Here is a 115,343-nt window from a genome sequence, read left to right on the forward strand (position 1 = left end):
TGGGGCCTGATGGTGAAGAAATTTTCTGTGACGAACATGGCCGCGTCAAACTGCATTTCCCGTGGGATAGATATTCAAACGGCGATGAGCACAGCTCATGCTGGGTGCGAGTGTCACAAGGATGGGCAGGCAGCCAATACGGGATGATGGCTATCCCAAGAATTGGTCATGAAGTGATAGTATCGTTTTTAAATGGCGACCCAGACCAACCGATAGTGACAGGCCGCACCTACCATGCAAGCAACAAAGCGCCCTACACGCTGCCAGACAACAAAACCAAAACCGTGCTGCGCAGTGAAACTCACCAAGGTGAAGGATTTAACGAGCTGAGCTTTGAAGACCAAGCGGCGCAAGAGAAAATCTACCTGCACGCGCAAAAAGACTATGAAGCGCTAGTGCTCAATGACGCCACCAGTCACATCAAACACGATAATCACCTGACGGTGGATAATGACCAGTTTAGCCATATCAAAAATAACCAACACCTAACGGTCGAGGGCGAAAGCCGTCAGAAAATAGCGTTAGATCGTAGCCTTGATGTGGGTGATTCACTGCACCAAAAAATCGGTGAAAAAACGGTTTTTGATTCAGGTAATGAAGTGCACCTTAAAGCAGGCAATAAGTTGGTGTTAGATGCGGGTAATGAAATCACTATTAAAGCCGCAGGCAGCTTTATTAAAGTCGACTCGGGTGGCGTACATTTGGTGGGCTCGGCAATCAACCTTAACTCTGGCGGCAGCGCAGGCAGCGGCTCGGGTTATGGCGGTGTTGTAGCGGCGTTGCCGAATCAAATGATTGCTGCACCGCCAGCACCTAACCCATTACCATTACAACTATCAGCCGCAACCATGTCCACATTGTCCATCGCGAATGTGCCCATGGCAAAAATGTGCCAAAGACAAAGTGATGGGTCATGTCCTCGAGAAGATTGTCCGTGCGAACGAGGTGCCTCATGAATCAACCCAAGGTTGTTAATTATTGGTTAGTGGTTGATACCATTCGTATTCCTGATGCGATTGATGTTCTTACTCGGAATATGGCTGTTCAGCAGGCGATTGTATTATTTGCTGGTTCAGATTTTGATTACTTGAATGACCAAAGCCCATTAGTTGTTAATTTGGGTAGCGATAAGACAGCATTAGATAAATGGTTAACGCTGCCTTACTTCGATTCAAGCTCGGTTATTTTTGAGCTTGATGCGAGTCAAGATGGCTCTGCATTTAGTGAGCATTTACAGTCATTACTCCAAGTTAAGATCGACAATAAAGCCTGCTTTTTGCGTTTTTATACCAATGTCTTTTGGAATCAGGCTGCATCGCAACTTAATGACATCGATATTGCGACCCTTTTAGGTTCAGCTCAAGCAATTCATTGGGTTAATCATGCACGTCAACGGCAAACGCTTCATCATTCACCTATTCAGCCAGAGCAAAGCCAACCTTTTACTCTGACCTCTCCTATCTTTAAGCTGTGGGTATAAACATGTCCAATAATGCCTATACGATTTTAAAAAATGATTGCTTAAGCTTACTTGCTCAGCGTTTCAATATTCCTCTCGATGAGCTGATCAAACTTAACAGCGAACAAATTAAAGATCCTAATCTGATTTATGAAGGTAACGTCTTAAAACTGCCGCTAGATCTAACCAAGCCAATTGAATTTGACGGTTCGCGTATTGAATTGGTTGAGCCGCCAACGGCTTTGAACGGTGGAAATGATACGTGCCAACCGCCCAAGCAATACGATGATATTTTGTATGTTCCTGCTCATCCTAAAACGGGTAAAAAAGCTTGGTATGCGCTGACTAAGCAAGCAAAAGAAAAAGTTGAGGAAGAAAAGGCGTACATGGCGCAAGCCATTGTCGAGAATGATTCACAAGCCACGATGAAGAATCTCAATAAGTTGGGGTTGATCTCAAAGTTTGCCGCCAAAGTTCACGAACAGTTTATGACGTCAGACGATGCTGAAAAATATCAGGCACTGCTGCTTGCTAAGTTGGTGATCAAAAATGAAGCATTCAGAGTTGATGGGACCAATCCGAATGATTATCTGATCACAGTGGCTAGACTGATTGGCGTGTCGCTGGAAGAAACTCGCGAGAAGTTATCTAATCGAGAGCAAGCAAAAAATACCCATTTATACTACGGAAAGTTCAGCTCTTTATATCGGCCATCACCAGAAGGTCCTTTGTTCGAAAAAAATATTAATCAACAGTTACGGGCACTGGTGATTAAAAAAATTGAAAAAGAGGTCGAAAGCCTAGAAAAAGCCGCTGAAAATGCGGCAAAAAATCATGTTGCAGATGATGGCAGCAAGTTTATTTATGATAAAAAACTCGAATATTTTACCAGTAGCCACCAAAAGAACTTGGCATCTTGGATACAGCAAGTGCACCTAAACCGTGATAAATCAGATCAAGAATTGCTTCGCAGCAGTTATCAACAGTCTCGTGCTTATTTAAAGCAGTGGCCAACACAGTTGCAGCAAGCTCTAGAGCAAGGCTCTCGCATGTCTACGCTCGATAGTAAAGAGCAGCAAGCATTTCTTGATAAACAAAAGCTGTTTGTGTGTGCGATAAACTTAAAAAACATCAACCATTATGGCTTAGTCGTTAAAGAGCAATGTCTAACCTTAGACCAATTAGAAGGTGAGTCAGGCGTAGCTTGTGGTCCCGAAGCATTAAAAAAAGTGAAGAAATGGCGAGAATCGGGGGATGCCTTAGACATCATCAATGACAGTCAATTGATCAAGGAGTTATATAAGGAAACCGTAGGTGATCAATTTGACAATGATAGTTTGGACGCCAATCTCAATAGCATTATTAAAGGACCTGCGGCGTGGTCTTACTTCACGGCAAAAGCACTGATCGCGGTCGTTAATGCCACGGTTATTAAGCACAAAAAAGCATTGTCACAACTCCTTGGCACAAGAAGTTCAACACCTATTGATGAACTTTTTAGGCAATTACTTTGGGTTAAAAAAATCGCTTTAGCTCGGTTAAATTACCTAAAATCTCAGGCTCAAAAAAAGGCAGCGCAAGGCGCTGATGGATTAGTGTTTACTTTGGGTAACGCGAGCCAGATACCGCCGGCTCTTACCTTGTTATGGGATGAAACTACGTTTGAGCCTAAGGAAAAGCATAAGTCTGGTTTTATTAACAAAGCCGGAACCAACGACATTCAAGCGGTGGAGTGCTGTTTGCTCTCAGATGGCAAAGTATTCTACATCCGAGGTCCACACTGGTTAATACCGGAAACTAATGGAGATCCACTGTCTACCTTAGCGGCGGGGCACGTTCGAGTCATTACTGAAAAAATCACCTTTAATGCGCCGCAATCAAACGGAAAAAACATTGTAGAAGCAGGGTCTGTGGAGGACGCACTTAAAGCGCTCACCAAACCTGAAAGTACAGTAGATTTAATGCCATTGAAAGCCAGTGCTGGGTTTGATACTGCTTTTTGGCAAGATAGCTATCATTACCAAGGCGGTATTGGTCCGAATGGTGAAACGTCCGCCTATTCTGTTGACGCTGGAGCGCAGTTGCTGCGTTTATCAACCAAGGCGGAGACCGAACTGAATACCCCTTTAAGCTCCTACCAAAATTTAATCAAAAAACGGCGTGATATCGGCGGCTCAGGAGCAATCTCGGCTCAATTCACCGCCTTGCAAGGTCAGCTCAGTTTTTCATTTTGGCTCCCGCTTGTACCAGAAAATAAAATGGTGAAGGAAGAGCAGGTCGAAAAAGTGAAAGGACATGGGGTTAACTTAACTTATATCGATAAATACAATCATGAACACACATATGAAGCCGGTGATCTGCGGGTTTGTATTGCCGGTTCAGTTTATGGTCTGGCGGCCGCTTCATGCCAATTGAGTGCTAAGTTGGCAATCGGCCCGAGTGATGTGAGTGAGGGTTTTGGTATTAAAGGCAGTACGGTAGGGCTATTGGATGCCAATGTTTACAATGGCTATGCCTTACCCGGAGCGAACCTTGCGAGTGCCGAAGCTGCTGGTTATGCAGGGGAGGCCGCTGTTTCTGTTGATGCGTTTGCTGGAGTAGAAGCAGGAGGCACTTTAGGTGCAACGGTTTATTGGGCCCCACCTGCGGTAAAATTTGTTACGCAGAGCAACGCGCCCAAGGTACCGAAAAAATTAGGATCGATTGATGGTAAACTGTCTGGCTCATTTGGCGCAGGTTATCACGCTGAGTTTCGCTTGCTGATTCAAGGTGGGGTTATCATCTTGGTCGCTTCTGCGGGGTTGGTAGTTGGGCCCGGTTGCAGTGGTAAAGTGGCGATCAATCTGGATGCCTACGCCGCCGATGAATTTATTGGTTGCTTACTTGGGGTATTAAAGCAAAGCCATTTCCGCCGCTTAGCGATTTTTGGAGAAGCGGATGCCAATGGCGTCAACGATAGTTTTAACGAACTCAATGACCTTATGACACTAGCTGTAGGCTTAGGTTTAAATTTGGCGCAGGTCCTTCTTATGCCTGTAACGGCGTTAGCGGGTTATAAGCAACAGGTACTGAGTCAAGAATATGCGCCATTTTTAGCAAGACGTATGTTTTCTGATGATCCGTTAACCATAAATCAAACAAAAAAATGGATAGCTCAATTACCACCAGAGACGTTAAGCAACTTATTTATATCTTTATCTCAGAAGCAAAATAGAGGTACTGAACGCTTCACCGCGCTAGAAAATAATCTGAAACAGGCAGAGGCAATTGTACAAATTATGCAATGGCTAGCGGCAGATAAGAGTGTTGGTGAGGCAGCGAACCAGAGACAGTGGAAAGAAACTCTGATTGCGATGGGCAAGCTTCCCGCAGGCAAAAAAGACCATCAGGTTGAATGGCAAACCTATCAAGCGCAGTGGCTTAGATTGGCTAGGTTTGTGCTGGCTTCTGATTTCAGCGAGCGTAAGAAAATTTCTAATGATTTTGATATAGCGAGTGAAACGCTTTGCAAAAACATGGTGCTAACTCGTTATGATGAATCGTACCAAAGCGGTTTGTTGGTGGGCATTAAAAAAACGACCCAGTATTTTGCTTACCCGATAGACCTTGTGCAAAATCCGGAGGTAGGCCAAAAAGTGCAAGTATGGCTAGAAACAGAGTCACATTGTGAGCTAGTGAAAAAGAATGAAACTATTATCAATTGGAGTATTAATGACGCTTTATCTTAATCGGCTTGTCCGTCTTATCTTACTGCTGAGCGTTATGGTTGGGCTGGTTGCTTGCAAGCCTAATCCACAAGACGATATTGCCCTATTTCAGCCATTTATTACCGAGAATATTAATCAGAAATCAGCTGCCCCTTATATTTCGAGCACCGTAAAGCCTGGAGATAAGATGTATGACATATTGGTTAATATTCAGCATGGAGATACAAAGTCAGCCTATGAAAAGTTGATGATTTTAGTTGATCAAAACGATTATGAAGCCCAATTTTGGGTGGCAAAAATGATTTACCAAGCGAGTGTTAAGTCTATACCAAGAGCTATTAATCTGTATGAGCTTTCCGCTAATCAAGGGAATCCATATGCGTATTATGAATTGTCACCATTAGGCAAAGGATGCTTGGCGTACTTTGGTGAAAGAACGTGTACTGAAGAAAATTTAAATAAAGCCATCGAGCTTTTCAAACCTCTTGCCAAACAAGGCGATTTACGTGCTCAATATTTTTTACTAAAACAGCAACAATTAGACCAATCAAAAGAGACTAGAGCTCAGTATATTCAAGAAGTGATTCGCTTTTCTCAAGCACATTATTACCAACCCTTGATGGATTATGTCAACACCATTTTAATTTATTCGCCGAGTAAAGGTAAGTCTGAAGCAAAAACACCAGAGCAATACCAATTAGCTATCGATTTGTTAACGGTTGCGGCCAATAACAATTATATACCTGCCATAAATAAATTATCCTTCTTGTTAGAGGATACAGCACAGGCAGAGAGTGAGATATTAATAAATAAAGCTTTAAAGCTGGGTTCTACAAGCACAGTAAAATATAAATACCATCGTTCTAATCGAGGCAGTAAAGATGAATATTTCTATAATGCTCTCTATAAAGGTTTATCAGGACAATATGCTTTTGATGTTCATACTTTGAATGAAGAAGAAAAAGCAAAGATAAATGAAAAAGTTAAGTTATTCATGAGTGACATAACGCCAATGGTATATATCGATGGCTTTACTAGCCGTGATGACTGGGTGGATTGATATCTATCATGAATCTTTATCCTGATCGACTTGTCCGTCTTGTCTTGCTGCTGAGCGTTATGGTTGGGCTGGTTGCTTGTAAGCCTAATCCACAAGACGATATTGCTTTATTTCAGTCTTTTATTACCGAGAATATTAATAAAAAATCAGCTGATCCTTACATCTCGAGCACTGTAAAGCCGGGAGATAAAATGTATGATTATTTAATCAGATTGCAGCATGGCTCTGTTAATCCTGAGATATTAAGACCTTTGATTGTTCAAGGGGATACTGATGCCATGGTGTGGTATGCCAGAATAAAATTAACGAGCATTCAGAAGAGAGGCGAAGTTATTTCATTACTACAGAAATCGCTGCTTGAGGGCAACCCTTATGCTGCATTAGAACTTTCTGATAAGGGTGAAAGTTGTGCTTACTTGGGAAATATAAAGTTAGATCAGCAAGTAGCGGAGTCGCTTGGACATACATCCTCCTCCGAGGCTAATGTTTGTAATAAAAATAATATAAACCTTGCGATTGAGGGTTTTCAAAAACTTGCCGCACAAGGCGATTTACGTGCTCAATATTTTTTACTCAAACAGCAACAGTTAGACCAATCGAAAGAAACTAGAGCTCAGTATATTCAAGAGGTGATTCGCTTTTCTCAAGCACATTACTACCAACCGTTGATGGACTATGTCAATACCATCTTAGTTCGCCCACAGGGTAAAGATAAGTATGAAGCTAAAACACCAGAGCAGTATGAGTTAGCTATTAACTTATTAACAATTGCTTCAAATAACAATTATATTCCAGCACTAAAAAGACGACTAGAAGTTGATGTCGACGAAGAAAAATTTAATCAACTCATGGAGCAATTGACTCGTCTAGGATCCACATTTGAGATATATGAGAATTATTTTAATAGTCTGGATGAATATGAAAGATATTATCACTCTACGCTTTTTAAACGGTTAACAGGTGATAATAAATTGTCATCTTCTTATAAAGCGACTGATAAAGAAGAAAATATTGTCAGTGAAAAGATTGAAAAAATAATAAGCTCTATGACACCGATGGTATATATTGATGGTTTCACTAGCCGTGATGACTGGGTTGATTGATATCTATCATGAAGCTTTATCTTAATCGGCTTATCCGTCTTGTCTTGCTGCTGAGCGTTATGGTTGGGCTGGTTGCTTGCAAGCCTAACCCACAAGATGATATTGCCCTATTTCAGCCATTTATTACCGAGAATATTAATCAGAAATCAGATGATCCTTATATTTCGAGCACCGTAAAACCGGGAGATAAGATGTATGACATATTGGTTAATATTCAACATGGAAGACATGATTTAGCCGCGACTAAATTACAAGCTATGATTGAGGGAAATGATAGTGATGCAATGGTTTGGTACGCAAAGCTTATATATCGCTCCAGTATCAATAATAGGCCTAAAGCGTTGTCTCTTTATCAAACAGCAATGGAGGATGATAATCCTTATGCCTACATCATGCTCTCCCCGGGTTTAATCAGTAGTGGTTGTGCTAGATATTTTGGTGAAAAAAACTGTACGCAAGAACATTTCAATAGAGCCATCGAGCTTTTCAAACCTCTTGCCGCACAAGGCGATCTGCGTGCTCAATATTTTTTACTAAAACAGCAACAGTTAGACCAATCGAAAGATACTAGAGCTCAGTATATTCAAGAGGTGATTCGCTTCGCACAAGCACATTATTACCAGCCGTTGATGGACTATGTGAATACCATTTTAGTTCGCCCTGAGGGTAAAGTTAAGTATGAAGCTAAAACTCCAGAACAATATCAATTAGTGATTCAGTTGCTAACAATTGCGGCTAATAACAATTATATTCCAGCACTGAAAAGACGACTAGAAGTTGATGTCGACGAAGAAAAATTTAATCAACTCATGGAGCAATTGACTCGTCTAGGATCCACATTTGAGATATATGAGAATTATTTTAATAGTCTGGATGAATATGAAAGATATTATAACTCTACGCTTTTTAAACGGTTAACAGGTGATAATAAATTGTCATCTTCTTATAAAGCGACTGATAAAGAAGAAAGTATTGTCAGTGAAAAAATTGAAAAAATAATAAGCTCTATGACACCGATGGTTTATATCGATGGCTTTACTAGCCGTGATGACTGGGTGGATTGATAACCGACGACAGCAGTACTTAGACTCACTTCTCTGCGCCCCATTTGGGGCGTTTTACTATTTATTTGGATCCTACCTATCAACCTCATATACACTGATCACTTATTTTCTTAACTGGATACACTGCTATGATCACTGCTCTCTATGCCATTATCCTGACGGCAATACTGATTTGGCTGGCTGTTGAAGTCATCAAACAACGTCGTGCTAACCAAGTCAAATACGCCGATGGTGGTGTGCCAGCATTGCAGTTGGCGCGTAGTGCGCAGGGTAATGCGGCTGAATATATTCCTATCACACTTATCTTAATGGCGTTATTGGAATCTAATGGTGCCAGTGTGTGGTGGATTCATGGCGTTGGTATGGCGTTCGTGATTGGTCGCATATTACATGCAAAAGCCATTTTGAGTGACCAATTAAAAGGGCGTATTGCGGGCATGAAATTAACCTTTGCTGCAATGGTTGCATTAATGGTGCTCAACCTCATTTACCTGCCGTTTGATAAAATCCTAGGTTAATCACTCATTCCTGCAGGTTAGGATGTGGTTTGCCTTGGTAAGCGGGCAATTCTCTACGCAATCCTTGAAATGTGGCAAAAGCGCTGTTGACGGAAAGCTTATTCACTAGCCAATCTGGTAATGCCCCTCCTGGGTTGGCGAAGGCGATGTAGTCAATGTGCGTCATGCCATCGGTTAGTTTCTGCAGTGTCCAGTTCGCTTTGACCTGCGTAATTCGAATATAACCACTTTGCTCTGGCAAGTAATTTGGTGCATCGTAGATTTCTAACCTTAATGCGCCATCTTTCAGCGCATATTTTGAATATGTCACCATATCTCTGTCTTTAGCGGGCCAAGGCGCGGAAAATTGTGTGTATACAACGTTCTCGTTTGCAGACAACTGCTTAAGAACTTTGCTGTGGCTGACGTTATCTATCCACTTTGGCACACGTTCGCTATCTTCCAATAACAGCAAAAAAGCCGAATACGATGTCGGGACAAACATTTGGGTGCGGATCTCCACCAAACCATCGCTGTGATTCCGTGAGTGGAGGGTTATGCCATTGTCCGTTTTTATAAACTGCCACTCTAAAGAGGGGGCAGCACTGGTGGTGATTGAAAAGATCACGCACACCAACGACATCCATTTTGTCATTCGTTTATCCCTTTTTGGTTAACGCAGCAGTATTGAACGCAGTGGTGTTTTTTCTATTCCTATTACCAATAATAGAGTAAAGATTACGGTGCCAGTAAACACAAACAAATCTCTCATGCCATCTTGTAGTGCTAATATTCCAGCGATATTCATCATTGAAATCGCGACAAGGAGGTGGCTGACATAGACACCTAAAATACGCTGTGAAAGTGCAAAAACCCAAGGCGAGTTGCCCCAGTTTGGTTTGGCTAATAAGAGTAAAAAACAGCCTGTTGCCCACAATGGTGTCGTAAATAGGTAGTCATTGGCATTAAAGAGTTGGTCATGGGGATGTAAGGCGTAGGCTTCGGCCAAATGCATGAGTAGGCCTAAACCAAGCATGACGCATGTTTTCGCAGCACTAAGTTGATAGGCGTGTTGACGAATCATGAAGCCGATGCTGACCAATAAGGTGCTAAAAAAAGGGCCATTACGAGTAAAAAAGGGCGCACTTAATTCCGTGACTGCTTGATAACTGCCCGTCAGTACGCCGTATATATAGAGCGCTACAGCAAGCGGGATAATCAAATTGGTTCGTTTGGTTTGTAGCAACCAAGCCAAAATCGCCACCGCGAAAATGAGTGCAGGAATAAACCATAAGTGCACCAAACCACCTTCAAGTAGGGCATCTAATGGGCTACTCAACCAATAATCCCAATAGCCAATTCGTTCAGCTAAATAGCCGTCTTGAGCAACGGTTGGCCAGTCAAATGGTACTAATAAGCAGATCACACTCCAAACAACCCATAGGCGAAATAAAGGTCGAGCATAACGTTTTAACGTGACAATCGGGCTTGCGACCAATTTCGGTTGAATTAAATAACCAGAAATTAAGAAAAAAAGAGGTACAGCAAAGCGCGTCAGTTGATTAAAGACATAGCCAAACCAAAGCTCATCCTGATAGGTAAAATAGGAAAGAAACATTTGGCAGTGTAGGGCAATGACGGCCAAAATCGCAATGACTCGACCGAGTTCCAAACTCGCAATTTTTTGAGAAGAAGACATAACAGACATTAATGAAAAATAATAAATCTAACGCTACTCGTTATCGCCATTCAAATTCCAGTAAAACTTAATATTTGTTTGAATAATCAGCATTTTATTTTTTTGATTTGTGAGCGCAGGCTAGTATTAAATTAGTTGCAAGCTCGACAGCACAAAAATTCCTAACGTGCAGGTGAACAGTGAAAACACAGTTGTCAGTGCAATGATGTTGGCGGCCAATGTTGCATTACCTCCCATAGCTCTTGCCATCACATAACTGGCTGCGGCGGTGGGGGAGGCACTCATCAAAAATATTAAACCGAGTTCCAGCCCTCTAAACCCAAAAAATAGAGCACCAGAGGTGATCAGCAAAGGAGCTAACACCAGTTTGTAACCGGTAGCAAACCAAGCAGGAGCTTTATCACTTCTCAACGAGCCAATATTTAGAGATCCACCAGTACACAGTAGTGCCAACGGTAGCGTCATGTTGGCGAAATATTGGCCAGCATCGGTCACCATTTTAGGGATTGGCAGTGAAAGAGAATAGCAAATAACACCTAGCAAAATACCGATAATCAGTGGGTTTTTGGTTAAGGTTTTTGCGATAACCCCCGCCGCTTTGATGCCAGTACTCTCACCTTGTGGAGTCAGGGCTATCACCGCTTGAATATTGTAAAGCACGGTCGTCGCGGCAACATAAATCGCTGCTAAGGCTAGGCCTGGCTCACCATAGGCATTGGCCACATAAGCAAGCGCAATAATCGCGGTATTGGCACGAAAGCCACCTTGGATGATCACCCCATGATCTTCTGAGCGATGAAAAGTTTTCTTGGTACACACCACCGTGAATAAGAAAAACAAGAAATTAGCAGATAGCCCATAGATTACCAACGTCGCACTTGAAGCAAAGTCATGCTCAGACTTGACGATACTCAGAAATAGCATCGTAGGTAGTGTGACTTGAAAAACGATGCGTGAGGCAACATCAATGAAGTTGTCGTTAATCAACCCTGTGCGTTTAAGTATCACCCCTAGTACCAACATCAAACAGATTGGGCCTGTAATAGATGCTGAAAACAGAAGCTGTTCGATAATACCTGCCATATCAATCCCTTGAAGTTGATCACAACCGAACCATTCTTCCACATGTCGCGAAGACTTAAAAATAGAATTTGCAGCATTTCAAGTTTTATTCAATGCTTTCAATATGATCTCTAGGCGTTGGTGGCTCGTAATAAACCGTTTATGGAATATAAATACCTGTAGTGGCAGATAAGTACGTGGAGAAGGGTTAATGCAATTTGAAACGGTTCGCTTGATTCTTGGTGATCAACTCAACAGTGAACATTCTTGGTTTCAGCAGGTTGACGATAAGGTCCTCTATTTGATTGCAGAACTCAAGCAAGAGAACACATACGTTACTCATCATGTGCAAAAAGTGTGTGCTTTCTTCTCGGCGATGAAACAGTTTGCGCAAGAGAAGCAAAGTGAGGGGCACCAGGTGTTGCATTTAACGCTTGATGATACTCAGTCATTTGCCGACCTTAATCAAATGCTTAAGCATTACGTGACTAACGTGAGGGCGAGTAAGTTTGAGTACCAACGCCCAGATGAATACCGCTTACTGGCTCAAATGGCCAACTTGAAGATTACTAATGTCGTGATACGTTGCGTCGATAGCGAGCATTTTCTACTGCCGTTTGAGGAGATTGAGCAGCAGTTCCCGCAGGGTAAACATGTCATGATGGAGTATTTTTACCGTCGAATGCGCAAGCGCTTCGATATCTTGATGCAAGACGGTAAACCTGTGGGCGGGAAGTGGAATTATGACGCCAACAACCGCAACAAGTTAAAAGCGAACGATATCGAACAACTTCCTCAACCCATGATATTTAGACGGAATGTTGGGCATATTATTGAACGGTTAAAGCGGCATAATATTCACACCATTGGGTCATTAAATGGTGAGTTGATCTGGCCAATTAATCGCTGTCAAAGTTTGTCTTTACTTGCCCACTTTTGTCAAGTTTATTTGCCGTTGTTTGGTCGCTTCCAAGATGCAATGATCAGTCAACATCAGGCTAAATGGAGCCTTTACCATAGCCGGTTGTCTTTCTCGCTCAACACTAAATTATTGCACCCCAAAGAAGTGATCACGGCATCGCTTAATGCCTTTTACTCTAACCCTGATATTGATCTCTCTCAGGTTGAAGGGTTCATTCGGCAAATTCTAGGCTGGCGTGAGTACATTCGGGGTATCTACTGGGCGAACATGCCCAATTATCCGAAGAAAAATGCGCTGGATGCGAATAGAAAACTGCCAAACTTTTTCTGGAATGGGCAAACCAAGATGGCGTGTATGCACCATTCGATTAAACAGTCGTTAGACTACGCTTACGCCCATCATATCCAGCGCTTGATGGTGACCGGAAATTTCTGTTTGCTCTCGGAAATCAACCCTGATCAAGTCGATGAGTGGTATCTCGGCATTTATGTCGATGCAATAGAGTGGGTAGAAATGCCCAATACTCGAGGGATGGCACTGTTTGCCGATGGAGGAATTGTTGGCACTAAACCTTATGCGGCAAGTGGGTCTTATATCAACAAAATGAGTGATTACTGCAAAGGTTGCCACTATGACCATAAAGTCCGTAGCGGAAAGGGTTCATGCCCGTTTAACAGCCTCTACTGGCGGTTTATGGATAAGCATCAAACACGCCTTGCGAGCAATCCTCGTATCGGGATGATCTTTCGTTCATGGGACAATATGGAACATGAGCAACGTACAGCGATTTTGGATACGGCGGAATATTACATCGCGAATTTGGAGAATTTGTAATGGAAATTGTGTCGTAGGTGGCAATGGTGGTATTGGTTTAGCGATGGTACAAGAGGCTGTGGCTCGGTTTCCAGATACGCAGATCCAAGCCACATATCGTCGCACTCAACCTGATTGGCACCATCAGCGAGTAACTTGGCATCAACTTGATGCTAGTGTTGAAAATGAAGTGGAAGCACTGAGTAAGACACTGAATGATGTAGACTGGGTCATCAACTGCGTGGGTATGCTGCATACTCAAAAAAAAGGACCAGAGAAAAGTCTTAATGCATTAGATGGTGATTTCTTCCAACAAACCATGGCAGTGAATACATTGCCGACTTTGCTGCTAGCAAAACACTTTACCCCAATACTTAAACGCAGTATTGCACCGAAATTTGCGACCATTTCTGCCAAAGTAGGTAGCATCTCAGACAACCAACTAGGTGGGTGGTACAGTTATCGCGTGTCAAAAGCCGCGCTGAACATGTTCCTAAAAACCATGTCGATTGAATGGCAACGTATGGTTAAACATGGTGTGGTGCTAGCACTTCATCCTGGTACAACGGATACCGCTTTATCCGCGCCATTTCAGGCTAATGTTCTTACGGGGAAGTTATTTACGCCGCAACGTGTCGCCCATGATTTGATTGGCCTAATAGAGAAAGCCAGCGTGCAAGATAGTGGCTCATTTTTGGCGTACGATGGAAAGTCGTTGCCATGGTAGTACCTACACGCTGAAAGCGTTGATGTGAGTTCTTAGTTCAACTGAGCAGAGCCAAATGTTAGACTGACCTTCTATTTCATTTAGTAGTTAAAAGGTAGTGCTATGAACCCGATTCTTGCGATGTTGAAAGAGAACAATATCAGCGACGAGCAGATCAACGAGCTTTTCCAAACATTGACCCAAAATCCGTTTGCTGCGATGGCGACCATCAGCCAACTGGGTTTACCTCAAGATAAACTTCAACTGTTGATGGGGCAGGTGATGCAAACCCCAGCTTTGATTAAAGAAGCGGTACAAGAGTTAGGGTTGGACTTCTCAAAAGTCGAGGAAGCTAAAGAGCGACTTCAAAAGTAAGTCTACCTACAATGCAATCGTAAGAGGTCGTCAACCGGATATGTTTTGACGACCTTTTTTGGCCTTAAAATATTAGGAGCGTTTGATTTTAAGGCGCAAGGAGAAATAGAGTGAGTGAGAAAATCTACTTTAATACCTCAAGCAAATTTAGCTTGAAGCGTACGTTGGTCAATGTAACTACCCGTCTTCATCATACGGTTGCACCAGCCCATGCCAAAAAAGTAGCACGACGTTTGTTGCTTACACCTGCAAGGACTCAACCGAAAAACCAAGAGCCGCAAGGGCTGGTAAAAAGTAGTGTGTTGTCACACGAAGGAACTCTCAAGACTTATCAATTGGGCACTGGGCCAGTTTGGGTATTGACCCATGGTTGGTCTGGGACTGCGAGTCAATTTTACCCATTAATGGAACATATTGCTTCGCGAGGCTTCACGGCTTTGGCGTATGATCACCCCGCTCATGGAGAAAGTGATGGAATACATGGGCATATTCCTGCCTTCGTTGGCGGGTTAGAAACGATATTAGATAGTGTTGATAATGTAATGGGTGTGGTCGGCCACAGTATGGGTACCGCAGCGGCTTTGGAATGTCGTCACAATAAGATTGCTCATACGCCAATGCTATTGATCGCACCAGTGCTCGATTATCTTGATAATTTGTTTGGTAGTGTGGTGAGATCAGGCTATTCCATGAAATTGTTTGAAGCCGTTGTTAATGAAGTTGAACAGCAATATCGTTATCCGATTCAGTCGATAGACCCCTATCAAAAATTGGCTCTGCGTGACTCCCAAACCATGATTGTTCACGACGAGCGTGATAAGTTCACCAAGTACTCCGTTTCCAAAAAAGCGGCACAAGAAATCGCGAATGTGTCATTGATCACGACTCAAAACCAAGGGCATGGACGTGTGATGAAATGCCAAGAAGTGATGTTAGCTTTCGATCGCTTAATATAAGTCTTGTAAGAAATTGTTCGTTTTAAATACAATTCACGGCAACGACCCATGGTTGGTTGTTAATTGAATGTTTTCTATTTATTTCAATATGTTAAATTGTTAACCATACCTTTGATGTGGTTAACAATTTTGCAATGATTGTTTATCTCCTTGTTTGAATCTATGTGATGATATTTATGCCAGTAGGCCCTCATAAGGAAAATAATAATGAATAGAAACGATAGTGTCCCTTTACCTTCCAATACCCGAGAATGGTTTTTTAACCGCAACAGCCTCATTATCCTAGCGGATATGGTGTTGTTTTTTTTGATGTACAACTACTTACCAGTAGAGCCTGAGATTGCCTTGGGTATCAGTATGTTAACCTTTATTGCCGTGCTCTGGCTAACGGAAGCATTACACGTAACTGTGACAGCGATATTGGTACCAATCATGGCGGTCGTGTTTGGGGTTTTTAATACTCAAACAGCACTGAACAATTTTGCGAACTCAATTATTTTTCTATTTTTAGGGGGGTTTGCGTTAGCTGCGGCTATGCATCGCCAAGGTTTAGATAAGGTCATTGCCGATAAGGTATTGATTATGGCTCGTGGCCGAATGAGTGTTGCTGTCTTTATGCTATTCGGTGTGACAGCAGGCCTATCTATGTGGATCAGTAATACCGCTACGGCTGCAATGATGTTGCCATTAGTGCTAGGTGTACTGAGTAAAGTTGACCAAGATCGCGGCCACTCGACCTATGTTTTTGTGCTGCTAGGTATTGCTTATAGTGCCAGTATCGGTGGTATTGCAACAGTGGTCGGCAGTCCACCGAATGCGATTGCGGCGGCTGAAGTGGGTTTATCGTTTACAGATTGGATGAAATTTGGAGCGCCAACGGCAGCCATCATGTTACCGGTTGCGATAGCTATTCTCTATTTTGCGTTGAAGCCCGATTTGAACGGCGAATTTGAGTTAAATCGAACTCCGGTTGAATGGGATAAAGGCAAAGTGGTTACGCTAAGCATTTTTGCTTTAACGGTGTTTTGTTGGATTTTTAGTAAGCCATTGAATGCAATGCTAGGTGGGTTTGCTAAATTCGATACGATTGTTGCCTTAGGGGCGATTGTTTTGGTCAACTTTGCTCGCGTTGTGCATTGGAAAGATGTTGAAAAGACCGCAGACTGGGGCGTATTGCTATTATTTGGTGGTGGTATTTGTTTAAGCAATGTCTTAAAGCAAACTGGCACCAGTGTTTTCTTAGCGAACGAATTGAGTGCGTTGATTTCTCATTTTGGTCTATTTTTCATTGTGCTAGTTATCGCTGTTTTCGTGGTATTTTTGACAGAATTTGCCAGTAATACCGCCAGTGCAGCATTGTTAATTCCTGTGTTTGCGAGTGTGGCGGAGGCTTTTGGTATTTCTCCCGTCATCTTATCGGTATTAATTGCTGTTGCGGCCTCTTGCGCCTTTATGTTGCCTGTTGCGACTCCACCGAATGCGATTGTATTTGCGTCGGGACATATAAAGCAGAGTGAAATGATGCGTGTAGGAATGTTGCTCAATATTGCTTGTATCGGCTTACTGACCGTCATTGCGATGTTATTCTGGGCATAATGACAAGGCGGAGTGTTATGCTCCGCCTAATAAATTAGGCTGTTGGGCGTTTTAACCCATAGATGGCGTGATCGACAATTCGGCCATTAAGATTTTCACTATTGGTAATTGTTCCTTCATAGCTAAAGCCTAAACGTTCCACCACCGTTCGACTTGGTCGGTTATCAACGGCCGTTGCTATTTCTACTTTATCAATCTCTAAGGTGTTGAATGCAATATCAGTAAGCATTTTGACCACCCGGCTAATAATGCCTTTTCCCTGCTCTTGTTGTGATAACCAATAACCAATTGTTACCTTGCTCAGGTTATAGTCAATCTGATTGAAGCTACAGTTGCCAACTAAGCGATCTTGATAAAAAATCGCACATGTCATGGCTTTTCCTTCGGCATAATCGTGCAGTGATCTTTTAATGAAAGCCTGAAAATCTTGTTCTGTTTGACAGTGTGGCGGCCAAGCAAGCCATTGTGAAAGGTAATCTTGTTGTGAACGAACGAGTTCCACATAAAGAGGAGCAAATGAACTTTCTATTAGGGCGAGTTTGAGTTCGCTATCAATGCTAAGACTGAACATGATGACCATCTATCCTTATTATTTTTTAAGGTTTTCATTTCCTTATCGGTACTATTCACGCTAGCAAAATTGTAACGGTTGATCTAGGCTGAACGCAAAAGATACTCATATTCTAGTTAAGGTTTGATTGGTGTCGGATGTTACCGTAAGCCGTTAGTTTTTAGCCATTAATCGATATGATAAAAAAACAAAGGTACGATGAGGCGAAAATATCGCAATCTATAGCTATAGAAATGATAATTTTAGTAGGTAAATTTTGCGTGTTGTAATGAGCTCCAGACAGGAGCTCACATTGAATCGGCTATTGATTTACGTAAGCTTTGAAGCGCGCTTTGGTTTCCTCATCGGCTTTGTCGTACCAAAAATGCAGCATTTCTTCTGCCGCATTTTGTGCATTTTTAGACTGCGTAATCTCGTTTTGTAGCATCGTAACATTGGTGATACCGACGGCAGCAATACCGCCCGTTCGGTTGTAATCATCAGCTTCACGGAAATAGTCACGGTTAAACTGGAATCCATCCTTCAGCAGACGATCTTGTTTGATCTCAACCGCTTGACCATTTTTATCAACTAGCGACCACTGCATTGATTGAATACCTTTTTGCGCTCGGTTGGCATCACGGTATTGAGGCATATCAAAACTCAATTGTGCATCTTTTGCTGTGAACTTCGCGATCACGACGTCGCTTTCGACGATGATTCGGTCATTACCCTGAGAAAAATAAGGTTCGTACTGAAATACGATTTGTTGTTCACCATCAGCTAGTTCAACGCTTTTTGTCGAGGAAAAAATACTACCAGCGGTATCAGGTTTCTTACCATTCACAACTAGCAGATTAATCGTATCGGGGATTTCAAGAGTAACCGTTGCCAGTGCTGAAGCACTAAACAGTATGGCTAAAGCACATGATAGAGGTTTTATTACGTTCATTATTTTTATCCTTGCAAGCGATATCATAAGAGGTTGCCGCTACTTAGTTTGAAAAGCAAGTCTCATGTGAAATAAGCCATTAAGTTTCTTCAAATTGTTACGTCTTTGCGTCAAGTGTGAGTCAAACAATAGAAGAGATCGAAAGAATTGGGTGCATATTCACATTCTAATAACTAACAATTGTCTATATTGGCTGCACCTGTAACCACCCATGAGATAACGCTATGCGACAAATCCACTTGTTCGACAGCACGTTAGTGTTGTCACCGTGGTATAACCTCGATTACGGCTTATCGCTACTCAGCAAGCTTGATCACCTCGCCTAATTTCTAGCCAATTAACCCCATTTCAAACTGATATTCCGCTCATGCGGTTAAATTTGATCATCTAAAGGAAATTAAGCATGAAACGTATTCCAGAACCTTTTCGCATTAAAATGGTTGAGCCTATCAAAATGACTACTTTGGCAGACCGTGAAAAAGCTTTAGAACTTGCTGGTTATAATCCATTTTTACTGCGTAGCGACGATGTGTATATCGACCTTCTAACCGACTCCGGAACTGGAGCTATGAGTGACAATCAATGGGCTGGACTAATGCTAGGAGATGAATCTTATGCAGGTAGCCGTAACTACTATAATTTGTGCGCTGCGGTAGAGCATTTCTTCGGCTATAAACTGACGGTGCCTGCTCACCAAGGACGCGGAGCAGAACAGATTTTGTTCCCAGCCTTGATTGAGCGAATGAAGCAGGTGCGCGGAGGCACAACCCCGGTATTTATCTCCAACTATCACTTTGATACCACGGCTGGTCACATTGAAATGAATGGTGGCAAAGCGGTCAATGTTGTCACACATCAAGCGTTTGATACCACCACACCTTATGACTGGAAAGGTAATTTCGACCTCGATAAATTGCAAACTACGATTGAACAGTATGGCAGCGAAAATATTTGCGCCATTATTACCACCATCACGTGTAATAGCTCTGGTGGACAACCTGTTTCTATGACCAACATGCGCGCAGTATATGAATTAGCTAATAAGCACGATATTCCGGTGGTGATTGACTCGGCTCGTTATTGTGAAAATGCTTATTTCATCAAGCAACGTGAAGTGGGTTATCAAGATAAAACCATGTTGGAGATCATTCGTGAAATGTACCAATACGGTGATATGCTGACGATGTCAGCGAAGAAAGATCCAATGGTGAATATTGGTGGTTTGTGCTGTATTCGTGATCATGAAGAGTTGTTCCAAGCAGTGAGAACACGTTGTGTGCCAATGGAGGGATTTGTGACCTACGGTGGCATGGCGGGTCGTGATATGGAAGCATTAGCACGTGGCTTATATGAAGCCGCAGATGAAGACTTTTTGCATTATCGCATTGGTCAAGTTGCTTATTTGGGTGAGCGATTGAAAGAGGCCGGAATTCCGATCCAATACCCAACTGGCGGACATGCAGTGTTTGTCGATGCGGCAAAAATACTGCCTCACATTCCACCTGAGCAATTCCCAGCCCAAGTCTTGTGTAATGAATTGTATTTAGAAGCGGGGATTAGAGCTGTTGAAATTGGCTCCTTACTGCTGGGGAGAGACCCTGAAACCGGAGAGCAAAAAGCCGCCGAGCTCGAATTGATGCGTTTGACGATCCCGCGGCGTGTTTATACCAACGATCATATGGACTATGTTGCTGATGCATTGATTGAAGTTAAGCGGCGAGCTGAACAATTCAAAGGATTAACCTTCGAATATGAACCACCAGTGCTAAGGCATTTTACCGCTCGTTTTAAACCGTTATAAAGCAATCTCTTGAGCCCTCAATGCGAGGGCTTTTTTGCGGTCAATTGATGATATTCCACTGCGCAATTAGACTTTGTTAGCGCAAAAAAATAAATTCACCAACCTTGCTATGTCAAAATTCTAATTTCCTGACTCAGAATTGCTTTTAAGATGTAACACGCTGAGTTCTTCCTACAAATTTCTCATCATCACTCGTAAAGTGTTTTTATTTTTTTGTTAAAAAAAATAAGTCTCGTGAATACTGATGCTGATGTTCTTCAATGCCTTAGCTGAAGATCAGGTAAGTGAAACATTCAAGGAATGAGAGAAATAGATATGAATCGTATTACTTTGTGCTCTGCAAGTATTGCTCTGGCTCTGTCAGGAGCCGCAATAGCAGCACCAACGACCCCTAGCGTTGACGTTTATGGGTCGAACAATCTACAGTTTTCTAAAATTGAATTGGCTATGGAAGCTACGGCCGGTTACAACCAAATGGTCAAATATTATGACCAAGCGGCCATTACGGTTAAGTTTAACCAATGGAGCGGTACCACTGGCGACACTTATAAAATTTATTTTGATGGGTTGGAAGTGGCTACTGGGCCGATTTCCGGCAGTCAAACCACCGTAAGTTTTGACTATGCACACGGCGGTTTGTATCAAATGGAAATAGAAGCGTGTGATGCTACTGGTTGTAGTAAAAGTTCGCCAGTTGAGATTACCATTGCCGATACTGATGGGTCGCATCTGAAGCCACTTGCGATGAATGTGGATTCAAACAATAAAACATACAATACCGATAAAAATACCGTAGTCGGCACGTATTTTGTTGAGTGGGGTATTTATGGCCGAGAATTCACGGTCGACAATATTCCTGCTGATAATTTGACCCACATTCTTTACGGGTTTATTCCTATTTGTGGTCCGAACGAATCGGTTAAATCTGTGGGTGGTAATAGTCACAATGCACTGATGACAGCCTGTAATGGCGTAAACGATTATGAAGTGGTTATTCATGATCCTTGGGCAGCATTTCAAAAGAGTTTTCCACAAGCTGGGCATCAATATAGTTCTCCGATCAAAGGAAACTACGCGATGTTGATGGCGCTTAAGCAGCGCAATCCCGATCTTAAAATTATCCCTTCGATTGGTGGCTGGACATTGTCTGATCCTTTCTTTGATTTCACCTCCAAAACGAACCGTGACACCTTTGTTGCATCGGTGAAGAAATTCCTTAAAACATGGAAATTTTACGATGGAGTTGATATCGACTGGGAATTTCCTGGTGGTGGTGGTCAAGCATCGAACCTAGGCGATCCGGTTAATGATGGTCCTGCTTACATTGCACTAATGCGGGAATTGCGCGCGATGTTAGATGAACTACAAGCAGAAACAGGGCGCAGCTATGAGTTGACGTCAGCGATTGGTGTCGGTCACGATAAAATTGAAGATGTAAATTACGGTGAAGCTATCCAGTACATGGATTATATCTTCGCTATGACTTATGACTTCTATGGAGGTTGGAATAATGTCCTTGGCCATCAAACTGCTTTGTATTGTGGTTCGTTTATGCGCCCTGGTCAATGTGATGGAACGGGCATTGATGAAGCTGGTAAAGCTTACCCTGGCCCTGCTTATACTTCAGATAACGGCATTCAGTTACTTTTAGCGCAAGGTGTCCCTGCGAATAAACTCGTACTAGGAGCGGCGATGTATGGTCGCGGTTGGGAAGGAGTTCAAGCTTCAATGAGTGACCCGACCGACCCTATGACTGGTGTGGCTAACGGCAAGTTGAAAGGCTCGACGGCTCAAGGCGTGTGGGAAGATGGGGTGATTGACTACAAAGGGATTAAGTCATTCATGTTAGGACCAAATAACACTGGTATTAATGGTTTTGAGTATGGTTATGATGAGCAAGCCGAAGCGCCTTGGGTTTGGAACCGCACCACTGGTCAGTTAATTACCTTTGATGATGATCGCTCAGTAAAAGCGAAAGGGGCTTATGTTCGAAGTTTAGGTTTAGCTGGTCTTTTCTCTTGGGAAATCGATGCTGATAATGGTGATATTCTCAACGCAATGCATGAAGGCTTAGCAGGAGGAAGTACAACGCCGCCGGCTAATCGCGCACCAACGGCTAATGCTGGTGTTGATCAAACTGTGATTGGGCCAGTCTCTGTGATACTGGATGGTCGATCATCAAAAGACAGTGACGGTACGATTGCCAGTTATGTTTGGCAACAAACAGCGGGGCCAGCCGTTACGCTCATTAATGCTAATAGCGCTCAAGCTAGCTTTGAAGCTGAGAGCGTAGCTCAAGCGCAAACTTTCATCTTTAAGCTAACCGTCACCGATGATAAAGGCGCTGAGGCCTCTGACTTGGTGAGCATTACGGTCAACCCGAAAATTACAGAACCTGTAAACACAGCGCCTGTTGCTGTCGTGACAGCACCGAATAGCGTCAATGCTGGTGATGTTGTGATGGTTGATGCCGGCGCCTCAAGTGATGCCGAGCAAGACCAACTGAGCTTTGCATGGGAGATCCCTACGGGGTTGAATGCGACAGTCCAAGGTTCAATTGTTTCTTTTGTTGCTGCGGAATATACGCAAGACACTGCACTGAACTTCACGGTCACTGTCAGTGATGGGCAAGCAAGCTCTTCAGCCAGCGCTTCAGTTGTAGTGATAAAGACAGTCTCTGGCGGAGAAACGTGTGACAACCTATGGGATAAAAGTTCGGTTTATACTGGTGGCAATCAAGTTTCTTGGGCTGGTAAGCTGTGGGAAGCTAAGTGGTGGACAGCGGGTGAAGACCCGACAACAACCGGAGCTTGGGGGGTATGGAAGGAAGTCGGTTTAGCCAACTGCTCCACAAACTAACGCCTTATTTTCTATTTAATTTGAGCCTCACCACTGTGTGAGGCTCTTTTGTTTATCCCTTTCCTTAATAATTACTTGCAATCCATTTATTTTGATATAGTGTTATACCTATGTATAACACTATATTGGTGTGGAATAGTGACAGATTGGCAAGATAACCAACCTATCTTCCGTCAGTTAGCCGATAAAATTACCGAGCAAATTTTGCAAGGTATTTGGCCGGAAGAGCACGCGCTTCCCTCGGTAAGAAGTGTCTCGGCAGATATGAAGATTAATCACCTTACGGTGATGAAAGGCTACCAATTATTGGTTGATGAAGGCATTGTTGAAAAGCGTCGAGGTCAAGGTATGTATGTGACGAAAGGAGCATTAGCGCAACTACAAACCAAGCAAAAGCAGCGTTTTTTACAACAGCAAATCCCAGAAATAGCAAGCACGCTAAAACTGCTTGAAATGCCGCTGGAAGACTTTATCAGTCAATTAAAACAATATATTGAAGGTGATCAATGAGCCCGTTAGTCGAAATCAAAAACCTATCAAAGCAATATGCGAAGCAGGGTGATACCCGCAATGAAGCGCTGCATGATGTCAGCCTTGAACTCCAAGCTGGACAAATTGTGGGTTTGCTTGGGCACAATGGTGCGGGTAAATCTACCTTAATCAAATCACTGCTTGGGGCGCATCATTATCAAGGTGATATTCGTATTCAAGGTCTAAACCCGATAGCGGATCGTGCCAAGGTGATGGCACATCTTTCTTATATTTCTGATGTCAACGTATTGCCTGATTGGATGACGGTTAAGCAGATCCTCCGGTATACCTCAGGTGTTCACCCGAGTTTTTCATTAGAAAAAGCAATGCAAGTATTGGCACAAACTAACATCCGGCTATCCAGTAAAATTCGTACCTTATCTAAGGGTATGAAAGTGCAGTTGCATTTAGCCATTGTGATTGCCACTGATACTAAGGTATTGATTTTAGATGAACCGACGCTTGGACTCGATCTGATCTATAGAGATACTTTTTATCGCCATTTGCTTGAGTGGTTCCATGATGGTGAGCGAGCTTTGATTATCGCCAGTCATGAAGTCTCTGAAATTGAACATTTACTGACCGACGTGCTAATTCTGAAGCAAGGAAAAGTGGTTCTGCAAGATTCAATGGAGAGTATCAGCGAAGGGTATTTTATCCTAGAGGCCAATCAGTCACACAGTGATGCTATTCGATCGCTTCAGCCGTTGGCATCTGAGGTCAGTTTAGGTACGACGAAGTGGTTACTTTCCTCTGAATATCGTGGAGCAGTTGAAGGGTTTGGTGCCATTTACACTGTAAAACTTGCCGATCTATTTCTTGCTTTACAGAAGGAGAACGCATAATGCACGCCAGTATTTATATGCTTGAAAAAGAGCTCATCGAGAATAAAACGGTTACGCGTATTCCTTTATTCCTATTAGTGTGTGGGACGCTGTTGTTTGTTAGTTTATTGATGAACAATACACTACAACATAACCTGTTTTTTGAAATGGAATTTGGTGGAGATGTCAGTGACATACATTTAGAGTTCGCCGATGATCTCAATATGTTCATCACCGCGAGCGTGGGCTTCATTTCATTGATACTAAGTTCATTGTACTTCCCCAAAACATTTCGTAAAGAGCGCAAAGAAGGCAGTTCGATGTTTTGGCGTAGCATGCCAGTGAGCAACACAATGACTCATGTGGTCAAAATCGGCTTCGGTCTATTTTTGATCCCTGTTGTCTGTTCTGTGCTGGTGGTGTCTGCTGATATCATGTTGTGGCTGCTAAACTTTGCAACCGATGACCGTCTTGCCGTGCTGCTTGAACAACGCTCATTATGGTATGCGTTTCAGCATTGGTTTAGCTATGTTGGCATTATGTGGGTTATTGGGGTGTGCATGATCCCGCTAGCTTGTTTTACATTATTGATTTCACAACTCTTCAATTCACCACTATTGGTGATGTTTATTGGGGGTTATGCACTAAAATGGCTATCTATAGGTGCGTTCAATACGGACATGGTCGGTGATTTTTACCATGCAATTCTGAATTTACCACTGCAACTGCTGACATCATCTAACATCAGCGTGATACTCGAACAAGTTGGGTTGGGGAACTTAGCGGTTTATTTCGGAATTGGTTTAGTTAGTTACTGGGCCAGTCACAAGCTCTACAGTACGGATGAGTTATCAGTGACGTCGTTATGGACTAGATAAAACCAACTGATATCGATTGAGCTTTGCTGATATCCAAAAAGCGATCTCAATACAAAGTGATTTGGCGATCACCATTAAAGGTGATGATTATGTGCTGTATGCCAGACCGATTGATGGAACAAAACTTAGTACAGTGGCTGTAATTAATCATGACTCTTTAGTTGTTCCTTTGTTTGACGCCATTTTAGGGCAGTTACTGGTGACCACCATTGTGGTTATTTTATGTACAGTGTTATTTAATTTGCTTTGTAACGTATTGTTCCGCCCACTTAACAATGTTTCTCAAGCTTTGGGGCAAATTGCTAACGGTAGTGGTGATTTAACTCAACGTATTGAGGTAGAAAATAACGACGAAGTCGGCGAACTTGCGAAAAATTTCAACACGTTTGTGGCAAGTTTACAGCAACTGATTGGGCATATTCGCCAACAATCACACCAATTAACCGAGCAGTCAGAGCATGGTGCACACCGCGCCAATCAGTCGGCATCTGAACTTAGTCATCAGCAGCAAGAAGTGGTGATGGTAGCTACAGCGGTCACTGAAATGGCATCAGCAACACAAGAAATTGCGTCACATGCTGAGCAAACAGCGCAAGCAGCGCAAGACTCTGCAACTAGCACTAATAATGGTCATGCTCTGGTTATTCAAACCAAAGGTTCGATCAATGATTTGGCTAGCTCTGTCAATGAAGCAAGTACCGTTATTGCGGCGCTTAATCAACATGCTCAAGAGATCTCAACCGTATTGGCAACCATTCAGGGCATCGCAGAGCAAACTAACCTGCTTGCTCTGAATGCGGCGATTGAAGCGGCACGAGCAGGAGAGCAAGGGCGTGGTTTTGCTGTGGTTGCGGATGAAGTCCGAGTACTTTCACAGCGTACCCATACTTCTACCGAAGAAATTAAATCAACCATCGATACGCTACAAGAAACTACCAAGCGCGCAGTGGCGTTGATGCAAAGTAGTTCGACATTAGCATCGAATTCAGTTGATGATGCAGACAAGGCATCTCATGCATTAGAGGAAATTAATACCGCTGTTGCGTTGATCAGTGATATGGCAACTCAAATTGCAACCGCAGCTGAAGAGCAAACTCACGTAACCAGTGAAATCACACAAAATGTGACTTCGATAAAAGATGTGACTGAGCAGCTAGTCGTCGGCGCTGAAGATAGCTTGAGTCAATCCAACGAACTCAAGCAGCAAGCTGAAGAGCTCAGTGCCAAGGTGGCGACCTTTAAACTTTCTTAGTCATGTTGATGACAAACCCAAACGATACTTCGGCATCGTTTTTTTTTGATTGAAAATTGAGCTAAAGATCAGATTTACCCTACAAACCTATCCTAATCGACAGGTATAGACTGTAACCAGTCGAATATGTAAACCTTTGTTTCTGGCGATGGAACTCTTTTAAATCGGGTGATGTGGACTCTTTTCACTTCGTTTTTCTTGTTTTCTCACCTAGTGAGAAAGCAACTCTGTTATTCATCACAAATTCTCGCTATATAAGAATAATGGTTGAGGTGTGTGATGAATGGAGCTAAAAAGAAAACATGAATGAAACAAAACTCTCAGCTAACCAAGTTAATGAAAAGTCACTGCAATTGTTAATGCAAGTGGCAGTTAATGAAGAACCTGTGTCGGCAAAAGTATTGAGCGAACAGTTACAAGTGCCGTTAAGTAGCTTGTATCGCCATCTTAAAATTTTAAAAGAGTGGAACCTGATTGAAGAAAGTCCTCATGACAAGACGTTAATCATAGGTTCTGCTGCACTGCTGCTGATGCGTAGTTATGAAACGAGCCAACATAATCTTGATGCCGTTGATGCGGTGTTAAGTCGGCTGCAAAAGCAAACCAGTGAAATGGCGGCCTACATGGTTCCGGTTGGTTACCGAGCCTTGTGTGTGAGCCAGAAAGAAAGTATGCAGGCGCTTCGATGCAGCTTCGTCCAGGGTCAAAGTCAACCCCTGCTTCGAGGTGCCTCATCTAAAGTTATGTTGGCGTATTTACCGGCTCAACGCTGCGAGAAAATTCTTCGTTATTTTGGTGAAGAACATCGTATGGAGAAATGGCAGGCTGAGTTGGAGAAAATACGTCGTAATGGGTACGCCGTCAGTACGTCGGAAATTGACCCTGGCGTGTCAGGTATTAGTGCCCCGGTAATGAAAGGGAGTAAGTTGATCGGCGCAATTTCGGTAATGGCTCCAGCCCATCGAGTTGAAGCCAATAAACAACGGATCATCTTACATGTATTACAGGCAGCAAGAGCGTTGCCACCAGAAAGGTAATTCACAATGCTAAGTTTATTCAAACGCTATCGTATGGCTAGAACGCCAAATCAACACGTACACCCATTCACATTCATGACCTTGTGTGAACGTGTTAAGCCGATGTCTCAAGTAGAGTTTGAATTTGCGCAGCAGAGCTTAGAATTTTCTTCCGATTGGCTTTATCAGCATCAAGCAAACAGCTGTTACTCTGATGCGGGTCATATGGTGGTGCAAAATAAAAATGCAGCCGGTTTTCAAGATAGTCTATATCAGCATTTGGCCGCTCGATCATTGCCGGTTGTTCTCTCTAACTGTCATGAAACCTTACTCAATGCCTTACCAGTAATGGCGTTAGACGATCAAGAAGTTGGTCTGATTAACATTGGCCATCGATTTGATCTCAAACAGACGCTGGATTTACAGCTCGGTTCGGTTTTTCATTTTGCTTTGACTCGCTATAGCAATACTCGTCTTTTTTGCTTAGGGATTGATGAAAGCTTGCAGGCAAATCAAGTAGTGGAGTATGCCGAAGATCTTGGCGTCAATTGGTTAACTCTAAGTGAATGCAGTTTTCGTTTCCGTAATAACTTAAAAGCACAGCTAGCGAGTTACATTGAACATTGTGATCAATTGATCATTAGTATTGATCTTGCGTCGCTGGTTTCGACGATGGGCGTTGATGAGAATCATGCGCTTGATAATCAAATGGTGCTCAGGACGTTAAGACAATGTGTTTTATCAGGAAAAGTAAAGCTGATTCAGTTAGTGGGAGCAAAGGATAAGCTCATTTATTCTAGGCAGACGAAAGAGATTTTCGATGAACTTTTCGCCTTGTCGCCCGAAATTACGCATGTGGCTTAGGAGAACACTTTCCTAATCATCAATATTATGTTGATAAGTTAGTAAATGATCGACAGCGATGCCGGATGTATTTGGCAGCACGATTTCTAATTTGACCGCTGAGACTTTGAATTCTGGTATTTTCGCGTGAGGGTCGGTGGCACTTGAAGTCAGTTTATTTGCGGGAGATTCCGCGAAATGAAACGGTACAAATACTACTCCTTGCTGCATTCTTTTGGTGACAAAGGCAGGGGCTTCAATCATGCCTCGTCGTGAACTTAAACGAACCATTTGACTATTATTGATACCTAGTTGCTGGGCATCTTGCACGCTGATCATCACTCTAGGCCCTGCCAGGTTATCTAAACCTCGCGTTTTTCTGGTCATGGTTCCAGTGTGAAATTGTTCCAATAAGCGTCCAGTGGTTAAGATAAGTGGGTATTCACTATCAGGTAACTCTGCAGCGTATCTAAACGGAACGGCTACCATCTCGCCTTTGCCACGTTTAAAAGTGGTTTGATGTAAAATTCGTGTGCCTTCAGGGGCATGTTCATTACATGGCCATTGTCGACCTGTTTCACCAATGTTGTGCCAATGAATACCAGAATATTGTGGGGTGACTTGGCTGATCTCTTGAGTAACTTGTCTAACGTTTTGATAGCGCCATTGCCCGCCCATTGCTTGAGCTATGCGTTGTACTATCCACCAATCTTCTTTCGCTTCACCGGGGGCTTTAACTACAGGTGTTATGCGTTGAACGCGTCGTTCGGTATTGGTGAAATGACCTGATTTTTCAGCAAATGAATAAGAAGGCAACACTACATCGGCCAGTTGCGCCGTTTCAGAAAGAAAAATATCCTGCACTACCAAGAAATCAAGTTGTTTGAGTGCTTCTAACACATGGGCTTGGTCAGGGTCACTCAAAACGGGGTTTTCGCCCATCACGTATAATCCCCGCACCTGTTTTTGCTGCGCCGCATCAATAATTTCAGTCAGCGTTAAGCCCTTTTCTTGAGAGAGATGATCACATTGCCACGCTTTTGCAAACTTGGTCTGTACCAATGGGTTGGTCACTTTTTGATAACCGGGATAATCGCCTGGTAATGCTCCCATATCACAGGCTCCTTGCACGTTTGATTGTCCTCGCAATGGATTGATGCCACCGCCTTCAACACCAATATTGCCGCATAACATCTGCAAGTTGGCGATTGAACGGACATTGTCATGCCCTGTGGTGTGTTGGGTTATTCCCATAGAGTAATAAACCGCAGTGACTTGCGCGGTGCCTATCATTTCTGCGATGCGTTTTAAGTCATCAACTTTTACACCCGTAATCAGTTCTACTTTTGCGGGTAAATAGGCGTCTGACATGACTTCCATTAATAATTCGTCAAACCCATCAACTCGTTTTTGAATGTAATCTTGATCATACCAAGCATTTTGGATGATCAGTTGCATGATGCCATTGAGCAGCATTACATCAGTGCCCGGACGGTGGGCGACGTAGACATCAGCGTGATCAGCCATTGTGATGCGTTTAGGATCGGCAACAATTAAGCGAGCCCCTTGTTTTACTGCTTGTTTGATGTGCGAAGCAATGATCGGGTGAGCAGAGGTGGTGTCCGAACCAATGATAAAGATAACATCAGAATGCTTAATGCTTGGGATATCATTGGTCATGGCACCACTTCCGAGTGATGCCTCTAGGCCAGTGACGGTTGATGCATGACATAGCCGAGCGCAGTGGTCGACATTATTTGTGCCAAACTCACAGCGGATTAATTTCTGAAACAGATAGTTGTCTTCATTGGTGGTTTTTGCTGAGGAAAAGCCCGCTAATGCATTACCACCGTGTTTAAGTTTTAGTTGAGAAAATGTGCTACCCACCAATGCAATGGCTTCATCCCATGTAGCTGGCTGCAGTTGTCCATTTTTACGAATTAGTGGGGTTGTTAGCCTTTCGGGGCTATGAATGAAGTCGAAACCAAACCGACCTTTGACGCATAACATCCCTTGATTAACGGGAGACTTTTTATCTCCTTCGACATAGCGAATTTTATTCTGTTTTTCATCGACGTATATCACTACTCGGCAGCCGACTCCGCAATAAGTGCAAATGGTTTTTATCGGTTTAAGTACTTCTATCCGTCCTTGGGATTTATCACGTTTATCTACCAGAGCGCCCGTTGGACAGACTTGTACGCAAGCTCCGCACTGCACACAATTGGAATCTCCCATTGACGCGCCATGAGTAAACCATGGACGATTTGTGGTGTGTGAATTTGGCATGTGAGAGAGATGCAATGCACCATGCACCGCTTGTTCTTGACAGGTTTGCACACACAATCCGCAGCTAATACAGCGGTTAGCATCAAATACAATAAACTCGCTACTTTTGTCGACAGGAAAATGCTGCTTATCTTGATTGATTAGCTGCTCAGGCATTACATGATATTCATTCGCGTAATCACGTAACTTACAATCGGTATTGGCTTGGCATCCACACTCTAAGCAGCGCTTTGCTTCTTCTTTTGAAGCTTTTACGCCGGCATCCAGCTCGACTTCTGAAAAATTGGTACGGCGATATAAGCTGGGTAAATGAGGGAAGAGTACCCGCCTTTTGCTCGCTTCTAAATGGTATTCACTGGTTTTTACTTCGCTTGGCTGTGCGCTTTTTTGGCTGTTAAACGTTTTTAGTTTAGGGGCGAATTCACCCAGTAATAATTTTTGAGCGATGGCTTGTGCAGCCACCTTCCCATCCGCGATGGCTTCTATCGCTGTGGCGGGCCCGCGCCTAAAATCACCAATTGAAAATAGAGACCCTTGATGATGCATTGTGTGGGTATCCACTTGCGCCGTATTGTTCTGTGTGAGAGGGGGCGGGCTGGTTAGTCCTGAAAATATATCGGTATCTGGAGTCTGAGATAACGCCGCGATCACTGTGTCAAACGCTTCTTCATAGATTTCGCCAGTGGCTATAGGTTGACGACGGCCCGAGTCGTCAGCTTCTCCAAGCCCCATTTTTTCAAGGCGCAGTGCGCGTACCTGCCCATACTCATCGCTGAGGTTTTCTAGCGGGTTGGTGAGGAAATCGAATTTAACGCCTTCGTGTGCCGCCGCTTCTATTTCGTATTCTTCAGCTGGCATTTCAGACAAGGTTCGACGATAGATAAGGGTAGTTTGTGCACCTAAACGCTGGGCTGTGCGTGCACAATCGATAGCGGTATTGCCACCCCCAATGACCGCCACCTTTTTGCCTGTGATGCATTGCTTGGTGGTAAGCGAATCTTTTAAATAATCCACACCTAAATAGCAGCCTTTTAACCGACTTCCAGGATAGTGAGCACTTACCGCTTTAGTTGCGCCAATGGCTAAACAAACGGCATGATAGTCATGCTGTAAGTTGTCGAGAGTGAAATCTTTTCCAATTTTATGGTTACATAATATTTTCATGCCTGAAGCAGCAAGGAGTTCAATTTCTTGATCGAGTAGCTTTTTGGGTAAGCGGTATTCTGGAATGCCGTACTGTAGCCACCCGCCCGGTTTGGGCATCGCTTCAAACAAAGTAACACTAAACCCCAGTTGGCGTAAGTAGTAACCACACGCTAACCCAGCAGGCCCCGCACCTACAATGGCGACATTGTAACCATTGTTTGAGACTGGCTTCGCCTGATAAGGCGTGTTTTGTTGTAAATCGATATCAGCAGCGTGACGTTTCAGTTGGCGGATAGCTAAGGGTTCATCAATTAGCGAACGGTGACATTGTGCTTCACAAAACGCCGGGCAGACCCGACCAATAGAAACGGGTAGAGGAAGATGACGCTTGATGATTTCTACGGCTTTTTGATGTTCTCCTTTGGCTATGTGATGTAGGTAAGATTGAACGTCAACATGGGCAGGACAAGCTACTTGACAAGGCGCTTCGCAGTCCGCGTTGTGGTCAGATAGTAATTTAGCCAAGGCAAGGTTGCGTTTTTCTGATAGTGCTTTTGACTGTGTTCGGAAGTGAATATTGTTATCAGCCGGGTGCTCACAGGCACGAACTAACACACTATTACCATCTTTAGTTTCGACTTCAACCACACAGAGATCGCAATGGACTTTTCCGGTTTGGTGGCTGGCTGCACAAAGGGTTGGAATGGCGACTCCTACCGATGTGGCGGCTTCCAGTAGAGTTGATGCTTGACCAACTTGATATTGAACGTCATTGATCACCACTTTCATAGTTCGCCCCTAAAAAGATACGCACGTTCAGAGTTACACCTCACATCCTTCACGCAGGTTGCTACGATGAATGTTGAGCTCTATGAAAACGCACTGAAGTAGGGTTTTCTAATTAGGTGTTGAATAAAGTGCGTGTCATAAGGTGCTAATGTCTACATAAATCTTGTGGTTATTGCATTGAGTATAAAAAATCCATACTGTGAATCCCTAGATCTAGTTCTCATTTTGGTTAAAAAATCGTCACGATTAGGCAATATAAATTTAACTAATTTGTCATGTTTAACCGCTAAGCTGCTTTCCATATCTAATAACAAGGCAAGTAAAGTCAAGGAGCAAACATGTGGAAGCGTGATGAGCAAGAGTCTCAATTTAGTGAAATGATCGAAGCGAGGCTTTCTCGCCGTCGCTTTATGGCGGGCAGTGCGGCAGTTAGTGCTGGTGCATTTTTAACATTGAATCCAGTCGCTAAAGCTGTTGCTGCGCAGCCTAATTCATCGTTGCTTAACTTCGAACCAATACCGACATCAACAGCCGATAGCGTCATCGTGCCGAAAGGCTACAAGGCAACACCGTTAATGTCTTGGGGTGACCCGATTTTTGCAGATGCGCCCGAATTTGATCAAAGTGGCAAACAAGATTCAAGTGCACAAGAACGTCAGTTTGGCGATAACACGGACGGTATGAGCTTCTTCCCCATTGCTGATGATCGCGCTGTACTGGCTATCAATAACGAATACACCAATTACGAATATCTGTTTGCTCACAAAGGCGAAGCCATGACCGCCGACGATGTTCGTAAAGCGCAAGCTGCTGTTGGGGTGACCATTGTTGAAGTAGTACGAAAAAATGGCCAATGGATGGTGGATCGTTCTGGTCAGCGAAACCGCCGCATTACGGCCAATACCCTAATGCAATTGACGGGGCCTGCGGCCGGTCATACTTTGATGAAAACTGATGCTGACCCTAGTGGCATGAAACCTTTCGGTACTTTTAATAACTGCGCCAATGGTCAAACCCCATGGGGCACGTACCTAACTTGTGAAGAGAACTTCGATGATTTCTTTGGGACCGATCAAGCGGGAGTGTCACTAACGTCAGATCAAAAGCGTTATGGTATTGAAGCTAAACCGAGCAGTTATAAATGGCATCAACATGATGCACGTTTTGACGTGGCGAAGAACCCGAATGAACCAAACCGCTTTGGCTGGGTAGTTGAAATTGACCCGAATGATCCAACTGCCACGCCACTAAAACGTACAGCGTTAGGTCGTTTTAAGCATGAGAATGCGGCACTGACCATCAACAAGGATGGGCATGCGGTGGTGTATCTTGGTGATGACGAACGTGGTGAACATCTTTACAAATTTGTTTCAAAAAATCGTTACCAAGAGGGCAATGATGCGGCAAACCGCAATCTTCTCGAAGAAGGTACGTTGTACGTTGCTAAGTTTGATATGAATGATAAAGAGCTGAAAGGCCAAGGGCAATGGATTGAATTAACCTTTGGTAAAAACGGTTTAACACCTGAAAATGGTTTTAAGGATCACGCAGAGGTGATGATTTTTGCTCGTCGTGCGGCAGCGCAAGTTGGGGCAACCACTATGGATCGCCCAGAATGGGTGGCGGTGCATCCGAGTAACAAATACGTTTTCTGTACTTTAACCAATAACAAAAACCGTGGCGTAAAAGAGGGACAACCTGTCGGTGGTCCCAACCCTCGTGCGAAAAATAACTACGGGCAGATTCTGCGTTGGATGCCAGTCAACGGCGACCACACTAGCGACAAATTTGCATGGGATCTGTATTTAATTGCCGGTAACCCAGCAGTTCACAAAGGTAATTTGTACGCAGGTAGTGACAATATTCATGCTGACAACATGTTTAACAGCCCTGACGGTATTGGGTTCGATAAAGCTGGTCGTTTGTGGATTCAAACTGACGGTAAGTACTCCAATAAGGAGGACTTTGCAGGTCAAGGTAACAACCAAATGCTGTGTGGTGACCCGATTACGGGGGAAGTGCAGCGTTTTCTAACCGGTCCTATTGCGTGTGAAATTACCGGTTTAACATTCTCGCCAGACCAAAAAACCATGTTTATTGGTGTGCAGCACCCCGGTGAAGATGGGGCTCCTTCTCATTTTCCTGACGGTGGTAGTACTAAACCTCGTTCAACGATAATGATGATCACTCGCGAAGATGGCGGTGTTATCGGTGCATAGCGCCACCAGTTTAAGTCACTAAACTGTTCAAAAAATAATAACCAGTTGGCTATATAATATTCAGGGAGCTTCGGCTCCCTTTGTTAGTTTTGCATTAAAACTCGGATGCTTTGTAATACGGTTTTGTGGCGAGTGGGTAACTGTTGATGGTATTTTTGTAAACTATAGACCGTCTCATTAATGCTGGTTTTAGGCTGGTGCAGTCTGACTTTCTGCTGCTCAACGTGAGCTTCTACCGCCCCAAAAGGTAAGACAGTAAATCCAATTCCTTGTGTGATCGGCACTAAGATTTGACTAAGTTGATTGATATAACCGACGCTAGGTAATGAGTCAATGGCAATGCCTGCCAGCGCTTCATCTCGGCTATGTGCAAAATAGATCGCGAGGTAATGCTCGGCATCAAGGTGACGAATGAGACCAAGTTTTTGTAACAGTTCTGGTGTGACATCACACTGATAACAAAATATTCTTAATTTAAGATTAAATAATAAAATTACGTTTGCATATATTCATCTCGATGGATAAGAGCTAAACCTGAAAAACAACGCGATAGGGTAATACATCGTAGCGTTACCACTCGCTTTTGCTTTTCTATTTTTGCTGACAATTGATATCATCACCGTTCTATAGTCGGGGAGCCAAGTATCAAGCTTATTTTAGTTTGATTGGGCTGAGATCGCAGAGCGAGACCCGTTGAACCTGATTCAGTTAATACTGGCGTAGGGAACTATCCACTTTGTCATTGAAAATGAAAACTTGTTTCCTTTTCAATCATGTTGCGGATGTGGTGGACTAATATTAGTCATCATTCCTACGCGCTTACTTTTCGGAGCGTGTATGTTTCAAGCAAATCCTAACTCTCATATTCCTATTGTACTTACCATTGCTGGTTCTGATTCTGGTGGTGGTGCGGGTATTCAGGCCGATATAAAAGCCATTTCGGCTACGGGTGGTTATGCATGCTCTGTTATTACGGCATTAACGGCCCAAAATACGCAGCGAGTCAGTGGGGTCTTACCGGTTCCGGTCACTTTTATTGAGCAGCAACTAGACGCCGTATTTGCTGACCTCAACATTGTTGCGGTAAAGGTTGGAATGTTAGCCGATGCTAATATCATTCAAATTGTTGCGCAGAAATTACGTCAGTATCAACCGCAATTTATCGTGCTTGATCCGGTGATGGTTGCAACCAGTGGTGATCTGTTATTGCAACCAGAGGCGATTGATTCTCTCAAAACCCATCTATTACCGATTGCCACTGTTGTGACACCTAATTTAGCGGAAGCTGCTGCTTTCCTTGGTTCCACAGTACCTACTACTGAGTCGAAAATGCACCAAATGGCAGAAAAAATGCGCGGTTTAGATTGCTTTGCGGTACTGCTCAAAGGTGGCCATTTAGAAGATGAAGCTAACAGCAACGACTTATTGATAACAGCGGACAAAACTCACGTGTTTCAAGCACAGCGTATAGCGACGCTGAATACTCATGGTACAGGTTGTACTCTCTCTTCGGCTATCGCCTCATACTTAGCCCAAGGGAATGATTTACAGGCCGCAGTTAGTGGTGCAAAACAGTATCTTTTACAAGCGATTCGTTGTGCTGATAGGCTGCGTGTAGGGCATGGGCGTGGGCCTGTCGATCATTTTTATAACTTACGTACTGGTTTGGACTTTAAGCGTTAAATATATCCCCTTCCTACTTGAAGATGTGGTGGTGTTGGCTGCAACTCCAAGTAGTTTGGGTATAAAGTTGTCGTTTTTTGGCATTTCTTTGCCACCGAATTGACCGCGATTTGATACATTTTACGCATCGGCCCCGTTATTATCTCTCTCTATTTTATAGTGCTGTGGTGAGTGATGTGTTGGGCGTAAAGAATCAAATTCATATCAAAAAAACGAGTATGGTTTTGTTGGCGTTGTTTGCTTTGCTGTTAATCCCTATTTCATATGCTGGTTTATTGATTGATTTAACTGCGTCGGTTAATGAGCCGTTAGGTGCGTTTTTTACTTATTTAACCGATTCAGCAGGTTGGCAGGGCTTTAGTTTGACTTTAGTAACGCTGGCTTTTTTGGTCACTCGCACCAAATGCTCCAAGAAAATAATGCTTAATCGAGTTATTCAGCTTGGTTTACTGCTTGTGATTGGTATGGGCGCGAAAACTGGTCTAAAACACTTAACGGAAAGTCCGCGTCCCTATACGCAATTGATGACCCAGCAACTGCTTATTCCAAACCCAGAGCATTTTTATAAATTGGGTGCTATACAAAAAGCGCAGGTTATTAAAAGTGTGTCGAGTCGAGTTAGTGAGTGGCGTTTGCGTCATTGGCAAGGTGAAACAGATTACTCATTTCCATCTGGGCACACCATTTTCGTCGCCATTTGTTTAGCTTTTTTTGGTGGATTATTGGTTGAACAAAAACATTATGCACTTGTGGCGGGTTTAATATTGTGGGCGTGCGGCGTGGCGTTTAGTCGGCTGTGGCTAGGGATGCATCGACCTGCTGATTTATATGGCTCTTTGCTATTTGTCAGTATAATTTATCTGCTTGTACCGAGATACTATCCACTGGATCACCCTAAACTAAGGCCAATATTGAACAGATTTCATCTATGCTAAAGGTCAAAGCAAAGTGAGAAGCTGCGGTTAAGAAAAATAACTAACCCAAACAACTTCAAATAGGAAGGGTATAATCCAGAAAAAAGAAGCCAGCAAGTTTGATGTTGGCTTCTTACATGTTGATGTAGTTAAGCGAAGAGTGACGAGATTACACCAATTAAACCGCCGAACACGCCGCCCCATACTACGAGCCAACCAAGGTGTTGTTTGATCATTTTTTGCACCATTTCTTTGACCAGTTTTGGGGTCAGTTCATTCAACCGTTGATCTATGATGTTTTCAATATTAGCTTTGATTTCTTCCATCATCGCTGGGGATTCAAACTGTTCTTTTAATGCTTGCTTAACACTCTCGCTTTGGCTGATTTCAACCACAGACTGCTGCATTTTTTCTACAAAAGGTTGTTTTAATGGCTGTAGTGCTTCAGTACCGCCAAACATCGCCAGCATGCCACCAAACGACGACTGTGCAATGACTTCAACTAATGAATCAAAGGTTGGGTTGAAATCAACTTTGGCGATCACAGGTTCTAGGTTGAGTGTTTTACTGCCAGTCATTTCTTTATTCAGGAAACGATCAATGTTGGACTCAGTGAAAAACTGTTCCATCATCAGGTTTTTTATTGCCGCTTTAAATTCTTCAAAACGCGCAGGAATGACCCCAGAGCCATACAATCCCGGTACTTTTTCAAACAGCATGTGGATGGCCAGCCAGTTGGTAATGGCTCCAGAGAAAGCAAAAAGGCCGGCGTATAACGCGATTTTGTTGTCCAATTGGTAACCTGCGCCTAATAATGCAAGCGCAATAATATTGGTAACTAAGCTCTTATTCATGATCCAATTCTAATGAAGTGAGATTGATTGATGCGAATTCTAAGGAAAAATAGCGCAATGGGGAAGTGTCAGCGAAGCAAGCCTCGCTGACTTAAGGTTTATGCTACTTCGTTATTCTCGTCGTCACAGCCAATAAAACCGCCAGTTTGATGCGCCCAAAGGTGAGCATAAATGCCGTTTTGAGCGATCAGCTCTTGGTGAGTGCCTTGTTCGATAATGTTGCCTTTATCGAGAACGATCAAGCGATCCATCGCGGCAATGGTTGACAGACGGTGAGCGATGGCAATCACGGTTTTGCCTTGCATCAGCTCATTCAAGCTCTCTTGGATGGCGGCTTCTACTTCTGAATCTAGAGCTGAAGTGGCCTCATCCAAAATCAACAATGGCGCATCTTTCAATAACACACGAGAAATCGCAATGCGCTGGCGTTGTCCCCCAGAAAGTTTTACACCACGTTCACCTACTTGCGCGTCATAACCCATGTTACCAAATGGGTCGGTTAGGGTTTCTATGAACTCATGGGCATGTGCTTGTTTGGTCGCTTGAATCAATTGTTCTTCACTGGCTTCGGGGTTGCCATACAAAATATTGTCGCGAATTGAGCGATGTAACAGAGATGTATCTTGTGTCACCATGCCAATTTTACTGCGTAGTGAATCTTGGGTTACTTGATCAATGGCTTGGCCATCAATCTTAATTTGGCCGCTTTCTACATCATGAAAACGCATCAGCAAATTAACTAAGGTAGATTTTCCTGCACCTGAACGCCCAACCAGACCGACCTTTTCTCCGGGCTTGATATTGAGCGTTAAGTTACTGATCACTCCTTTGTTTTCACCATAATGAAAACTGACATCGTCAAACTTGATCCCACCATTTTGTACCACCAAAGGTTTGGCGTCTGGTTTATCTTGGATTGAAATGGGTTTCGACAGAGTTTTCATACCATCAACAACCGTTCCCATATTCTCAAATAGAGCACCGACTTCCCACATGATCCATTTCGACATGCCGTTGATACGTAGCGCGAGGCTGATGGCAATAGCGATTGCACCAATGCTAATTGCACTGGTCATCCATAGGTAAATCGATACTGCAGAAATGACAAAAACCAGAATATAGTTTGCTAGCTCAACACACAGATTAAAGCCGGTCACTAAGCGCATTTGACGGTTCACGGTATCTAAGAAACTTTCCATACCTTGCTCGGCATACTCAGTTTCACGGCGGCTATGAGAGAACAGTTTAACGGTCGCAATGTTGGTGTAGCTATCGACGATACGCCCAGTCATGGTCGAGCGTGCATCGGCTTGCTCAGATGCTACTTTTTTCAGTTTGGGTACAAAATGGAGCTGAATACAGATATAAACGGCGAGCCAGGCCAGCATCGGCATCATTAAGCGCCAATCAGCTTGTGCGAGTATCACTACAATGGCGGTGAAATAGACGGAAACATAAACAAAAACATCAAGTGTTTTCATCACCGTTTCCCGAATCGATAACGCCGTTTGCATCACCTTTGTTGCGATTCGCCCGGCAAAATCATCTTGATAGAACGAAAGACTTTGCTTGAGCAAATAACGGTGCGCCAACCATCGAATGGACATTGGGTAGTTACCCAACATAGTTTGGTGAATAAGCAACGAATATAGGCCAATCAAGAGCGGCATGATAACCAACAACAATATTGAAAGGCCAATCAGCGTACTGCTGTTGTCGGCTAAAAAGGTTTCAGGGTTGCTGGTGGATAGCCAATCAACCAATTTGCCCATAAAGCCAAACAGTGACACTTCAACAACAGCAATAACCGTGCTTAGCAGTGTCATAACAATCAATGGCTTTTCAAAACCACGTGTGTAATAGCGACAAAATGCCCACAGAGTATCAGGCGGCTGCTGTGGCTCCTCTTTTGGGAAGGCTTGAGTAAAGCTTTCAAATATCTTATACATCGAAAATCCTTATGCCAATTCCCGCTAAAATGTGTGAGACCAAAAGCCTAAAGCGCGAGAATCAGACGTTGAATTCCAGTGAACTGGAAGAGATAGATAATTCGAACAGAAGTATAACGAAATCACCACATAAATGGCGGATTAGTTTTGATACCCCCCTCGTTTATACCCAAACAACTTAATGAGCACCGAGTACTGAATATTTTCTGCATATTCCATGCATATTTTCGAGTGGCTTCCTATTTTGGCAGTAATTATTGCTGACAAAATTGTAGCTCACAGAAAAAGAGTGAAGTTGAACCGATGAAATAATCATAAAATCAGTAAATCTTTACTTAACATTATGTTTACAATTCAAGTTAAGTAAGTGGAAAGGATAAGTTCTATGATGTTACAAGGACAATTGCTCTCACAGCCAGAATTGAAAAACGTACAAAACGCTAATTGCGTTGTGATGGTGCCACCAAAAGAGTTTAAGTTTAACGCACAAACCGCGCAAGATAATGAGTTTCAGCATCAAGTATCGTTAACGACAGAGCAAGTTCGCGAACTTGCAATGGCTGAATTTAGAACGATGGTTGATTCATTGCGTAGCGAAGGTGTGCAGGTGGTCGAGTTTGATTACCCACTTTCCGTTCAGGAGACTCCAGATGCGGTTTTTCCTAATAACTGGTTTAGCACTACAGTGGATGGAACGCTATTTTCTTTCCCAATGGCGTGTAAAAACCGTCAACAAGAAGTGAGGCCGCAAGCGCTTATTAAGGCATTAAGAGATGCCGGAAGAGTGGTGTCAGCACAAGATTCGTTACTTGATTATCAAGACAGCAACGCGTATCTCGAAAGTACCGGTGTGATGGTGATGGATCATAATAACAGGACGATTTATGCTGCTTTGTCGCAACGTTGTGACCGTGAAGTGTTAGAAGATTATGCCAATCGAATCGGTTATTCACGAGTTGTTTCTTTCCAAACGGCTTTGCCTTCAGGGCAACCGGTTTACCACACTAACGTGATGATGGCGGTAGGTGAAAACTTCTGCGTTATTTGTGATGAAGTGATTCCAGAATTTGAACGTCGATTTGTTGTGAAATCACTGGCGAAAGACAAGCAGGTTATTTCTATTTCATTGGATCAGATGAACCGTTTCTGCGGCAATATTTTACAGTTAGAGACTGTTAATGGCGATAAAGTGATTGCGATGTCGAAGTCTGCCTTTGATGCTTTTTCTCCAGCGCAACGCTCACAGCTTGCGAGCCATGGTAAATTGTTGCCTTTTAACGTCAAAACGATTGAAAATATCGGTGGTGGTTCAGTGAGATGTATGCTCGGAGAGGTATTCTTGCTGCCTAGCTGCAACTCCAAGTAGTTTGGGTATAGGCAATAGACTTCGTAATGTATTTGAGGTACCACATCGTGATTGTGATTATCTTCGCTTGCAGGTTTTTTCCCCTGTGGATTTCAACGGAACGCTACCACCAACGGCCGATGAACACGATTACATATTCCCAGAACATCTTGAAGACTATGTTGCTGGTACAAGAGTATTAGCAAGAGATGGCCATATTTACCAGTGTAAACAATGGCCAAATTCTGGTTACTGTGTTCAGTGGAATGAATATTCTAATCAATATGAGCCAGGTTCGGGTTCTGATTGGAATATGGCTTGGGATAAATGGAATTAAAGCTTGTAATGGTTTGTGGTTGAAAATTAAGAGTTCAAGCCCACTTTTTCAGCGGTGGCTATTATTTGGTTTGAATAAATTTGCTATAGGTACTTAATCGGCCATTGATATATTCAATACCACAATGGATATTTTGTTGCGTATTACCAACAATTTGGTATTCAACAATAAACTCACCGCTGATAATTTTAATAAATAAGAAACCATCGTTGATCTTCCATAAACCTTGCAGTTTTTTTTCACTAAATAGATCTTGCTCAATCAGCGTGCCGTTAGGTTTGATATGTAATGTAGAAGAGAAACCATCAACGTTTACTTTGACCCAAGGTTGCTGGTGCGCTTCGTAACTTAGGATTTTACGACGACATTTTACCCACTCTTTCAGTTCTTGTTCTTGTGTTGGAGTCAGCACTGGGAGATCTTCCATCTCTAAAAGAGTGTGATGTTTTTCGTACCAGAATAGTTGTAGATGAAGTAATTTCATTGTTTAGTCGAACATAATGCATTATGCATTAAGGCGTTAGGTAGAGGATAACTTTGCGTTATTGTCTTGGTGATGTCAATGGTCTCAAGGAAAACGTACAACGCTCTCGGGGGAGGGAGCGCTGTACAATCCCTAGTGGGGATAAAATAGGCCCTACGGTGAAGGACCTCGGAGCATGTTTTTGTTAAGTTATTTACAGGTTGAACAAACGTGGTAAGTCAGCAAAGTCGCAAGCTTGGTTTAGCCTGGCTTGAGCAACTCGAATATTATGTTTCCATTGATCATCGTGTGCCCACATTTCAATGACTAATGGTACGACACACTGTGTTGTTTTTAAGGTATGGAAAATAGCATCGAAGTGAACTTCTCCCTCGCCAATGACCAAATCTCGAAACTGCCCGGGAAACTCAGACGTGACACAATAGGTATCTTTAAGGTGGATTTGCGTGATGTGAGGTATACTCAGTGTTAGTTCTGTGCACACATCATAATTCCAACCTGAAATGTTTCCAACGTCAGGATAAGCCGTAAAATAAGGTGACGGAACATCTCGGTTGAGAATTTCAAATTTACTGAGTGAGTTAAGGTAATTGGTATCCATAATCTCAACAGCTAACATCACCCCAGCTCGTTCCGCTAGTTTCGCCGCATGACGCATGCCTTCAATAAAACGTTGATGTGTTGCTTTATTCGCTGGTTCGTAATAGACGTCATAACCAGCCAATTGAATGGTGCGTATACCCAATTTGTAGGCTAAGGTGATAGCTTTTTCCATGTGCAGCACTGCTTGTTCACGAATGGCTGGATCGGCTGAGCCAAAAGGAAACTTGCGATGTGCGCTTAAACACATCGACTGCAATGGTATTTGGTACTGTTCACATAAGCGGCGTAGCGTATAAATAGTATCGTCATCCCAGTCTAGGCGACGGCGGCGTTCATCAGATTCATCAACCGAAATTTCGAGAAAATCGAAGCCAAGTTCTTTGGTTGCTGACAGTTTTTCTTCCCAGTTAAAGGCGTTAGGCAACGCTTTTTCATACAGCCCGACGCGATGACGTTGCAAGTGTTGATACATAACGCCTCCTAGTTCCAGAAACGATCGATTTGAGTGCGTAGTGCTTCAGCTGTTGCTCTTCCTTTTTCGCCCGCAAGTGCGCGTCCTGCAATGAAAGTTTTGGCTTTGATGCCTTCGAATAAGTAAAGATCTTCCGGTACGATACCTCCAGTGATGGAAAGCTCTAAACCAAGCTCAGACAACTGACGCATTTTTTCCAGATCTTCATTGGTCCAACCGATTCCTGCCAATTCAGCATCTCTTGAACGGTGATAAATGGCTTGTGTGATGCCTAAATCAACCCACGCTTGTGCGTCTGCGAAGGTCCAGTTACCGTAGATTTCAATTTGAATTTCTCTACCCAGTTCATCGGCAATATTTTTACACGCCCCAATGGTCGCTATGTGCGCTGCGGCTGATACGGTGATCCAATCGGCACCGGCTTCAAATGCCATACGAGCCAAAATAGCACCGCCATCGGTGGTTTTCATATCACAGACTAAGATATGATCTGGATGGTTGTTGCGTAGGGTTTTTACGGCGTTCATTCCTTCAGCAAAGGCGAGAATCGTGCCTACTTCAATAACATCAACAAAGCTTTCTACGTTTTTTGCTACTTCAATAGCGGAGATAAGATCAGTTTGGTCTAAAGCGATTTGGATCATTGGTTTGGTCATGATATTTATCCTTGAATTTTGTCACGTATCAGACGGGCAAGCCCATCGTGGTTATTGTTGGTTGCACAAATGAGTTTGGCGTGTGATTTGACTGTGTCATCGGCGTTGTGCATTGCCACACCAAGCCCTGCATACTCAAGCATGGAAATGTCGTTATGGTTGTCACCCACCGCCAGAACATGGTTGGCGTGATAACCAAGGTCGGCGACATATTCTGCAAGACGCAGCCCTTTATTGTTACCTTTTGCAGCAAAGTCGACTCGGTTTGACCAAGAACGTTCTCCGTTGAATTTTTCTTTAATCCACGCTTGTTGCGACAGTCGTTCAATGGAGCTTGGTAACCCTTCGACCACAAATTTCCAGATGAACGGTTCTTGTTTGGCTCGAGTACTGAATGAATCGATTTTTTCGATCTTTGGCCGATGTTCCACAGGGTACTGGCTTGCCCATTTCTCCAGTGCTTGCATGTATGCAATCGGGTTACAGTTGGAATAAGTCATCGCATCGGTAACGTACATCACCAGTTTCATTTGAAACTCTTTGGCCAGTGAGAGAAACGTTAATGCATCTTGTTTGTCGATCGCGTTGTGTTTGAGCACTTGATCTTTTTGATAATCATAAATATACGTACCATTACAACAGATAATGGGCGTGGTTAAGCCAAGCTCTGAGTAATACGGTTTCGCTGCTGTATGATGGCGACCGGTGACTATCACGACGTGGCAATACTGCTGCGCCTGTTGAATGGCCATTTTGACTTCGGGGTGGATGGTGTGTTCATCCGTCAATACGGTGCCATCAAGATCCAATGCGAGGACTTTATACATAGTGATTATCTTTGCCCGTAATAGGCATTGTCGCCATGTTTACGTAGGTAGTGCTTATCAGACAACTCTGGTTGAATCTTGATACCACTATTAAGCGAACGGGTTGCTAACGCCATCGCAGAGATTTCTTCCAGTACTACCGCGTTATGCACTGCGTCATTGGCATCTTTACCCCATGAGAATGGGGCGTGCCCTGCCACGATGACACTCGGTACAGCCATCGGGTCAATGTGCCGATGTTTGAATTCTTCAATGATCACCAGCCCAGTGTTTTGCTCATAGGGACCAGAGATTTCATCGTAAGAAAGCTTGCGAGTGCAAGGAATATCACCGTAAAAATAGTCAGCGTGTGTGGTGCCTAATGCTGGAATATCAATTCCGGCTTGAGCCCAAATAGTTGCGTTTCGTGAGTGCGTATGCACCACACCACCGATACTTGGATAAGCTTTATAAAGTTCGATATGGGTGGCAGTATCGCTGGAAGGGTTGAGGCGACCTTCAATGATATGACCATCGAGATCGACGACAACGATATCGTCCACTTTCATACCGTCGTATTCAACACCCGAAGGTTTAATGGCGATGACACCAAGTTGGCGATCAATCTCAGAGACGTTGCCCCAAGTAAAGGTCACTAAACCATATTTGGGTAGTTTGAGGTTTGCGTCGAGTACTCGCTGTTTCAATGCATTGTACATAATATCCTCACTAAGCCATTTGAGCTGCTAAAGCTTCATCAATCACTTTATAAACATCATCTTTGGTACGGCAACGGCGCAGTTTGTCGAGATCGACACCGCTTTCGCTTTCTTCATCGTCAAGCACTTGTGTTACTTCCATCAACCCTTCCATATGCTCATCAGAAGAACTTCCCGCCAGAGTGATCAGCACATCGACAGGTTCATCTTCACCATCAAAATAAATCGGTGAGTCGAGTGTCACTAAGGCAAATGCGGTTCTAATGACACCATTTTCAGGGCGTGCATGGGGCAGGGCAAGGTTTGGTGCAATAACAATATAAGGGCCTAACTCTTCAACACTGCTGATGATTGCATCGTGGTAACGTGGGTCTATCGCACCGGAGGCGATGAGCATATCGGTACCGATTTTGATCGCTTCTTTCCAGTTGCTAGCCGATGCTTGTAGTTGAACCGAGTTGTTATCAATTAGTGACTGTTTGAGTCCCATAATTCTATCTCCAGAGGTGGTGCCAGTCGGGCTGGCACCTATTGTTTTTGTATTGAGTTGGTTATTTCAGAGTCACAAAGTTTTTGTTGATAATATCGAGTAATTCATCACCGAAAGAGTTCGGGTTAAGCATGTTTTGTACACCGAGTACAAATTTGCCGTCACCGGGTTCCATCTCTCCAGATAGATGCTTTGACGATACAATGATGTCGGTTGAGGCCAATTTTGACTTGTAGTCAGACACAGCACAGGAATCCATGACGTGTGGAATCCCTCTTTTCTCTAAGTATTTGCCAATTTTCATTTTCATCATCATTGAAGAACCTTGGCCGTTACCGCATACCGCTAAGATGCTGACAGGGCGAACACCATCGCTGGCTTTAATTGCTTGCTCGACTGCCGCCACTACTTCTGGCTCTTCGGATACTTGCACCATGCCTTGTGCGTCTTCTTCAGCACGAAGTTGTTTCGAAGCAAAGAACATGTACACACCAGCTAGCGCTACAAGGACAAAGAAGAACAAGTTAGACGCTGACAAACCTTGCATAATAGGAGGGAATACCAATGCCCAGTCAGCCATGCCCATCCAACCACTAAATTCTGTACCGTGTTGGTTGAAGATATGAATAGCCCAAGCAGAGCCAACCACTTCGATAACACCCATCACAAAACAAATCTTCATTACTGCGCGCCAGCCGCCAAAGTGGTTGGCGAACACACCAATCGTTGCGTTAGAGAAGAACATCGGGATAAAGCCAGGAATGATCATGATTGGCGCATCAAATGCCAACATCGCAAGAACCGCGGTAAATTGGCCGATAGCACCCCACATGAAACCGAATACCATCGCATTGGGTGAAAAGGCATAGATAGCGGCACAGTCAATGGCTAACACCGCATTGGGGATGACACGTTCTGAAATACCCTTGAACGCTTCAGAAAGTTCAGCCACAAACATGCGCACACCAGCGACAATGACTTGAATCGCTACCGCAAATTTCAGGCCCGTTTCAAGAATGTAGATAGACCAATGGGTCTTACCTGCCATTTCTTGTAGGTTATCCAAGCCAAAAGATAGCAAGATAATGCCGAAAAATACCGTCATCACGATGGCTGTTGCTGCGATGCTGTCATGGAAAATATGCAGCCATTTAGGCAATTCTAGGTGGTCAACGCTTTCCTTTTTATCACCTAATTTTGGTGCTATTTTAGTGGCGATCCAAGAGGCAACTTGTTGTTGGTGGCCAATAGAGAAACCTGCTCCACCCGTAACCGCTTCGGTTGGTTTGAACATGATATTTGAGGAGATCCCCCAGTACAATGCCATCAGTACTGCGGAATAGATGATGGTTTCCCACATGCTTGTGCCTAGTACTAGGTAGAACACAGCTATTAATCCAGCTTGCTGAAACATGATATGCCCAGTAAGCATGATGGTGCGAATGCCCGTGTACCGGCGAAATAGGACCAGAAGAATGTTGATGCCGAGTGCAATAAGAACGGTATAACCAACCCAAGAGTAGTTATCACCCATGATCTCCATAGTTGCCATCATTGATGTATAGGGATCAATCACTGACCCAGTCAAACCGTGATACTCGGACAACTTAGCTATCACCGGTTTAAAACCTGCGACCAATGTGCCAGCACCGACTTGTACCAACATAAAACCAACGATGGTTTTAATTGATCCTTTGATGATGGTTGTCGCGTCTCTTCTTAATAACCAGTATCCAATTAAGGTGACTAAGCCCAGAAGTAAAGGTGCTTTAGTCATGACTTGGTTATAAAAAATGTAGAAGATATCGTACAAGAACTCCATATCTTTACCCCTTGATTATGTATTTGTAGTTATGTTTATTCCCGTCTTACTAGAAGCTGGGTGTAGGTTAGAGTGAATAAATCAGATTGTTTTGATCTCATTCAGTTTTTGCTCACGAAATAGACTTTACCAATCATAAGTAATCATTCAATGCTCATTTGTGATTATTTTGATTTTTATCAATTTTGCCGTTGAGCGAAAGCGTTATTTGATACATAGATCACCAAAATTCATTTATATTGATTAAATTCAATAAGTTGTGGTTTATTGTGATCTGGGGAGGCATTTTATTTGTATTATGTTTGACATAATATGGTCTGAGAAATAGAATCAAAACAAATCATAAATACTCACAAAGTAATCACTTGATGAGAAGATAAGGTGATAACCATGAACGAAGTACAAAGACACAATGAAATCCTGTCTTTGTTAGATAACATGCGCACCATTAATGTCGCGCACATTATCGACAGATTTAAAGTGTCACCTGCGACGGCAAGGCGTGACATTTCGAAACTCGATGAGCTAGGTAAGTTAAAAAAGGTTCGTAACGGTGCAGAGCGTTTAGAGATTAAAAAAAGAGCTTGGACTCCGCTCAATATTGACAGTACGGATCATTTTTATGAGAAATCAAATGTAGCGATGGCTGCGGCAAAGTTGTGTAAACGCGGTGATAGTGTGGTTATTAACTGCGGCTCAACCGCTTTCTTGCTTGGGCAAGAGCTATGTGGTCAAGATATACAAATTGTGACCAACTATTTCCCGCTCGCGAGCTATCTTATCAATGAAGATCATGACGATGTGATTATCATCGGAGGCCAATACAACAAAGCTCAGAGTCTTTTCCTAAACCCAATACCGGATGCGTTAAATAGTTATGCTGTCCATTGGATGTTTACCAGTGGCAAAGGTTTAACGGAAAACGGCTTGTATAAATCCGACATGCTAACGGCCGTGGCAGAGCAACAAATGCTTGAACAGATTGGCAAGCTGGTTGTGGTGGTTGATAGTTCAAAAATTGGGCAGCGAACTGGTATGTTATTTTGCTCGGCGAGCAAAATTGACATTGTGATTACGGGTAAAGATGCCAACCCCGATGTCATTGAAGGACTTCGACGGCAAGGAATAGAGGTTATGCTCGTGTAGATGGCGTTTATTCTCTAACCCATTCTAATAAATAAAATATTGGCTCAGTGTCTTAATTTTAGATTAAGACGCTTAGCTCCCTACATCCTAAAAATTGTCTAACTTATTGTGAAAAAGGTATTGTTATGAGTAATGTGAATGAAATTACCCGTGAGTCATGGATTCTGAATACATTCCCAGAGTGGGGAACATGGCTAAATGAAGAGATCCAAAATACGGTTGTGGAAGCCAATACTTTCTCGATGTGGTGGCTTGGTTGTACTGGTGTATGGCTGAAAACAGAAGGTAACACCAATATTTCTATCGATTTTTGGTGCGGAACCGGTAAGAAAACACAAAAGAATGCATTGATGAACCCTCAGCACCAAATGATGCGTATGGGCGGGGTGCGAGAACTGCAACCTAACCTCAGAACTTCGCCTTTTGTGATGGATCCATTTGGTATTAAAGAGATTGATGCGGTGTTAGCAACTCATGACCATGCTGATCACATTGACATTAATGTTGCCGCAGCGGTATTGCAGAACTGTGGTGAGCATGTGAAATTTATTGGTCCGCAAGCTTGTGTCAATTTATGGCAGGGTTGGGGAGTACCAGAAGAGCGCTGCGTTGTCGCAAAAGTCGGTGATTGTATTGAAATTGGCGATATGAAAATTAAAGTGCTCGATTCGTTTGACCGAACTGCTTTGGTTACTTTGCCTAAAGGGGTTTCGTCTTACGACAAAGCAATTTTAGATGGAATGGATGACCGCGCCGTCAACTATTTAATCGAAACCACTGGTGGTTCAATTTATCACTCTGGTGATTCTCATTACTCTAACTATTACGCTAAACACGGTAATGAATATCAGATCGATGTGGCTTTGCTTTCTTATGGTGAAAATCCACGTGGTGTGACCGATAAAATGACCGCATCTGATATTTTACGTGCGGGTGAATCATTAGATTGTGAAGTAGTGATCCCATTCCATCATGATATTTGGGCGAATTTCCAAAATGACCCGCGTGAAATTGAAGTGCTGTGGCAAATGAAGAAAGATCGCCTGCAATACGGTTTTGCCCCGTTCTTCTGGCAAGTTGGCGGTAAATATACTTACCCGACAGATAAAGGTCGCATGCATTACCAACATTTTAGAGGTTTCCGCGATATCTTTGTTGATGAGCCAGAATTGCCATATAAAGCATTTCTATAATGTAACCAATAAGAGGCCGAATTCGGCCTCTTTTCTTTTCCAATTCTAACCCACTGATTTCAGAAGTTGTTATCATTCCTAAGTCATTACGTAGAGAAGGTAGGTAACAGTAATACGTTGTACTTAAAGGATGACTTGCTCTATTTGTGCTGGTGGTTGATAGTGCAAAATGGTCATTGAAGTTGGTGATTGCAATAGTTCATTTTCAGCATGACCGGGCTGTACATTGCGCAGATTGGTGTCACAAATGACTTGCCAATTTTGGTCGCGATCACTAGGGAGGGTAAAGCGAGCCGGTGCGTTAGTTTGGTTAATGAGATAAAGCATTTCCGCTCCGTCTGTACCAATGCCCATATGCAGAGCGACCGAACTTAATCGATTCCAATCATCATGCTCCATTAAGGAGCCATCAACACGACGCCAGAAAATGCGGTTACAATTTCGTTCCTCGCCACTAAACGCACGAATAAAGGGCACCATGTAGGTTTGGCGTGCTGCCACCATCTCTGCTAGCCAGTCTTTAAAATAGGTTTTTCGCTCGGTCATACTCCAATTGAGCCAACTGATCTCATTGTCTTGGCAATATGCATTGTTATTGCCTTGTTGGGTGTGTGAAAGAACATCAGCACTCAGAATGTGTGGAATACCAAATGCAAAAAGCAGGCTGGCCATCATATTACGTTTTTGCTTTTCACGCGTGGCGATAATCACCATATTCTTGGTTTCGCCTTCAGTGCCATAGTTGTCTGAACGGTTATCGCCGTGCCCATCTCGATTCTGCTCACCGTTCGCTTCATTATGCTTGTGTTTATAAGAAACCAAGTCCTGCATGGTGAAACCATCGTGATAGGTAATGTAGTTAACTGTAAGTTTATATGGCCAATTTGCTGCACTATAAAGGTCACGAGAACCCATCAAACGGGTAGCAAATTCTTTCAGGTAACCTTGGTCACCACGCCAGAAGCTACGTGTAATATCACGCAGTTTGTCATTACATTCGTTCCAGCCGAGTGGGAAATTACCCACTTGGTATCCGTTAGGCCCAATATCCCACGGTTCAGCGATAAGTTTGATGTGTTTTAAAATAGGGTCTTGGGCTACGGCTTTGAAAAAAGCGGCATCTGGGCTGAAGTTATCGCCATTACGGCCAAGTGTTGCCGCGAGATCGAAGCGAAAACCATCAACTTTATAGTCGCTAACCCAGTAGCGTAGTGTGTCCATGACAAGGTTAAGCGCTGGTTGATAAGAAAGATCAACCGTATTACCACAGCCAGTAAAATTCGCGTAATGCTGGCCATGCTTAAGGTAGTATTTAGGATCGAGTGCTTTTAAATTAAACACTGGACCATCTTCGCCACCTTCAGCTGTGTGGTTATATACCACGTCTAATATCACCTCAATGCCTTGTTTATGCAGCTCTCGTATGGTCGTTTTTAGTTCAATGACTGCATCATTTTGGGCATAGCGTGGATCGGGTGCCATAAATAAGTAGGGGTTATAGCCCCAATAATTCACTTTTCCCATATCTAAAAGATGAGGTTCATGCATGCATGCGGCAACAGGTAGAAGCTGTAATGTGGTGATATTTTGTTGGCGATAAAATTGCAGCATTTCATTGCTAACCAAACCTAAATACGTTCCTCGCAGCATTTTAGCAATCTCAGGATTGCATTGCGTCACCCCTTTGACATGCGTTTCAAACAAAACCGTTTCATCGCGTGGAATATTAGGTTTAGTGCTAGATTGCCAATCAAAGCGATCATCAATCACGATACATTTCGGCAACTGAAAACTTTTTTTGGAACTAAAAGGGGTTTTGTAGTCTAAGTTTTTGTCTATCGCTTTTGCGTAGGGGTCTGAAATATAGTGTGGATCTTCTTCATTTAAGATTACATACCCATATTTCTGACCTGCTTTTACGTTTGGTATATAAGTGTGTTGGATACCTGCATATTCATTGTCTAATGCATGTGTTGCGTAGTTACCCTCTTCATCAAAGAGTGCGAGTAAAAGTTGTTTATTAGCCGGAGCATAAATAGCAAAGTTACAACCCGCTTCGTCAACGGTTGCTCCTAATGGGTGAGGGCTAGAAATAGTACTTTTCATAAGGTTATCTTTATTGTTATGTCGCTTCACATCGTCGTCGGTTTAAGTAAAAAGCTTTGTTGTTACTAGGTCAAGCGTCCAATGAATAAAATGTCGATGTAATTTTATTTCATTTTCATTACCTAATTGTAGTGAAATAGTGATCTGCTATGCATTTTGTATTCCTTTTTGTCAGAAGTAATTGATATCCTCCCCCTGAAATACGTGATCGATGATTCAAAAACACCATGCTGTAAAATTTCTCATCCTTTCTCCTCCCCCTTAAATAACTTTAGGGTGGAGGAAGCCACCCCCTTACGCCTTTAGTAATCTTCTCATCGTTGAAACAACTGGGGACCTAGTCCCGTCTTACCTCTTCTTTTTGGGTTCTATCTGTCAACTGCCTTGCAGGTTCCAATAGGAGAAGAGAGAAAGTTTTAAATATTGTCCGTAATTAAAATTTTCTAATAAATATAAATCGTCCTTAATGGAGTTAAGAATGAAAAAAGTAAGTGTAATTGCTGCCGCAGTGGCCGCTACTCTAGCAGCAGGTTCTGCTTTTGCTGCTGAAGCTGATTTTCATGGTTATATGCGTGCTGGATTTGGTGCTAATGCCGACGGTGGTTCTCAGTACTGTTATGGTAATGGTGGCCCAACTGTCTTTGGCCACGCAGTAGGCCGTTTAGGTGACGAGTGTGATGTATATGCTGAACTCTCCCTAAACGTAAATAAAGTATGGGAAAGTGCTGAAGGTGATTCTTTTAACTTACATACTTTGGTTGCTTACGGCACTTACGAAGATGGCGGTCTAGATTATCGTGGGAACTCTTTCCAAAGTATTGGTGTTGATCCCGATAGCCCTTGGAGTGGCCAACGTGCAGCATTCCGTGAAGCTTGGGCTGATTACTCAATGTCTAATGGTATGAAACTTTGGGCAGGTAATCGTTATTACGGTCGCAAAGATATCCATATATTAGATATGTATTATATCAATAATTCTGGTAATGGTATTGGTGTCGAAAATATTGATGTTGGTTTTGGTCAGTTCCATGCTGCGGTTGTGCAACATAAATGGAAAGCGCCTCTATCAGTTGTTGACGACCCTAATACACCTGAAGATGAATCAGCCGCTTTAGAAAAAACACAGGTATATTCTACTGCTAATACCATTGATTTGCGCCTAACAGGTGTTGAAACCAATGACAAAGGTAGCATGGAATTTATCCTTCTAGCTGCTAAGCCTTCTCATACAGATGCTCAAGAAAAAGCGATTGATGCTGGTGTAGGTAATACTGGTGATTACGGTTTAGATAAAGCAGGCTTCTCGTTCACTGCCGAGCATACCCAAGGTCACAGTATGGGTTTCAACAAAGCTGTGATTCAGTATAACACTGAAGGTTATGCATGGTCTGGCTTTGTAGGTAACCACCTTGGTGACTCATACAATATGGAAATGGGTCAGGAAGGTCGCAAATCGATTCGATTGATTGATTGGGGTGTTATCGAAGGCAATAAGTGGGATCTTGGTTATTCTGTAGTTTATGCTCAACTTCTCGATAAAGGCACTGGTGCATCTAGCGACGCTGAAGATGCAACTGCTTTGAGTGTTGTAGTTCGTCCTTCATATAAATGGTCTGAAACTATGAGTACAGTATTGGAACTAGGTTATTACCAACAAGACTTTGGTTCTGATTGGGGTGCTGACAAACAAGACCTAAATAAAGTTACTATTGCACAACAATGGCAAGCGGGTAAAAGTTTCTGGGCTCGTCCTGCGATCCGTGTATTTGCTAGCATGTATGATGGTGATATGGCTGTAGAAAATAATGATGTTATGATTGGTGCACAAGTTGAAGCTTGGTGGTAATGATTAATATATTAATGTTTTCATAGTCTAAAGTAGCCAGCAATATGCTGGCTACTTTCATGTATAGTATGGGTCTTTTTATGAAGAAAAAAAATTGGTTAGCGCTGTACGGACTAACTTTCTTAGCGGGTTGTTCTTCTCTCCTCAATGTATCAAATGAAGTGTTAGGTAATGACGTTAAGGTTGTTTCAAGTGTTGAAAGCGTTAAATGGAACGCTGTTACTATCCCTAGTTCATTCTCATTTGTTTTTTCTCCGGAAAGCCAGTTGTTACAAATGGATGGTTTTGAAAGCCCTGTCTCTGGGTTTTCGTTTCAGAACCCCGGAACACCAGTTATCCTTGAGGTTAACGCACCAGTCAAAGATCTTTCTGTATTTTCCCCAAGTGTGAACGTATACGATCAAAATATGAATTTAATCCAAAAATATACATCTGATGTTTTTGGTTATGATCGTAATAACTTTGTTAAAGGTGCTGTTTTATCTGGAGAAGTTGAACTTAATTTATCAGCATCAACTTCCGTGGCGCATGTCATTATTTACACAACTAAAAATGATTTGAAAGATACAACTACTATTATCCATCCAGCCAAAGCGATGGCCATTTCTAAACGAAATGATCCTCCGGCGATTGATGATCCGATTGCAAAACACAGTGAATATGGAACTCTTTCGGTATCAATAAAAACTAAGTCAACATTCAGTTTATTTGGGGAGTCGAAATCACCTTCAGCACCAAATATTCCAGAACCTGTCGTAAAGAATGTTATGGTTCAACCTGAAACTCAAAGCTATTATTATCAGGCGATTGAATTAGCAGTAAACTCTAACGATATCCCCAAAGCACTTAGCCTACTTGATGAAGCGAAAGCGCTAGGTATCGAGGGTGCACAAGAAGTATTTGTAAAAGCCATCAATGCTAAATAACTCATGATTTTTTATCGGCGTTTCTGTGGAGACGCCTTTGTTTTTTAGCCTCAGAAATCGATTAAAGCTGGTAAAGAATAACCGCAGTGTGGTGATAAACCCCGTATGTTGCGTTTTTCCTGTCTCGACACTCTTCTATTCCCCCAAACTACAAACTATGGCGCAATTAGCGCAATTGCGTATAACACTCTGCAAAAGAGTGCGGTACTATCGTTTAATACGTTTCTAAAATTTTGATGGTGTGGCTGATTATCGCCACACTATTTGTGTAAAAAGCATCGATAACCGTCAGTTTTTCTCAAATATTGAGGAAAATGGTCGATAATGACATTAATCAATTAAATAAGATTTGAATTAAATGAGTACTATTGGGATTGCCATTGGCGCAACCGGACTATCACTCATCCTTATTTTGGTATGGATGCTGTCTCTATCGCTGCGCAAAAAGCGGCTAGAAGAAGAGCGAAAAGCAAGAGAGATCGCTTACCGTAAAGCGATTGAAAAGTCACGCGAGCAAGATAGACAAGATCGTTTATTTAAAGCAGAAACGGGCCACGTTCCGACCATTTTATATTTAGCCAAAGAGGCGGAGCGTACCAATATAAAAGAAGCTATGTATTGGTATGACAAAGCAGCAAATTACGACAACATTGCCGGCATGTATGGGGTTGTGCGCATTTGTCAAAAGTTTCGTGATGATCTGATCCTCAGACAAAAAGAGAAATTTTGGCAAACCTATATCGCAGGGCTCGAAGGAAATAGCACTGCCAAATATGAAACGGGTATCGCTCTGGTCAATGGCCGAGGTGTTGAAGCCAATGTCGCCAAAGGCGTCAGTTTGATTGAAGAAGCCGCAGAAGATGACTTAATTGAAGCGATCATCTTTATGGGGGATTGGTGTGTCTCTCACGATAACATTGCCCCCGCTCCTTCGGACTCTACGTTTTGGTTTTCAAAAGCAGCAAAGTTAAATAGCTCACTAGGGCAGATGAAATTAGGGCTTAACTACCTGAAAGGGGTTGGGGTAGTAATGGACCACAACAAAGCGTGCTATTGGTTAGAGCGCGCTTCAGAAAAGGGCAATGCTGAAGCCATGTATCATGCAGGGGAAGCATGGATAGACAAAGGACCTAATGGTAACGCGATTGCGTACATTTGGCTTTTTTTATCGGCACATTTTAGTTATGAGCCAGCCAAGGTGCTTCGAGATCAAATTGGCTCATGTATTGGTGTGGATTCAGTGGTAGGGCTGCAATCTCTGGCGAAACCTTTAATGAAGAAAATCGGCGCAGGGACGGTCAGCAAGCATTCCATTATCAAAGCACTGAACAAGCTTTATAAGCGTGGTATTCATATCCCACAGAAAGGGGAGGCGGCTGAGGATGACAATCTATTCAGTCACTCAGGAGAAAGTTTGTTGGATGATAATCCATCTTCTCCGGAAAGCGTGAGTCCACAGAAGGATGTTCATTTTCCATTGGACTTTTCCAGTACTTCTATCGATCAATAGAGAGTGTAAAATAAAAATCCCCAGACAAGTTGCTGGGGATTTTTTATGGGCGATTTAAGCGCCTTTATTGTGTTCGGCTTGGCAAACCGCAGCAGTGAATACTACGTCTGTTGAGCTGTTCAGTGCGGTTTCGGCAGAGTCTTGAATGACACCGATAATGAAGCCAACAGCTACTACTTGCATTGCGACATCATTAGAGATTCCAAACAAGCCACACGCCAGTGGGATCAACAATAGTGAACCACCTGCTACGCCTGATGCGCCACAAGCTGAAACGGCTGCGACTACACTCAGCAATAGCGCGGTCATAAGATCAACTTCAATACCAACCGTATTTACTGCCGCCAACGTTAATACCGTTATGGTGATGGCTGCGCCTGCCATATTAATGGTTGCACCCAGAGGAATAGATACAGAGTAAGTATCTTCATCCAATTTTAGCTTTTCACATAACGCCATATTTACGGGGATGTTTGCCGCACTTGAACGAGTGAAAAACGCGGTAACGCCACTTTCACGTAGGCATTGGAAAACCAACGGGTATGGGTTCTGGCGAGTTTTCACATAGACAATGATTGGGTTGACTACTAAAGCGATGACTAACATCGCGCTAAGCAATACGAAAAGAAGGTTAGCGTAACCAGAAAGTGCTTCAAAACCAGTTGTTGCAAATGTTGATGCCACTAAACCAAAAATACCAAACGGTGCAAGGCGAATGATGAAACGCACAATTTGCGAAACACCATGACTTAAGTCTTCAAATACCGCTTTGGTTGTCGCTGATGCATGGTGAAGCGCTAAACCAAGACCAACAGCCCAAGCTAGAATGCCAATATAGTTAGCACTCATCAGCGCATTCACTGGGTTATCAACCAGTTTGAATAGCAGTGTATTTAATACTTCTGCAATACCTTGAGGGGGTGTTGTGCCTTCAGCGCCAGCAACAAGCGTTAATGTCGTTGGAAACATAAAGCTCAGTAGGACAGCGGTTAGCGCAGCGGTAAAGGTGCCAACAAGGTAGAGTACTACGATTGGACGCATATAAGTGTGTTGGTTTTTCTTTTGGTTCGCGATTGACGCCGCAACTAAAATAAAAACGAGGATTGGTGCAACCGCTTTTAGTGCACCAACAAAAAGGTTACCAAGTAAGCCCGCACTTTGGGCGTAGTCTGGTGAAATGGTTGCTAATAGTCCACCGAGAACGATACCGGTGAGTATTTGCAGAACCAAATTGCCGCGCGCAAAACGGGCGAAGATATTGTTGCTTTGCATAGTTATCCCTGAAATAAATCGAGTTATACCATTCCCATTTGAAGCCGCGGCTGTGTTGGCTACATTCACTTATCCCTAATGGAGATGAACTCACTCGCCGCTTACCTGCAACTTCAAGTTGTTTAGGTATATCTCCTGTTTACCTGAAGGCCATGAGATGACTCTATAGCTTCAGTGTTCGTTGATATATTGAGTTATAGTGACTTCAGTGGTTTCCCCTGAAGGGAACAATATTAGCTACCCAAAATAATGTGTCTAGAATTAATTGATAATTAGCATAAATAATTAACGAATATACCTAAATGCAATCAAAAACGGATGAGATGTAAATGAAATGTAGCGGTTAATTGCAAGGCAGAGGGCTTAGGGTGTGTCAGTCATTGTTGAGGTAGAGTTGCTAGGTTAGCTAGATTAAGGATGTCGGTTATTTATTGGTGAGGTGGTGAGCAATAAAAGGGATGAGTTTCCTCATCCCTTTTTCATATTAATGGTGCGCCATACCGTTCATGACTTTTTTCACTGGTACGGTAAGCATTTGTTGTTCACCGTTTGCAAAAGTGAGTGCAACATTAATTTCTTCACCTTCGGTGAGTGGTTTTTTCAGGTCAAGTAGCATGATGTGAAAGCTGCCTGGTTTGAGTTCAAGTTTGCCCTGTGCTGGTACTTTGAATTGTGGAATTTGGCGCATTTTCATCACATCGCCTTCAGTAATAACATCGTGTAATTCAACTTTGCCTGCTACATCAGTTTTGGCGGATACAATAAAGCGATCTTGGTCGCTGCTGTTTGTAATTTGAGCAAAAACAGCGCTGGTTGTTGCTGTTGGTGCGGTAGCTCGCGCGTAAAGGTGATGAGTCATGATATCCGATTTTGCGTAAGCGAATGGACTAAGGGCTAAGGTTGCTAGCAATAGTGTATTGAGCTTCATGTTATTTTCCTTCTGATGAAGTCGTTATTGTTTTGATGGCTTCCACAATAGGCTCTGGTGAAAGCGTATGAGGGACTTTGGTGATCAGTGTTCCATCGGGTTGTAGAAAGTAGAAATAGGAGCTGTGGTCTAAGGTGTATTTGAGCTCTGAGCCTTTGAGTTCGGTCTTGCGGAAGATAACACCATAGTAATGCGCCAATGGCGTGGTTGTTTCCAAGGGAGCAGATAACCCTTCAATCAGCGGGTGAAAATATTGCGCGTATTGATGAGAATCATTAGCGCCATCACGCTCAGGATCCAAGGAAATAAACATCGGACGCAGTTTGGCCTTGGTATCGTCATCAATTTGGTTCAGCGCTCCAGACAACATGGCAAGTGATGTTGGGCAAACATCTGGACAACGAGTAAAGCCAAAGTAAACCATACGTATTCGTGGGTCTTGCGGGTCAAAAATGGCGACGGGTTTGTTGTCTTTGCCAAATAACACCACATCAGCATTGTTTTTCGCTTCTATGTTGTTTGATGGTTGCTGTGAATCAAAATACGCTTTTAAACCTAAGCCGCAGGTAAAGGCAACGACCAAAATCAGTGACCAGTTTTTACTCATCTTTCCATCCTTATTGCAGGGAAAACTTGAGTTGAGCCATCAGATAAGTCGCCAATCCAAGTCATTTGTTCAGTGGTACATACAGGAAGTATCACCTCGGTGGTATATAACCCATTCTCATTTTTTGTTAGTACATACTTAGCGATGCCCATATCCATCTCTAACCCCTTTAATGATAGAACGAGCTTATCGCTTTGAGCCTTTGGCCAATCGACCGTTAAAGTATTGGCCACAAGTGGTTGAGAGGTATCTTGCGCTAATGTCATCGATACCTCACTTTGTTGACATGGTTTGCTAGACAGTTGGCAATATTGGCTGATATCTCGTTGTGTTGAATAGGAAGAGATCCAATGTAGGATGTCACTACTGAAATAGCCTGCGAATAAAGCAAGGGCAAGGGCACAAATTTGTATTGCATGATGCATTGAGTTGAGATTCCAGGCGGTAGTAAAGCGCAAATGTTATCACAGACGTAGCTAAGTCGTTGCTACAAATAGGGAAAGTGTGGATTCAATCAAGAATAGTAAGGTGAATTTTCCCACCTTACTTTCATCATTAACAATGGAGATTTATACGTTGTGGTGCTTTGCGTATTTCTCTAAACCAAGCACTAAGGCAACAGCGCATAGCATGAGCACAATCGCGAGTGGCCATTGCGAGGGTTGCGAGGTTATGGCCTCAAATTCAAAAGGTGATAAATTATGCTCAACTAAAGGCACTTGTTCTCCGTGGGAATTGATACGCCATGTAATGGTTTCTTTCCAGGGCCAAATTTTTGGCAATGTGCCAACCATTAGCCCGGTTAGAAAAATCAACGTTAAGTCTCTAAAGCGTTTGAGTAACCAAGACAAGATATGAGAGAAACTGAGTAAACCGAGTACACACCCCATCAGAAAAAGGGCCAATATATCGATCTGCATTGCTTTGACTGCGCCGAGTACTGGTGCGTACATACCAATTAAAAGCAAAATGAAACTGCCGGAAATGCCCGGTAAGATCATTGCGCATATTGCGATAGAGCCAGCGATAACAATGTTAATCGCGGTCGGTTCGAGTTGCATCGGGTTGAGCACTGTTATGCTGTAGGCGAAAGCGATACCGAGTAAAAACAGAACTAATCGTGAAAACTTGATTTGTTCAATCTGTTTTAAAATATGAAAAACAGAAACAATAATAAGACCAAAGAAAAATGACCAAATAGGGATGGGGTGGGTCGCGAGTAGCCACGAGATAAGTTTTGCGAGCGAAAGAATACTCGTGAATACACCGCCAAATAATGCAATGAGGAAGAAGCCATTAATATGATTAAAAGCAGCAACAAACCCCTCTCGTTTCCATAGGCCTAGTACGCTCGGGTTAATACGGCGAATACTTTCAAGAAGCGTATCATAAACACCGGTGATAAAGGCAATAGTACCACCGGAAACGCCAGGAACAACGTCTGCGGCACCCATCGCCATTCCTTTTAAAAATGTACTGAAATAATTCATTGTGTCTGCGTAATCTGGAAAATGTGGTGCGAAGTATATACTGAAATAATGGTAAAATGCTTGCGCAATACATTCCCCCATTCTGGGTTTGACCTAATATCATCGATGATCTCATTTTGGTAGCTTCTCATTGTTTGATTGCAACTAAATGAGTATTGTTTTGCGGCTTATTTGCAATTTGCAATTTGCAATTTGCAAGGGTGGTGCTAATTTAGGGTTATTTTATGTGATTTAACTTCAAAAAAGACCAGTTTAAAAGTTGGCATGCATCATGCATTTTTGTGGGTGACCCTTCTTAAAGCCGAGGGTCACCTAGCCAACTGACGTTGTTAGTGAATGAGTTTGTTCACACTATATATAAGCCAATCGCACTATTGCGGTTGGCTCTTTTTTTTTCTATTAGGTATGATACACGACTCTGGCTTCCCCACTGATTGCCTTTATTGGGTAATTTCAACTAGGGTTTTAGTCATCTGTCGACCTAAGCATTATAGCTTACGTGTCCGTCAACCCCATATTTACACACCGTAACATCGTTGATTATTCAACATATTTATGAGGATGAACCGCATCGGTCAGTCGTATTTTTTTCGAATTCGTAACGCTCAAATGTCTTGAATTCGTCGCTCATTAAGGAAGATGAGTGAAGCAATAGTAAGAGGTTATATGCATCATTTAGTTTCCATTGGGCCACTAGAGTCTTTCCTAATCGCTATTAGCGTGCTTTTTTTAGGCCACTTCATCAACACAAAACTACCTATTCTGCAAAAATTCAATATTCCGGAACCCATTGTGGGTGGTTTGATTGTGGCTATAGCTATCACTTTTTTGCATTTTAATGGTTTAGATTTAGAGTTTTCTCTTCCGTTGCAGAACAAATTCATGTTGATGTTCTTTAGTACCGTTGGCCTTGCAGCTAACTACACTCAGTTAATGAAAGGGGGCGCTAAGGTGTTTCTTTTTCTGGGTGTCGCTTCGTTTTACATCATTATTCAAAATGGTGTGGGTGTTTCGTTGGCAACGGCATTAGGTCTTGATCCGTTGATGGGTTTGATCGCTGGTTCTATCACCTTGTCTGGTGGGCATGGCACTGGTGCTGCGTGGGCACAAACCTTTACCGATAATTATGGAATGGCCAATATTTTAGAAATAGCGATGGCTTCAGCTACGTTTGGTTTGATTATTGGTGGCATTATTGGTAGTCCGGTTGCGCAAAAACTGATCGATAAAAATGGCTTTGAGTCAGAGTACGGCCGAGGCACGAAAACACACGATAAATTCCCTGAGCTCGTCACTTACAACGAATACGAAGAAGATAAAGTGACAGCGAAGAAAGTGATTGAAGTGCTGTTTATTTTGTTGATTTGTGTCACTGGTGCTAAGTATCTAGAACAATGGGTGAGCACGTTTGATGTCAAATGGCTGATGATCCCAGATTTCGTTTATGCACTATTCATTGGTGTATTTATTACCAATGTATTCGAAGTCACCAAGCTGCATAAAGTCGATGCAGAAACGGTTGATATTTTAGGTACGGTTTCTTTATCACTCTTCTTAGCCATGGCGCTGATGAGCTTGAGATTGTGGAATATCTTTGATTTAGCGATTCCATTTCTCGTGATTTTAGCGGTGCAGTCGGTAGTGCTTGGTATTTTTGCTTACTTTGTGACGTTTAAAGTGATGGGCTCAAATTATGATGCCGCCCTTATGGCTGGCGGGCACTGTGGTTTTGGCTTAGGCGCCACCCCGACCGCAGTGATGAATATGGGGTCGCTTGTTACGCGTTACGGACCTTCTCCGCAGGCTTTTATGGTTGTGCCTATCGTGGGAGCTTTCTTTATTGATATTGTCAATTTAATCATTATTCAAGGCTATATTTCCTTTGTAGGCTAGGAACAAAAAGCCCTAGCAATGTGCTAGGGCTTTTTTGGTCACATAATTCATGGCGCTATTTTAAGGTGAGTTTCGTACCATCAAATTTTAGTTGGCCGAGTAAGTTCTTCGCATTTTTCACACCTGCTTCATCAAATTGAAGCCCATAACGAGCATAGTGCAGTGAACGCTGTAAGTTACAAACTTTACCAACTAAGGGAGCGAAAACTTTACTGCCACGGGAGTCGGCAAAAAGCTCGATACTAATTTTGTCACCGACTTGGAAAGTTCGCCCAAGCGGTGGTGCAACAAAACGACAGAGAAGATTCAATTCTATCTACCATTAATTTATTTGAGTTAAGTATCAAATAGGAGAGAAGTATGTCTGATAAAGTACAACATGACACTCAAAATCATCAGTATTTAGTGCATTTGGAAGGTGATTTTTTTGCCATAGTGAAATACCAACAGCAAGGTGATGTTCTGTTTATTACCTCAACACGAGTACCTGATGAGCTGCAAGGTAAAGGGTATGGCAAAATTATGATGGAAAGTGTGTTACCACAAATCGAGGCAAGTGGTTATAAAGTAAAGCCTGTTTGCAGTTACGTTGCTCATTACATAAATCGCCATGAACAATGGCAGCATTTATTGCACGACGAAGGTTAAAAAATAGCTCACCGATAAGGTGAGCTAAATAGTATCGTTAGCACTTGATGCGGGCCATATATAAAGTATTAATAAATTTTCCATCGCGAAAAGAGGCACATTTAGCTTCGCCTTCCACTTCAAAACCAAATTTTTTGTAACAACTAATCGCCTGCTGATTGTCAGCATTAACCTCAATCTGGACTCGTTTAACATTGAGCCAGTTGTCGGCCAGATCCAAGACTGTTTCAATCAATTTACTGCCAACACCAACGCTGTGAAAATCATCATGAACTCCAATGCCAAAAGTTGCACAATGCGCAGTGCGAGGACGTTGAGAATGCTCCATACCAATATTACCAACGACACGTCCATCAATCTCAGCTACAAAGCTATAAACACCAATTGGCATGTTTTCAAGGCGCTTTTGCCACATAGTGACGGATGGTTTTGGTAATTGTAGTGTTTCTCGTTGAGCTTTGGGTTGTGAGTAAATATCACACAAAGCGTGAGCGTCTCGTATTTCTGTTGGTCTGACAATCATTTCCATTCATTTATTCTCCATCTCTAGTTGCATCACCTAGAATCTATCTATAAATTCTGCAAATGAATAGTGTTTTATTGTATAAGTTTTTGATTATATAAATGAATCGCTCAAAGATGATAATAATAAAGGAAGAATCATGCTCTTGCGAAAATACTCATTAAGCTCGCTATCTCTTGCATTACTGTTTACTCAGCCCAGTTCGGTTATGGCTGAAATATCGGCCGCTCCTTCTCCTGAGATCCCCGTTTCTCACACATGGATGAGAGACGTCGCGATATCACCTGATGGACAGCAAATTGCCTTTACTTACGCCGGACAGATCTGGTTAGTATCGTCGCAAGGTGGTGATGCGTTTGCTTTAACCAACGGTGATACCTACAGCCAGACGCCAATTTGGTCTCCAGATAGTCAATCCATTGCTTTTACTTCTGATCGTTATGGCAAAGGTGACGTTTTCATCGTGCCTAGCGTGGGTGGTAAAGCGTTGCGTTTAACTTACCACGCTAGTCTGGATGTGCCTTATGCTTTTTCAGCCGATGGTAAGCAAGTGTATTTTCGCTCAGCTCGCTTAGGAGATAGCCAAGCTAATCTGATGGCAGGATATGGAGGAAATCAAGCGGATCAGCTTTATGCGGTATCGGCTCTAGGTGGGCGAGAGAAGCTCGTGTTACCTATTCCAATCAGTTCACTCTCGGTCAGCGGTGATGGCCAACAGTTTTTATATACCGATTGGCCTTCTTATGAGCAAGAATGGCGTAAGCGTACAACGTCTGATGCGGCGCGAGATATTTGGCAATTTGATCTTACTACCGGCAAGCATACGCAATTAACTCACTTTGAAGGGGAGGACCGAAATGCGGTGTGGGCTGATACGCAATCGATGTACTACCTATCTGAGCGATCTGGTTCTTTTAACGTTTGGAAAAAGGACCTACCGGATGGCGAGCCTGTTCAAATAACATATCACACAGATTTACCAACACGGTTTTTATCGGTGAGTAAACAAGGTGATTTAGCCTATGGTTTTAATGGTAAGGTTTGGGTGAAATCAGCACAGGAAACAGCACCATATCAAATAGACATTGCGATTCGTCGAGCCGATTTTTCTGATGGGCGACATTTTGTGAATTTGAATTCAGAGGCGACAGAAATAGCGGTGTCTCCAGTATCACCAGAAGTGGCGATTGTTGCACGTGGGGATATTTATGTGGTGTCAGCACTATCTGGAACGACCAAACGGATTACTGATACGCCTGCCGCAGAGCGCAATATTTCGTTTTCAGATGATGGCTATCGCATTATTTATTCCTCTGAACGAAATGGCTATTGGGATATTTTCCAAAGTTATGTGAATGACACTGGCAAAAGCTTCTCTACCTCATTAGATATCCAAGAGGAGATCTTATTTGATGGGGAAGAGGATGAGTTTCAACCGCTTTTGTCTCCGAATGAAAAGCGGATGCTGTACCGTGAAGGGCGAAATAACCTAAAAGTCTATGATATCGAGCAAGATCAAACCTACACATTGCTCGATAGCCAACAGTTTTATTCCTATTTCGATGGAGACATCAGTTATTCGTGGTCGCCAGATAGTGAATATATTGTCACGCGCAACCGTACTATCGCCAATAGTGATGTTCTATTAGTTAAGGTTGATGGTAGTGAAGAGCCGATTAATTTAAGCAACAGTGGTTTTTCTGATATACAACCTAAATTTAGCGAGGACGGTCAAATTGTCTATTGGTTGAGCGATATCAACAGCTTGCGCCAAATTGATAATATGCCCGTACAGTATGATGTTTACGCACTGTTTTTAAATCAGAAATCTCAATTTAATGCTTTTAAGAATGAAGATCAAAAATGGATGGATGAAGAGGTTGCGGCGACTTTGGGAAGCGATGTTCAGCATGCACCTGTTGATCCAACTATCGTTGAAATAAACGGCTTAAAGCATCGCAAATTTCGTATAACACCTTATTCGCTATCGCCACTTTATTTTCATTTATCACCAGATAATAAATACTTGGTTGTTGCGCACTGGTCTGGTGAAGGCGTTGAGTTCAGTGAATTCAATGTTGAAACGGGTGAGGAGGTGTCACTGTTTACTCGTAGTGCTGATGATGTTAATGCCATTGATATGACCAAAGATGGCGAAAATATCCTTATCATTGGTTCTCAAGGTATTGAGCGTTTGAATGTTGTTAATAGCGAGACCAAAGTATTTGATTACAATGCCGATGCTAACTACGACTTTAGAGCTGAAATGAACTATATGTTTGATCATGTTGTTCGTTTAACACAAAGTAAATTTTATGATGCCGATGTGCATGGTATTAACTGGCAGCGGTATGCTCAAGAATATAAGAAGCAACTAGTAGGCATCACTAATTACCAAGATTTCGCCGAACTTCTGAGTGAATTAGTTGGTGAGCTGAATGCGTCACATACCGGTGCCTTTTTCTTTGCTGAACGATCTGGGTGGGAAATTCCTGCTTCTTTAGGTTTGTATTATGATGATCATTACCGTGGTAAAGGGATTCGTGTGAAAGCGGTGCTACCAGGTGGCCCTGCTGATACATACCAAACCTTGCTTAAATCTGGATCCATTATTTATGCGGTTGATGGCAAAGAAATCTTGCCTGAGCAGGATATTTATTCGCAACTCAATTTCAAACAAGGAAAGCTGACACGCCTAACGGTTTTATCTCCAGGTGAAAAAACCGCAAAAAGCATGAATATTGTGCCAATCAGTTTGCAGCAAGAAGGTCGATTAGCGTATGAGCTTTGGGTTGAACAACGTCGTCAGATGGTTGAAAGTTTGTCAAATGGCCGCTTAGGTTACGTACATATGGCGGCGATGGATGCGCAAAGCTTTGAGAAAATGCAAAACGATATGTTTGGCGTTGATAATAACAAAGAAGCACTCGTGGTTGATGTGCGTTTTAACCAGGGTGGATTTCTGGCCGATCAAATGATGATGATCTTGTCTGGTCAGCGTCATACGGTAGAGGAAACTCGTGACGGATACCAAGTCGCTTCTTACCCAACTAGACGTTGGGCTAAGCCTAGTATCATGTTAGCGGATGCAAACAGCTATTCGGAAGGATCTGTTGTGCCTCATTTTTATAAAAGTGAAGGGATAGGTCTGTTGGTCGGGGAAAGAGTTCCCGGAACAGGAACCGCTGTACTTTGGGCTCAGCAACAAGAGCCTAACTTGGTGTATGGCATTCCTCAATTAGGTTTAAAAGACGTTGATGGTCATTGGTTCGAAAATCAAGAGGTTGTGCCTGATGTTCTCGTCTATAAAGAGCCTGAATCGGTCACTAAAGGCGAGGATAAGCAGTTGAAAGTTGCAGTTGAAACCTTACTGAAACAGCTCGATGAGCAATCAACGGTTAATAATCCATAACAGTTAAGGCGAAATTCTAAGCTGTACATTAAACCCTTCTTACTTGAAGCTACAGCGGTGTTGGCTACATTCGTTTATCCCAATCGCACAGTTTATCTATGCTCATGGGACTAACTCACTGGCCACCTACCTGCAACTCAAGTGGTTTGGGTATCAACAACGTGTAATAGATCTGAAGCCCCTTTATTGGGGCTTCAATTTGTTTGGGTATATGTTTTTAATCTCACGTTAACCAGTGCGTGATCGCTGCTGTAATGGTCTTGTTCAAAATTAGGGTTAATTAAATGTTGATCGATGACTTCGTAATGGCTGACGTAAGCTTTAGCGCTGTGAATCGAAGGATTGAAATCGCTTGAAAGCAGGATATAGTCAAGTACTGATCCCATCTCCCCAGTATAATGAGTTGACTTGCGGGGTAAGTCAGAATGCTGGGCGTAGAGGTTCCAACTGTCGTGAATCGTTAAGGCAGCCAACGCAGATTGCGTATCAGGCTGACGATATAGAGTATTTGATAGTAGACCGATAAATTCTTCGCTGGTTAGCGGTTTATTGAAATCTCCCATAATTACAAAAGGTCGAGTGTGCTGCCGCTTAGTCTCTACAACATATTGATGCAGCAAATTTGCTTCGTAACCACGTTGTACCGTGGATAGCCACTGACCTAATGTCTCTTGTTGCCATCTACTAATCGTATTTGGTGACTCAACTTCCCACTGAGTTGGACGCTGAGACTTAAAGTGTACGATATAGACATCAACAGCGCCGAGTTCAGGAAGTTCAATAGTAGCGTGCAGTGGGATGCGGTTAAATGTGAAAGGCACAGTTTGGTTGGGTAATCTGCTTTCTACAGAGCAGACTTGCAGCAAAGGGTATTTTGAGGCGATAGCCACCACTGGGTGCGTGTAGATATAATCATCAGCAATGTGCGGTGTATCGATAGTGGCGAAATAAGGATAGCCGATGGTGTTGACTTGGTTACGTAGCTCTTCGATGCTGAAAACCTCTTGGAACGCAATAACATCGGCATTGATGTGTTGAATTTTTTCACTAAACCATCGTTTTTTCTTTAGCCATTGTGCTTGGGTATAAATATTATCAAACTGATAAAAAGCATTTGGTGGCGTCAAATAGTTGAATAAATTAATAGTAGCGAAGCTAGTAGACATACCTATCCTTTATATTGCAGCTCAACATCAGTTTATAACGAAACGTAAACCTTGGGCAGTGCGAATCCCGTCATTGCCAAACTCGAATCAGCATGCGTATTATGTTGTTACATAAATGTAAGGATCTATCATGAATTCTAGTTCTTCTCAAGGATGGCGTACGCCACAAAACTTCTTATTAATTATCTCGATAATTGTCCCAATTGCCTTCTCTAGCTGGATGGCATTGCTGAATAATTTTGTGGTGGAAAAAGCCAATTTTGATGGTTCCGATATTGGTCTATTACAAAGCGTACGAGAAATTCCCGGCTTTTTAGCCTTCACCGCAGTGTTTGTTTTACTCTTTATTCGAGAGCAGCGGTTCATGCTGCTGTCACTGGCTATGTTAACTTTAGGCACGGCCATCACAGGCTTCTTCCCATCGTTGATAGGCTTGTTGATGACTACCTTATTGATGTCGACAGGTTTTCATTATTTTGAAACGCTTAAACAATCATTGTCGTTGCAATGGTTGAATAAGGATGAAGCACCTGAAATGCTTGGTAAGTTGATTTCGGTAGGGGCGTTGGCTTCACTCATTACTTACGGTGCGCTCTGGGTAATGCTAGAGATCTTCACGCTCGATTTTAAATGGGTATATACCATCACGGGAGGCATTGCTTTTTGTCTGGTTGCTTTGATCGCGTTTGCCTTCCCTGAATTTCAAGCGCAAGTACCGCAAAATAAAAAATTGATACTACGTAAGCGTTATTGGCTCTACTACGCATTAACCTTTATGAGTGGTGCCCGTCGACAAATTTTCACCGTGTTCGCGGGTTTCTTAATGGTTGAAAAATTTGGCTATTCAGCAGCCGATATTACGTTATTGTTTTTGGTTAACTATTTGTTTAACTTTTTGTTTGCAAAGCGAATTGGAAAATTTATTGGCGTTGTCGGTGAACGCAAAGCTTTACTGTTCGAATATGGTGGTTTAATCTGCGTCTTTATTGGTTATGGTTTAGTGCAAAATGCACATTGGGCTGCGGGACTGTACGTGATTGACCATCTTTTCTTTGCCCTCGCCCTCGCCATTAAAACTTATTTCCAAAAAATTGCTGATCCTGCCGATATGGCATCCACCGCAGGGGTTTCGTTTACTATTAACCATATTGCTGCCGTCGTTATTCCTGCAACATTTGGCATTATATGGCTCGTTTCTCCTGCTAGTGTTTTTTATATTGGTGCGGCTATGGCAGCAGTTTCACTGATTTTATCACTCAATATCCCAATTAAGCCGGAAGAGGGCAATGAAGTTCGGGTTTTACGTTGGAGTGATAAATAGCCACAGTGCAGACAGAATAAAGTAAAAGGCAATAAAAAGGGTCGATATCGACCCTTTTTGATGTTTGCGAGGATGGTTAGTGATCCAGATACAAAAAGTTTTGCCAACTCTTCATTCGAATCAAGACCTTACGCATAATGGAAACGTGGGTGAAGCTGTCTGAATATACGGCAGCTTCGAAAGCAGTACCCAACGGTAGATTATATTCGCTTAAGTCATCGGTCATTTTTAATGTCACGAGAACACGTCCATTAGTCCGTAGAGCATCTGTGCCTAGCAATGCGCCACGCGCTTGAATTTGGCTTTCGCCAATTGCAGGTAGCACGTCAACTACTTCGCCTTTGAATACTTTTCCTGGGAGTGCACGGAACAAAAACTCGGCTTCAAACCCTGGTTTTAGGCGTTGCAATGAATTTTGTCTAAATGCGGCGGTGTAGATTTTTTCCTCGCTGTGCACAAAGGTCATAACCGGTGCCAATGGTAGTGGTGTCGCCATTACACCGGGACGAAGCGCCAATTGAGTAACGTAACCGTTGGTTGGTGCACGTACAACGGTCTGTTCTAAGTCGAATTGTGCTTGTCGTAATTGAGCAATTAAGCGCGCTACGGCTGTATTCTCGCCACCAATTTCAGAGTCTAAGGCAATGGCTGCCTGTTCCACACGGGCTTGAGCAACATTGACAGCGGCTTCAGCTGCTTTATAGGCTTGGCGACGAGTGTCTAAATCTTGTTCGGTGAAAGCACCTTTGTCGTACCCTCGTTGATAGCGCGAGTATTCACGCTTGGCTTTGTCTCGATCAGCAATTGCTTGAGCTTTTGACGCTTCTGCTTCGATAACGTCTGATTCTAAACCGAGTGCACTTTGGCTCGCTTCTTTGATTTGAGCTGCAACTTTTGCTACTTCTGCTTCAAAAGGGATGGGATCAATTTTAAATAATACATCCCCTTTTAAGACGGGCGTGTTCGGTTGAACGGGAACTTCAATCACCTTGCCTCTCACACCTGAAACGACAGGCGTAGTTGAGAATACTTGATTACCCATTTGTGTGAAGGGATGGTTGTAGTTCATGAGTAAAATAAGAGTGCCAATCAGCACAACACCGCCAAGAACCGCTGTTGGTACCGTCCATTTATTCAATGGAATTTTGAAAACTTTAAAAATGGTGATACATAAAGCGGCGTAGGTCATTATCAGAAGTAAATCCATTATTTAGTCTCCTGATCTTGTGCTTGGTTTAGATTTTTCTGTGCTTTTAGCGTATTAACTTCTTCATTTAACTTGCTGATTTGGTTTATTAATTCATCGACACGGTGATGTATGTCGTGTTGCTCTTCTTGCAGTTTAGCAAACCCCCAACCTCGGTCCTTACGCCATAAAGTGGCCCAAATCCAAAGAAATGGCCAAATGGTGTGTAAGGTAAATAAACTAACCCAGCCTGAAACATGGATAGCATCTTGATGTGGATGGTTGCGTTCTTTAGCGATTTCATAGGGGATATCATGAATCACTATAATTCCGTAAAAAATCACTAAGGCGACAAAGACGAGCAAACCGAGGGCAAAATAGTCTAAAAACATAAGATATCCTTGAATTTAAATAAGTTCATTCCATGAATGGTCAGATAAAACTTACGTTAGTATAAACAAATAATTGGATCTGTATGCATATAGTTATTCGGTACATACTTGATTGCGCCCATTAGCCTTGGCACGGTATAAGGCTTTGTCTGCACGGTAGAAAGTGCGCTGTGTATTTTCCCCTTCACGATGTAATGTAATACCAATACTGACCGTTAAGCCCCGTTCACCCAAAATATCATGCCAACCAAATTGATATATCCGCTCTCGGTAATTTTCTGCGTGCATTTCGGCTTGATCGAGCGACGTATCTTCTAAAATAACAAGAAATTCCTCGCCACCAAAACGTACACAGGATGACCCTCTGAATTTGAAGTAACTTTTTAATTCATGTGACACACTGACAATCGCTTTATCACCCACTAAGTGACTCAGTTCATCATTGATTGATTTAAAGTGGTCAATATCAATCACAAGAAAAGCGAACGATTTTTCATGCAGTAACAGGTCTTTCAATTTTACGTCTAACCAGCGGCGGTTGTGCAAGCCTGTGAGAGGATCAGTAAAGACATCTTGCTGTAGTTGTGCCACTGTATTTTTTTGGCTTTCTGTTGTTTCCTTCAATTCTCGGTTTTCGATTTCGGATAGAATCAGTTTTAGTTGAAGTTCAAAGCGCGATAAACGGCGTAGCTGATTCGCTCCGAGCTCACCGATGGGGATGTTCTTCATAAGATCAGTTTCGATGCGAAAGCATTTTTTCTCGTATGAAAGGGCGGCTTGATAAAGCCCTTGATGTTCGCAAATGGCGCTAAATGCTTGGTATAACTGTTTTGCTATCACGGCTGAAGTATGACGTTGTAAACGTTTGTCAGTGCTTGCTAATAGCATATTAGCAATGTGAGATTTGCCAATTCTCGCCAAGCAATTTGCCGTCTCAATTCGGATCATATTCGACAACCAAGTTGAATTGACGTTGCCTGCGCTATATTGCACGTTCGACAGTGTCATCAGGGCTTTATCAACTTGATTTTGGTGAAGATAGAGCCTCGTTTGATATAGCAATATTTGGCCTGTGAGGATCTTATCGCTGACTAGAATGCTGAGCTCTTCACACTCTTTGATCAGATCGTTGGCGGCTGAAAGCCGGTTTAGGTTGATGTAACACGCCAACATATTGAGCTTATAGCGAAGCCTTAAGGAACGGCTAGAAATGGCGTGATCAATACTGTCGACTTTTTGATAGTAACGCAGTGCGCGGCTGTATTCACCATAAGCATCACAAAGGTTGCCCATCCCTAATATTGCCATTACGTATTCATCAATGTAGCCGTTATCGACAGCAATATTTGATGATGATACATACTCACTGAGAGCAGCAGTATAGTCACCACTGTCCACTAAACGCTCACTTAAACTGTTTTTAACCGATAAAATAATATGCACATCTTTAGGTAGTTCAAGTAACTCAAGGGCTTTTTTTAGCTCTTCAATACTTGCCATGGGTTGGTGTAGTTCGGCGCGATAGTCGGCACTGATAATATAGCTTAAGGCTTTTTCTTTTGGCGTGGTGGCAACGTGTTGACGTACATGATTCCAGAAAATAATGGCCTCTTCTCCGGATACAGATGTTGCATCTAAGCCAGTATCTTGAATTTTATTGAGTAGTTCTTCCATGTGACCATTCCTGAGGTTGGCTTTCTTCGAGTTGTTCTAGTGTGAATGGGAAACTCAATATGTCTTGGAACATCACTTTAGGCAGTGGGCCGGTTAATCCTTTTCTTATCCAAGGATAAATTTCTATCATTTTGGCAAGTACATGAAAAACATTGAGTGCTGTGTCGCCTTTGTCGGCGAGTAATAGACCTAACCGTTCACTGCTCAAGCGTGACACCAAGTCATTCTTGTTACACAGTGAATGAGCAATTTCAGTACAAACATCAAGATACAGTGGGTCATTATGCACTATTACGATAATGGAATGGTTGGAATGTTTTAGCTCAGTTTTAAATAACATCAACTGTTCCCACCAATATGTTTCTGAAACTACGTTTGATAGGTGTTTTTCGGGGTCGTATTCATGTTGACCGCGAATACGATTAATGAGTTTGCGCGCTCGCTGTTCGAGTTGCCGTTTGGAGGCTCTGGCTTTGTCTAAACCAACCCGTGAGGTTTGCTCGCGTAGCATGTCAATAGAGAAGTGGCGATACTTTTTAAACGCGGCCAGTGAGGCTTTAAAGTCACCACGTTGTTCTGCAACTAAAGATTGTTGGTAGCAAATTTGTGAAAGCAATTCACCGTGATCAAAAGCAGAGGCTGCCGCTTCGGCTTGGATAAGAAGTTCTGTGGCTTGCTCGGGGTTTTTCCTAAGCAGTTCAAGGCGTGCTTTGCTGATAAATGAGTGAGCTTTCATCCACACAAGATTATGTTGTACGGCTAGTTCGTGCGCCTTGTAGGTGGCGTTTTCAGCATCTTCAATTCGCTCAAGACCAAGCATCGCTAGCCCACGAAAATCCCAGACTTCTGCTTGCCATGTTTTGTTCGAATTCCCTTTTAGAACTTCTTCGGCACCATCAAGCACTGTTAACATATCAACATATTGGTTGAGTAAGTAGAGATCCCAAGCCCATAAAATTCGCGCTTTACCCTCAAGCCAGCCAATGCGGGCATTGTTTGCAACCTTTACGGCTAATTCATGAGTTGAACAGGCAAGTTTATATTCATTGGTGAGGCGCCAGACATTACCCAGCCCAATCAAGCACTCAATTTGGATCTCAATTTCATCCACTAACGCTGATTGTTCTAGAGCGTTAATCCAATATTGTTGGGCGGTGTAGTACTTAGCTTGCCCCCATAAATTGAGAGCGTGAAGGTGAAGAATTTCAGGCAGGTGGTCATCAGTATCAAGGCTATTCTGCCTAACCAGCGCTTCTTTGATGTACTTTAAACCATTGCGGTAGTCCATGGCATTCCAAGCGCAACGTGACATCACGATAAGAGATTGGATAATGCCTTCGGGAAAAATGATCTGCTGAGCACGCAATAAACATTGCTCCGCAACAATCAATACCTTCTCAGGCTCAGCTTCAATGCGGGCTTTAAGCTGTTCTAATTCTATTTCGAGAAGATACTGACTCTTATCCAAACTGGCTGATCCTTGAGAGTAAAAAGCTTTAATCACAGTTTCATTATATGAAGCTGTTACCAAATCGCACAATTTACTTATTGCAAATCTGGTACTTTAGCTACCGACTCAACAATAATTGGTGCTACTTCATAGTCTGTGATAGACAAATTTATGATAGCAGCTCTTTTAATGTGAGTGGATGTTTAGTCAGCCCCAGATTCTGTGCGGCAGTAAATCCATGTTTATCTTGGTAGCACAAATTGTGCCAAGCTCGGAATATATCCAGCATGGGTTGTAAGCCTCCGGGGCGAAGTTTACGCCTAGGTTCATTGATAAAGGTTTCGAACAGCAATTGGAATCGTTGCTGATAAAATTCAGTTTGTTTAATGGAAGCCTTAGATAGCCAAGCTTCTGGCTCGGGTGTGTCTCCGGCCAAATAGCAGACACCTTTGGAGGCTGATGATTGATTGGTTATTGCCCAGCGGTCTCGCCACCACCCCATATGTACAATATCGATTTTTCCAAAAGGTATCCCATTCTGCCATTGGTGATCTTCTTCAACATACATTAAGTCAACATTTTGGCGTTTTATTCTCGACAGACAAACGCTCAGTGCCGCAGATCGCAATACAGGATCTTGAGGCATATAAATAGATACGCGTTTATCTATGGCACACATGTCTAAAATGTGCAGAAAATGAGCATATGAAGTGTAGGGAGGGCGGATCAGTGCTCCTTTGGATGGATAGTTAAACACTGTCAAGTTTCCCATAGGGTCTTCGACATTGCCGCGCGCTAAAATAGTTTGATATTTTTGGTCAATACGTTCTCGCAATAGTGGAGAAGGTTGCGGCGTCGGAATGTTAGCTTCAGATGAGTGCTCTCGAGATACAAACCTAGTTGGGTATTCATAAGGGTTATGATCAAGCGAGCCCTCTGGCTCTTCTTGCGCTGAATAATTGACATGTTGGCAAAGGATATAACCGGAGTTTGCCTCGCCAGTGGCAAACCATAGCACTCCATTATTGCTGTTCGGTTGCAACGGGATGTAGTGAGATGCTAGCTCATAGTGGGTCGCATGGTTAACCCAGCGCGCATCGATCATCGCTAGTTTTCGACGACAACGGCTCGCAATGTGATCAACATGGTCGTAGAAGGTTTTGGGGTTAATAGCCAGCTTGCGGCAGATTTCACGAACCGAATAGCTCATGAAAAGTAAACCGAGTAGTGTCTCTTGGAAAGTCAGTTTTTTATTGGCTCCTGACCATTTATCGACGAAGGTTGAATGACATTCCTTGCAACGATAACGTTGACGGTCACCACTGTAGCCAAAGGCATGGTAGAGATGTTTATGGGTATGAACTGATAGGCCTGTATTGACACAGTCAGGGTTACGGCAGGCGGGCAAACCATCGCTATGAAGTTGTCTTAAACGGTGTAACTCATTTAACACTTCACGGTTATTAAGTAAGGGGGGGAAAGCTCCACATTCACGACAAACCATCGTTGGACGTTTCGGGTTCACGTGTTGCAGGACGTAGCGTTCTGCTGTGCTCAAGCCAAAGTTGTCACACGCCAATGTTTTACAAAAGTTGAGTTGCAAACCATCTGCGTCCTTGGGTAGTTGGTCGTTAGACACGATCGCCCCCTCGGGGTAATTTAGGGCTGCCAAGTTGTCTTGGCAGCACAATACTGCAAATTAAATTTAGATATTGATGGCGGTCTCTAGAGCGACTTTCATCATATCGTTGAATGAAGTTTGACGATCTTCTGAGCTTAATTTTTCACCACGAATGATATGGTCAGAAACCGTTAGAATGGTCAACGCCTTTGCACCAAGATCAGCGGCTACGCCATAGATACCAGCCGCTTCCATATCAACGCCCAAAATGCCAAGTTTGTTCATTTTCTCGAACAAATCACCTTCAGGTGTGTAGAACAAATCAGCAGAGAATACGTTGCCAACTTTAACCGGAACCTTTTGTTCACGTGCTTGGTTTACTGCTGCTTCAAGAAGGCCATAGTCAGCAATCGCTGCAAAATCGTGGTTATTGAAACGGATACGGTTTACTTTTGAATCGGTAGAAGCACCCATGCCAATCACGATGTCCATCAGGTTGACGTCATCACGAACCGCGCCACAGCTACCAATACGAATAATGTTTTTTACACCATATTCAGAGATAAGCTCATGAACGTAGATAGAGCATGATGGAATACCCATACCATGGCCCATTACCGATACTTTTTTACCTTTATAAGTTCCTGTGTAACCAAACATATTTCGTACATCACAGACTTGTTTAGCGTCATCTAGAAATGTTTCAGCGATGTATTTTGCACGTAGTGGATCGCCCGGCATTAGGACTGTTTCAGCGAAATCACCAGCTTGTGCATTAATGTGTGGGGTTGCCATAGTTATTACTCCAAGGTTTCTGAGTTAGTGCTCATCAATGGTAATTAATGATATTACCAATTCTGTTGAATTTGTCATTTTTGTTGAGGCAATACTAGCCTTACAAAACAAGGCTCCTTGAGAACTTGGTCACAAAATGGGTTCTTATCATCTTACCTAATCCCATTGATAACCAAAAATGTTGAAAGTGCTAAGGCAATCGATTTGAGTAAACGTTTTCTTTATTTGTACAATATTTTTTTTTGTATAGTTTAATTTTATTGTGCTATAAGTTATACAAAAAATATTTTCGTATACCTATTATCTATGAGGGTGACTATGAGTAATTCAGAAATTCGTATCGGTATCAGTGCTTGTGTACTTGGCGAGAATGTACGTTTTGATTCCGGTCACAAAGCAAGCGTCTTTGTCACGCAAGAGCTGTCGAGTTACTTCTCTTTTGTACCAGTATGTCCAGAAGTGGGGATTGGCTTGAGTGTCCCGCGACCAACGATTCGTCTTGTCTCTAATGAAGAACGGGTTGCTCTGGTTGAAACCAAAGACGCGAGCAAAGACTATACCCAAAGTATGTATGAGTTTTCAGATCGAAAAGTTGATGAGCTCGAACCGATGAATTTATGTGGTTATATCGTCTGTGCAAAATCGCCGACTTGCGGTATGGAACGAGTAAAAGTGTACAAACATCAACGGGCTGACAAAGAAGGGGTTGGGTTATATACCGAGACTTTAATGCGCAAGATGCCGTGGTTACCCGTTGAAGAAGATGGACGCTTACATGACCCCGTGTTGAGAGAGAATTTCATCACTCGTGTTTATTGTTTGCATGACTTTTATCAATCGATGGGGGAGCAGGCTACACCCGGCAAGGTTGTCGCATTTCATTCTCGCTACAAGCTCACTTTAATGGCGCATCACCCTGAGTCATACAAAGAGTTAGGCCGTTTAGTGGCCAATATTAAACAGTACCAACCTCAAGAATTTATTAATGAATACCGCTTGGGTTTGATGGAAGCGCTCAAAAACAGAGCCAGTCGCAAAAATAACACCAATGTTCTTATGCACCTTCAAGGTTATTTCAAACGTTCTTTAACTAAAGAACAAAAGGCGGAATTGGCACAAGTGATTGATGATTATCGCACGGGTCTGTTGCCGTTGTTAGCGCCACTGACTTTACTCAAGCATTACCTGAAAATGTACCCAGATGGATATCTAGAGCTGCAGCATTACTTTGAACCTTATCCGCAACAATTAAGACTACGTTATGGACTGTAAACGATGACAGCAAAACTTTACGCAATTAGAGAAGTTGCCGATATTACAGGGGTTAAGCCCGTTACGTTACGAGCGTGGCAGCGACGCTATCACCTCATTCAGCCGAAACGAACCGAAAAAGGGCATCGCCTTTATTCGGAGGAGAACATCGCGACTATCCGAGTTATTCAAGGTTGGCTTGCGAAAGGCGTTTCTATTGGCAAAGTCAGTGCACTGCTTGAAGGAAGTGAAAATCTTCACCAAGATCTGCCGAGTGAACAAGTTGAGCTACAAGAGCAAGAAACCCTTCTGCAGGCATTAGTAGAACTCAATAAAGGTAAAGCCGAATCGACTATTGCGACGGTATTAAAAGAGTACCCGCTGGATATTGTTGAGCAGCAGTTTGTATTCCCAATGATCGATGCGCTTGAACGAGTAAAAGGCCCATTACGCACCTTACATAAAGGGTTGTTTCAATCACTAATGATCAGCAAATTAAGTTCAATTATTGAGTCAGAAAATAAAGCAGCGACTAAAGGTAAGTGCTTGTGTGTCAGTCTTGATCCTATGTCCAGTATTTTGGCTTGGTTGTGGTTTGTGAGTAAGTCTGAAGCGGGCTATAACGTGACGGTGTTAGACGGTGTTGAAGACATCACCGCTCTGGTTGGTCATGAGGCTTTACCTTCTTACCAACACATTGCAGTTTTTGCAAATCGCTCTTTGCCTGATCACCAAATCAACGCGTTAGAAAAATTACAGCAGCAGTTAGCTAATAAGCTATCTCTGTCTGAAGTGATCTGTCGTTTACACACTTCCCTTACGTAAAAGTTCAAGGATGTAGCATGAAACTAATATGGTTGCGGCGTGATTTGCGTGCCGTTGATAATACAGCGTTGAACTATGCCATCAATTCAGGTGAGCCTGTGATTGCAGTATTTGTCGCGACACCAACGCAGTGGCAAAAACATCATATGGCCCCTATGCAGGCAGATTTTATCTACCGCCGTTTATTTGAACTTCAACGCGAACTGGAAGTACTGAACATTCCGTTGCTTTATCGTGAAGTGGGCAACTATACGCAGGCGTCGCAAACTGTGGTTGATCTCGCACAGCAGCTAAACGTTGATGAGGTTGTGGTCAATCGAGATTACGAAATCAACGAATTGGCACGTGATTTAAGCGCGAGAATGTTATGCGGGCAAAGCGATATTAATTGGAGTGAATTTGATGATAAGTGCATTCTGGCTCCGCGTAGTGTTATCAATAAACAAGGCGAGCACTTCAAAGTATTTACTCCTTTTAAGCGTGCTTGGTTATCACAGGTGACAATTCCCCAAATTGTTTCAGCTAAGCCGGCTGCACGTCATGCCAACCCAAAGCAATATGCCAAGGAGTTGTGGGGAGATCAGTGCGTATTTTCTTTTACGCGTATTAGCAGTGAGCACTGGGCTGTGGATTTTGATTCCATACGTGGGCAATTAAGACAATTTTGTCGTGATAGAGTCGAGAATTATCAGCAAGAGCGTGATTTCCCTGCTAGGGAGTCGACGAGTTCTCTTTCTCCCTACCTCGCGATTGGTGCTCTTTCTGCACGTCAATGTATGGCGAGATTATACGCTGAGTCGTACAGCGGCGTATTATCTGAAGGTGCTCAAACCTGGCTTAGTGAACTGGTATGGCGTGAATTTTATCAACATCTCATTGTGTTCAGACCGGATTTGTGTAAAAGCAAAGATTTCGTAGTGTGGGGATCACAGCTTGAATGGTGGGATAATCCCGCAGCATTTGAACGTTGGAAGTTGGGGCAAACTGGATTTCCAATCGTTGACGCTGCGATGCGCCAACTAAACCAAACTGGCTGGATGCACAACCGATTAAGAATGGTTGTTGCAAGCTTTTTAACCAAGGATTTGCACATTGACTGGCGACTGGGTGAGCGCTACTTTATGCAAATGCTTGTTGATGGCGATTATGCAGCAAACAATGGTGGCTGGCAGTGGTGTGCTTCAACGGGATGCGATGGCCAACCTTACTTTAGGATTTTTAATCCAACCAGCCAAGGTGAGCGATTTGATCCACAAGGAACGTTTATTCGTCACTGGGTGCCAGAACTTGCGTCGTTGAGCAATCAGTTTATTCATACTCCGTGGAAGTCACCTGCTGTCAACTCATTGTCATATCCAGCGCCAATGGTTGATCACAAAGTAGAAAGAGAGATAACCTTGAGACTTTATAAAGAAGCGAAGGATAACTGATCACCATGTTACGTAAGCTACTTATGTTTTGTTGCTGTTGGGGGTTAAACTCTGAGCTATTTGCTGCGTCTTACGACTTTCCTGCCGATGGCAGCAGTTTAGTTGGGCGCACTCAATACCATGTGGTTGAGAAAGGTGAAACGTTAGCTGAAATTGCCAAACAATACGATATTGGCTTTTTGTCTTTAATGGCTGCGAATAAAGGGATTGATCCTTTTTTGCCACAGCAAGATTTTGTGTTAACCATTCCGTCACAAATTATTCTGCCACATGTCCCTTACGAAGGGATAGTGATCAACTTAGCTGAACTGCGTTTGTATTATTTTGAGCCTGACATTCGCAAGGTACACATTTTCCCTGTCGGTATTGGTCGAATTGGCCGTGATACGCCAGAGATGGAAACCTCTATTAGTCAAAAACGCCCAAACCCAACATGGACGCCACCTCAATCGATACGCAAAGAATATCAAGAAAAAGGTATAGAGCTTCCTGCTGTAGTACCAGCAGGTCCCGATAATCCCCTAGGTGAGTATGCACTACGTTTGGCATATGGTGCTGGTGACTACCTCATTCACGGCACCAATAAAGATTTTGGTATCGGTTTGCGGGTGAGTTCAGGGTGCATCCGTATGGATCCAAAGGATATTGAATGGCTTTTTAATCAAGCACAACGTGGTGAAAAAGTTCGAGTGATTGACGAACCAATAAAAGTGGCGTTAGAGCCCGATCGCAGTGTTTTTCTTGAAGCTCATGAACCATTAACCCGTAGTAATGGTAGTAAAAAGGCGTTAGTTATCCCACAAGAACTCAGTTGGTGGTTAGAGGAGTTTGGTCAGTCAGATGCCAAGGCAAGAGCAGTAATATTGGCACAAAATGGCGTACCGGTTGAGATTGTAGCGCCAGATTTCTCTGAGGTGATCTATTAAAATATAGCAGCTGTGTTGGCTACGTTCGCTCACTCCAACCACATAGTTTATCTATGCTCACGGGGATGTACTCACTTGCTGTCTGCCTGCAACTTCAAGTTGTTTGGGGTAGTAATAAGGCCTGCTTTGAGACAGGCCTTTTGAACAATGTAATCACTTAGTCAACGTGATTATTTAGTGTATGACTGAGCAATGTTATCGATACGCTCATTAGCACGAGCCGCTTCTTCTTGCGCCGCTGCGGAAGCATCAGCAGCTTGGTTTACTTTAGAGGCGAGCATAGATTGTTCGCTCTGTAGTGCTGAGATTTGGTCACTTAGCCCACTAACTTTGTTAGTAAGTTCGTCCATTTTAGCCATTTCTTCTTCAGGGCCAGATGCACAACCAGCAAGTAGAAGTACAGAAGACGCTGCCGCTGCAATTAACATTTTGTTCATTATGAACTCCTTGTTTGTAAGATAATTACCTATAACGCCCTATACTTTTCTAAAACATCATATAGTGACGTATTCAATTGTAGACGCAATTTTAACGTTCACACAGTAGGTGAACGTCAAAATAATCCAAGAATTTCACTTTGGTGCTGGTTAATGAAAGAAATGTCTCATAATTAAGAGCGTTTTATCTATTTGATTGGCATTTAAATTATTGGAGCACCCTTGCAACGGTTGCTGATCGAGTATCGTTGCTACGTTATCGGATGCTGATTATTTTTATGTGATCTCTATCTATTTAAGCACCTTTCGCGCTATCATATTGTGTTTTCATTTTGACCTCTTGCCCACAATATTGCGGCAATCATATAATTTTTGGAGAATCCTTTGCAGTTTAAAGATTTAGGCTTAGATAATCGTTTGTTGAAGACACTTAAACATTATGACTTTAAGCAGGCGACAGAGATCCAACAAAAAGCGATACCAGTCGCTATTATGGGTAAAGACTTGTTGGCATCCTCTAAGACTGGTTCAGGCAAAACGTTAGCTTTCGTTTTACCTATGCTGCATAAATCTCTGAAGACCAAAGCACTGTCTGCCAAAGACCCTAGAGCGCTTATTCTTGCTCCTACTCGTGAGTTGGCCAAACAAGTTTATGGTGAACTGCGTACCATGTTGAGTGGTTTAAGCTATGAAGCTGCGTTAATTGTTGGTGGTGAAAACTTCAATGATCAAGTTAAAGCTTTGCGCCGTTATCCACGCTTTATCGTTGCGACTCCAGGACGCTTAGCCGACCACCTAGAGCATCGTTCTTTGCGTTTGGATGGTTTAGATACGCTGATCTTAGATGAAGCTGATCGCATGCTTGATCTCGGTTTTTCACCTGAGTTACGTCGCATTCACAATGCGGCCAACCATCGTCGTCGCCAGACATTAATGTTCTCTGCAACGCTAGATCATGGCCAAGTTAATGATTTCGGTACTGAACTTCTCAAAGAGCCGAAGCGCATTTCAATTGGTGTTGCCAATGAAGAGCATAAAGATATCACCCAAAAGTTTTATCTGTGTGATCACTTAGATCATAAAGAAGCGTTGCTAGAGCGAGCGTTAGAAGAAGCGGAGTACCGTCAGGTGATTATCTTCACCGCGACGCGTGCTGACACCGATCGCCTAACTGAAAAACTGAACGAACAGAAACTGAAAGCGATCGCTTTGAGCGGTAACTTGAATCAGACACAACGTAATACCATCATGAGTCAGTTTGAACGTGCTGTGTTCAAAATTTTGGTGACAACAGATGTGGCTTCGCGTGGGTTAGATATTGCTAACGTGACTCATGTTATCAACTTTGATATGCCCAAACACACAGAGGAATACGTGCACCGTGTTGGTCGTACGGGGCGTGCGGGCAATAAAGGTGATGCTATTTCATTAGTGGGCCCTAAAGATTGGGATAGCTTCAAACGTGTGGAAGCATTCTTACAACAAGATATTGAATTTTCAGTATTTGAAGGACTTCAAGGTAAATTTACAGGTTTAAAACCGCGTAAACCTGCTTTCAAGAAAAATCATTCTGCGAAGAGTAAAACTGCGAAACCAAAAGCGAAGCAAACGGATAAGAAACCGGTTAAACGTGATAAAACATTTTATCAAAATGTGGCGGTCGGTGATGCGGTATTTGTACCGAAAAAGAAAGTGGCACCTAAAGTCGACGATGAATAATTTGACGTCAGCAATGTTTAAAAAACCGCCTTTGTGGCGGTTTTTTTGTATTTTATGAATATGTTATGTATCTGCATCATTGAGTGTTTATCACGGTGTTGTACTTATTTTTTATGAGTTCTCTATCGTTGGTTTTGTTTTATCTTTTTGTTTTATAATAATTATTTTTTTCGTGGACTGACTGTAATCAGTCGAAACGCTCAATGTTATCCTTACCTTCAAGTAAATATTTCACCCTGTCATCTAGTTTTCAACTAAGTGAAACACAACTGTCATATTTAAGCCCTAAAGTGAGCTTCGTTCAAGACACAACGGCAATAAAGCCTCTTAAGGAAATTTGTGATGAAAAAGACAGTAATCGGTGCAATCGCTCTTCTAGGTGCATTAGCAGTTAACCCAGTTTTCGCAAAAGAAACAATTTCTGCAGTTGGTTCTAGTAGCGTTACTCCACTGATGGAAGTTTTCTCTGAAACATACATGAAGAAAAACTCGGACGTATTTATTGAAGTTCAAGGCCCTGGTTCTTCTGCAGGTATCAAAGCGGCAAAAAATGGCAGTGCTGACATCGGTATGTCTTCACGTAGCCTAAAAGAGTCAGAAAAAGATGCGTCACTGGTTGAAGAAGTTGTCGCTCGTGACGGTATCGCCGTCGTTGTTCACCCAAGCAACAAAGTGAAAGGCCTGACCGCAGAGCAAGTTTCTGAGATTTACAAAGGTGAAATCAGCAACTGGAAACAAGTTGGTGGTGAAGACAAGCCTATTGTCGCAATTACTCGTGATACGGCATCGGGTACTCGTGGTGCTTTCGAAGACATTATGTCACTGAAGAAAAAAATCTCAGGTAAAACCGTTTCGGCCATTTCTCAACGCGCACAAGTTGCTAATGGTAACGGTGGTTTGAAAACCATGGTGGCATCTAACCCTTACGCTATTGGCTACATCTCTTTAGGCACTGTAGATGGTTCCGTTCATGCGCTAGCGGTTGATGGAACACCGGCTTCTATAGAAAACGTGAAGAACGGCTCTTATAAAGTCGCTCGTCCCTTCCTTGTGCTGTACAAAAAAGGCCAACCCTCAGCAGAAACACAAAAATTCTTAGATTGGATGCTTACAGCAGAAGCTCAGCAGTTGGTTGAAGGCCACCATTACATTTCAATCAACTAATTAAACTATATTTGTAAATTTGCTCAGCCCGCTGATTAGGGCTGGGCCTTTTCTATCCACTTCGATTAGTCGAGTCGTGAGATTGATAATATGACCATCGCAACTAATAGTGAAAAGCTTATGAACAAAGTCTCTGCGCAAGTATCAAAACGCACATTACGTGCGAAAAAGCGTGTTGACTGGAAGGAACGAATCTTCCACGGCTTATTTTTAACCAGTGCCATTATCGGTATTGTTTCTCTTGCCATCATTGCCTATTTTATTTTTCGCGAAAGTATTCCAGCTTTCCAAGAAGTGGGTGTTACAGGCATTGTCCTCGGACAAGATTGGCTACCGCCAGCCCTCTATGGTGTGGCAACGATGATTGTTGCTTCAGTGGTATCAACGTTCGGCGCAGTTATTGTTGGTGTGCCGGTTGGTGTCCTAACCGCTATTTTTATCGCGGAGGTCGCTCCCAAGCGTCTTGCTGATATTATTCGTCCTGCGGTTGAATTATTAGCTGGTATTCCATCAGTGGTTTACGGCTTCTTTGGCCTTGTCATTATCGTTCCACTGATCCAAAACGTATTTCAAGTTCCTGCAGGTAATACTATTTTGGCCGGTATTATCGTACTCGGTGTGATGATTTTACCTACGGTGATTACGGTCTCTGAAACCTCTATTCGAGCGGTACCAAGAGCGTATAAAGAGGGGTCATTAGCCTTAGGCGCCTCAAGTATTTTTACTATCTTTAAGTTACTCGTTCCGGCTGCTCGTTCAGGCATTATGACGGGTGTCATTTTAGGGATAGGCCGTGCTTTAGGTGAGACGATGGCGATTATTATGGTGATGGGTAACGCACCAGCGATGCCGGAAGGTATTTTAGATTCGGCTCGTACGCTAACTGCAAATATTGCGATTGAAATGTCATACGCCAGTGGTGTGCATGCCAATGCGTTATACGCGACGGGGGTAGTGTTATTGGTTTTCATCATGATGCTTAATGCAGTACTACTCTACTTAAACCGTGAGAAAGCGAGATAATGACGATGGATACAGTAAAACTAAAACGCGCTCGCCAGTTAAAAGACAACCTATTGCAATTTTGTATCTGGATGGCGGCTGCACTAACCGTCGGTTTTTTATTTTGGATCATTTGGTACATTCTTTCAAACGGGTTACAGCACGTAGACTGGAACTTTATATCGGATGATTACACGCGTACTGGTGAAGAACACGGTATTTTCCCGATGATCGTTTCAACCATATACATGGTTATTGCATCGATTTCTGTTGCCGCGCCACTGGGTATCATGACGGCAATTTATCTGACGGAATACGCTAAAATTGGCAGTCGTCTTGTTAAAGTTATCCGTTTTTGTACCGAGTCCCTTGCGGGGATTCCATCTATTATCTTTGGTTTGTTCGGGATGACATTTTTTGTGGTTATCTTGGGTTTAGGGTTCTCAATTTTATCGGGTGCGCTAACGCTGAGTATTTTGATCTTGCCAGTAATCATCCGTACCACCGAAGAAGCTCTAATGGCGGTACCGCAAACCTTTCGTGAAGGCTCATATGGGCTTGGAGCATCTAAGATTTACACCATCTGGCGTCTTATTTTGCCAAGTGCAATGCCAGGTATTCTAACTTCCGTCATCCTGAGTATTGGTCGTGTGATTGGTGAGTCTGCCCCTGTATTTCTAACCGCTGGTATGGTGGCTCGTGTTCCTGATTCATTGCTAGATTCAGGACGCACTTTAACGGTTCACCTTTATAAGCTAACGACTGAGCTATTCACCATAGAAGAATGGAACCAAGCCTACGGGACAGCAACAGTATTGATAGTGGTCGTGTTATTGATCAACACGGTAACGAAGCTGATCGCCAAGCGATTTAACACTGCTTCTTATTAAGCAACGTGCTTACCACGATTAACCGAATTTAGAGATAGCATAATGAACAAATTTAATATTGAAAATTTAGATCTTTTTTACGGTGAAAACCAAGCACTGAAAGCGATTAATTTGCCAATCCCTACACGTCAAGTCACCGCTTTGATTGGTCCTTCAGGTTGTGGTAAATCCACGCTATTGCGCTGTTTGAACCGCATGAACGACTTAATTGAAGGCGTCAAAATTACCGGTAAGTTGGCAATGGATGGTCAAGATATTTACGGCAATATTGATGTGTCTGATCTGCGTATCAAAGTTGGTATGGTCTTCCAGAAGCCAAATCCATTCCCGATGAGTATCTATGAAAATGTTGCTTATGGTCTTCGTGCTCAAGGGATCAAAGATAAAAAGCATATTGATGATGTTGTTGAGCGTTCGCTGCGTGGTGCTGCATTATGGGATGAAGTGAAAGATCGATTAAAGTCTCACGCTTTTGGCCTCTCAGGTGGTCAACAGCAGCGTTTGTGTATAGCTCGTACTATTGCGATGGAACCAGATGTTATTTTAATGGATGAACCTACTTCAGCACTGGATCCGATTGCGACGCATAAAATTGAAGAATTAATGGAAGAGTTAAAGAAAAATTACACGATCGTTATTGTCACTCACTCTATGCAGCAAGCGCGTCGTATTTCAGACCGCACCGCTTTTTTCCTCATGGGAGAGTTAGTTGAATACAATGACACACAAGTGATTTTTAATAATCCAAAAGATGATAGAACCATGGGTTATGTTAATGGTGACTTTGGTTAATCGTCTATAAAGAACTCATTATAACTATAAAGCGATGGTAACTTTGCCCCTCATATTGAGGGGCTTTTTTGTAGAAACTTCATTGCATACATATTTTTGTCTGCAATATGTATTAACTGGTTAATATTCCTTGAATCTTTAGGGAAAGAAGCAATACCAATGCTGGTAGAAAGCCTACCCACAGTACCATTTTCAAGGAAAAAATCTTCGTGGAAGCATTCTTTGATATGACGCTGCATAATGCTCAATTCAGTCTCGTCTACACTGTTGATAACGATAGCAAACTCATCGCCTCCCATGCGGAATACGGAATACTCGAAAGTGGGGATCGAATATTCCAAGCGAAAAGCGACTTGCTGCAACACGCTGTCACCTACTTTATGGCCATTTTGATCGTTGATTTCTTTGAAGCCGTTTAAATCAAGCAGAAAGATAGAAAAGGGCTGTTGTGATGAAATATGATTCAGCGCTTCAAACATGGCTAAGCGATTAGCAAGTCCAGTTAAAGGGTCGGTTATCGCTTGTTTTTTATGCGCTAAAGCCTCTTTATGAAAAATATAGCTGACCAAGCCAATACAACCGAATGTCAAAAACATCAGTAAAAACTGAATTTGGGTTAGCAAGCGGGCCTGTGCTTTTTGTTCCTGATAAAGGGGGCTTTGTAGCTGAAAATTTTCGTTTACATAGCCAATAATTCGGTCATAAATGGCTCTAGCGCGCATTTCAAATTGGGCTAATGTTGGTTGGTCTTTAGCGGCTAATAGGTAGCTTTCTAAGATTTTAAAATCATCAAAATTGCTTTTAAAAAAGTGTTGTGCATAATCTAAATTAATGAAACTGTCGTCTTGATTACTATTTAAGATTAAGTCAAAGCGGCTCCAAGTCAGCTCATACTGCAACCAAATATGATCCATTTTTTCTTTTGACTCTAAAGCGTAAGGCGCTGAAGCGATCAACTCTGAATATTCTTTAGTCAATTGGAAAAGATACCATGTTGTGTAATTTTTCTGTTCAGTATAAGAGCTGGCCAAAGTCCGAGTGGTCGAAAGTATGTATAAATTGGCGATGATTAAGGCCGCGGACAACACGATTAGCAGTGTTTTTGCCCGAGATAAGAAGGGATACAAAATTTTATCATTTTCAGAGTTTATCATTTGCCGATAATCGTTATTTTTTCGAGTTGCCAAACCATATGTGTGTAATAGACCTCATTGTTGATTTGTGGATATTTATCCAAGTTATAGACTAACCAAAACGGTCCCTTATTTCTGACTTTCATTTCGTAACCATTCATATAGTAAGCAATAATGGGCTCATAGTGGCTTAAGTTTTCAATTGATATATTGGCTGCATAGTCGTTGATCGCGAAAAATGAAACTGAAGATACATGTCCGACTTTCAGGTAGTTCAGTAAATCAACAATTTTAAAACCGGTAAAAGTATTGGCTTGTGGGAGCCAAGGTAGCTGAGTCTTAAAGGTATCTTTAGGTAAAGCTTCTGCAAGTTCTAAGAGTGAGTATGTCACCACCTGTTTATTCGGCAGTGTGATTGTTAAGTATGAAGCGTGAACCAAAAAGCTAAAACACAAAAGTGGTAGGGTTGCTATCCATTTCATAATCAATGACCTAATTTATATTATCTTTATTATTGCTATATCCTCTAAAAGTATAAGGTGAGATTTTAATCAATGACATCAAAATTTATTTATATTTTTATTAATTCGATGAGTTCATACTTTAGTTTAGATCAAAAAATCCCCACATAAGTGAGGATTTTTCGATGGATGTACTGCAACTCAATCTAGATTAAAAAAATCAGATGCGCGACTCCAGCAATGACTGGTAGGGTAATAAGCGTGCGTAGAATGAAGATAACGAACAATTCCAATACGTTGACAGGAATGCGGCTGCCAAGCATTAATGCACCTACTTCAGACATGTAGATCAACTGGGTAACAGACATTGCAGCGATAACAAAGCGTGTCATTTCATTATCGATAGAAGAGGCTAAAATCGCAGGGATAAACATATCGGCAAAACCAACGACAATCGTTTGTGATGCTTGAACCGCTTCTGGTACGCCTAATAATTCTAAGAATGGGATAAATGGTTGTCCTAAAATAGAGAATACAGACGTGTACTCAGCAATGACTAGCGCGATAGTTCCTAAGCCCATAACAACTGGAAGTACACCAAAAACCATGTCCATTGCGTTACGAATGCCTTCGCCAAACACCGACTTGGCTGATTTTACTTGGCTCGCTTTCGCTAAGGCTAGTTCCATGCCCCATGAAAATGATGTGTGCCCACAGGGAACTGCATCGGCGTCTTTTTCTGGTTTGCTACCGTCAATATAAGTGTCTTTTTTCAAACTAAGTGGCGGCAGGCGAGGAATGATAATAGCTGCAACAAAACCAGCTAAACAGATCGTGCCATAAAAAGGTAAGAATAGGTGTTCCAGTTTTACCTGAGCAATTACAACCAGACTAAAAGTGATAGATACCGCTGAAAAGGTAGTACCAACAATGGCAGCTTCACGTTGGGTATAGAATTTATTTTCGTATTGTTTACTGGTTAGCAAAATACCGACACTACCATCACCTAACCAAGAGGCCATACAGTCGATCGCACTGCGTCCTGGTAAGTTGAATATTGGACGCATTACTTTACTCAGTAAGCTACCAAACAGTTCTAATAAGCCGAAATTAAGTAGCAAAGGTAATAGTAAACCGGCAAAAATGAAGACCGAAAATAGTGTCGGCAATAGGCCTTCGAGTACTAGACCACCAGTGTTTTCTTCCCAGATTGCTTCAGGACCAATTTGGAAATAAGTCATAATCACAGCAATACCACCGAACACGCGTACCGCTAGCCACAGTAAGGATGGGTTAAATAGGCTATCTAGGAAGGCACTTTTGGTTATAAATGTCGGTTTGAAAAGTTTGCATACAATCGATGCTACAGACATAAAGGCGATGATGATAGTAACCAATGGCACTAAATAGTCACCCAAAATAGCTTGAATAGACTTCGCTAGGACTGCGACAGGAATAGTTAGGTCACCTTCGTAGCTGATAGGAGCCATAAATAGAAATAGACCAATCAAAGAAGGGATGAAGAACATCCAAAAGTTGCCTTGCTTATTCTGCGTTGGCGATTCTAAAGTTTGAGCATTATCTTGCATTATGTTTCTCGTGTTACCGCTAGTCAATTTATGCCGGCTCCTTGGCATATTAATTCACTAAACATCCCTATTTAAGCATTGTCAGCAAGAGTATCTAGCTTTGGTTTCCTTTGCAATACTATTCATTGTATTGGGCTAAATATTCATTATTTTAATATTGTTGCATAGCTAGGGGGTGGTTGTTTGTTTTGTGAATGTTGCATTGTTTAATTAATTGTTGCTATTGGTTTTGGGTTTAATCACGCTTTTTATAAATAGATAAAACCAATAAACCAGTGCTAGAACAAAGGCAAAGTAAGCGGGGATCAATAGCGCATTTAAGCTATAGACAGTATAGAAACGAGCGCCGAGTAGTCCTCCGAGTAAGAAGCCAAACACAATAAACAAGAACAACTTTGCTTTTCTGTAATCGAAAGGTTGGCCGCGAAAACGCGCACCAATCATGATACCCAGGTCAGTAATAATCCCAGTCATATGTGTAGTGCGTACAATCGCACCGCTGAAGGTGGTGATCATCGCATTCTGTAAACCACATGCTGCGGAAGCAAAATAATGACCCGCTAATGAACCATGGTTCAATGCATAAAGTGCGGCAAAGAGCAATGAGCCCTCAATACATAAGGCGACACCATAGCGTCGGCCTAATTTTAATGCGGTACTTTCAATAAAAACACCACTGAGTGTGGCGCCCATCATAAAGCTGACAACGATCATTAATAAATGAAGAGATTGGTCATTAAAAGTTTCAAGCCCAGTACCAAGTAGTGTGATGGTTCCGGATAAATGTGAGATAGATTGATGCTGAAAACCGAGTAAACCAATGGCGTTGACTGTCCCTGCAAGTGCTGCGAGTAAAAAAGCTCCATATTCTACCCAGCGTGGAAGTTTTGAAATCAAGGTAACGCCCTCAAGTTGAAGTGGCGTAGTATAACGTGAAGGCGTTAAATTCAGCAGTAAAAATCTAAATTTGATGTTGATCTTTTAGAGCGAACTAAAGAGCAGGCAATGACAGAGATACCGACAATCAGTCAGAAGCGACGGATAACCAGCCTCAATGAATAGTGCTATAGCAGTGTGGTGAATCAACAGAAAGTTATCCTTTAATGAATAAAAAATTAATCAGATTGCAATTCGGTATTGTAGATGTGAGTCTATTTTCTTATGATTCCTCTTTGTAGGATGTTTTTTATACTGAAATGGAGTTTGAGATGATCAATAAACGTTTTTTTAAAACAAAACAGGAAGTCGAAGTGACTTTCGAAGTGGATGCGGCTGATGTGTCATCGACAGTCGCTATTGTGGCGGATTTTCTTGATTGGCAACCAGAACCGATGAAGAAAGTGGCGAAAAGTAACTGTTTTAAATTCAAAACACGTTTGCCTAAAGATGCCGAGTTTCAATTTCGTTATCTGCTAGACGACCAAAAATGGGTGAATGATCCTCAGGCTGATCAATATATTGCTAATGGTTTTGGAGAGGACAACAGCCTAGTATCGACATATCAATAAGTTATCGTTTTTGTTGCGATGGCATTTAAGTAATAACAAATAAGTAAGTAGTTGTTTACGCGTCAATGCATACTTAATTGAAGGCACCTCGGTGCCTTTTTTAATCACTGAATGCAATGTGATAGGTGACTTTTACGGCAGAAAGTCTTAATCTTGGAGCACTTTTGACTTAATCAACAGGGTAGATAGTGCTTCCTCGTTCTCTTCTTATGCGATTTTCTGAGCTTTCAATGCGCAAGAAAACCTCAGTGGTAGGTTTGCCCATTATAGCTGCTGCCATCGCGATTTCTTCTATTTCGGATACTTCACAGCAACGTAGTATTAAGCTGTCAATTCCAGAAACCCAAATTGTCAGATCGATTTTGTCGGATGCGGTAGACGTTAAAAATCTACCAGATTATGAATATGAGATTCGCTCAGGTGATAATTTAAGTACCATATTCAATCAACTCGGTTTCAAATATCAAGATTTGATGAAAATCATGGAAACCGATTTAAACTACTTAGCACTAGATACCCTCAAACCTGGGAATATTCTAAGGTTTTGGAAAGCGCAAAATGGAGTTGCTCTTTCCAAAATGGAGTTGGAATTTAGTTTGGTTGAACGTGCGGTGTATTCACGTCTCGATGACGGTAGCTACGAGTTTAAGAATGTTACCCTTCCTGGCGTTTGGAAAGAATTTGCCATGGTCGGTGAAATTCAAGGTAGTTTTTCTCAGTCAGTCAACTCGCTAGGGTTAGGTAGTGCTGAGATTGAACAGATGGTTTCTCTGTTAAAAGATAAGCTGAATTTTACGCGGGATCTGCGAGCTGGTGACAAATTTGAAGTCGTTCAATCTCGTCAGTTTGTTGATGATAAGCTAACGGGTAATAATGAAATTCAAGCGGTCAAGATTTTCACTCGTGGTAAGAATGTCGCGGCTTACTTGCACCGCGATGGTCAGTATTACGATGAAAATGGAGATAGTCTACAGCGCGCATTTCAGCGTTACCCAACAAAAAACCACCGAATTACCTCTAATTTTGATGCACATCGCTTACATCCTGTAACCAAGCGTGTTTCACCGCATAATGGTACCGATTTTGGTGTTCCCGTTGGTACTCCGGTGTTTTCTACGGGGGATGGTACGGTGATCATGACTCGTAAACACCCCTACGCCGGAAATTATGTGGTTATCCAGCACGGTAGTACTTACAAAACGCGTTACCTTCATCTGAGCAAAATTTTAGTTCGCAAAGGGCAAAAAATAACACGTGGTCAGAAAATTGGTTTGTCTGGAAAGTCAGGACGCGTTACAGGTCCTCACCTTCACTATGAGTTGATGGTGCGTGATCGTGCTGTCAATGCGATGACAGCGAATATCCCGATGGCTAATTCGGTTCCTAAGAAAGAAATGGCGGGTTTCATCGCAAGACGCAATGAATTGGATGAGATGTTATTAAAGCAAGAACGCAGATACGCAGCGAATGATACATCAGTAAACGTCGGCTCTTAATCCACTGTTTGCATCCATAAACCTCTCATCGAATTCGTGAGAGGTTTTTTTTATGCCCGACGTGCTTGTTTGATATTGTCCCAGTGGCTGACGATGGAATGAGGTGTCTCTGGCTGAGAAAAATAATAACCCTGAATTTGATCACACCCCATCGCATACAGTTTTTCGAGCGCTTCTTGGTTTTCAACCCCCTCAGCAATCAAATCAACTTGAAGCTGGTTAGCGAGTTGTATAATAAGCCAGACCACACGTTCTGAAGTTTCATTGCACAACATATTTCTAATGAACGTTGCATCAATTTTAATACAATCAATAGGGTAGCTATGGATATAGTTGAGGCTTGAGTAACCCGTACCAAAGTCGTCTAGAGCGATGGTAAAGCCGACAAACCTTAATTTATCTAAGATATCCAGTACTTCACTAGTTTGAGAAAGCAGCACGGTTTCAGTGAGCTCGATAGTAAATTCATTAGGCTCAAAACCAAATTGAGCAATGGTTTTCATTAGGTGGTCGATATAACGGTTTGAATTTGACAATTCATAAGCGGAGCAATTAAGGCCAAGTTTTACCTTATGACCGAGACCTTTTTCAAGCTCGAGTTTTGCGATACAAGCGAGTTCAACAATTTTTTTACCGAGATCAACAATAAGCCCTGATTGCTCGGCCGCTTCAATAAACTCTAAAGGAGAAATGGAACCAAGTGTTTCACTATTCCAGCGAGCAAGGACTTCAAAATAGTCCCACTCATCATGTGCTCGCCTGACAATGGGCTGTGTAACAACGAATATTTCACTATCACAACCGGGCGCTTTATCCAGTTCATAGCGTAAGGCATCAATGATCTGTGTGCGCCGGTGATATTGTTCACTGAGAACGCTGTCGTAACACCTGATGTGTTCTCCACGCACTTGTTTACAATCTTTCAGTGCCAAGCTTGCATTTAATATCAATTGATCTGAACTGATATTTTCTTGGAGTTTTTTGGCAATACCAATACTAAGACTCATCTTTATCCGATGTGATGTATCGACGTAACCGCTTTCAATGCTGCTTATTATGTTTCGACAAATGGTCAGTGGGTCTTTGGAGAAGGTAATGAATGCAAATTCATCACCAGCAATACGAAAGGCTAAATTTTTTTCAGGAATATGTTCTAGTATTGTATTTGCAACAAACTTAATGACTTGGTCACCGATGTAGTGTCCATATAAATCATTGATAGATTTAAAGTTATCAATATCTAAGTACACTAAAGTAAACGGTTCATTGACGGTTTCGATCAAACGTTCTAATTTGTCTGAAAGATAACTGCGGTTCATTAAGTTTGTTAGGTTATCGTGAGATACTTCGTGGCTGAGCTGTTTAACAAGGCTATCTGAACGTTCACTGAGCCACTTATTGCGTAGGCTGTGTACCACCATACTGGCAATAATGCTGTGATACTTTACGATAGGGTGTTCATCGTCAACTGGCGAGCAGAAAGTAGACACTAGAATGCCTAATACTTCTCCATTTTTGGCTCGTAGTGGGATACCGATGTAAGACTCAATATGATTTTCACGAAGAAAATTATCATCGGGAAAAATTTTAGCCACTTGTGAAGGGTATAAGCAGTATTCTTGCTTCGATTTACTCACTTGTTCGCAAGGAGTGTTCTTCAGTTGATCGCATGTATCGTTGATAAGCCGGTTTTCACAGGCATAAGATAAGGTATGGGCTTTGTGATGCAGTTTATCCAGTTCGATAATGCATGTACAAAAACTTTGAAAATGGGTATGCAGTACCAAAGTTGCTCTATCGAATAGCTCATTATTATCAAGCACCAATAGCTCGTTTATGGTATCCAGACTAACTGCATCTCTAGCCAATGATGTCTTAGTCATATGTCGCACTCAGTTTATTTTATAATATGCACTTAATTACTATGGTGCAGGTTAGTCTATTTTTCCAGCAACTTTGTTTACGACTTTAAGTGTGGAAAATGAAAATAGCGTTCATTCAATCGCTTAGACAAAATAATTTTTCGTGATGCATGGGTTGCAAAATATCCTGCTATAGAGTGAGTTGAGGCGGCAGCTTTTCTTTTAAATAATTGAGGAATAACTGAGTTCTGGTGTGCTGATAATCAAGCTTTGGGTAATAAGCGTAAACAGTGGCTTGATCGATCATTACATCAGGTAATATTCGGACTAAAGTTCCAGAGCTGAGCTCTTCTTTGATCATCACGTTGTTGGTAACAATGACTCCCATGCCATTTTTACCTGCATAAAATAGCGCTTCTGGATTGGTCGTTGCGAAATTGCCTGACAAAGAAAGACGTTGGCCGGTGGATGTTTTCAGTTCCCGCGACGTATATTCTCCCCATATCAGAATGTTATGTTGTTCGAGTTGATCCGCATTTTTGGGCATTCCATATTTCTCAATATATTGAGGGGATGCGTAAAACCCAGCTTTGTGTTCAAACAATGGGGTAGCTTTGAAGCTTAACGAGTTGAGCTGCTCTATTTCACGGCTGATAAATAAATCTAAATGTAATTCAGGAAGTTGACCTGGTGTAGTGGTGGTAAGTTGAATGCGAATGTCTGGGTAGCGTTGTAGGAATTCATCCAAATATTGCATGAGAAACTTAGAGCCGACCGAAAGCGTTGCGCCAATTTTTAATAAGCCTGCGGGGGTTTGATTGACCGAACGGGTTTCATCGACCACAGACTGCCAACTGTCTAACTGGGCTTTAGCGCGTTGATAAAATAGTGCACCAGCTTCAGTTTGAGTGACGGAACGTGTGGTTCGCTTAAGCAGTTGCACGCCAATTCTTTCTTCTAATAAATGTACACGTTTGCTGACGGCTGAGCTGGTAGTATTGAGTTTACGAGCGGCGCCGTTAAAACTGCCATCTTCCACCACTCTAATATAAGTTTTAACACTTTGTATCCAATCCATATTTACCTTATTAATTCCAAAGGGGAACTAATCCATTTCCTGAAAGCTAAATTATCATGTATGAGTTGCCAATATATACTGAAAACCTTCCGTAATACCACTTTTGTCACTGATAAAGGCCAACTCACTTACCTATGAATAGCGCTAGCAGCACATCATTTAAGAAAACCCCCATGTTACTTGCGATGATGATCATTGCGACGGGACAAGTCGGGGTGAGTATTTATTTGCCTTCATTGCCACTCATCAGTCGAGATTTGATGGTAGATCAAGCTGCAGTGCAACTATTGGTGACCTTGTTTTTGCTTGGGTTTGGTGCCTCTCAACTCTTCTACGGACCGTTATCTGATGCCGTAGGAAGGCGGCCGACTTTCATTTTAGGACAAGGTATTTACCTTGTTGGAACCGTGCTCTGTGTTTGCTTTTCTGATAATTTTACTATGTTAGAAGCCGGACGTTTATTACAAGGTCTTGGAGCTGGCAGTGCTTCTGTTCTTGGGCGTAGCGTATTACGAGATAGTTACGACGGCTCACAACTGACCAAGGCGTTGTCTTATATCGCGATCACCGCTTCAGTGATGCCGATCATCGCCCCAGTGATGGGCGGCTGGATAGCATTTCACTTAAGTTGGCATGCCGTTTTTGTCTTCGTGTTGGCTTATATTTGCGCTATTTTTATTTTAGGGTTGTGGGTACTACCTGAAACATTACCGTATGCTAAGCGTCGATTTGAACCGAGTAAAATTTGTCATAGTTATTTGCTATTGATTAAAAACCCACAGGTATTGAGTAGTGCCAGCTACAACTGGATTAGTTATTTATCGAGCTTAGTGACTTTATCTGTTTTACCTTTCTTGTTACAGAATCGACTTGGTTTAACAGCTGCTGAGTATGGCACTGTGATGATTGTTCCCTCGGCTGGGTTGATGATCGGCAGTGTTTTGGTTAATTTACTTAATGGTCGTTTTTCTTCTCGGCAATTACTGATGTTAGCGATAATACTGATGTCATTTGCTGGAGCGTGGTTGTTAGCCACACCGTTGAGTGTATTTAATTTAGTTTGGGCGTTTACTTGGCTGACCATTGCTCAAGGTATTTCTTTTCCTTTATCAACCAGCATGCTGCTTGCTCCACATAAAACGCAAGCAGGTTCGGTTTCTGCTTTGTCGGGCTCAGTTCAGATGTGTTTGGCTGGGTTACTCGGTGGGCATCTTGTTAAAGTTTGGGTGACTAATCAGCCGGCTTTAGGCATCTTCTATTTGGCCACGGGGTCGTTGATGTTACTGGTTCTATTGTCATCCCAGCGCCACTTGCAAACCGAATTCGCCTAATTTTTCTAGGCTTACTCATCCATATTGATCTGGTTTAGATATATAATCTTCAATACGTTAACCGATGGAAATAAGAATGCATCAAGAAGAATTTCAGGCACTAGTCAAAGAACTGTGTGAACAGAAAACGTTACCTCAAGCATTAGAAGTACTAAAAACCAATGAAGATCAAGAGATTGCTGAGGCTGCGCAGTCATTAACTGGGCAATTTGCTTTGGCGGAAGTTGATGGTGAACAACGAATTTACCATGTGATCATTCAAGAAAATGAGCAAGGTGAAGAGGAAGAGTTTGTTGAGCACATCATGAATGAAGGTGACGATGTGATCAAATTTATTGCGTGGTTTTTTGATGCGATGTTTGAGGTCAAACAAAAAGAGACCTATTTGTCGGCTGGCAAGACTTACAAGCAACCCAAACGCAGCTGATTGAAATTTAATTACCTAAAAGTGTGATGTTTGTCTTGTTTTGTTGATATTTATAGCTGCAATCTGCCTTGGTTAAGTAATTAAATTACATTTGAGGTGATTCATGGGTTATGAATTAGGTGGAGCTTACGTTGGACAAATCATTGCTAAAAAAGCAATGTATGACGCAATGAATGGTAAGCCACAAGCAAAGAAAAAGTCTTTCATTAAGGCGTTGGTTAAGAAGTTTAGCCACAAATAAACGATGACGAATTAAAAGCCCCAGCTTAGCGATAGACTGGGGCTTTACTTTACGGTTCAATGTCAACTTAGGCTGTCGTAATACCAACGATTAGTTAGAGTTACGTTATCGAGGAACGGAAACTTTTCCAAGGTCGAGCACATTATCAGGCACGGTATCCAATTTTTTTTCTTTCAGCCAACTTTCCAACTTATCGCACCCACCAATATAACGATCATCCAACCAGATCTGAGGGACAGTCACGGGCGTTTTAGGACCAATAATTGCTTTGACTTCAGGGATCATTCGATACAAAGCGGCACTCTCTTTAACGACATCATGGTAGATATATTCAATACCAGCCTCATCGAGCAACTTTTTCGCTTTAATACAGTAGGGGCATGTTGCTTTACCATAAACAATATTACCTTTTAAGTTATCACGCTGAGCCCACTCGTTGATCACCGCTTGAACTAAGACTCCACGATTCAAAGCTTCACCCTGGCTAACAACTTTTCCCTCTATTACTAGAATCGGTGCATGCCATGCTCCTAATTTGAGCGGCTCCCACCAGTGAGAAAGCCAATCTTTCACTTCAAGTTCAACAGAAACATCCACCAATTCGTTGTTAAAGGTGTCAGTTAGAATATCTTTGGTTAGCGTGCACTCTCCACAAGGGATATTGACTTTAAATGGTCCCCAACTGCCAGCCCAACGGTATAACGTGATTTTAATAGGTTCCGCCATTGTATTTTCCTCAACAATCTTCGCTTAAAGAATAGGAAAGGCTTATCACACTTTTTATTTCAGCGTGATGATTTTTTTGTTTCCCAGCGAGTAATAAAAGCGACCGAAGCAATGATGATAGCTGCGCCTAGCCATAAACGTCCTGGTGGTGCCCAACCAAATACAACCCAACCTGCCAGTACATTTAATGGCAATTTGGCGTGATCAAATGGTTGAACAAAAGAAGCATCGGCAACGGCATAGGCTTTGACAATAGCCCATTGAGCTAATGCTGTCATTGCACCGGCGAAAAGTAATATTAGCCATAATGTATTGCCTTCTGGAATTTGCCATTCCGGTAGTGCTAATAAAAGGTTAAAGGGTGTTATAAGCACTAACAAATAAACGACCATTGTCGAAGGTGAATCTTCAGAAGAGAGTTTTTTTACCATTAATGAGTAACAAGCCCAGAAAAATGCAGCCCCCACAGGAAGTAGTGAAGCCCAATTAAAATTATCAGCCCAAGGCTCTAGAATGATCATCGCGCCAATAAAGCCAGTTAGTGTTGCTCCCCAACGAGCCATACCCACTTTTTCTTTTAAAAAGAGCCCAGAGCCAATGGTAGCGAAGAGCGGCGATGTCATTAATAGGGCAATACCTTGCCAAATAGGTACAGGATAGGCGAGGGCCCATAACCAAAGCTGAATACCGATAACGGATAAAAACACACGGAAAATATGTAACCCCAAATGTTGGGTACGGAGTGAGCGACGAATGCCGAGTGTTGATAAATAAGGCAAAATCACTACCAGTGCAATAGCGTATTGGATGAGTGCAACAGTGGTGGATGACAGACCATAATTGATACTGGCGACTTGAGCGAGGCTATTAACTATCGCAAAAGCGAGTCCGGCAAGCAGCATCCAGCTTGCTCCTTGGAGTGGGTGATGGTGTTTTAGGCTCATATAAATCGTACAGACATGAAAAGTGGTTGAATCATACTGATTTATCATGATTAAACCAATCAAGGATTTCTCTTTGCTACTTGAGGCTATAGTGTTAGTTGCTTAGAAATTGAATGATTTGGTTTATAAATGGGAGAGGTGTTTGTATCAAAAAAAACCTTCCATAGGGAGGTCAAAGAACATGAATTTGCCAGTGTTCTGCCTAACACTGAAAAGAAGCACTAATGCTGCCGTGCATTTGTATTTTATAGATAGCAGATGGCATTTCAGTTTTTAACTATCTGAAAAATAATAATATTATTTTTTATCCATCTCGAAGAGTGAACTAAGGTAGTGCGATATGTGTTGTTGTGGTGCAAGAAGGGATAGTCGCGATTAGCTCGCTTTGAGTTGAAGATCTTACTTTTGATATTTGAATCATCAAATTTATTTCCTAGTTAGGAATATCGGTTAAACTCTGCGCTCATCTCATTCATATCAAGGAAGATTGTATGTATTCAGTCCGTTTGGGTGACCAACGAATCTCCCCTTCAAAAGTACTGTGTATTGGTCGTAATTATGTTGAGCACATTAAAGAGCTCAACAACGCTATACCAGAGCAAATGGTAGTATTTAACAAGCCGAATACTAGCATTACCACTACCTTGACTTCTTTCCATCAAGAATCACTGCATTATGAAACGGAAATTTGTTTTTTAGTTGAAAACGGAAAGTATTCAGCGGTTGGTTTGGGTTTGGATCTCACAAAGCGCGAATTGCAATCAAAGCTTAAAGCGAAAGGATTGCCGTGGGAGAGAGCAAAAGCGTTTGATGGCTCAGCAGTATTCAGTCGATTTGTCCCGCTTGATGGTATCGACATCAATAGCTTGCAGTTAGAGCTATTCATCAACTGCGTTCGAGTGCAGTGCGGTGGTGTCAATCAGATGCTTTATTCACCGCCCACCATTTTAGAAGAGCTCAAATCCTATACTTCGTTGCGCGATGGCGATGTGATCATGACCGGGACTCCTCAAGGTGTAGGGGAAGTACACCGTGGTGATGTATTTTTAGGACGTTTAAAATCCGCTCAAGAAACTCTTATTGAAATTGAATGGTTAGCTGAATAATGGTGCGAGTGGAGATTCCAACCAAGTCTTATTTAAGCGTTAACCACGACTATTAATGAGTGAAAATTATCAAATTAAGTACCAGAAATACCACCATGCTAGCGACCGTGGTTAGAAGCACATTCTTGGTTTTCCAAGCAATCAATCCCGCGAGTGCTGCTGCCCATAAATAAGGATTGTGCGCATTAATCCATAAATCGGTCTCTGGCATAAATACGATGGGCGCCCATATGGCAGTCAATACCGCAGGGCTTGAATAGCTAAGTAAACGTTGAATAGCAGGACTGAGTCGCAGTGGCAGCTTGGGCTCTAAAAACAGGTAGCGACTGGTAAATACAAGTGCGGTCATCGCAAGAATAGAAAGCATAATCATGATGATTTCCCTCTGCGATGTTCAAGCGCAAGTTCAGTTACATAACCCGCGCACATAGCTCCAATACTGGCAAACATAAGGCTGCCGTCCACGTTGCACATTTTTAATGCAACAGAAAGTACCAAAGCTGTTAGCACTGCCATGAACACCGGTAAGGTTTTCACGTTGGGGATCACAATGGCAATGAAGGTTGCAGCAACCGCAAATTCTAATCCAAGTTCGTTTAAGGAGGGAATATAGCTGCCTGCAATAATACCTGCTAGGGTGGCTAGGTTCCAAATGAGGTAAAAGCTAAGTCCTGCTCCTAATGCGTACCAGCGGTTAAACGGCTTTTCATCATGCTGCTCGCAAATCGCGAACAGTTCATCAGTAAGCAAAAAACCTAAAATTATGCGCCAGCGCATAGGGAGTAGGCTAATTTTGCTGCGCATCGATACGCTGTACAAAAAATGGCGAGACGTTATGAAAAATGTGGTGATTAGCATGGTGAACAACCCAGCCCCCGCTTTGAACATGCCGGTAGCCACTAACTGCGCAGAGCCTGCAAACAAAATCGCAGACAAAGCTTGGCTTTCAAATGGAGATAGGCCAGTTTCTATAGCAAATGAGCCGGCAAGTAATCCCCATGGTAAGACGGCAATACTTAGTGGCAGCATGGCAAGTGTACCTTGCCAGAAACAATATCCCTTAGAGGTTGGGTGTGGGTTATCCAAAATCACGATACTCATCAAAAATCCTTATTCATACTAGTGAACATATCAAGCTACGAAATTTGATCAAGTGATTGTATTACATGACGAATCTACGAGGATAGAAAACAGCGCTGTAGTGTTACTCTTAGTTTAGTTTGTGTGAAATAATAATCTAACAATGTCGTTTAAAGTGGTTTTTGGTGGTGGTAATAATGAAATTGTTACTATAAAATCCGCCGCTTCTTGTTTTTAATAAAATCTCATCATGATCGATATTTCCATCTTGCCTGTTTATCTTACGGCAGTGATTGCCCTATTGTTGCTTCCTGGACCAGATATGTTGCTGATCGCCAGTTCAAGTATGAGCTGTGGGCGACGTATAGGCATTTTTGCCAGTTTAGGTAATGCTACTTCGGGCATCATTCTGACGCTACTTGCCGCGTTGGGGGTATCTGCGTTAATCGCCATGAGTCCATTAGCGTTAAACGTATTGCATTTTTTAGGTGGTGCGTACTTGCTAAAAATGGGCTGGGATTGCTTGCGTGCAACCCCGGCAGATATGCCTGATCTTGATAACGACGATAAAATGGCGGCTCAGTTCTACCAACGTGCTTTGGTTAGTAACTTACTCAACCCCAAAGCACTGGTATTCTTTGTCATGTTTTTACCGCAGTTTGTCTCAAGCAATATTGGTGCAACCTCGGGTGAACAAATGTTCGCGTTAGGACTGTTACTGAATATTCTTGGCTTGACGTTTAATTTTTTATTGGTCGCATTGGCCGGAACGTTTGGACGTTCCCTGCTAGGAAATGAGAAGTTTCGAACTAATCAGCACAAGTTCATGGGCGTTGTTTTTGTGTTACTTGCTTGTTGGATGCTCAGCTCTTTTATCGCTAAGTAGTCAAATTGCCAGTGAAAGCGGCATAACCACTTTCACTGTTGCGCAATATCAATGGTTTTTTACAAACTGCGTTGATGCTCGGCAATCAACATTGCCATTTGTTCATCTGCCTTTCGCTGAGCAGAGACGAAATCTTCATCTCCTTCAAAAGTGCAGACCACTTCGTAGTAACATTTTAGTTTCGGCTCAGTTCCAGAAGGGCGAACGATCACTCGCGCCCCACCTTCTAGATGATAGATGAGCACATCGCTAGCGGGTAAGTTGATCACTTCGTTTGTTCCGCTACTGATATAGCGAATCGATGATTTTAGATCTTCAATTACCAATACTTTGCGCCCTGCAATTTCTGTCGGAGGTTGTGCGCGAAGTTTATCCCCCACCGGCGGCGAATTCGGATCTAATTTGATGCTGCGCTGTGCATTGACGTATAAACCATGTTGGCGATAGATCGCTTCTAATTGATCCCAAATGGTCTTGCCTTGGCTGTAGAGCTCTGCCGCTAATTGAGCAAAAGCGACCAATGCCGACAGGCCATCTTTATCCCAAACAGTACTACCGATGGTGTAGCCTAAGGCTTCCTCATAAGCGAATAAGAATTGATGATCATCACTTTGTTCTTGCATGGCCACATTGGTTAACCATTTAAAACCCGTCAGCGTTTGGAAGTATTTCGCCCCCATTGATTGGGCGATTTCTCCAAGTAAACTGGATGAAACAATGGTATTACCGACTAATTGTTTTTTAGCTTCACTTTTCGATAACAAGTAGTGCCCAAATAAGACGCCAACCTGGTCACCAGTCAACATTTGATAAGTGCCATCGGCTTTTCTTACGCTAACGGCAAATCGGTCAGCATCAGGGTCGTTAGCACAAGCGAGCTCGGCACATTGCGTATGGGCAAGCGTGGTAACCATATCCATTGCCCCTAATTCTTCAGGGTTAGGGAAGTTGACGGTCGGGAATCGGCCATCAGGTTCACGCTGTTCTTTTACACTACTGACGCGAGTGAAACCTGCATCATGGAGTAACGTTTCTGCCATTTCAGCTCCGACCCCATGCATTGCGGTGTAAGTGATGGCGATGCTTTTTGGATCAGAATGATGGTTAAGTAGTGGATTTTGGTTGATTGTCTGGCGATACGCTTGGTAATAATCGTCAGTCAGCCATTCCAGTCGCCCTTTTTTATGAGCGTCTTCTAGGGGCATTAGAGAAACCACTCGCGTTGCTGCTAGGTTAATTTCCGAGGCAATACCGCCATCATGAGGTGGAATAATTTGCGCGCCATTTTCCCAATACACTTTGAACCCATTGTATTCTGGCGGGTTGTGGCTGGCAGTCACCACCACGGCAGCGGCTGCGTTAAAATGTTTAACGCCAAATGCCACTACGGGGGTAGGGGCGACTTTATAAGTAAGGTAAACCTTAATGCCCAATGCGGTCAGTACAGAAGCGGTATCATACGCAAATTGTTGTGAATCTGGTCGTCCGTCATAACCGATCACTACCCCGCGGTTTTTCGCATCAGCTATTTTTTGAATTAAGTAGTGCCCTAAGCCCGTTGCGGTTTCTTGAATGACAAGGCGGTTCATGCGATTAGGCCCACATCCTACTTTGCCACGTAAACCTGCGGTACCAAATTCAAGGCGTGATTGAAATCGCTCTTTAATGGCATCAAGTTGCTGCTCATCAATTAATGCTTGAAGCTCTTTACGCGTTTTAGGATCGGGATCTTTTTCTAACCACTCGGCAACGTATTCCATCATGATTCTTACCTGCTTAATGTCGATTGATATAGATTTTAACTGATATTCATTCTCAATTATGGGCGGGCAATCGCTAAATATTCAAGGATTAAATGTCAGTTGCCGATCTTAAACGCATTAAAGGTGGCGTAAACTGTGTCTCTCAAGGCGCTTAAATAGCAATGACAGGGTTAGACATATGGCCAGATAAAAGCTACCCACCAGCAACCAAATTTCAAAAATTAATCCTGATGAATTGGCCATTTCAGTGCCAACAAACGTCATTTCTTGGATAGAAATAAGCGAGACAATAGAAGAATCTTTCACCAGCGAAATAGCTTGTCCTGCTAATGCTGGCGTAATGGCACTGAGCACTTGCGGAGCAATGATATAGCGATATTTGACCCAAGGAGAAAGTCCGAGAGAATGCGATGCTTCCCATTGACCTTGCGCAATACCTGCCAGTCCGGAACGGACTACTTCAGCAATGTAAGCCGAAGAGAGTAGGCCAATACATAAAATGCCAGAAAGTAAGTTTTCCCATAAATGAGCAGGGCCAAACAGTAGTTGTTGAATGGTATTAATTTGCCCATGGTGATCACGCAGTAAAGTGTCTAACCCAAGCAAAGGGATCAACTGGTTGGAGATGAAAAAGTAGAAGATAAAGACAAATACTAATGGTGGGATATTACGCACCAACTGCACAAAGGCATTAGCGGGCAGTTTAAACAAAGGATTATTTGCGTGACGAGCCACACCGAGTAGCGTGCCAAGTACTAGGGCAAGCAACATGCCCCAAATGCTCAAGCGTAAAGTAGCAGCAAGCCCTTGAAAGAAGTAGGGCGTACTGCCGTCCGCTTTTGGTGTGAATATCAGAGCAAAAGCATCGTTCCAGCGCCAGTGGTAGTTCACACCAACGTCTGCGCGGTAGGTCAACCACAGCGCGAAGCAGGTAAATAACACCAGTAATAAGTAATCTAGCTTATTGAGTGATAGGCGTGACACCTTGGGTGGGCTCATTGTTTTAGTGGTCAATGCTGTCGTTGTATTCACATTTGTTGCCTAGCATCATTGCCCTGAAGCAATTTGCTTTTGCCAATCTAGCGTTGAGAACCAATATTCATAACGCTCACTGAGCCAACCATCGGCAGTGCGAGCTTCAATCCATTGATCAAAAAAGACTCTTTTATCGTTTTCACCCAGACGAACAGCAAAAGCTTCATTGCCTTTTGATAAACGTTCGCTAAAAGGAATAAACAGTTTATCACTGTGTTTGACCGTTTCATGTTCTGGTTTAGGGCTAGAGGCAATCACTGCGTGAGCATTACCATTGAGCACTTCTTGGAACGCTTGAGCATCGTCATCGAATTGCAGAACTTTTGCTTTGGGAAAGGTTTCACGTGCGACTTGCACTGTAAACGCGCCGCGGCGAGCCGCAATTTTCACTTTGCGAGAGTTAAAGTCATCAAAAGTTGAAAAGCCAGTCGCGAGTGCTTTGTTTGCCGCAAGTTGTACCCCTGAGTGAGAATAAGGGGCGCTAAATAGTACGCTTTTTGAACGTTCAGGTGTGACAGACATACCACCAATGATTACATCAAATTTTTTGGCCAAAAGTGCGGGGATTATTCCATCCCACGCTGTCGGTACAAATTCAACTTTCCAACCTGAGTCCGCAGCTAAGCGTTTAGCGACATCAATTTCAAAACCGATCAATTCACCTTGCTTATCGCGCATTGCCCAAGGTACAAACGTCGACATGCCTACACGTAGCGTGCCTCGTTCGTTGATTTTATCTAGGTTAGGCGTGTCACTTGCAGTCGCTGGTAGTGAGACGACCAATCCCAATAGTGCACTGAATGCAATACTCAAAAAGCCTCGTTTTCGCCAGCTTATTTTTCCATATGGTTGCATGTTATTTCCCTTCTTCTGGTTCATTTTTGAGAGCGCCATTGAGCGCCCAGTTTATGTTCTAGCCAAGCTGAAAGCCCCGATAAAGAAAGCGTTAACAGCAAATAAATACCCGCGACGGTAAACCAAATTTCAAATGGCATAGCGGTTTCAGACACGATGTTTCTACCTTGTGTGGTGAGGTCGAAAATCGCCATTACACTGACTATTGAAGAGTTTTTAATTAACGACACTACTTCATTGGTCAACGGAGGTAATGTACGTTGAAGCAGTTGCGGGAGGATCACATCGTAGTAAGTATAAAAGCGCGATAACCCGAGTGATTGAGACGCCTCAAACTGACCTTTGGCAATACTATTTAATCCACCACGAAACACTTCAGCGGTGTACGCACCTTGAAACAAGGACAAAGCAACAACAGCAGTGGAAAAGCGATCCAGCCCAATAACGGGACCAAACACAAAGTAAAGCAGATAAATTTGAACCAGCAAAGGTGTGTTACGGATAAGTTCGATATAACCATTCGCTAATAGCCGTCCAACGATAGAGTTTGAAAGCTTTAATAGTGCTGTTGTAAGCCCAATCACCAGTGTTAAAAACAGACTGATGGCAGAGATTTGTAAGGTAACCACTAAGCCCTCGATAAGCTCTGCAGGCCACCATTCACCATCTTCATAAAATGCAATGTAGTCAGGAACACGCTCCCACTGCCATTGGTAGCCCATCGCTTGGGCCCCTGAATTGAGTAGCCACATCATGCCTAACAACAGTAGTGCCATTTGTGCAGCAGCAGACAGCACAGGTTTGATCATGACTTTTATCATCAGTGACTGAGGATTTGCTTGAGAAACTGTTGTGTTCTTGGGTGTTTAGGTTGGCTAAACAGCACCTCTGGTGTTGCAATTTCCAAGATTTCTCCTTCATCCATAAAGATAACGCGATCTGCCACTTTGCGCGCAAAGCCCATTTCATGAGTCACGCACATCATGGTGATACCATCTTGAGCGAGATCGACCATGACATCCAACACTTCTTGAATGGTTTCAGGATCAAGCGCAGAAGTGGGTTCGTCAAACAGTAAAATCTCTGGCTGCATGCACAGTGAGCGAGCAATAGCGACGCGTTGTTGTTGGCCACCAGACAGTTGCACCGGGTGCTTATCGGCTTGCTCAACAATATTGACTCGCTTTAGAAAATGCAGTGCGCGTTCTCTTGCGGCGGGTTTTGATAGTTTCAAGGTGCGAATAGGAGCAAGTGTCAGGTTTTCGATAACAGTTAAATGCGGAAATAGATTGAAATGTTGAAAAACCATACCGATTTTTCCTGCTGATAATGAAGCGTTTAATTGAGCTGATCGTAGTGTAATACTGCCCTCAGTAATGGCTTCTAGCCGGTTTACAGTCCGGATTAGCGTTGATTTTCCAGAGCCAGAGGGGCCACAAACGACTAATATTTCACCACGTTGGACTTGCAGCGTAATATCTTTTAAAGCGTGAAAATCGTTATACCATTTATTGACGTTACTAAATTCGATCACGTTCATTGTTGAACTTCTATTTTTATTTGTTATTCATCTACCTTAGCAATATCAACAAGATATTGCACTCTTGAGACAGCATAAAGCAAAAAATCTGACAACAGCATCGTGTGTAATGAATTTTTTACATGATGCTTGTTTTGTAAAAAATACAATAACATTGCCTTTTGATGAAAATAATGATTGAAGTTGGGGTTTTTAGTGGATAAGTTACAAGGGAAGGCCGAAAGCAAGGCTGCAAATTAGATTAGCCATCGTTGTTCATATGGCAGGTAGTAGAAAGAATAGAAAGGAAGAAGTAAGCAATGTTCCAGACCGATGATGTAAAAATTAAAAGAGTTAAAGAGTTATTACCCCCTGTTGCCGTTTTAGAAAAGTTTCCAGCGACAGAAATTGCTTCTTCAACCACATTTCAAGCACGTGAAGCGATCCATAACATTCTGCAAGATAAAGATGATCGCCTATTGGTTATTATTGGTCCATGTTCAATTCATGACCCTGAAGCGGCGGTTGAATATGGTAAGCGACTGAAAGTATTGCGTGACGAATTGGGTGATCGCCTTGAAATCGTGATGCGCGTGTATTTTGAAAAGCCACGTACCACGGTGGGTTGGAAAGGTTTAATTAACGACCCTTACCTAAATGACACCTATAAAATCAATGATGGTTTACGCATGGGGCGTAAATTGTTGCTTGATTTAACGGATATGGGCATGCCAACAGCCAGTGAATTTTTGGATATGATCACCCCTCAATATGTGGCCGACCTTATCAGCTGGGGCGCTATTGGTGCTCGTACAACAGAATCTCAGGTTCACCGAGAGCTAGCTTCTGGACTTTCTTGCCCAGTTGGTTTTAAAAATGGTACGGATGGCAATATCAAAATCGCTTCCGATGCGATCCGCTCTGCCAGTGCTTCACACCACTTTTTGTCAGTGACGAAGTTTGGTCACTCTGCCATTATTCAAACTGCGGGTAATCCAGATTGCCACATTATTTTGCGTGGTGGTAAAGAGCCAAATTATAGTGCACAACACGTAGGTGTGATTAAGCAAGAGCTTGAAGCGTCGGGTTTACCACAAAAAGTGATGATTGATTTCAGCCACGCAAACAGCTCGAAAGACTACAATCGTCAAATGGTGGTGGCACAAGATGTGAGTGAACAGCTTGCTAATGGTGAACACGCTATTTTTGGAGTGATGATTGAATCTCACTTAGTGGAAGGTCGTCAAGATTTAGTCGATGGTTGCGCTGCAACGTACGGGCAATCGATTACTGATGCGTGTATTGGTTGGGATGATACAGAAGTCGTTCTTCGTCAGCTAGCCGATGCAGTTCAAGCACGTCGCTCACGATAATTACTAACCATTCTATATTAATAAGGCTCCCATTATTGGGAGCCTTTTATATTTATTTTTTATGATTTTTCTGGGGTTGTAAATAAAGTCCATTAAATTATTTTTGTTTGAACTATTGCTCTTGTTTTGTCCCGGTATAGGTATTTTTTCTTGCAAAACTTACCAATTGTGATGAGTCTTTAGGTGACAATTTGCCGTGCCATAAATCGACAATGATTGCCCCTTGGGAATATTCATTTTCCCACATAATCGGTTGTCTTTCTGAGTAATTACTTTCAGAAATTAATGTTATTGTATGGTTTGCATTAGGCAATTGAATGATATAGATGTTACTTGAAAAATGTTGATGGCATTTTTTAATATACTCGCCGCTAGACTTGCCATTTCTGCACATTGTCCATAAATCTTATTATTATCATCTCTATCATTTTGTATTCGTTCCGCTAAAGCAGAATCGAATTGAGGGTAAAAAGGAGCCTCGGATAAGTTTAAATTGCAATTTTTTGCCACTTCACAACGTCTAGTTCGTACTGCATCTTGATTGTCATCATATTTATATTGTATGAGACCAGCCTTATTAACAGTGGGTTCATCTGTTATTTTTATAGAAGGAAAATAAGCCGATATACCCTTCCTATTTGAAGTTGCAGCGGTGTTGGTTACGTTCGGTCACCCCAATCACATAGTTTATCTATGCTCATGGGGATGAACTCACTTGCCGCCTACCAGCAACTTCAAGTTGTTTGGGTATATTTTAAATAGTCAGTATTTTTCTTTCGATTTGACGTAGTGCGTGACGATATAAAAACCATGCTGAAAAACCGGCGAGAATATTACCGATTAATGCCCCGACAAATAAGCCATGAATAGCTGCCATTTGTGCTCCTACCCATAAACAAGGTAAGAAAAAGGCGAATAAACGTAAGGCGGAAATGGTCAAAGCGACATAAGATTTAGCCAATGCATTGGAAACAGACACCATTAGCATACATACCCCCAACGGACCCAAACTAATGGGGATAACCATCAAATGCCAATGTAGGATTGATTCGACGTTCTCTTCACTGGTCATTAATGCTGCTAAGAAACTGGAAGATAAGTAGGTGAGTACGGCGATAATTAATTGGAAGCCGAGAATAAATTGGCAAGCGATAGTGACTAGCTTTCTGATGTCTTGCAGTTGATTAGCACCCAGTAAACGTCCAACCATCGGCGGCATTGACATGGTTAAGGCTAAAACGGAAACCATGGCGAAGAACTCAAAACGAGAGCCTAGAGCCCATGCAGCCACTGCCGCTGTACCAAAACTGGCTAACAATTTTGTTGCTAGCATTGAAGATAAAGGAGGAAGTAACTGGCTTATCATTGCTGGGCCCATGATATGGCTGATAGAACGAATACTGCTTGCTACATTGAGATCTTGCCAATCAAAGAGCATCCACTGTTTCTTTGATACTTTAGGTGCAACGACCAAAACGCCAACTCCAAACGCAACAATTGTTGCCAGCGCTGCCCCTTGAATCCCCAAATCGAAGGTAAAAATAAAGAGTGGATCTAAAATGAGGTTAAGGACGCTCGTAACCATCATCATGCTGCCTGGCAGCATGGTATTACCATTGGCACGGCACAAGCTGTATAAGAAATAGAGCACCGCGCCAACCCAAGCACTAACAATCCAGTAAATCCAGTAGCTGTCTATGATAGGGTATACCGATTCTGGAGCGCTGAGCAGAGCTAAAATTGGATGACGGAGCAGATAGATAATCATGCCAAACAGAGCTACTCCGACACTGCCCATCACCATCACGAGCCCGCCCAATTGCTTAGCATAGCGGATCTGGTTAGCGCCGATGGCGCGCGCAATCACTGCGGTAGTTGCAATGCCGAGACCAACCTGGATACCTATGATGATCATTTGAATCGGTAAGGTAAAGCCTTGCGCTGCCAGTGGTAGTACCCCCAATTGGCCGATAAAGGCACTGTCAATAAGTTGAAAACTCATTAAGGATAATACCCCAAACAGCATTGGCCACGTCATTTGAAATAACTGGCGCCCCAAGGCGTTGGATTGGCTGTTGTTTGTCATCGAATTTTTTTGTAGTTTGCTCACTGGTTTTTCGGCTCTTCTAATTCGGAGGCATAGTCTTTAGGTGGTGGAGTCCACCCTCGTTCGGATAAGGAATGCTGATCACTGCGGTCAGAATTCATGGCATTGGCTAGTCTTTTTTCTAATTGCATAAAGAGGTTACGATAATTATTATCGAACCGATCCTCGCCCGATTCTGAACTCCAAGCATTATATAGTTCGTCAGATTGTTCTCGTTCAATGCGTTTATAGGCTGATTTTTGTTGCTCAACGGTAAAAGGGTGTAAACCTAAGCTACGCAACGCTTGTGCGCCCACTTCAAGAGCTGAATGATAGGTTTCTGATTCAATATGATCCGCGCCTGCTTGCCTAAGCAGGTAGCCATGGCCTCTATCAAATGCGCGTGCCAAAATCGTCACTTGAGGATAAGTGTGTTTAACATATTTGACTAATTCAATGCTGCTTTCTCGGTTGTCTATCGCCACAACTAATAAAGAGGCCTCTTCAATGCCGGCGGTATGCAAGAGATCGGGTCTTGTTGCGTCACCAAAGAAAGCTTGAGTTTCAATTTTCCGCATGGTTTCAACTTGGTCAGCTTGGTGGTCTAGCGCCACGGTGCGTACCCCATTGGCTACTAGTATGCGGTTAACAATTTGTCCAAAGCGGCCGATGCCCGCAATGATTACCGTTCCTTTTTCTTCAATCACATCGGCTTCGCGATCATTAAGCACATGCTGATAGCGAGGGATGATCACTTTATCGAATAAGATAAATAGCCCTGGTGTCAGGAACATCGATAAGGCGACCACTAAGGATAGTATTTGCGCCATTTCAGGGGCGATTACATGACTCTGTACTGAAAAGCTTAATAACACGAAACCAAACTCTCCCGCTTGAGCCAAACTGAGGGCAAACAACCAGCGATTGACCCCTTTGATACGAAAAACAAAACCAAGGCTAAATAAAATGGCGGCTTTTAATATCATAGTGGCCAGAGTAAGGCCAATGACCAAGAAGAAGTCACCAAACAGAATATGAAAATTAATTCCTGCTCCTACGGTAATAAAGAATAGACCAAGTAATAATCCTTTGAATGGGTCAATGTTCGACTCTAACTCGTGACGAAACTCACTGTTAGCTAATACCACACCCGCCAGAAAGGTGCCTAAAGCTGGCGACAAACCGATCAAACTCATTAAAGCGGCAATCCCAATTACGAGCATCAGTGCGGCAGCGGTAAATATTTCTCTTAAACCGGAACTGGCGACGAAGCGAAACAGTGGGCGACTCAAGTAGTGACCACCGATCACGAGAATAGCAATTGATAAGGTGATGACAATGCCATAACCCCAGCCAGGAAGTCCTGCGACTAAACTCAATTCTTGATGTGTTTCAGCCATATGTGCGGCTGCTTGTTGCGCTTTTTCGACTAATTCAGCCATCGCCAATAAGGGAATAAACGCGAGCATTGGGATAACAGCAATGTCTTGCATCAACAGTACTGAAAAAGCGCTACTGCCACCTTCTGTTTTTCCAAGGTTTTTTTCATTAAAGGTTTGTAAAACGATAGCGGTGGAAGAGAGGGAGAAAATAAGACCTATCGTGAGTGATAATTCCCAAGAGAGCTGGAATTGTAAGCTAATCGCGGCAACCGCTAGCGTGGTTATAGCCACTTGTAACCCACCAAGTCCAAGCAGCCGATGGCGCATATTCCATAGCATTTTGGGCTCAAGTTCTAAACCGACTAAAAACAGCATCATCACCACTCCGAATTCAGCAAAGTGTTGAATGGTTGTGGTTTCTTCACCCACTAAGCCGATAATCGGTCCAATCACTACCCCAGCGATTAAATAGCCGAGTACCGAACCTAATCCAAAACGTTTCGCCAGAGGAACTGCAATAACAGCGGCAGCGAGATAAACAAACGCTTGGAGGAAGTAACTGGTCATGCAGTATCTCCATTATTGAGAGAAGTTAAATAAAGGTTCATATTGGCAAGATGGCGAACTTTCTTAATGTTGATGCGGTTATCGACCAATGCATGAAGCAGTATTGTCCACTCATTGAGATGTTGTTGGACACGATGATCTTCTTCTGCGGTTCGTGCACCAAACAGTGAAAATGGCGGTAAGTAAACCATACCTGTTAAGTTTGCCATTTGTTCTAACGGTTGTAACAACTCGCGAATCGTAAAATGGTTATAGCCATCCGCGTTATAGGCTGACTCCTTCCCCCCAGCAGAGAGAGCGCACATAAAAACCTTACTGTTTAGTGCTGTGCCTTCTTGCCCATAAGCAAAACCATATTCTAGCACTAAGTCTTGCCACTCTTTCAGCAATGCAGGTGTGGAATACCAGTACAACGGGAATTGGAAAATGATGACATCATGATCCAATAAACGCTGCTGTTCTTTATTAATATTAATGTCAAAAGTTGGGTATTCAAAATAGAGGTCGACAGCGGTGACGCCTGCTATATTTTGCGCCGCTTTGAACATGGGAAGATTGACCTCGGAGCGGCTCTGAGAAGGATGTGCATATAAAACGAGAACTTTTTGTGTAGCCATTATTGCTCCTTGCATTGCAACGATGCCTGCAAAATAAACCGTACTTTTAAAGATAAACAGTACATTAAAAGCGCGTAAGGAGCGAGTTTGTTAGTACCGCCATTGTGTTGTCCTTAATTGCTTATCCGCTTTGAAAACATAGTTATTACTGTTGGCAATGAAAGATTTCATCAATATGAAAATATTCATTACCAGTAATAAGAATTGATCCGTCAGTGGACGAATTATCGTGATAAAAGTCAGCTATTCCCATGAAATGAAACCGTTTTCAAAATGGTTTTAACTCACATTGTCAATATATCTTTATGATATTTATAACTAATTTTTTAAATTCGACCCCGGCTAAATTTCATAACCTGTCGCGTAAACTGGCGCTGTGAAGCGAATCTTAATTTTCACTTGTTTCATTTTTTAAACTGGTTGCAGAACAAAAACAAACACAGTGATTAATAGGATTTAACATGAAAAATTATAAGCTTCTACCTCTGTCCCTCGCAGTGGCTGCCGTACTCTCTTCTGCTCCATCATTGGCTAATGATCCAATGCCTAATCCCGAAGTGTTGGAGCAAGATCAGCAACCGCTTGTTTTGACACCAGACATTAAAGTGCCTGCTGGTATCGTGTTCTCTGGTTAT

98 protein-coding genes, 3 pseudogenes and 1 riboswitch (1 of these 102 running past the window's edge) are annotated in these 115,343 nt (G+C 42.7%); of the genes and pseudogenes, 52 read left to right on the forward strand and 49 right to left on the reverse strand.

The window, feature by feature from the left end; genetic code table 11:
• From AACW06_RS04370 to AACW06_RS04400, 7 genes are all read left to right on the forward strand, one after another.
• The coding region (locus tag AACW06_RS04370; RefSeq protein ID WP_192074152.1) for a type VI secretion system Vgr family protein at positions 1-956 on the forward strand (956 nt) is incomplete at its 5' end.
• On the forward strand, positions 953-1,480 hold the full coding sequence (locus tag AACW06_RS04375) for a DUF4123 domain-containing protein (protein WP_192074153.1): 528 nt from the start codon (positions 953-955) through the stop codon (positions 1,478-1,480). The genes AACW06_RS04370 and AACW06_RS04375, both read left to right, overlap by 4 nt.
• A gap of 2 nt (positions 1,481-1,482) precedes the next feature.
• Complete coding sequence (locus AACW06_RS04380) at positions 1,483-5,187, forward strand: LysM peptidoglycan-binding domain-containing protein (RefSeq protein WP_192074154.1); 3,705 nt, start codon at positions 1,483-1,485, stop codon at positions 5,185-5,187.
• Entirely contained in the window at positions 5,171-6,226 is a 1,056-nt protein-coding gene (locus AACW06_RS04385) for a tetratricopeptide repeat protein (RefSeq protein ID WP_192074155.1), read from the forward strand. The genes AACW06_RS04380 and AACW06_RS04385 overlap by 17 nt, the downstream gene beginning before the upstream one ends.
• Before the next feature lie 8 nt (positions 6,227-6,234).
• Entirely contained in the window at positions 6,235-7,329 is a 1,095-nt protein-coding gene (locus AACW06_RS04390; protein ID WP_192074156.1) for a sel1 repeat family protein, read from the forward strand.
• 8 nt (positions 7,330-7,337) lie between these two features.
• Positions 7,338-8,393: a sel1 repeat family protein gene (locus AACW06_RS04395; protein ID WP_192074157.1), complete on the forward strand. Its 1,056-nt coding sequence runs from the start codon at positions 7,338-7,340 to the stop codon at positions 8,391-8,393.
• Between the two features lie 128 nt (positions 8,394-8,521).
• Complete coding sequence (locus AACW06_RS04400) at positions 8,522-8,911, forward strand: MAPEG family protein (RefSeq protein WP_192074158.1); 390 nt, start codon at positions 8,522-8,524, stop codon at positions 8,909-8,911.
• A gap of 4 nt (positions 8,912-8,915) precedes the next feature.
• On the opposite strand, the gene AACW06_RS04405 is transcribed toward AACW06_RS04400, so the two are convergent.
• The 3 genes from AACW06_RS04405 to AACW06_RS04415 form a co-directional block, all read right to left on the reverse strand.
• Positions 8,916-9,545 (reverse strand): START domain-containing protein, encoded by a 630-nt coding sequence (locus AACW06_RS04405; RefSeq protein WP_192074159.1) that lies wholly within the window; start codon positions 9,543-9,545, stop codon positions 8,916-8,918.
• 18 nt (positions 9,546-9,563) lie between these two features.
• Positions 9,564-10,589 (reverse strand): acyltransferase, encoded by a 1,026-nt coding sequence (locus AACW06_RS04410; protein WP_192074160.1) that lies wholly within the window; start codon positions 10,587-10,589, stop codon positions 9,564-9,566.
• Positions 10,590-10,715: 126 nt separating this feature from the next.
• The gene (locus tag AACW06_RS04415; RefSeq protein ID WP_192074161.1) at positions 10,716-11,672 is read right to left on the reverse strand and encodes an AEC family transporter; all 957 of its coding nucleotides are present in this window, start codon (positions 11,670-11,672) and stop codon (positions 10,716-10,718) included.
• 190 nt (positions 11,673-11,862) lie between these two features.
• Between AACW06_RS04415 and AACW06_RS04420 the strand changes: the two genes are divergently transcribed.
• The 5 genes from AACW06_RS04420 to AACW06_RS04440 all read left to right on the forward strand — a co-directional run bounded on the left by AACW06_RS04420 (position 11,863) and on the right by AACW06_RS04440 (position 17,019).
• Entirely contained in the window at positions 11,863-13,407 is a 1,545-nt protein-coding gene (locus AACW06_RS04420; RefSeq protein ID WP_192074162.1) for a cryptochrome/photolyase family protein, read from the forward strand.
• On the forward strand, positions 13,343-14,113 hold the full coding sequence (locus AACW06_RS04425) for an SDR family oxidoreductase (protein WP_192074163.1): 771 nt from the start codon (positions 13,343-13,345) through the stop codon (positions 14,111-14,113). Before AACW06_RS04420 ends, AACW06_RS04425 begins: the two co-directional genes overlap by 65 nt.
• A 102-nt stretch (positions 14,114-14,215) precedes the next feature.
• On the forward strand, positions 14,216-14,467 hold the full coding sequence (locus tag AACW06_RS04430) for a DUF2999 family protein (protein ID WP_192074164.1): 252 nt from the start codon (positions 14,216-14,218) through the stop codon (positions 14,465-14,467).
• Between the two features lie 110 nt (positions 14,468-14,577).
• A complete protein-coding gene (locus tag AACW06_RS04435) occupies positions 14,578-15,423 on the forward strand; it encodes an alpha/beta fold hydrolase (RefSeq protein ID WP_192074165.1) in 846 nt (281 codons plus the stop codon).
• Positions 15,424-15,630: 207 nt separating this feature from the next.
• Positions 15,631-17,019: an SLC13 family permease gene (locus tag AACW06_RS04440; protein WP_192074166.1), complete on the forward strand. Its 1,389-nt coding sequence runs from the start codon at positions 15,631-15,633 to the stop codon at positions 17,017-17,019.
• A 34-nt stretch (positions 17,020-17,053) separates the two neighbouring features.
• Here AACW06_RS04440 and AACW06_RS04445 read toward each other — a convergent pair whose 3' ends face one another.
• The gene (locus AACW06_RS04445) at positions 17,054-17,590 is read right to left on the reverse strand and encodes a GNAT family N-acetyltransferase (protein ID WP_053311730.1); all 537 of its coding nucleotides are present in this window, start codon (positions 17,588-17,590) and stop codon (positions 17,054-17,056) included.
• Between the two features lie 301 nt (positions 17,591-17,891).
• Positions 17,892-18,521, reverse strand: a complete 630-nt coding sequence (locus AACW06_RS04450; RefSeq protein ID WP_168524358.1) for a DUF2057 family protein — start codon at positions 18,519-18,521, stop codon at positions 17,892-17,894.
• A 403-nt stretch (positions 18,522-18,924) separates the two neighbouring features.
• Between AACW06_RS04450 and AACW06_RS04455 the strand changes: the two genes are divergently transcribed.
• From AACW06_RS04455 to AACW06_RS04490, 8 genes and pseudogenes are all read left to right on the forward strand, one after another.
• Entirely contained in the window at positions 18,925-20,322 is a 1,398-nt protein-coding gene (locus AACW06_RS04455; protein WP_192074167.1) for a tryptophanase, read from the forward strand.
• Positions 20,323-20,637: 315 nt separating this feature from the next.
• Positions 20,638-23,181 (forward strand): glycosyl hydrolase family 18 protein, encoded by a 2,544-nt coding sequence (locus tag AACW06_RS04460; RefSeq protein ID WP_192074168.1) that lies wholly within the window; start codon positions 20,638-20,640, stop codon positions 23,179-23,181.
• Between the two features lie 138 nt (positions 23,182-23,319).
• Positions 23,320-23,691, forward strand: a complete 372-nt coding sequence (locus AACW06_RS04465) for a GntR family transcriptional regulator (protein ID WP_053311608.1) — start codon at positions 23,320-23,322, stop codon at positions 23,689-23,691.
• Entirely contained in the window at positions 23,688-24,557 is an 870-nt protein-coding gene (locus AACW06_RS04470) for an ABC transporter ATP-binding protein (RefSeq protein WP_192074169.1), read from the forward strand. Before AACW06_RS04465 ends, AACW06_RS04470 begins: the two co-directional genes overlap by 4 nt.
• The gene (locus tag AACW06_RS04475) at positions 24,557-25,414 is read left to right on the forward strand and encodes a hypothetical protein (RefSeq protein WP_192074170.1); all 858 of its coding nucleotides are present in this window, start codon (positions 24,557-24,559) and stop codon (positions 25,412-25,414) included. The genes AACW06_RS04470 and AACW06_RS04475 overlap by 1 nt, the downstream gene beginning before the upstream one ends.
• Positions 25,415-25,430: 16 nt before the next feature.
• Positions 25,431-26,666 (forward strand): annotated as a pseudogene (locus tag AACW06_RS04480) (methyl-accepting chemotaxis protein); the annotation flags it as partial.
• A 302-nt stretch (positions 26,667-26,968) separates the two neighbouring features.
• Positions 26,969-27,703 (forward strand): IclR family transcriptional regulator, encoded by a 735-nt coding sequence (locus AACW06_RS04485; RefSeq protein ID WP_053311612.1) that lies wholly within the window; start codon positions 26,969-26,971, stop codon positions 27,701-27,703.
• Between the two features lie 6 nt (positions 27,704-27,709).
• On the forward strand, positions 27,710-28,546 hold the full coding sequence (locus AACW06_RS04490) for an arginase (protein WP_192074171.1): 837 nt from the start codon (positions 27,710-27,712) through the stop codon (positions 28,544-28,546).
• A gap of 12 nt (positions 28,547-28,558) precedes the next feature.
• Here AACW06_RS04490 and fdhF read toward each other — a convergent pair whose 3' ends face one another.
• A complete protein-coding gene (fdhF, locus tag AACW06_RS04495) occupies positions 28,559-32,749 on the reverse strand; it encodes a formate dehydrogenase subunit alpha (protein WP_192074172.1) in 4,191 nt (1,396 codons plus the stop codon).
• A gap of 338 nt (positions 32,750-33,087) precedes the next feature.
• On the opposite strand from fdhF, the gene AACW06_RS04500 reads away from it, so the two are divergent.
• From AACW06_RS04500 to AACW06_RS04510, 3 genes are all read left to right on the forward strand, one after another.
• The gene (locus AACW06_RS04500) at positions 33,088-34,968 is read left to right on the forward strand and encodes a PhoX family protein (RefSeq protein WP_192074173.1); all 1,881 of its coding nucleotides are present in this window, start codon (positions 33,088-33,090) and stop codon (positions 34,966-34,968) included.
• 621 nt (positions 34,969-35,589) lie between these two features.
• Positions 35,590-35,711: riboswitch (TPP riboswitch) on the forward strand.
• Positions 35,712-35,805: 94 nt separating this feature from the next.
• The gene (gene thiD, locus AACW06_RS04505) at positions 35,806-36,651 is read left to right on the forward strand and encodes a bifunctional hydroxymethylpyrimidine kinase/phosphomethylpyrimidine kinase (RefSeq protein WP_192074174.1); all 846 of its coding nucleotides are present in this window, start codon (positions 35,806-35,808) and stop codon (positions 36,649-36,651) included.
• Positions 36,652-36,830: 179 nt separating this feature from the next.
• A complete protein-coding gene (locus AACW06_RS04510; RefSeq protein ID WP_192074254.1) occupies positions 36,831-37,586 on the forward strand; it encodes a phosphatase PAP2 family protein in 756 nt (251 codons plus the stop codon).
• 128 nt (positions 37,587-37,714) lie between these two features.
• On the opposite strand, the gene AACW06_RS04515 is transcribed toward AACW06_RS04510, so the two are convergent.
• A complete protein-coding gene (locus AACW06_RS04515; RefSeq protein WP_192074175.1) occupies positions 37,715-38,419 on the reverse strand; it encodes a DUF445 domain-containing protein in 705 nt (234 codons plus the stop codon).
• 98 nt (positions 38,420-38,517) lie between these two features.
• On the reverse strand, positions 38,518-40,368 hold the full coding sequence (locus tag AACW06_RS04520; protein ID WP_192074176.1) for an ABC transporter ATP-binding protein: 1,851 nt from the start codon (positions 40,366-40,368) through the stop codon (positions 38,518-38,520).
• A gap of 385 nt (positions 40,369-40,753) precedes the next feature.
• On the opposite strand from AACW06_RS04520, the gene AACW06_RS04525 reads away from it, so the two are divergent.
• A complete protein-coding gene (locus tag AACW06_RS04525; protein ID WP_192074177.1) occupies positions 40,754-41,734 on the forward strand; it encodes an arginine deiminase-related protein in 981 nt (326 codons plus the stop codon).
• Positions 41,735-41,840: 106 nt separating this feature from the next.
• A pseudogene (locus AACW06_RS04530) lies at positions 41,841-42,050 on the forward strand (N-acetylglucosamine-binding protein GbpA); the annotation flags it as partial.
• A gap of 61 nt (positions 42,051-42,111) precedes the next feature.
• Here the strand turns inward: AACW06_RS04530 and AACW06_RS04535 are convergent.
• From AACW06_RS04535 to AACW06_RS04565, 7 genes are all read right to left on the reverse strand, one after another.
• Complete coding sequence (locus tag AACW06_RS04535) at positions 42,112-42,534, reverse strand: hypothetical protein (RefSeq protein WP_192074179.1); 423 nt, start codon at positions 42,532-42,534, stop codon at positions 42,112-42,114.
• Positions 42,535-42,727: 193 nt separating this feature from the next.
• Positions 42,728-43,609, reverse strand: a complete 882-nt coding sequence (locus AACW06_RS04540; protein WP_192074180.1) for an L-ribulose-5-phosphate 3-epimerase — start codon at positions 43,607-43,609, stop codon at positions 42,728-42,730.
• An 8-nt stretch (positions 43,610-43,617) separates the two neighbouring features.
• A complete protein-coding gene (locus AACW06_RS04545; protein WP_192074181.1) occupies positions 43,618-44,265 on the reverse strand; it encodes a 3-keto-L-gulonate-6-phosphate decarboxylase UlaD in 648 nt (215 codons plus the stop codon).
• Positions 44,266-44,270: 5 nt separating this feature from the next.
• On the reverse strand, positions 44,271-45,092 hold the full coding sequence (locus tag AACW06_RS04550; RefSeq protein WP_192074182.1) for a Cof-type HAD-IIB family hydrolase: 822 nt from the start codon (positions 45,090-45,092) through the stop codon (positions 44,271-44,273).
• 5 nt (positions 45,093-45,097) lie between these two features.
• Positions 45,098-45,790, reverse strand: a complete 693-nt coding sequence (locus tag AACW06_RS04555) for an L-ribulose-5-phosphate 4-epimerase (protein WP_192074183.1) — start codon at positions 45,788-45,790, stop codon at positions 45,098-45,100.
• Positions 45,791-45,800: 10 nt separating this feature from the next.
• Positions 45,801-46,280, reverse strand: a complete 480-nt coding sequence (locus AACW06_RS04560; protein ID WP_192074184.1) for a PTS sugar transporter subunit IIA — start codon at positions 46,278-46,280, stop codon at positions 45,801-45,803.
• Positions 46,281-46,341: 61 nt separating this feature from the next.
• Positions 46,342-48,102, reverse strand: coding sequence for a PTS ascorbate-specific subunit IIBC (locus tag AACW06_RS04565; RefSeq protein ID WP_192074185.1), 1,761 nt, complete (start codon positions 48,100-48,102; stop codon positions 46,342-46,344).
• 390 nt (positions 48,103-48,492) lie between these two features.
• On the opposite strand from AACW06_RS04565, the gene ulaR reads away from it, so the two are divergent.
• Together ulaR and ulaG are read left to right on the forward strand one after the other, a co-directional pair.
• The gene (gene ulaR / locus AACW06_RS04570) at positions 48,493-49,248 is read left to right on the forward strand and encodes an HTH-type transcriptional regulator UlaR (protein ID WP_192074186.1); all 756 of its coding nucleotides are present in this window, start codon (positions 48,493-48,495) and stop codon (positions 49,246-49,248) included.
• Between the two features lie 125 nt (positions 49,249-49,373).
• Positions 49,374-50,441, forward strand: coding sequence for an L-ascorbate 6-phosphate lactonase (gene ulaG / locus AACW06_RS04575; RefSeq protein WP_192074187.1), 1,068 nt, complete (start codon positions 49,374-49,376; stop codon positions 50,439-50,441).
• Between the two features lie 123 nt (positions 50,442-50,564).
• On the opposite strand, the gene glgX is transcribed toward ulaG, so the two are convergent.
• Positions 50,565-52,547: a glycogen debranching protein GlgX gene (gene glgX, locus AACW06_RS04580; RefSeq protein WP_192074188.1), complete on the reverse strand. Its 1,983-nt coding sequence runs from the start codon at positions 52,545-52,547 to the stop codon at positions 50,565-50,567.
• 478 nt (positions 52,548-53,025) lie between these two features.
• Here glgX and AACW06_RS04585 point away from each other — a divergent pair, with 478 nt between their 5' ends.
• The 3 genes from AACW06_RS04585 to AACW06_RS04595 all read left to right on the forward strand — a co-directional run bounded on the left by AACW06_RS04585 (position 53,026) and on the right by AACW06_RS04595 (position 56,829).
• Positions 53,026-54,393, forward strand: coding sequence for a maltoporin (locus AACW06_RS04585; RefSeq protein ID WP_192074189.1), 1,368 nt, complete (start codon positions 53,026-53,028; stop codon positions 54,391-54,393).
• 80 nt (positions 54,394-54,473) lie between these two features.
• Entirely contained in the window at positions 54,474-55,319 is an 846-nt protein-coding gene (locus tag AACW06_RS04590) for a MalM family protein (protein WP_192074190.1), read from the forward strand.
• 358 nt (positions 55,320-55,677) lie between these two features.
• Positions 55,678-56,829, forward strand: a complete 1,152-nt coding sequence (locus tag AACW06_RS04595; protein WP_192074191.1) for a tetratricopeptide repeat protein — start codon at positions 55,678-55,680, stop codon at positions 56,827-56,829.
• Between the two features lie 54 nt (positions 56,830-56,883).
• On the opposite strand, the gene sstT is transcribed toward AACW06_RS04595, so the two are convergent.
• The 5 genes from sstT to AACW06_RS04620 all read right to left on the reverse strand — a co-directional run bounded on the left by sstT (position 56,884) and on the right by AACW06_RS04620 (position 61,126).
• Entirely contained in the window at positions 56,884-58,101 is a 1,218-nt protein-coding gene (sstT, locus tag AACW06_RS04600) for a serine/threonine transporter SstT (RefSeq protein ID WP_192074192.1), read from the reverse strand.
• A gap of 484 nt (positions 58,102-58,585) precedes the next feature.
• Positions 58,586-59,029, reverse strand: a complete 444-nt coding sequence (locus AACW06_RS04605; RefSeq protein ID WP_192074193.1) for a copper chaperone PCu(A)C — start codon at positions 59,027-59,029, stop codon at positions 58,586-58,588.
• A 1-nt stretch (position 59,030) separates the two neighbouring features.
• Positions 59,031-59,636, reverse strand: a complete 606-nt coding sequence (locus AACW06_RS04610) for an SCO family protein (protein WP_192074194.1) — start codon at positions 59,634-59,636, stop codon at positions 59,031-59,033.
• Positions 59,633-60,061, reverse strand: coding sequence for a hypothetical protein (locus AACW06_RS04615; RefSeq protein WP_192074195.1), 429 nt, complete (start codon positions 60,059-60,061; stop codon positions 59,633-59,635). Before AACW06_RS04615 ends, AACW06_RS04610 begins: the two co-directional genes overlap by 4 nt.
• 144 nt (positions 60,062-60,205) lie before the next feature.
• Entirely contained in the window at positions 60,206-61,126 is a 921-nt protein-coding gene (locus AACW06_RS04620) for a DUF368 domain-containing protein (protein WP_053311733.1), read from the reverse strand.
• 666 nt (positions 61,127-61,792) lie between these two features.
• Between AACW06_RS04620 and gltS the strand changes: the two genes are divergently transcribed.
• On the forward strand, positions 61,793-63,019 hold the full coding sequence (gltS, locus tag AACW06_RS04625; protein ID WP_192074196.1) for a sodium/glutamate symporter: 1,227 nt from the start codon (positions 61,793-61,795) through the stop codon (positions 63,017-63,019).
• Between the two features lie 55 nt (positions 63,020-63,074).
• Here the strand turns inward: gltS and AACW06_RS04630 are convergent.
• Positions 63,075-63,317: pseudogene (locus AACW06_RS04630) on the reverse strand (PilZ domain-containing protein); the annotation flags it as partial.
• 62 nt (positions 63,318-63,379) lie between these two features.
• Between AACW06_RS04630 and AACW06_RS04635 the strand changes: the two are divergent.
• The gene (locus tag AACW06_RS04635) at positions 63,380-63,667 is read left to right on the forward strand and encodes a GNAT family N-acetyltransferase (RefSeq protein WP_192074197.1); all 288 of its coding nucleotides are present in this window, start codon (positions 63,380-63,382) and stop codon (positions 63,665-63,667) included.
• A gap of 37 nt (positions 63,668-63,704) precedes the next feature.
• Here AACW06_RS04635 and AACW06_RS04640 read toward each other — a convergent pair whose 3' ends face one another.
• On the reverse strand, positions 63,705-64,196 hold the full coding sequence (locus AACW06_RS04640) for a GNAT family N-acetyltransferase (protein WP_192074198.1): 492 nt from the start codon (positions 64,194-64,196) through the stop codon (positions 63,705-63,707).
• 133 nt (positions 64,197-64,329) lie between these two features.
• Here AACW06_RS04640 and AACW06_RS04645 point away from each other — a divergent pair, with 133 nt between their 5' ends.
• On the forward strand, positions 64,330-67,602 hold the full coding sequence (locus tag AACW06_RS04645; RefSeq protein WP_192074199.1) for a S41 family peptidase: 3,273 nt from the start codon (positions 64,330-64,332) through the stop codon (positions 67,600-67,602).
• A 194-nt stretch (positions 67,603-67,796) separates the two neighbouring features.
• Here the strand turns inward: AACW06_RS04645 and AACW06_RS04650 are convergent, their stop codons facing one another.
• Positions 67,797-68,768: an endonuclease/exonuclease/phosphatase family protein gene (locus tag AACW06_RS04650; protein WP_192074200.1), complete on the reverse strand. Its 972-nt coding sequence runs from the start codon at positions 68,766-68,768 to the stop codon at positions 67,797-67,799.
• Positions 68,769-68,898: 130 nt separating this feature from the next.
• Between AACW06_RS04650 and AACW06_RS04655 the strand changes: the two genes are divergently transcribed.
• Entirely contained in the window at positions 68,899-70,089 is a 1,191-nt protein-coding gene (locus AACW06_RS04655; protein WP_192074201.1) for an MFS transporter, read from the forward strand.
• Positions 70,090-70,165: 76 nt separating this feature from the next.
• On the opposite strand, the gene AACW06_RS04660 is transcribed toward AACW06_RS04655, so the two are convergent.
• From AACW06_RS04660 to deoD, 6 genes are all read right to left on the reverse strand, one after another.
• The gene (locus tag AACW06_RS04660; RefSeq protein WP_192074202.1) at positions 70,166-71,296 is read right to left on the reverse strand and encodes an HlyD family secretion protein; all 1,131 of its coding nucleotides are present in this window, start codon (positions 71,294-71,296) and stop codon (positions 70,166-70,168) included.
• On the reverse strand, positions 71,296-71,667 hold the full coding sequence (locus AACW06_RS04665) for a DUF3302 domain-containing protein (RefSeq protein ID WP_192074203.1): 372 nt from the start codon (positions 71,665-71,667) through the stop codon (positions 71,296-71,298). Before AACW06_RS04665 ends, AACW06_RS04660 begins: the two co-directional genes overlap by 1 nt.
• 93 nt (positions 71,668-71,760) lie before the next feature.
• Positions 71,761-73,341: a GGDEF domain-containing protein gene (locus AACW06_RS04670; RefSeq protein WP_192074204.1), complete on the reverse strand. Its 1,581-nt coding sequence runs from the start codon at positions 73,339-73,341 to the stop codon at positions 71,761-71,763.
• Positions 73,322-74,809 (reverse strand): hypothetical protein, encoded by a 1,488-nt coding sequence (locus tag AACW06_RS04675; RefSeq protein WP_192074205.1) that lies wholly within the window; start codon positions 74,807-74,809, stop codon positions 73,322-73,324. The genes AACW06_RS04670 and AACW06_RS04675 overlap by 20 nt, the downstream gene beginning before the upstream one ends.
• Before the next feature lie 151 nt (positions 74,810-74,960).
• Entirely contained in the window at positions 74,961-76,430 is a 1,470-nt protein-coding gene (locus AACW06_RS04680; protein ID WP_192074206.1) for an IS1 family transposase, read from the reverse strand.
• A gap of 66 nt (positions 76,431-76,496) precedes the next feature.
• Positions 76,497-77,207, reverse strand: coding sequence for a purine-nucleoside phosphorylase (gene deoD, locus AACW06_RS04685; RefSeq protein ID WP_192074207.1), 711 nt, complete (start codon positions 77,205-77,207; stop codon positions 76,497-76,499).
• A gap of 318 nt (positions 77,208-77,525) precedes the next feature.
• Here deoD and AACW06_RS04690 point away from each other — a divergent pair, with 318 nt between their 5' ends.
• From AACW06_RS04690 to AACW06_RS04705, 4 genes are read left to right on the forward strand one after another with little or no spacing between them, the layout of a single operon-like run.
• The gene (locus tag AACW06_RS04690; protein ID WP_192074208.1) at positions 77,526-78,479 is read left to right on the forward strand and encodes a YbgA family protein; all 954 of its coding nucleotides are present in this window, start codon (positions 77,526-77,528) and stop codon (positions 78,477-78,479) included.
• Between the two features lie 3 nt (positions 78,480-78,482).
• The gene (locus tag AACW06_RS04695) at positions 78,483-79,283 is read left to right on the forward strand and encodes a MerR family transcriptional regulator (protein ID WP_053311654.1); all 801 of its coding nucleotides are present in this window, start codon (positions 78,483-78,485) and stop codon (positions 79,281-79,283) included.
• A gap of 17 nt (positions 79,284-79,300) precedes the next feature.
• The gene (gene phrB, locus AACW06_RS04700) at positions 79,301-80,713 is read left to right on the forward strand and encodes a deoxyribodipyrimidine photo-lyase (RefSeq protein ID WP_192074209.1); all 1,413 of its coding nucleotides are present in this window, start codon (positions 79,301-79,303) and stop codon (positions 80,711-80,713) included.
• 5 nt (positions 80,714-80,718) lie between these two features.
• Entirely contained in the window at positions 80,719-81,639 is a 921-nt protein-coding gene (locus AACW06_RS04705) for a L,D-transpeptidase family protein (RefSeq protein WP_192074210.1), read from the forward strand.
• A 170-nt stretch (positions 81,640-81,809) separates the two neighbouring features.
• Here the strand turns inward: AACW06_RS04705 and AACW06_RS04710 are convergent, their stop codons facing one another.
• The gene (locus tag AACW06_RS04710; protein ID WP_192074211.1) at positions 81,810-82,076 is read right to left on the reverse strand and encodes an Lpp/OprI family alanine-zipper lipoprotein; all 267 of its coding nucleotides are present in this window, start codon (positions 82,074-82,076) and stop codon (positions 81,810-81,812) included.
• 372 nt (positions 82,077-82,448) lie between these two features.
• Here AACW06_RS04710 and AACW06_RS04715 point away from each other — a divergent pair, with 372 nt between their 5' ends.
• From AACW06_RS04715 to pstB, 5 genes are all read left to right on the forward strand, one after another.
• Positions 82,449-83,795 (forward strand): DEAD/DEAH box helicase, encoded by a 1,347-nt coding sequence (locus AACW06_RS04715; RefSeq protein WP_192074212.1) that lies wholly within the window; start codon positions 82,449-82,451, stop codon positions 83,793-83,795.
• A 342-nt stretch (positions 83,796-84,137) separates the two neighbouring features.
• Positions 84,138-84,959 (forward strand): phosphate ABC transporter substrate-binding protein, encoded by an 822-nt coding sequence (locus tag AACW06_RS04720; RefSeq protein WP_192074213.1) that lies wholly within the window; start codon positions 84,138-84,140, stop codon positions 84,957-84,959.
• Between the two features lie 90 nt (positions 84,960-85,049).
• Positions 85,050-85,982 carry a phosphate ABC transporter permease subunit PstC gene (gene pstC / locus AACW06_RS04725; protein ID WP_192074214.1) on the forward strand — a complete coding sequence of 311 codons (933 nt, stop codon included), beginning with the start codon at positions 85,050-85,052 and terminating at the stop codon, positions 85,980-85,982.
• A gap of 5 nt (positions 85,983-85,987) precedes the next feature.
• A complete protein-coding gene (gene pstA / locus AACW06_RS04730; RefSeq protein ID WP_192074215.1) occupies positions 85,988-86,851 on the forward strand; it encodes a phosphate ABC transporter permease PstA in 864 nt (287 codons plus the stop codon).
• Between the two features lie 42 nt (positions 86,852-86,893).
• Positions 86,894-87,643: a phosphate ABC transporter ATP-binding protein PstB gene (pstB, locus tag AACW06_RS04735; protein ID WP_192074216.1), complete on the forward strand. Its 750-nt coding sequence runs from the start codon at positions 86,894-86,896 to the stop codon at positions 87,641-87,643.
• 50 nt (positions 87,644-87,693) lie between these two features.
• Here the strand turns inward: pstB and AACW06_RS04740 are convergent, their stop codons facing one another.
• The 4 genes from AACW06_RS04740 to AACW06_RS04755 form a co-directional block, all read right to left on the reverse strand.
• A complete protein-coding gene (locus tag AACW06_RS04740; RefSeq protein WP_192074255.1) occupies positions 87,694-88,794 on the reverse strand; it encodes a diguanylate cyclase domain-containing protein in 1,101 nt (366 codons plus the stop codon).
• Complete coding sequence (locus AACW06_RS04745; protein ID WP_192074217.1) at positions 88,794-89,258, reverse strand: oxidoreductase; 465 nt, start codon at positions 89,256-89,258, stop codon at positions 88,794-88,796. The genes AACW06_RS04740 and AACW06_RS04745 overlap by 1 nt, the downstream gene beginning before the upstream one ends.
• A gap of 185 nt (positions 89,259-89,443) precedes the next feature.
• Entirely contained in the window at positions 89,444-90,826 is a 1,383-nt protein-coding gene (locus AACW06_RS04750; RefSeq protein WP_192074218.1) for a YjiH family protein, read from the reverse strand.
• Positions 90,827-91,036: 210 nt separating this feature from the next.
• Positions 91,037-91,723, reverse strand: a complete 687-nt coding sequence (locus AACW06_RS04755; RefSeq protein WP_192074219.1) for a YoaK family protein — start codon at positions 91,721-91,723, stop codon at positions 91,037-91,039.
• Positions 91,724-92,034: 311 nt separating this feature from the next.
• On the opposite strand from AACW06_RS04755, the gene AACW06_RS04760 reads away from it, so the two are divergent.
• Both AACW06_RS04760 and AACW06_RS04765 read left to right on the forward strand, forming a co-directional pair.
• Positions 92,035-92,334, forward strand: coding sequence for an isoamylase early set domain-containing protein (locus AACW06_RS04760; RefSeq protein ID WP_053311665.1), 300 nt, complete (start codon positions 92,035-92,037; stop codon positions 92,332-92,334).
• A gap of 188 nt (positions 92,335-92,522) precedes the next feature.
• Complete coding sequence (locus AACW06_RS04765) at positions 92,523-93,830, forward strand: peptidoglycan DD-metalloendopeptidase family protein (RefSeq protein WP_192074220.1); 1,308 nt, start codon at positions 92,523-92,525, stop codon at positions 93,828-93,830.
• 50 nt (positions 93,831-93,880) lie between these two features.
• On the opposite strand, the gene AACW06_RS04770 is transcribed toward AACW06_RS04765, so the two are convergent.
• A complete protein-coding gene (locus AACW06_RS04770) occupies positions 93,881-95,713 on the reverse strand; it encodes a putative bifunctional diguanylate cyclase/phosphodiesterase (RefSeq protein WP_192074221.1) in 1,833 nt (610 codons plus the stop codon).
• 169 nt (positions 95,714-95,882) lie between these two features.
• Entirely contained in the window at positions 95,883-96,770 is an 888-nt protein-coding gene (locus AACW06_RS04775) for a LysR family transcriptional regulator (RefSeq protein ID WP_171375547.1), read from the reverse strand.
• Between the two features lie 134 nt (positions 96,771-96,904).
• Between AACW06_RS04775 and AACW06_RS04780 the strand changes: the two genes are divergently transcribed.
• The 3 genes from AACW06_RS04780 to AACW06_RS04790 all read left to right on the forward strand — a co-directional run bounded on the left by AACW06_RS04780 (position 96,905) and on the right by AACW06_RS04790 (position 98,769).
• The gene (locus AACW06_RS04780) at positions 96,905-98,101 is read left to right on the forward strand and encodes a multidrug effflux MFS transporter (protein ID WP_192074222.1); all 1,197 of its coding nucleotides are present in this window, start codon (positions 96,905-96,907) and stop codon (positions 98,099-98,101) included.
• Positions 98,102-98,177: 76 nt separating this feature from the next.
• A complete protein-coding gene (locus tag AACW06_RS04785; RefSeq protein WP_053311670.1) occupies positions 98,178-98,528 on the forward strand; it encodes a hypothetical protein in 351 nt (116 codons plus the stop codon).
• 103 nt (positions 98,529-98,631) lie between these two features.
• Positions 98,632-98,769, forward strand: a complete 138-nt coding sequence (locus tag AACW06_RS04790; protein WP_192074223.1) for a hypothetical protein — start codon at positions 98,632-98,634, stop codon at positions 98,767-98,769.
• A gap of 105 nt (positions 98,770-98,874) precedes the next feature.
• On the opposite strand, the gene AACW06_RS04795 is transcribed toward AACW06_RS04790, so the two are convergent.
• Together AACW06_RS04795 and AACW06_RS04800 are read right to left on the reverse strand one after the other, a co-directional pair.
• On the reverse strand, positions 98,875-99,495 hold the full coding sequence (locus tag AACW06_RS04795) for a glutaredoxin domain-containing protein (protein WP_192074224.1): 621 nt from the start codon (positions 99,493-99,495) through the stop codon (positions 98,875-98,877).
• Positions 99,496-99,554: 59 nt separating this feature from the next.
• The gene (locus AACW06_RS04800; protein WP_192074256.1) at positions 99,555-100,439 is read right to left on the reverse strand and encodes a DMT family transporter; all 885 of its coding nucleotides are present in this window, start codon (positions 100,437-100,439) and stop codon (positions 99,555-99,557) included.
• Between the two features lie 491 nt (positions 100,440-100,930).
• Between AACW06_RS04800 and AACW06_RS04805 the strand changes: the two genes are divergently transcribed.
• On the forward strand, positions 100,931-101,545 hold the full coding sequence (locus tag AACW06_RS04805; protein WP_192074225.1) for a fumarylacetoacetate hydrolase family protein: 615 nt from the start codon (positions 100,931-100,933) through the stop codon (positions 101,543-101,545).
• Between the two features lie 52 nt (positions 101,546-101,597).
• Here the strand turns inward: AACW06_RS04805 and AACW06_RS04810 are convergent, their stop codons facing one another.
• Positions 101,598-101,918: an AzlD domain-containing protein gene (locus tag AACW06_RS04810; RefSeq protein ID WP_053311673.1), complete on the reverse strand. Its 321-nt coding sequence runs from the start codon at positions 101,916-101,918 to the stop codon at positions 101,598-101,600.
• Positions 101,915-102,646 (reverse strand): AzlC family ABC transporter permease, encoded by a 732-nt coding sequence (locus AACW06_RS04815; RefSeq protein WP_192074226.1) that lies wholly within the window; start codon positions 102,644-102,646, stop codon positions 101,915-101,917. Before AACW06_RS04815 ends, AACW06_RS04810 begins: the two co-directional genes overlap by 4 nt.
• 229 nt (positions 102,647-102,875) lie before the next feature.
• On the opposite strand from AACW06_RS04815, the gene AACW06_RS04820 reads away from it, so the two are divergent.
• The gene (locus AACW06_RS04820) at positions 102,876-103,511 is read left to right on the forward strand and encodes a LysE family translocator (protein WP_192074227.1); all 636 of its coding nucleotides are present in this window, start codon (positions 102,876-102,878) and stop codon (positions 103,509-103,511) included.
• A 59-nt stretch (positions 103,512-103,570) separates the two neighbouring features.
• Here AACW06_RS04820 and AACW06_RS04825 read toward each other — a convergent pair whose 3' ends face one another.
• From AACW06_RS04825 to AACW06_RS04845, 5 genes are all read right to left on the reverse strand, one after another.
• Positions 103,571-105,274, reverse strand: a complete 1,704-nt coding sequence (locus tag AACW06_RS04825) for a phospho-sugar mutase (protein WP_192074228.1) — start codon at positions 105,272-105,274, stop codon at positions 103,571-103,573.
• A gap of 117 nt (positions 105,275-105,391) precedes the next feature.
• On the reverse strand, positions 105,392-106,273 hold the full coding sequence (locus AACW06_RS04830) for an amino acid ABC transporter permease (protein WP_171980656.1): 882 nt from the start codon (positions 106,271-106,273) through the stop codon (positions 105,392-105,394).
• Positions 106,274-106,321: 48 nt separating this feature from the next.
• Positions 106,322-107,164, reverse strand: a complete 843-nt coding sequence (locus AACW06_RS04835; RefSeq protein WP_192074229.1) for a transporter substrate-binding domain-containing protein — start codon at positions 107,162-107,164, stop codon at positions 106,322-106,324.
• Between the two features lie 20 nt (positions 107,165-107,184).
• Positions 107,185-107,985 (reverse strand): amino acid ABC transporter permease, encoded by an 801-nt coding sequence (locus tag AACW06_RS04840; RefSeq protein WP_192074230.1) that lies wholly within the window; start codon positions 107,983-107,985, stop codon positions 107,185-107,187.
• Positions 107,985-108,704 carry an amino acid ABC transporter ATP-binding protein gene (locus AACW06_RS04845; RefSeq protein WP_192074231.1) on the reverse strand — a complete coding sequence of 240 codons (720 nt, stop codon included), beginning with the start codon at positions 108,702-108,704 and terminating at the stop codon, positions 107,985-107,987. The genes AACW06_RS04840 and AACW06_RS04845 overlap by 1 nt, the downstream gene beginning before the upstream one ends.
• A 299-nt stretch (positions 108,705-109,003) precedes the next feature.
• Here AACW06_RS04845 and aroG point away from each other — a divergent pair, with 299 nt between their 5' ends.
• Complete coding sequence (gene aroG / locus AACW06_RS04850; protein ID WP_192074232.1) at positions 109,004-110,056, forward strand: 3-deoxy-7-phosphoheptulonate synthase AroG; 1,053 nt, start codon at positions 109,004-109,006, stop codon at positions 110,054-110,056.
• Positions 110,057-110,810: 754 nt separating this feature from the next.
• Here the strand turns inward: aroG and AACW06_RS04855 are convergent.
• Genes AACW06_RS04855 through AACW06_RS04865 form a run of 3 tightly spaced genes read right to left on the reverse strand, consistent with a single transcriptional unit; the run spans position 110,811 to position 114,708 of the window.
• Positions 110,811-112,142 (reverse strand): MATE family efflux transporter, encoded by a 1,332-nt coding sequence (locus tag AACW06_RS04855; protein WP_192074233.1) that lies wholly within the window; start codon positions 112,140-112,142, stop codon positions 110,811-110,813.
• Between the two features lie 20 nt (positions 112,143-112,162).
• Positions 112,163-114,091 carry a monovalent cation:proton antiporter-2 (CPA2) family protein gene (locus AACW06_RS04860; protein WP_192074234.1) on the reverse strand — a complete coding sequence of 643 codons (1,929 nt, stop codon included), beginning with the start codon at positions 114,089-114,091 and terminating at the stop codon, positions 112,163-112,165.
• Complete coding sequence (locus AACW06_RS04865) at positions 114,088-114,708, reverse strand: NAD(P)H-dependent oxidoreductase (protein WP_192074235.1); 621 nt, start codon at positions 114,706-114,708, stop codon at positions 114,088-114,090. The genes AACW06_RS04860 and AACW06_RS04865 overlap by 4 nt, the downstream gene beginning before the upstream one ends.
• A 461-nt stretch (positions 114,709-115,169) precedes the next feature.
• Between AACW06_RS04865 and AACW06_RS04870 the strand changes: the two genes are divergently transcribed.
• Positions 115,170-115,343, forward strand: partial view of a carbohydrate porin gene (locus AACW06_RS04870; RefSeq protein ID WP_192074236.1) — the 5' portion only. 1,065 nt of this gene lie beyond the right edge of the window; only the first 174 of its 1,239 coding nucleotides appear in the window; its start codon is at positions 115,170-115,172; its stop codon lies beyond the right edge, outside the window.

The organism is Vibrio sp. S12_S33, assembly GCF_963889785.1.
Taxonomy (GTDB): Bacteria; Pseudomonadota; Gammaproteobacteria; order Enterobacterales; family Vibrionaceae; genus Vibrio; species Vibrio aestuarianus.

Excerpts from the sequence above, each read along its gene's own strand:
- AACW06_RS04545 (WP_192074181.1), bottom strand. The coding sequence starts at position 44,265 with ATGACCAAACCAATGATCCAAATCGCTTTAGACCAAACTGATCTTATC.
- AACW06_RS04595 (WP_192074191.1), top strand. The coding sequence starts at position 55,678 with ATGAGTACTATTGGGATTGCCATTGGCGCAACCGGACTATCACTCATC.
- AACW06_RS04410 (WP_192074160.1), bottom strand. The coding sequence starts at position 10,589 with ATGTCTTCTTCTCAAAAAATTGCGAGTTTGGAACTCGGTCGAGTCATT.
- AACW06_RS04455 (WP_192074167.1), top strand. The coding sequence starts at position 18,925 with ATGAAACGTATTCCAGAACCTTTTCGCATTAAAATGGTTGAGCCTATC.
- pstB (WP_192074216.1), top strand. The coding sequence starts at position 86,894 with ATGAACAAATTTAATATTGAAAATTTAGATCTTTTTTACGGTGAAAAC.
- pstA (WP_192074215.1), top strand. The coding sequence starts at position 85,988 with ATGGATACAGTAAAACTAAAACGCGCTCGCCAGTTAAAAGACAACCTA.
- AACW06_RS04780 (WP_192074222.1), top strand. The coding sequence starts at position 96,905 with ATGAATAGCGCTAGCAGCACATCATTTAAGAAAACCCCCATGTTACTT.
- AACW06_RS04635 (WP_192074197.1), top strand. The coding sequence starts at position 63,380 with ATGTCTGATAAAGTACAACATGACACTCAAAATCATCAGTATTTAGTG.
- ulaG (WP_192074187.1), top strand. The coding sequence starts at position 49,374 with ATGAGTAATGTGAATGAAATTACCCGTGAGTCATGGATTCTGAATACA.
- fdhF (WP_192074172.1), bottom strand. The coding sequence starts at position 32,749 with ATGAAAGTGGTGATCAATGACGTTCAATATCAAGTTGGTCAAGCATCA.
- AACW06_RS04690 (WP_192074208.1), top strand. The coding sequence starts at position 77,526 with ATGAGTAATTCAGAAATTCGTATCGGTATCAGTGCTTGTGTACTTGGC.
- AACW06_RS04450 (WP_168524358.1), bottom strand. The coding sequence starts at position 18,521 with ATGAACGTAATAAAACCTCTATCATGTGCTTTAGCCATACTGTTTAGT.
- AACW06_RS04555 (WP_192074183.1), bottom strand. The coding sequence starts at position 45,790 with ATGTACAATGCATTGAAACAGCGAGTACTCGACGCAAACCTCAAACTA.
- AACW06_RS04655 (WP_192074201.1), top strand. The coding sequence starts at position 68,899 with ATGAATTCTAGTTCTTCTCAAGGATGGCGTACGCCACAAAACTTCTTA.
- AACW06_RS04485 (WP_053311612.1), top strand. The coding sequence starts at position 26,969 with ATGAATGAAACAAAACTCTCAGCTAACCAAGTTAATGAAAAGTCACTG.
- AACW06_RS04790 (WP_192074223.1), top strand. The coding sequence starts at position 98,632 with ATGGGTTATGAATTAGGTGGAGCTTACGTTGGACAAATCATTGCTAAA.
- AACW06_RS04695 (WP_053311654.1), top strand. The coding sequence starts at position 78,483 with ATGACAGCAAAACTTTACGCAATTAGAGAAGTTGCCGATATTACAGGG.
- AACW06_RS04490 (WP_192074171.1), top strand. The coding sequence starts at position 27,710 with ATGCTAAGTTTATTCAAACGCTATCGTATGGCTAGAACGCCAAATCAA.
- AACW06_RS04845 (WP_192074231.1), bottom strand. The coding sequence starts at position 108,704 with ATGAACGTGATCGAATTTAGTAACGTCAATAAATGGTATAACGATTTT.
- AACW06_RS04390 (WP_192074156.1), top strand. The coding sequence starts at position 6,235 with ATGAATCTTTATCCTGATCGACTTGTCCGTCTTGTCTTGCTGCTGAGC.
- AACW06_RS04590 (WP_192074190.1), top strand. The coding sequence starts at position 54,474 with ATGAAGAAAAAAAATTGGTTAGCGCTGTACGGACTAACTTTCTTAGCG.
- AACW06_RS04425 (WP_192074163.1), top strand. The coding sequence starts at position 13,343 with ATGAGCAACGTACAGCGATTTTGGATACGGCGGAATATTACATCGCGA.
- AACW06_RS04820 (WP_192074227.1), top strand. The coding sequence starts at position 102,876 with ATGATCGATATTTCCATCTTGCCTGTTTATCTTACGGCAGTGATTGCC.
- pstC (WP_192074214.1), top strand. The coding sequence starts at position 85,050 with ATGACCATCGCAACTAATAGTGAAAAGCTTATGAACAAAGTCTCTGCG.
- gltS (WP_192074196.1), top strand. The coding sequence starts at position 61,793 with ATGCATCATTTAGTTTCCATTGGGCCACTAGAGTCTTTCCTAATCGCT.
- AACW06_RS04640 (WP_192074198.1), bottom strand. The coding sequence starts at position 64,196 with ATGGAAATGATTGTCAGACCAACAGAAATACGAGACGCTCACGCTTTG.
- AACW06_RS04540 (WP_192074180.1), bottom strand. The coding sequence starts at position 43,609 with ATGTATCAACACTTGCAACGTCATCGCGTCGGGCTGTATGAAAAAGCG.
- AACW06_RS04840 (WP_192074230.1), bottom strand. The coding sequence starts at position 107,985 with ATGATAAAAGTCATGATCAAACCTGTGCTGTCTGCTGCTGCACAAATG.
- AACW06_RS04470 (WP_192074169.1), top strand. The coding sequence starts at position 23,688 with ATGAGCCCGTTAGTCGAAATCAAAAACCTATCAAAGCAATATGCGAAG.
- AACW06_RS04620 (WP_053311733.1), bottom strand. The coding sequence starts at position 61,126 with ATGAATTATTTCAGTACATTTTTAAAAGGAATGGCGATGGGTGCCGCA.
- AACW06_RS04420 (WP_192074162.1), top strand. The coding sequence starts at position 11,863 with ATGCAATTTGAAACGGTTCGCTTGATTCTTGGTGATCAACTCAACAGT.
- AACW06_RS04520 (WP_192074176.1), bottom strand. The coding sequence starts at position 40,368 with ATGTATAAGATATTTGAAAGCTTTACTCAAGCCTTCCCAAAAGAGGAG.
- AACW06_RS04705 (WP_192074210.1), top strand. The coding sequence starts at position 80,719 with ATGTTACGTAAGCTACTTATGTTTTGTTGCTGTTGGGGGTTAAACTCT.
- AACW06_RS04535 (WP_192074179.1), bottom strand. The coding sequence starts at position 42,534 with ATGAAATTACTTCATCTACAACTATTCTGGTACGAAAAACATCACACT.
- AACW06_RS04720 (WP_192074213.1), top strand. The coding sequence starts at position 84,138 with ATGAAAAAGACAGTAATCGGTGCAATCGCTCTTCTAGGTGCATTAGCA.
- AACW06_RS04670 (WP_192074204.1), bottom strand. The coding sequence starts at position 73,341 with ATGGAAGAACTACTCAATAAAATTCAAGATACTGGCTTAGATGCAACA.
- sstT (WP_192074192.1), bottom strand. The coding sequence starts at position 58,101 with ATGCAAAGCAACAATATCTTCGCCCGTTTTGCGCGCGGCAATTTGGTT.
- AACW06_RS04830 (WP_171980656.1), bottom strand. The coding sequence starts at position 106,273 with ATGAGCCCACCCAAGGTGTCACGCCTATCACTCAATAAGCTAGATTAC.
- AACW06_RS04460 (WP_192074168.1), top strand. The coding sequence starts at position 20,638 with ATGAATCGTATTACTTTGTGCTCTGCAAGTATTGCTCTGGCTCTGTCA.
- AACW06_RS04550 (WP_192074182.1), bottom strand. The coding sequence starts at position 45,092 with ATGTATAAAGTCCTCGCATTGGATCTTGATGGCACCGTATTGACGGAT.
- AACW06_RS04835 (WP_192074229.1), bottom strand. The coding sequence starts at position 107,164 with ATGCAACCATATGGAAAAATAAGCTGGCGAAAACGAGGCTTTTTGAGT.
- AACW06_RS04770 (WP_192074221.1), bottom strand. The coding sequence starts at position 95,713 with ATGACTAAGACATCATTGGCTAGAGATGCAGTTAGTCTGGATACCATA.
- AACW06_RS04475 (WP_192074170.1), top strand. The coding sequence starts at position 24,557 with ATGCACGCCAGTATTTATATGCTTGAAAAAGAGCTCATCGAGAATAAA.
- AACW06_RS04525 (WP_192074177.1), top strand. The coding sequence starts at position 40,754 with ATGATGTTACAAGGACAATTGCTCTCACAGCCAGAATTGAAAAACGTA.
- deoD (WP_192074207.1), bottom strand. The coding sequence starts at position 77,207 with ATGGCAACCCCACACATTAATGCACAAGCTGGTGATTTCGCTGAAACA.
- AACW06_RS04745 (WP_192074217.1), bottom strand. The coding sequence starts at position 89,258 with ATGAAATGGATAGCAACCCTACCACTTTTGTGTTTTAGCTTTTTGGTT.
- AACW06_RS04385 (WP_192074155.1), top strand. The coding sequence starts at position 5,171 with ATGACGCTTTATCTTAATCGGCTTGTCCGTCTTATCTTACTGCTGAGC.
- AACW06_RS04650 (WP_192074200.1), bottom strand. The coding sequence starts at position 68,768 with ATGTCTACTAGCTTCGCTACTATTAATTTATTCAACTATTTGACGCCA.
- AACW06_RS04865 (WP_192074235.1), bottom strand. The coding sequence starts at position 114,708 with ATGGCTACACAAAAAGTTCTCGTTTTATATGCACATCCTTCTCAGAGC.
- AACW06_RS04380 (WP_192074154.1), top strand. The coding sequence starts at position 1,483 with ATGTCCAATAATGCCTATACGATTTTAAAAAATGATTGCTTAAGCTTA.
- AACW06_RS04445 (WP_053311730.1), bottom strand. The coding sequence starts at position 17,590 with ATGTTCAGTCTTAGCATTGATAGCGAACTCAAACTCGCCCTAATAGAA.
- AACW06_RS04645 (WP_192074199.1), top strand. The coding sequence starts at position 64,330 with ATGCTCTTGCGAAAATACTCATTAAGCTCGCTATCTCTTGCATTACTG.
- thiD (WP_192074174.1), top strand. The coding sequence starts at position 35,806 with ATGTTTCAAGCAAATCCTAACTCTCATATTCCTATTGTACTTACCATT.
- AACW06_RS04760 (WP_053311665.1), top strand. The coding sequence starts at position 92,035 with ATGATCAATAAACGTTTTTTTAAAACAAAACAGGAAGTCGAAGTGACT.
- AACW06_RS04805 (WP_192074225.1), top strand. The coding sequence starts at position 100,931 with ATGTATTCAGTCCGTTTGGGTGACCAACGAATCTCCCCTTCAAAAGTA.
- AACW06_RS04400 (WP_192074158.1), top strand. The coding sequence starts at position 8,522 with ATGATCACTGCTCTCTATGCCATTATCCTGACGGCAATACTGATTTGG.
- AACW06_RS04815 (WP_192074226.1), bottom strand. The coding sequence starts at position 102,646 with ATGAGTATCGTGATTTTGGATAACCCACACCCAACCTCTAAGGGATAT.
- AACW06_RS04825 (WP_192074228.1), bottom strand. The coding sequence starts at position 105,274 with ATGATGGAATACGTTGCCGAGTGGTTAGAAAAAGATCCCGATCCTAAA.
- AACW06_RS04375 (WP_192074153.1), top strand. The coding sequence starts at position 953 with ATGAATCAACCCAAGGTTGTTAATTATTGGTTAGTGGTTGATACCATT.
- AACW06_RS04855 (WP_192074233.1), bottom strand. The coding sequence starts at position 112,142 with ATGACAAACAACAGCCAATCCAACGCCTTGGGGCGCCAGTTATTTCAA.
- AACW06_RS04775 (WP_171375547.1), bottom strand. The coding sequence starts at position 96,770 with ATGGATTGGATACAAAGTGTTAAAACTTATATTAGAGTGGTGGAAGAT.
- AACW06_RS04810 (WP_053311673.1), bottom strand. The coding sequence starts at position 101,918 with ATGATTATGCTTTCTATTCTTGCGATGACCGCACTTGTATTTACCAGT.
- ulaR (WP_192074186.1), top strand. The coding sequence starts at position 48,493 with ATGAACGAAGTACAAAGACACAATGAAATCCTGTCTTTGTTAGATAAC.
- aroG (WP_192074232.1), top strand. The coding sequence starts at position 109,004 with ATGTTCCAGACCGATGATGTAAAAATTAAAAGAGTTAAAGAGTTATTA.
- AACW06_RS04585 (WP_192074189.1), top strand. The coding sequence starts at position 53,026 with ATGAAAAAAGTAAGTGTAATTGCTGCCGCAGTGGCCGCTACTCTAGCA.
- AACW06_RS04415 (WP_192074161.1), bottom strand. The coding sequence starts at position 11,672 with ATGGCAGGTATTATCGAACAGCTTCTGTTTTCAGCATCTATTACAGGC.
- glgX (WP_192074188.1), bottom strand. The coding sequence starts at position 52,547 with ATGAAAAGTACTATTTCTAGCCCTCACCCATTAGGAGCAACCGTTGAC.
- AACW06_RS04405 (WP_192074159.1), bottom strand. The coding sequence starts at position 9,545 with ATGACAAAATGGATGTCGTTGGTGTGCGTGATCTTTTCAATCACCACC.
- AACW06_RS04565 (WP_192074185.1), bottom strand. The coding sequence starts at position 48,102 with ATGGAGTTCTTGTACGATATCTTCTACATTTTTTATAACCAAGTCATG.
- AACW06_RS04605 (WP_192074193.1), bottom strand. The coding sequence starts at position 59,029 with ATGAAGCTCAATACACTATTGCTAGCAACCTTAGCCCTTAGTCCATTC.
- AACW06_RS04430 (WP_192074164.1), top strand. The coding sequence starts at position 14,216 with ATGAACCCGATTCTTGCGATGTTGAAAGAGAACAATATCAGCGACGAG.
- AACW06_RS04750 (WP_192074218.1), bottom strand. The coding sequence starts at position 90,826 with ATGCAAGATAATGCTCAAACTTTAGAATCGCCAACGCAGAATAAGCAA.
- AACW06_RS04610 (WP_192074194.1), bottom strand. The coding sequence starts at position 59,636 with ATGAGTAAAAACTGGTCACTGATTTTGGTCGTTGCCTTTACCTGCGGC.
- AACW06_RS04440 (WP_192074166.1), top strand. The coding sequence starts at position 15,631 with ATGAATAGAAACGATAGTGTCCCTTTACCTTCCAATACCCGAGAATGG.
- AACW06_RS04800 (WP_192074256.1), bottom strand. The coding sequence starts at position 100,439 with ATGAGCCTAAAACACCATCACCCACTCCAAGGAGCAAGCTGGATGCTG.
- AACW06_RS04860 (WP_192074234.1), bottom strand. The coding sequence starts at position 114,091 with ATGACCAGTTACTTCCTCCAAGCGTTTGTTTATCTCGCTGCCGCTGTT.
- AACW06_RS04660 (WP_192074202.1), bottom strand. The coding sequence starts at position 71,296 with ATGGATTTACTTCTGATAATGACCTACGCCGCTTTATGTATCACCATT.
- AACW06_RS04710 (WP_192074211.1), bottom strand. The coding sequence starts at position 82,076 with ATGAACAAAATGTTAATTGCAGCGGCAGCGTCTTCTGTACTTCTACTT.
- AACW06_RS04785 (WP_053311670.1), top strand. The coding sequence starts at position 98,178 with ATGCATCAAGAAGAATTTCAGGCACTAGTCAAAGAACTGTGTGAACAG.
- AACW06_RS04500 (WP_192074173.1), top strand. The coding sequence starts at position 33,088 with ATGTGGAAGCGTGATGAGCAAGAGTCTCAATTTAGTGAAATGATCGAA.
- AACW06_RS04560 (WP_192074184.1), bottom strand. The coding sequence starts at position 46,280 with ATGGGACTCAAACAGTCACTAATTGATAACAACTCGGTTCAACTACAA.
- AACW06_RS04615 (WP_192074195.1), bottom strand. The coding sequence starts at position 60,061 with ATGCATCATGCAATACAAATTTGTGCCCTTGCCCTTGCTTTATTCGCA.
- AACW06_RS04665 (WP_192074203.1), bottom strand. The coding sequence starts at position 71,667 with ATGTTTTTAGACTATTTTGCCCTCGGTTTGCTCGTCTTTGTCGCCTTA.
- AACW06_RS04795 (WP_192074224.1), bottom strand. The coding sequence starts at position 99,495 with ATGGCGGAACCTATTAAAATCACGTTATACCGTTGGGCTGGCAGTTGG.
- AACW06_RS04395 (WP_192074157.1), top strand. The coding sequence starts at position 7,338 with ATGAAGCTTTATCTTAATCGGCTTATCCGTCTTGTCTTGCTGCTGAGC.
- phrB (WP_192074209.1), top strand. The coding sequence starts at position 79,301 with ATGAAACTAATATGGTTGCGGCGTGATTTGCGTGCCGTTGATAATACA.
- AACW06_RS04515 (WP_192074175.1), bottom strand. The coding sequence starts at position 38,419 with ATGAATAAGAGCTTAGTTACCAATATTATTGCGCTTGCATTATTAGGC.